105 protein-coding genes and 2 pseudogenes (1 of these 107 running past the window's edge) are annotated in these 112,667 nt (G+C 67.1%); 64 read left to right on the forward strand and 43 right to left on the reverse strand.

The genetic code is table 11. The features are described from left to right. Window positions 1–75 precede the first annotated feature (75 nt). From ACV229_RS22420 to ACV229_RS22430, 3 genes are all read right to left on the reverse strand, one after another. Window positions 76–879 (reverse strand): enoyl-CoA hydratase/isomerase family protein, encoded by an 804-nt coding sequence (locus ACV229_RS22420; protein ID WP_448085300.1) that lies wholly within the window; start codon window positions 877–879, stop codon window positions 76–78. A 120-nt stretch (window positions 880–999) separates the two neighbouring features. After that, window positions 1,000–1,398: a DUF3331 domain-containing protein gene (locus tag ACV229_RS22425; RefSeq protein WP_448085301.1), complete on the reverse strand. Its 399-nt coding sequence runs from the start codon at window positions 1,396–1,398 to the stop codon at window positions 1,000–1,002. A gap of 289 nt (window positions 1,399–1,687) precedes the next feature. Next, a complete protein-coding gene (locus tag ACV229_RS22430) occupies window positions 1,688–2,461 on the reverse strand; it encodes an AraC family transcriptional regulator (RefSeq protein WP_448085302.1) in 774 nt (257 codons plus the stop codon). Between the two features lie 115 nt (window positions 2,462–2,576). Here ACV229_RS22430 and ACV229_RS22435 point away from each other — a divergent pair, with 115 nt between their 5' ends. Then, window positions 2,577–3,488: an EamA family transporter gene (locus ACV229_RS22435; RefSeq protein WP_448085303.1), complete on the forward strand. Its 912-nt coding sequence runs from the start codon at window positions 2,577–2,579 to the stop codon at window positions 3,486–3,488. 35 nt (window positions 3,489–3,523) lie between these two features. Here the strand turns inward: ACV229_RS22435 and ACV229_RS22440 are convergent, their stop codons facing one another. Both ACV229_RS22440 and ACV229_RS22445 read right to left on the reverse strand, forming a co-directional pair. Then, on the reverse strand, window positions 3,524–4,765 hold the full coding sequence (locus tag ACV229_RS22440; RefSeq protein ID WP_448085304.1) for a PucR family transcriptional regulator: 1,242 nt from the start codon (window positions 4,763–4,765) through the stop codon (window positions 3,524–3,526). A 93-nt stretch (window positions 4,766–4,858) separates the two neighbouring features. Next, on the reverse strand, window positions 4,859–7,687 hold the full coding sequence (locus ACV229_RS22445) for a LuxR C-terminal-related transcriptional regulator (protein ID WP_448085305.1): 2,829 nt from the start codon (window positions 7,685–7,687) through the stop codon (window positions 4,859–4,861). 264 nt (window positions 7,688–7,951) lie between these two features. On the opposite strand from ACV229_RS22445, the gene ACV229_RS22450 reads away from it, so the two are divergent. The 12 genes from ACV229_RS22450 (at window position 7,952) to ACV229_RS22505 (ending at window position 20,331) form a co-directional block, all read left to right on the forward strand. After that, entirely contained in the window at window positions 7,952–9,598 is a 1,647-nt protein-coding gene (locus tag ACV229_RS22450) for a fatty acid--CoA ligase (protein WP_448085306.1), read from the forward strand. A gap of 157 nt (window positions 9,599–9,755) precedes the next feature. Beyond that, window positions 9,756–10,838: a porin gene (locus ACV229_RS22455; protein WP_448085307.1), complete on the forward strand. Its 1,083-nt coding sequence runs from the start codon at window positions 9,756–9,758 to the stop codon at window positions 10,836–10,838. 289 nt (window positions 10,839–11,127) lie between these two features. Beyond that, entirely contained in the window at window positions 11,128–11,448 is a 321-nt protein-coding gene (locus ACV229_RS22460) for a YtcA family lipoprotein (RefSeq protein WP_448085308.1), read from the forward strand. A 15-nt stretch (window positions 11,449–11,463) separates the two neighbouring features. After that, window positions 11,464–12,519 carry a multidrug transporter subunit MdtN gene (gene mdtN / locus ACV229_RS22465; RefSeq protein WP_448085309.1) on the forward strand — a complete coding sequence of 352 codons (1,056 nt, stop codon included), beginning with the start codon at window positions 11,464–11,466 and terminating at the stop codon, window positions 12,517–12,519. A 7-nt stretch (window positions 12,520–12,526) separates the two neighbouring features. After that, window positions 12,527–14,386 (forward strand): FUSC family protein, encoded by a 1,860-nt coding sequence (locus tag ACV229_RS22470; RefSeq protein WP_448085310.1) that lies wholly within the window; start codon window positions 12,527–12,529, stop codon window positions 14,384–14,386. 27 nt (window positions 14,387–14,413) lie between these two features. Then, window positions 14,414–14,623, forward strand: a complete 210-nt coding sequence (locus ACV229_RS22475; RefSeq protein WP_448085311.1) for a hypothetical protein — start codon at window positions 14,414–14,416, stop codon at window positions 14,621–14,623. Beyond that, the gene (locus tag ACV229_RS22480) at window positions 14,620–16,104 is read left to right on the forward strand and encodes an MdtP family multidrug efflux transporter outer membrane subunit (protein ID WP_448085312.1); all 1,485 of its coding nucleotides are present in this window, start codon (window positions 14,620–14,622) and stop codon (window positions 16,102–16,104) included. The genes ACV229_RS22475 and ACV229_RS22480 overlap by 4 nt, the downstream gene beginning before the upstream one ends. An 8-nt stretch (window positions 16,105–16,112) precedes the next feature. Beyond that, complete coding sequence (locus tag ACV229_RS22485) at window positions 16,113–16,574, forward strand: MarR family winged helix-turn-helix transcriptional regulator (protein ID WP_448085313.1); 462 nt, start codon at window positions 16,113–16,115, stop codon at window positions 16,572–16,574. Between the two features lie 128 nt (window positions 16,575–16,702). Beyond that, on the forward strand, window positions 16,703–17,338 hold the full coding sequence (locus ACV229_RS22490; protein WP_448085314.1) for a paraquat-inducible protein A: 636 nt from the start codon (window positions 16,703–16,705) through the stop codon (window positions 17,336–17,338). Beyond that, window positions 17,335–17,982 carry a paraquat-inducible protein A gene (locus ACV229_RS22495; protein ID WP_448085315.1) on the forward strand — a complete coding sequence of 216 codons (648 nt, stop codon included), beginning with the start codon at window positions 17,335–17,337 and terminating at the stop codon, window positions 17,980–17,982. Before ACV229_RS22490 ends, ACV229_RS22495 begins: the two co-directional genes overlap by 4 nt. Then, window positions 17,975–19,645, forward strand: a complete 1,671-nt coding sequence (locus ACV229_RS22500; protein ID WP_448085316.1) for a PqiB family protein — start codon at window positions 17,975–17,977, stop codon at window positions 19,643–19,645. Before ACV229_RS22495 ends, ACV229_RS22500 begins: the two co-directional genes overlap by 8 nt. Beyond that, a complete protein-coding gene (locus tag ACV229_RS22505) occupies window positions 19,642–20,331 on the forward strand; it encodes a PqiC family protein (protein ID WP_448085317.1) in 690 nt (229 codons plus the stop codon). Before ACV229_RS22500 ends, ACV229_RS22505 begins: the two co-directional genes overlap by 4 nt. A gap of 118 nt (window positions 20,332–20,449) precedes the next feature. On the opposite strand, the gene ACV229_RS22510 is transcribed toward ACV229_RS22505, so the two are convergent. The 7 genes from ACV229_RS22510 to ACV229_RS22540 all read right to left on the reverse strand — a co-directional run bounded on the left by ACV229_RS22510 (window position 20,450) and on the right by ACV229_RS22540 (window position 26,017). Further along, a complete protein-coding gene (locus ACV229_RS22510) occupies window positions 20,450–20,821 on the reverse strand; it encodes a type II toxin-antitoxin system VapC family toxin (RefSeq protein WP_448085318.1) in 372 nt (123 codons plus the stop codon). Then, complete coding sequence (locus tag ACV229_RS22515) at window positions 20,818–21,015, reverse strand: type II toxin-antitoxin system VapB family antitoxin (RefSeq protein ID WP_448074759.1); 198 nt, start codon at window positions 21,013–21,015, stop codon at window positions 20,818–20,820. The genes ACV229_RS22510 and ACV229_RS22515 overlap by 4 nt, the downstream gene beginning before the upstream one ends. Window positions 21,016–21,139: 124 nt before the next feature. Continuing rightward, on the reverse strand, window positions 21,140–22,753 hold the full coding sequence (locus ACV229_RS22520) for an HAL/PAL/TAL family ammonia-lyase (protein WP_448085319.1): 1,614 nt from the start codon (window positions 22,751–22,753) through the stop codon (window positions 21,140–21,142). A gap of 25 nt (window positions 22,754–22,778) precedes the next feature. After that, window positions 22,779–23,570, reverse strand: a complete 792-nt coding sequence (locus ACV229_RS22525; RefSeq protein WP_448085320.1) for an ABC transporter ATP-binding protein — start codon at window positions 23,568–23,570, stop codon at window positions 22,779–22,781. 25 nt (window positions 23,571–23,595) lie between these two features. Further along, window positions 23,596–24,342: an ABC transporter permease gene (locus ACV229_RS22530; protein WP_448085321.1), complete on the reverse strand. Its 747-nt coding sequence runs from the start codon at window positions 24,340–24,342 to the stop codon at window positions 23,596–23,598. A gap of 17 nt (window positions 24,343–24,359) precedes the next feature. After that, window positions 24,360–25,091: an ABC transporter permease gene (locus ACV229_RS22535; RefSeq protein WP_448085322.1), complete on the reverse strand. Its 732-nt coding sequence runs from the start codon at window positions 25,089–25,091 to the stop codon at window positions 24,360–24,362. A gap of 74 nt (window positions 25,092–25,165) precedes the next feature. Beyond that, window positions 25,166–26,017 carry a transporter substrate-binding domain-containing protein gene (locus tag ACV229_RS22540; RefSeq protein ID WP_448085323.1) on the reverse strand — a complete coding sequence of 284 codons (852 nt, stop codon included), beginning with the start codon at window positions 26,015–26,017 and terminating at the stop codon, window positions 25,166–25,168. 612 nt (window positions 26,018–26,629) lie between these two features. Here ACV229_RS22540 and ACV229_RS22545 point away from each other — a divergent pair. The 3 genes from ACV229_RS22545 to ACV229_RS22555 all read left to right on the forward strand — a co-directional run bounded on the left by ACV229_RS22545 (window position 26,630) and on the right by ACV229_RS22555 (window position 30,000). Then, entirely contained in the window at window positions 26,630–27,919 is a 1,290-nt protein-coding gene (locus tag ACV229_RS22545) for an NAD(P)/FAD-dependent oxidoreductase (RefSeq protein ID WP_448085452.1), read from the forward strand. 26 nt (window positions 27,920–27,945) lie between these two features. Further along, window positions 27,946–28,503 carry a helix-turn-helix domain-containing protein gene (locus ACV229_RS22550; protein ID WP_448085324.1) on the forward strand — a complete coding sequence of 186 codons (558 nt, stop codon included), beginning with the start codon at window positions 27,946–27,948 and terminating at the stop codon, window positions 28,501–28,503. Between the two features lie 150 nt (window positions 28,504–28,653). Continuing rightward, a complete protein-coding gene (locus tag ACV229_RS22555; protein WP_448085325.1) occupies window positions 28,654–30,000 on the forward strand; it encodes a glutamine synthetase family protein in 1,347 nt (448 codons plus the stop codon). Between the two features lie 84 nt (window positions 30,001–30,084). Here ACV229_RS22555 and ACV229_RS22560 read toward each other — a convergent pair whose 3' ends face one another. From ACV229_RS22560 to ACV229_RS22575, 4 genes are all read right to left on the reverse strand, one after another. Continuing rightward, complete coding sequence (locus ACV229_RS22560) at window positions 30,085–30,474, reverse strand: lysozyme inhibitor LprI family protein (protein ID WP_448085326.1); 390 nt, start codon at window positions 30,472–30,474, stop codon at window positions 30,085–30,087. Between the two features lie 50 nt (window positions 30,475–30,524). After that, window positions 30,525–31,292, reverse strand: a complete 768-nt coding sequence (locus ACV229_RS22565) for an N-acetylmuramoyl-L-alanine amidase family protein (protein WP_448085327.1) — start codon at window positions 31,290–31,292, stop codon at window positions 30,525–30,527. Between the two features lie 175 nt (window positions 31,293–31,467). Further along, entirely contained in the window at window positions 31,468–33,084 is a 1,617-nt protein-coding gene (locus ACV229_RS22570) for an FAD-dependent oxidoreductase (RefSeq protein WP_448085328.1), read from the reverse strand. After that, window positions 33,084–34,598 carry a polyamine aminopropyltransferase gene (locus tag ACV229_RS22575; protein WP_448085329.1) on the reverse strand — a complete coding sequence of 505 codons (1,515 nt, stop codon included), beginning with the start codon at window positions 34,596–34,598 and terminating at the stop codon, window positions 33,084–33,086. The genes ACV229_RS22570 and ACV229_RS22575 overlap by 1 nt, the downstream gene beginning before the upstream one ends. A gap of 181 nt (window positions 34,599–34,779) precedes the next feature. On the opposite strand from ACV229_RS22575, the gene ACV229_RS22580 reads away from it, so the two are divergent. The 7 genes from ACV229_RS22580 to ACV229_RS22610 all read left to right on the forward strand — a co-directional run bounded on the left by ACV229_RS22580 (window position 34,780) and on the right by ACV229_RS22610 (window position 41,025). Further along, window positions 34,780–35,166: a DUF350 domain-containing protein gene (locus ACV229_RS22580; protein WP_448085330.1), complete on the forward strand. Its 387-nt coding sequence runs from the start codon at window positions 34,780–34,782 to the stop codon at window positions 35,164–35,166. A 26-nt stretch (window positions 35,167–35,192) separates the two neighbouring features. Then, a complete protein-coding gene (locus tag ACV229_RS22585) occupies window positions 35,193–36,260 on the forward strand; it encodes an SPFH domain-containing protein (protein ID WP_448085331.1) in 1,068 nt (355 codons plus the stop codon). Between the two features lie 9 nt (window positions 36,261–36,269). Continuing rightward, window positions 36,270–37,817, forward strand: a complete 1,548-nt coding sequence (locus ACV229_RS22590) for a DUF4178 domain-containing protein (RefSeq protein WP_448085332.1) — start codon at window positions 36,270–36,272, stop codon at window positions 37,815–37,817. After that, entirely contained in the window at window positions 37,814–37,972 is a 159-nt protein-coding gene (locus ACV229_RS22595) for a hypothetical protein (protein ID WP_448085333.1), read from the forward strand. The genes ACV229_RS22590 and ACV229_RS22595 overlap by 4 nt, the downstream gene beginning before the upstream one ends. Continuing rightward, on the forward strand, window positions 37,969–38,346 hold the full coding sequence (gene speD / locus ACV229_RS22600) for an adenosylmethionine decarboxylase (protein WP_448085334.1): 378 nt from the start codon (window positions 37,969–37,971) through the stop codon (window positions 38,344–38,346). Before ACV229_RS22595 ends, speD begins: the two co-directional genes overlap by 4 nt. Window positions 38,347–38,478: 132 nt before the next feature. After that, window positions 38,479–39,519: a bifunctional nicotinamide-nucleotide adenylyltransferase/Nudix hydroxylase gene (locus ACV229_RS22605; RefSeq protein ID WP_448085335.1), complete on the forward strand. Its 1,041-nt coding sequence runs from the start codon at window positions 38,479–38,481 to the stop codon at window positions 39,517–39,519. Window positions 39,520–39,591: 72 nt separating this feature from the next. Continuing rightward, complete coding sequence (locus tag ACV229_RS22610) at window positions 39,592–41,025, forward strand: nicotinate phosphoribosyltransferase (protein WP_448085336.1); 1,434 nt, start codon at window positions 39,592–39,594, stop codon at window positions 41,023–41,025. Window positions 41,026–41,153: 128 nt separating this feature from the next. Here ACV229_RS22610 and ACV229_RS22615 read toward each other — a convergent pair whose 3' ends face one another. Beyond that, window positions 41,154–42,629, reverse strand: coding sequence for an aminotransferase-like domain-containing protein (locus tag ACV229_RS22615; RefSeq protein ID WP_448085337.1), 1,476 nt, complete (start codon window positions 42,627–42,629; stop codon window positions 41,154–41,156). A gap of 125 nt (window positions 42,630–42,754) precedes the next feature. On the opposite strand from ACV229_RS22615, the gene ACV229_RS22620 reads away from it, so the two are divergent. After that, window positions 42,755–43,642, forward strand: coding sequence for a DMT family transporter (locus tag ACV229_RS22620; protein ID WP_448085338.1), 888 nt, complete (start codon window positions 42,755–42,757; stop codon window positions 43,640–43,642). A gap of 130 nt (window positions 43,643–43,772) precedes the next feature. Further along, window positions 43,773–44,087, forward strand: coding sequence for a helix-turn-helix transcriptional regulator (locus tag ACV229_RS22625; RefSeq protein ID WP_448085339.1), 315 nt, complete (start codon window positions 43,773–43,775; stop codon window positions 44,085–44,087). Between the two features lie 833 nt (window positions 44,088–44,920). Here the strand turns inward: ACV229_RS22625 and ACV229_RS22630 are convergent. Beyond that, window positions 44,921–45,589 (reverse strand): hypothetical protein, encoded by a 669-nt coding sequence (locus ACV229_RS22630; RefSeq protein WP_448085340.1) that lies wholly within the window; start codon window positions 45,587–45,589, stop codon window positions 44,921–44,923. Window positions 45,590–45,902: 313 nt separating this feature from the next. Here ACV229_RS22630 and ACV229_RS22635 point away from each other — a divergent pair, with 313 nt between their 5' ends. Beyond that, the gene (locus ACV229_RS22635; protein WP_448085341.1) at window positions 45,903–46,250 is read left to right on the forward strand and encodes a helix-turn-helix transcriptional regulator; all 348 of its coding nucleotides are present in this window, start codon (window positions 45,903–45,905) and stop codon (window positions 46,248–46,250) included. 419 nt (window positions 46,251–46,669) lie between these two features. On the opposite strand, the gene ACV229_RS22640 is transcribed toward ACV229_RS22635, so the two are convergent. From ACV229_RS22640 to ACV229_RS22650, 3 genes are all read right to left on the reverse strand, one after another. Further along, entirely contained in the window at window positions 46,670–47,014 is a 345-nt protein-coding gene (locus ACV229_RS22640) for a DUF3088 domain-containing protein (protein WP_448085342.1), read from the reverse strand. A 75-nt stretch (window positions 47,015–47,089) separates the two neighbouring features. After that, window positions 47,090–48,277: a cystathionine beta-lyase gene (metC, locus tag ACV229_RS22645; RefSeq protein ID WP_448085343.1), complete on the reverse strand. Its 1,188-nt coding sequence runs from the start codon at window positions 48,275–48,277 to the stop codon at window positions 47,090–47,092. Between the two features lie 117 nt (window positions 48,278–48,394). Beyond that, window positions 48,395–49,120: an amino acid ABC transporter ATP-binding protein gene (locus ACV229_RS22650; protein ID WP_448085344.1), complete on the reverse strand. Its 726-nt coding sequence runs from the start codon at window positions 49,118–49,120 to the stop codon at window positions 48,395–48,397. A 113-nt stretch (window positions 49,121–49,233) separates the two neighbouring features. Here ACV229_RS22650 and ACV229_RS22655 point away from each other — a divergent pair, with 113 nt between their 5' ends. Further along, on the forward strand, window positions 49,234–50,286 hold the full coding sequence (locus tag ACV229_RS22655; protein WP_448085453.1) for an RNA-guided endonuclease InsQ/TnpB family protein: 1,053 nt from the start codon (window positions 49,234–49,236) through the stop codon (window positions 50,284–50,286). A 60-nt stretch (window positions 50,287–50,346) separates the two neighbouring features. Here ACV229_RS22655 and ACV229_RS22660 read toward each other — a convergent pair whose 3' ends face one another. The 4 genes from ACV229_RS22660 to lysA form a co-directional block, all read right to left on the reverse strand. Beyond that, on the reverse strand, window positions 50,347–51,006 hold the full coding sequence (locus tag ACV229_RS22660) for an amino acid ABC transporter permease (protein ID WP_448085345.1): 660 nt from the start codon (window positions 51,004–51,006) through the stop codon (window positions 50,347–50,349). A gap of 67 nt (window positions 51,007–51,073) precedes the next feature. Continuing rightward, a complete protein-coding gene (locus ACV229_RS22665; RefSeq protein WP_448085346.1) occupies window positions 51,074–51,874 on the reverse strand; it encodes a transporter substrate-binding domain-containing protein in 801 nt (266 codons plus the stop codon). 176 nt (window positions 51,875–52,050) lie between these two features. Continuing rightward, the gene (locus ACV229_RS22670; protein ID WP_448085347.1) at window positions 52,051–52,272 is read right to left on the reverse strand and encodes a hypothetical protein; all 222 of its coding nucleotides are present in this window, start codon (window positions 52,270–52,272) and stop codon (window positions 52,051–52,053) included. Window positions 52,273–52,637: 365 nt separating this feature from the next. Then, entirely contained in the window at window positions 52,638–53,876 is a 1,239-nt protein-coding gene (gene lysA, locus ACV229_RS22675) for a diaminopimelate decarboxylase (RefSeq protein ID WP_448085348.1), read from the reverse strand. A gap of 103 nt (window positions 53,877–53,979) precedes the next feature. On the opposite strand from lysA, the gene ACV229_RS22680 reads away from it, so the two are divergent. Then, window positions 53,980–54,900 carry a LysR family transcriptional regulator gene (locus tag ACV229_RS22680; protein WP_448085349.1) on the forward strand — a complete coding sequence of 307 codons (921 nt, stop codon included), beginning with the start codon at window positions 53,980–53,982 and terminating at the stop codon, window positions 54,898–54,900. A 48-nt stretch (window positions 54,901–54,948) separates the two neighbouring features. Then, window positions 54,949–55,548, forward strand: a complete 600-nt coding sequence (locus ACV229_RS22685; protein WP_448085350.1) for a GNAT family N-acetyltransferase — start codon at window positions 54,949–54,951, stop codon at window positions 55,546–55,548. Window positions 55,549–55,721: 173 nt separating this feature from the next. Here the strand turns inward: ACV229_RS22685 and ACV229_RS22690 are convergent, their stop codons facing one another. Continuing rightward, entirely contained in the window at window positions 55,722–56,294 is a 573-nt protein-coding gene (locus tag ACV229_RS22690) for a DUF4142 domain-containing protein (protein ID WP_448085351.1), read from the reverse strand. 362 nt (window positions 56,295–56,656) lie between these two features. Further along, window positions 56,657–57,280 (reverse strand): HAD hydrolase-like protein, encoded by a 624-nt coding sequence (locus tag ACV229_RS22695; protein ID WP_448085352.1) that lies wholly within the window; start codon window positions 57,278–57,280, stop codon window positions 56,657–56,659. 162 nt (window positions 57,281–57,442) lie between these two features. On the opposite strand from ACV229_RS22695, the gene ACV229_RS22700 reads away from it, so the two are divergent. Together ACV229_RS22700 and dctA are read left to right on the forward strand one after the other, a co-directional pair. Beyond that, window positions 57,443–58,375 carry a LysR substrate-binding domain-containing protein gene (locus ACV229_RS22700; protein ID WP_448085353.1) on the forward strand — a complete coding sequence of 311 codons (933 nt, stop codon included), beginning with the start codon at window positions 57,443–57,445 and terminating at the stop codon, window positions 58,373–58,375. Next, a complete protein-coding gene (dctA, locus tag ACV229_RS22705) occupies window positions 58,372–59,661 on the forward strand; it encodes a C4-dicarboxylate transporter DctA (protein WP_448085354.1) in 1,290 nt (429 codons plus the stop codon). The genes ACV229_RS22700 and dctA overlap by 4 nt, the downstream gene beginning before the upstream one ends. A 94-nt stretch (window positions 59,662–59,755) precedes the next feature. Here the strand turns inward: dctA and ACV229_RS22710 are convergent, their stop codons facing one another. Together ACV229_RS22710 and tcuC are read right to left on the reverse strand one after the other, a co-directional pair. Continuing rightward, a complete protein-coding gene (locus ACV229_RS22710; RefSeq protein WP_448085355.1) occupies window positions 59,756–60,550 on the reverse strand; it encodes a substrate-binding domain-containing protein in 795 nt (264 codons plus the stop codon). Between the two features lie 64 nt (window positions 60,551–60,614). Beyond that, the gene (tcuC, locus tag ACV229_RS22715) at window positions 60,615–61,904 is read right to left on the reverse strand and encodes a tricarballylate/proton symporter TcuC (protein WP_448085356.1); all 1,290 of its coding nucleotides are present in this window, start codon (window positions 61,902–61,904) and stop codon (window positions 60,615–60,617) included. A 483-nt stretch (window positions 61,905–62,387) separates the two neighbouring features. Between tcuC and ACV229_RS22720 the strand changes: the two genes are divergently transcribed. The 6 genes from ACV229_RS22720 to ACV229_RS22745 all read left to right on the forward strand — a co-directional run bounded on the left by ACV229_RS22720 (window position 62,388) and on the right by ACV229_RS22745 (window position 66,205). Next, on the forward strand, window positions 62,388–63,128 hold the full coding sequence (locus tag ACV229_RS22720) for a transporter substrate-binding domain-containing protein (RefSeq protein WP_448085454.1): 741 nt from the start codon (window positions 62,388–62,390) through the stop codon (window positions 63,126–63,128). Between the two features lie 95 nt (window positions 63,129–63,223). After that, complete coding sequence (locus tag ACV229_RS22725) at window positions 63,224–63,910, forward strand: amino acid ABC transporter permease (protein WP_448085357.1); 687 nt, start codon at window positions 63,224–63,226, stop codon at window positions 63,908–63,910. Further along, entirely contained in the window at window positions 63,907–64,557 is a 651-nt protein-coding gene (locus ACV229_RS22730; protein ID WP_448085358.1) for an amino acid ABC transporter permease, read from the forward strand. The genes ACV229_RS22725 and ACV229_RS22730 overlap by 4 nt, the downstream gene beginning before the upstream one ends. Further along, entirely contained in the window at window positions 64,544–65,263 is a 720-nt protein-coding gene (locus ACV229_RS22735) for an amino acid ABC transporter ATP-binding protein (protein WP_448085359.1), read from the forward strand. Before ACV229_RS22730 ends, ACV229_RS22735 begins: the two co-directional genes overlap by 14 nt. 197 nt (window positions 65,264–65,460) lie before the next feature. Next, a complete protein-coding gene (locus ACV229_RS22740; protein WP_448085360.1) occupies window positions 65,461–65,904 on the forward strand; it encodes a GNAT family N-acetyltransferase in 444 nt (147 codons plus the stop codon). 82 nt (window positions 65,905–65,986) lie between these two features. After that, window positions 65,987–66,205: a DUF1653 domain-containing protein gene (locus ACV229_RS22745; RefSeq protein WP_448074735.1), complete on the forward strand. Its 219-nt coding sequence runs from the start codon at window positions 65,987–65,989 to the stop codon at window positions 66,203–66,205. A gap of 246 nt (window positions 66,206–66,451) precedes the next feature. On the opposite strand, the gene atpC is transcribed toward ACV229_RS22745, so the two are convergent. Both atpC and atpG read right to left on the reverse strand, forming a co-directional pair. Next, on the reverse strand, window positions 66,452–66,910 hold the full coding sequence (gene atpC, locus ACV229_RS22750) for an ATP synthase F1 subunit epsilon (protein ID WP_448085361.1): 459 nt from the start codon (window positions 66,908–66,910) through the stop codon (window positions 66,452–66,454). Window positions 66,911–66,922: 12 nt separating this feature from the next. Next, window positions 66,923–67,804, reverse strand: a complete 882-nt coding sequence (gene atpG, locus ACV229_RS22755; RefSeq protein ID WP_448085362.1) for an ATP synthase F1 subunit gamma — start codon at window positions 67,802–67,804, stop codon at window positions 66,923–66,925. A gap of 331 nt (window positions 67,805–68,135) precedes the next feature. On the opposite strand from atpG, the gene ACV229_RS22760 reads away from it, so the two are divergent. From ACV229_RS22760 to ACV229_RS22775, 4 genes and pseudogenes are all read left to right on the forward strand, one after another. Beyond that, window positions 68,136–69,185 carry a phosphate acetyltransferase gene (locus tag ACV229_RS22760; RefSeq protein ID WP_448085363.1) on the forward strand — a complete coding sequence of 350 codons (1,050 nt, stop codon included), beginning with the start codon at window positions 68,136–68,138 and terminating at the stop codon, window positions 69,183–69,185. 10 nt (window positions 69,186–69,195) lie between these two features. Next, window positions 69,196–70,404 (forward strand): acetate/propionate family kinase, encoded by a 1,209-nt coding sequence (locus ACV229_RS22765; protein WP_448085364.1) that lies wholly within the window; start codon window positions 69,196–69,198, stop codon window positions 70,402–70,404. A gap of 70 nt (window positions 70,405–70,474) precedes the next feature. After that, window positions 70,475–71,563, forward strand: a complete 1,089-nt coding sequence (locus tag ACV229_RS22770; RefSeq protein WP_448085455.1) for an alpha/beta fold hydrolase — start codon at window positions 70,475–70,477, stop codon at window positions 71,561–71,563. 9 nt (window positions 71,564–71,572) lie between these two features. Further along, window positions 71,573–71,665, forward strand: a pseudogene (locus tag ACV229_RS22775) (SDR family oxidoreductase); the annotation flags it as partial. Window positions 71,666–71,747: 82 nt separating this feature from the next. Here the strand turns inward: ACV229_RS22775 and ACV229_RS22780 are convergent. After that, window positions 71,748–72,959: a winged helix-turn-helix domain-containing protein gene (locus ACV229_RS22780; RefSeq protein WP_448085456.1), complete on the reverse strand. Its 1,212-nt coding sequence runs from the start codon at window positions 72,957–72,959 to the stop codon at window positions 71,748–71,750. A 349-nt stretch (window positions 72,960–73,308) separates the two neighbouring features. Next, window positions 73,309–74,694, reverse strand: a complete 1,386-nt coding sequence (locus tag ACV229_RS22785; RefSeq protein WP_448085365.1) for an MFS transporter — start codon at window positions 74,692–74,694, stop codon at window positions 73,309–73,311. Between the two features lie 319 nt (window positions 74,695–75,013). On the opposite strand from ACV229_RS22785, the gene treA reads away from it, so the two are divergent. Continuing rightward, window positions 75,014–76,717: an alpha,alpha-trehalase TreA gene (gene treA / locus ACV229_RS22790; protein ID WP_448085366.1), complete on the forward strand. Its 1,704-nt coding sequence runs from the start codon at window positions 75,014–75,016 to the stop codon at window positions 76,715–76,717. Between the two features lie 75 nt (window positions 76,718–76,792). Here treA and ACV229_RS22795 read toward each other — a convergent pair whose 3' ends face one another. Together ACV229_RS22795 and ACV229_RS22800 are read right to left on the reverse strand one after the other, a co-directional pair. Beyond that, a complete protein-coding gene (locus ACV229_RS22795; RefSeq protein ID WP_448085367.1) occupies window positions 76,793–78,277 on the reverse strand; it encodes a carbohydrate porin in 1,485 nt (494 codons plus the stop codon). Between the two features lie 155 nt (window positions 78,278–78,432). Beyond that, window positions 78,433–78,702: a hypothetical protein gene (locus ACV229_RS22800; protein WP_448085368.1), complete on the reverse strand. Its 270-nt coding sequence runs from the start codon at window positions 78,700–78,702 to the stop codon at window positions 78,433–78,435. 1,083 nt (window positions 78,703–79,785) lie between these two features. Between ACV229_RS22800 and ACV229_RS22805 the strand changes: the two genes are divergently transcribed. Then, complete coding sequence (locus tag ACV229_RS22805; protein ID WP_448085369.1) at window positions 79,786–79,923, forward strand: hypothetical protein; 138 nt, start codon at window positions 79,786–79,788, stop codon at window positions 79,921–79,923. A 110-nt stretch (window positions 79,924–80,033) separates the two neighbouring features. Then, window positions 80,034–81,680, forward strand: coding sequence for an Nramp family divalent metal transporter (locus ACV229_RS22810; RefSeq protein ID WP_448085370.1), 1,647 nt, complete (start codon window positions 80,034–80,036; stop codon window positions 81,678–81,680). 147 nt (window positions 81,681–81,827) lie between these two features. On the opposite strand, the gene ACV229_RS22815 is transcribed toward ACV229_RS22810, so the two are convergent. After that, complete coding sequence (locus tag ACV229_RS22815; RefSeq protein WP_448085371.1) at window positions 81,828–82,742, reverse strand: helix-turn-helix transcriptional regulator; 915 nt, start codon at window positions 82,740–82,742, stop codon at window positions 81,828–81,830. 289 nt (window positions 82,743–83,031) lie between these two features. Here ACV229_RS22815 and ACV229_RS22820 point away from each other — a divergent pair, with 289 nt between their 5' ends. The 15 genes and pseudogenes from ACV229_RS22820 (at window position 83,032) to asnB (ending at window position 99,341) form a co-directional block, all read left to right on the forward strand. Further along, complete coding sequence (locus tag ACV229_RS22820) at window positions 83,032–83,865, forward strand: autoinducer binding domain-containing protein (protein ID WP_448085372.1); 834 nt, start codon at window positions 83,032–83,034, stop codon at window positions 83,863–83,865. A 221-nt stretch (window positions 83,866–84,086) separates the two neighbouring features. Next, window positions 84,087–86,300, forward strand: coding sequence for a type III secretion system export apparatus subunit SctV (sctV, locus tag ACV229_RS22825; RefSeq protein WP_448085373.1), 2,214 nt, complete (start codon window positions 84,087–84,089; stop codon window positions 86,298–86,300). Beyond that, the gene (sctS, locus tag ACV229_RS22830; RefSeq protein ID WP_448085374.1) at window positions 86,297–86,575 is read left to right on the forward strand and encodes a type III secretion system export apparatus subunit SctS; all 279 of its coding nucleotides are present in this window, start codon (window positions 86,297–86,299) and stop codon (window positions 86,573–86,575) included. The genes sctV and sctS overlap by 4 nt, the downstream gene beginning before the upstream one ends. Further along, window positions 86,575–88,617 carry a type III secretion system outer membrane ring subunit SctC gene (gene sctC / locus ACV229_RS22835; protein WP_448085375.1) on the forward strand — a complete coding sequence of 681 codons (2,043 nt, stop codon included), beginning with the start codon at window positions 86,575–86,577 and terminating at the stop codon, window positions 88,615–88,617. Before sctS ends, sctC begins: the two co-directional genes overlap by 1 nt. Then, window positions 88,598–90,004 (forward strand): type III secretion system inner membrane ring subunit SctD, encoded by a 1,407-nt coding sequence (gene sctD, locus ACV229_RS22840; RefSeq protein ID WP_448085376.1) that lies wholly within the window; start codon window positions 88,598–88,600, stop codon window positions 90,002–90,004. Before sctC ends, sctD begins: the two co-directional genes overlap by 20 nt. A 142-nt stretch (window positions 90,005–90,146) precedes the next feature. Then, window positions 90,147–90,356: a hypothetical protein gene (locus ACV229_RS22845; RefSeq protein WP_448085377.1), complete on the forward strand. Its 210-nt coding sequence runs from the start codon at window positions 90,147–90,149 to the stop codon at window positions 90,354–90,356. A 151-nt stretch (window positions 90,357–90,507) separates the two neighbouring features. Beyond that, a complete protein-coding gene (locus tag ACV229_RS22850) occupies window positions 90,508–90,981 on the forward strand; it encodes a hypothetical protein (RefSeq protein WP_448085378.1) in 474 nt (157 codons plus the stop codon). A gap of 55 nt (window positions 90,982–91,036) precedes the next feature. Then, the gene (sctJ, locus tag ACV229_RS22855; protein ID WP_448085379.1) at window positions 91,037–91,930 is read left to right on the forward strand and encodes a type III secretion system inner membrane ring lipoprotein SctJ; all 894 of its coding nucleotides are present in this window, start codon (window positions 91,037–91,039) and stop codon (window positions 91,928–91,930) included. Beyond that, window positions 91,927–92,673, forward strand: coding sequence for a SctK family type III secretion system sorting platform protein (locus ACV229_RS22860; RefSeq protein WP_448085380.1), 747 nt, complete (start codon window positions 91,927–91,929; stop codon window positions 92,671–92,673). The genes sctJ and ACV229_RS22860 overlap by 4 nt, the downstream gene beginning before the upstream one ends. Continuing rightward, complete coding sequence (gene sctL, locus ACV229_RS22865; protein ID WP_448085381.1) at window positions 92,655–93,284, forward strand: type III secretion system stator protein SctL; 630 nt, start codon at window positions 92,655–92,657, stop codon at window positions 93,282–93,284. Before ACV229_RS22860 ends, sctL begins: the two co-directional genes overlap by 19 nt. After that, window positions 93,281–94,696, forward strand: a complete 1,416-nt coding sequence (sctN, locus tag ACV229_RS22870) for a type III secretion system ATPase SctN (protein ID WP_448085382.1) — start codon at window positions 93,281–93,283, stop codon at window positions 94,694–94,696. The genes sctL and sctN overlap by 4 nt, the downstream gene beginning before the upstream one ends. Further along, window positions 94,689–95,177 (forward strand): annotated as a pseudogene (locus tag ACV229_RS22875) (hypothetical protein); the annotation flags it as partial. The gene sctN and the pseudogene ACV229_RS22875, both read left to right, overlap by 8 nt. 8 nt (window positions 95,178–95,185) lie before the next feature. Next, entirely contained in the window at window positions 95,186–95,995 is an 810-nt protein-coding gene (gene sctT / locus ACV229_RS22880; RefSeq protein WP_448085383.1) for a type III secretion system export apparatus subunit SctT, read from the forward strand. Window positions 95,996–96,018: 23 nt separating this feature from the next. Then, entirely contained in the window at window positions 96,019–97,050 is a 1,032-nt protein-coding gene (locus ACV229_RS22885; protein ID WP_448085384.1) for an EscU/YscU/HrcU family type III secretion system export apparatus switch protein, read from the forward strand. Window positions 97,051–97,331: 281 nt separating this feature from the next. Beyond that, the gene (gene asnB, locus ACV229_RS22890; protein ID WP_448085385.1) at window positions 97,332–99,341 is read left to right on the forward strand and encodes an asparagine synthase (glutamine-hydrolyzing); all 2,010 of its coding nucleotides are present in this window, start codon (window positions 97,332–97,334) and stop codon (window positions 99,339–99,341) included. Window positions 99,342–99,404: 63 nt separating this feature from the next. On the opposite strand, the gene ACV229_RS22895 is transcribed toward asnB, so the two are convergent. Further along, complete coding sequence (locus ACV229_RS22895; protein WP_448085386.1) at window positions 99,405–100,028, reverse strand: MFS transporter; 624 nt, start codon at window positions 100,026–100,028, stop codon at window positions 99,405–99,407. A 145-nt stretch (window positions 100,029–100,173) separates the two neighbouring features. Beyond that, the gene (locus ACV229_RS22900; protein ID WP_448085457.1) at window positions 100,174–101,211 is read right to left on the reverse strand and encodes a GntR family transcriptional regulator; all 1,038 of its coding nucleotides are present in this window, start codon (window positions 101,209–101,211) and stop codon (window positions 100,174–100,176) included. A gap of 93 nt (window positions 101,212–101,304) precedes the next feature. Between ACV229_RS22900 and acnA the strand changes: the two genes are divergently transcribed. The 5 genes from acnA to ACV229_RS22925 all read left to right on the forward strand — a co-directional run bounded on the left by acnA (window position 101,305) and on the right by ACV229_RS22925 (window position 108,100). Next, window positions 101,305–103,926, forward strand: coding sequence for an aconitate hydratase AcnA (acnA, locus tag ACV229_RS22905; RefSeq protein ID WP_448085387.1), 2,622 nt, complete (start codon window positions 101,305–101,307; stop codon window positions 103,924–103,926). Window positions 103,927–103,928: 2 nt separating this feature from the next. Further along, window positions 103,929–105,002 carry a lactonase family protein gene (locus tag ACV229_RS22910; protein WP_448085388.1) on the forward strand — a complete coding sequence of 358 codons (1,074 nt, stop codon included), beginning with the start codon at window positions 103,929–103,931 and terminating at the stop codon, window positions 105,000–105,002. 3 nt (window positions 105,003–105,005) lie between these two features. Further along, on the forward strand, window positions 105,006–106,184 hold the full coding sequence (prpF, locus tag ACV229_RS22915) for a 2-methylaconitate cis-trans isomerase PrpF (protein ID WP_448085389.1): 1,179 nt from the start codon (window positions 105,006–105,008) through the stop codon (window positions 106,182–106,184). 67 nt (window positions 106,185–106,251) lie between these two features. Next, window positions 106,252–107,256, forward strand: coding sequence for an ABC transporter substrate-binding protein (locus tag ACV229_RS22920; RefSeq protein WP_448085390.1), 1,005 nt, complete (start codon window positions 106,252–106,254; stop codon window positions 107,254–107,256). A gap of 76 nt (window positions 107,257–107,332) precedes the next feature. Beyond that, window positions 107,333–108,100, forward strand: coding sequence for a transporter substrate-binding domain-containing protein (locus ACV229_RS22925; protein ID WP_448085391.1), 768 nt, complete (start codon window positions 107,333–107,335; stop codon window positions 108,098–108,100). Here the strand turns inward: ACV229_RS22925 and ACV229_RS22930 are convergent. The 5 genes from ACV229_RS22930 to ACV229_RS22950 all read right to left on the reverse strand — a co-directional run. Continuing rightward, complete coding sequence (locus tag ACV229_RS22930; RefSeq protein WP_448085392.1) at window positions 108,094–108,894, reverse strand: lytic transglycosylase domain-containing protein; 801 nt, start codon at window positions 108,892–108,894, stop codon at window positions 108,094–108,096. The genes ACV229_RS22925 and ACV229_RS22930 overlap by 7 nt on opposite strands. Next, window positions 108,891–109,559 carry a type III secretion system export apparatus subunit SctR gene (sctR, locus tag ACV229_RS22935; protein ID WP_448085393.1) on the reverse strand — a complete coding sequence of 223 codons (669 nt, stop codon included), beginning with the start codon at window positions 109,557–109,559 and terminating at the stop codon, window positions 108,891–108,893. The genes ACV229_RS22930 and sctR overlap by 4 nt, the downstream gene beginning before the upstream one ends. A 3-nt stretch (window positions 109,560–109,562) precedes the next feature. Beyond that, the gene (gene sctQ / locus ACV229_RS22940; protein ID WP_448085394.1) at window positions 109,563–110,741 is read right to left on the reverse strand and encodes a type III secretion system cytoplasmic ring protein SctQ; all 1,179 of its coding nucleotides are present in this window, start codon (window positions 110,739–110,741) and stop codon (window positions 109,563–109,565) included. A 406-nt stretch (window positions 110,742–111,147) separates the two neighbouring features. Further along, complete coding sequence (locus tag ACV229_RS22945; protein WP_448085395.1) at window positions 111,148–111,546, reverse strand: winged helix-turn-helix domain-containing protein; 399 nt, start codon at window positions 111,544–111,546, stop codon at window positions 111,148–111,150. A 283-nt stretch (window positions 111,547–111,829) separates the two neighbouring features. After that, a protein-coding gene (locus ACV229_RS22950; protein ID WP_448085396.1) for a molybdopterin cofactor-binding domain-containing protein crosses the window boundary here: on the reverse strand, window positions 111,830–112,667 show its final stretch. It continues 1,376 nt past the right edge of the window; only the last 838 of its 2,214 coding nucleotides appear in the window; its start codon lies beyond the right edge, outside the window — the gene reads right to left on this strand; its stop codon occupies window positions 111,830–111,832.

Below are 112,667 nucleotides of genomic sequence, written 5' to 3' on the forward strand. Positions count from 1 at the left end.
TTCGATGTGAGGGTTGGGCATTGCGTCGAACGGAATCATCCGAATCGCACGCAGAGACAGAGCGGCCGTGACATGTCAGCGGCCCAGGAACTTCGGCGCCCGTTTTTCCAGGAAGGCCGAGGTCCCTTCCTTCTTGTCGTCGGTCGCGGCGCACAGCGCGAAGAGCTTGCCTTCCAGCGCGAGTCCTTCCGGCAAAGCCGCGTTGAGCCCGAGGTTGACGGCGTCGATCGCATAGGCGACGGCCAGCGGCCCGTTCGCGGCAATCTGCGCCAGAATCGCTTCCGCCCGGGCGATCAGGCTGCCGGCCTCGACGATTTCATTCACCAGACCGATCCGATGCGCTTCTTCAGCCGACACCATCTCGCCGGTGAGGATCAGTTGCAGCGCGATGCCCTTGCCGACGAGGCGAGGGAGCCGTTGGGTCCCGCCAAAGCCGGGAATCAGCCCGAGCTTGACTTCGGGCTGGCCGAACTTCGCGGCGGGACTCGCCAGCCGGATCGTGCAGGCGAGCGCGGTCTCGCATCCCCCGCCGAGCGCCAGCCCGTTCACGGCGGCAATGACCGGCTTGCCGAGATGTTCGACGAGATTGAGCAGGTCCTGGCCGGCACGCGTGCGGCGCTCGGCTTCGATCGGCGTCGCGGTCGCCAGCTCGCCGATGTCGGCGCCGGCGATAAAGGCGCGATTGCCTGCGCCGGTGATGATGACCCCGCGAATCTGCGGGTCGTCCCGCGCATCCTGGAACGCCGCATGCAGTTCGGCGATCGCCTTCTGGTTCAACGCATTCATCACCTCGGGGCGGTTCAGCGTCACGTAGGCCGTCGCCTGCCTCTTTTCGTAGAGGATGGTGTCGAAAACGGGGAATGACAGGGTGTTTGACATCGGATCGATTTCTCAAATGGATGATTCGCGCTGATTCCGCACCAACGGCGCTCGAATGACACGAACGAATGTGTGCCCCGTGGCGTGTGCCGTCGTGCTGCGCACCGGCGCACGGTCGCTTCAGGCGTCGAGTACCTGAATGTTCTCGACGACAGCGGCGAGAATCATGAAATTCAGATTGACGGGCTTCGGCCGCAAGCGGGACGGCCGATAGACAAGGTCGCCGACATGTATCGCCTCGTGCGACAACGCGCAGATACCGCGATGCCGGGCGATGCAGATCTTCCAGACCTGCTCTCCGTAGTGGCATGAAGTCGGGTCATGCCATGCCACGCTGATCGTCGATATGCTTTGGCGTCCTAATATCCTGACCGTCGCGACCGCGGAAAGATTTTCCGGATGGACCATTCGTCCGACATTCTTGCCGGACGGCCGGCTGTGGTCCGCAAACTGATTCTTGCCGTCAAGCATGCCCACCATGTGTGACCATATTGGACAGTTCGGTCTGCCGATCTCCATCCTGGCGCCTCCTGTTACCCGTACGTCTTGCAAGTCAGCGATACCGGGCACAATCGATCTTAAGGTGATGCCGATCTTCAGCATATGTAGCAACACACAACGTCGCTAGCTTTTTTTCCAATGCGGAATCGTCCGATGACCGGATGGATGAGGATCGGGGGAGTGCTTGCTCAGGCAGGTCAGGACCCGCGCCGTTCGGGAGATCATGAGCAGCCCGAATGTGCCGCGGCCGAGCCGTTCATGGCTCGAGCAGTCGCGCAGCCGGGGAGACGGACAGTACAGTCTCTGTTTACTTCACAAAGTATCGGCTGGGGACTTCGCCCAGGGCACCCTTGAATGCTGTCGAAAAGGCGCTCGGACTGCTGTAGCCCAGCTCCATCGCGACGCGCGTGACGGGTTCGCCGTTGCCCAGTCGAACCACGGCAGCCAGCAGGCAGGCCTGCTGCCGCCATTCGAGGTAGCTGATGCCGGTGTGCGCGCGGAACTGCCGGGTGAAGGTGCGGCGGCTCATGCCGGCACGCTCCGCCATGTCGTCGATGCCGACTTCGAGCGATGGCGCAGAAAGGAACGCGCTGCACACTTGCGCGAGACGCGGCTCGGCAGGCAACGGGGCATTGAGCGACAGCGCCGGCATGTCGGCGATTTCGTGCAGCAACAGGCCCATCAGGTGGCCATCGCGCCCGTCGGTGGCATAGCGGGCAGGGACATCGACGGCCTTCTCCAGCAGTTGCCGCAGCAGCGGCGAAACGCCGAAGACCTGGCAGTGCCCGGGCAGTCCCGCACGCCGCGCCGCCTGCGGGTGGACATAGGTGTTGAGCATCGTCACCGGGCCGCGCATCTGCATCGCATGAGGCAGCCCCGCCGGCACCCAGATCGCCCTCAGCGGCGGGACAGCCCAATTGCCTTCACCGGTTTCCACCGTGATGACGCCGCGCGCAGCGTACGCGAACTGGCCGCGGCGATGGCTGTGCAATGCAAACAGCGCCCCGTCGGCATAATCCTTCGCCGTCACGACCACGTCGCGCGGTGTGTTTTCGTAGGGATCGGGAGCGGTTTTCGGCATGGCCCGATTCTAATTTCATATGACCTTGAATTGAAAGCGGGCCATTCACGGGCGGGGCATATTTCGTTGCGCGCCGCGGCTTCCTGCCGTGGCATCGACGAAAGACTCGCCAACCATGCAAAGAAAACACCTGATCCTTGCCGTCTTCGTGACGGCCGTCTGGGGACTCAATTTTCCGATCACCAAGCTGGGGCTGGCCCGGATCGATCCGTTGCTGCTGACGGCGATCCGCTTCACGCTGGCGGCGTTCCCGTGGGTGTTCTTCGTGAGGCGCCCGAATGTCGCCATCCGATGGCTGGCCGTGTACGGACTGATCTTCGGTGTGGCGATGTGGGCGCTGATCAATCTCGGCATCGCGATGGGCGTGCCGCCCGGCAGTGCGTCGCTGCTGATCCAGTTCAGCGCCTTCTTCACGCTCGGCTGGGGCGTGCTGCTGTTCCGCGAAAACCTGACATGGCCACAACTGACAGGCACCGTGCTGGCTGCGGTCGGGCTGGTCGGCATACTGCAGGGCAGTCCCGGCAAGGCGACGACGATCGGCTTTGCGCTGGTCATGGTCAGCGCGCTCGCGTGGAGCATCGGCAATGTCGTGATCAAGATTTCCGGGGTGCGGGAGATTTTCGCGTTCGTGGTGTGGGCAAGCCTGTTCCCGCCGATACCGCTGTTCCTGCTGACCGCGTGGCTGCATGGCGCGGCGCCGTTCGTCGCGCTGGCATCGCACGTGAGCGTCGTGGCGGTCTTTTCGCTGGCGTTCCAGGTGTATGCCGCGACGCACTTCTGCTACTGGGGCTGGAACTTCCTGTTGCGCGAGTATCCGGCGTCGAGGGTGGCGCCACTGTCGCTGCTGATTCCGGTGTTCGGTACCGTCAGCTCGATCTTCATCGTGCATCAGGCGCCGAGCGGGTCGGATTGGGTTTCGATTGCGTTGATCCTGTCGGCGCTGGCGATCGGTCTGAAGAAAGGGCGGGCGGTCTTCGGCCGGAAGCGTGCGACTCCGCTGCCGCAACGAAGCGCTGACATTGGCTAGGTCTCGGCGGAGGCGGACTTTTCGTCACGCGTTCGTCATTTGAGCGCGCCGCGCAGTTTGATCGCGATGTCGAGCTTCGAGATCCAGCCGGTGTCGTCCAGCCGCGCGCCGAGGATATTCTCGATTCGCTCCAGCCGGTAGTTGAGCGTGTTCGGATGAATGCCCAGCACGCTTGCGGTCGCCTTACGGCGCTGAAGCTGGTCGAAGTAAGTGCGGAGCGTTTCGAGCAAATCCGGTTCACCGGCCAGCTGCTCGACCAGGGAAACCAGATACCCCAACGCGCGTTTCGTTCCGCGGATGCTTTCTTCGACGGCGATTTCGGAATACAGGCGCACCCGATCCTGTTCGGCGCGACGCCGGCCGAAGCAGAGCGCACGGCCCGCTTCGTCCGCGGACATCGCCCAGCCCGACGCGCCTTCGCCGGGGAGACCGACGCCGATTGCGTCGATCTCGGGCAGCGTATCCGCGATCGACGCGATCTGCCTGGCCATCTGAAGATCGCTGATGCCCGTCAGGTCGCCGAGCCGGACAGGTATCCAGACGAGCAGCCGTCCGCGAAACCAGATGTCGAAGAGATCGTCGACCGGCAATTTGAGGCGCCGCGCAGTCGCCGCGACGATCCGGTCGATCTCGCTCTTGAAGCTGGGCGAATTGCTGTCGATCGCGCCGACATCGATGGCCAGCGCGATGCGCGGAACGGTCACGTCGAGGCGAAGTGCGGCGGCCGTCTTGGAGAACCCGTCGGCATCGTCGGGGAAATTGAAAATGATGCTGTGCAGCTGATAGCGCAGCGATTCTCGCCAGCGCGCCTGCTTGTATTGCTCCTGCAGGTAAGTCTGCGAGACCTCTTGCGCCAGGATGTCGAAAAATTCCATCAGGTACGGCGAAACGCTGAACAGCAGCTCGTCCCGCAGGGTGTCGTTGTTCTCGTCGAGTTCGATGTAGAAGCACCATAGTTCGCGAGATCCGAGCCGAAATGCGCGCAGCAGCGCTTCGAGCGGAACGCCCTGGTAGACGCGGCGGCGCGCGTACTCGCGGAAGCGCTCGAGCGACTCCTCCGACGGCAGGCTGCCGGACAACAGCGTGTCGAGCCAAAGCCTGGAGGACAACGCGATCGAATTGCGGATATCCAGCTTCGTGGTCGAATCGAGGTCGGCATACGGCTGGACGTTCACCAATGCCTTGTACACGCGCTCGACGAACACCGCGTAGTTCTGGATCACGCTTGCGGTCCACTGACGCAAGGCCGGGGAGATGTCGGGAATTCGGGTTGTCACGCTCTGTCGCTCCTCGGATGGCTCCTCGAATGGGGGCGCTTCGGGTCGTGCGGCGCGATGTGCATGCCGCAGAAGGGTTCGGCAATGCCGGTGCTACGTCGCGCGATGTTGCGGCGGCGCCGCATCGGATTCCTTTGCTTCGCCGCGATCGATCGGCGTGACACCCAGCCCGCTCTGGACGGCCTCGAACCGGGAGCCGACCTTGAGCTTCTCGAAGATGTTCTTCAAGTGCCATTTGATCGTCTCGGGCGCAACGCGCAATGCACGCCCGATTTCCTTGTTGGACAGGCCGTGGGCGATGTGGTTGAGAATCTCGATCTCGCGCGAGCTGAGCAGGTTCCGGGCAGCGCGCGTATCGTCGTCGCTGGCCGGCAGCCGAGGCTGATCGAACGCGGCGACGAGCCTGTCCAGGAAGGCTTGTTGAATACCCGCCAGGTCGGGCGTGTCGTGTGCCCATTTCGTCAGCAGCCGCAGCGCCGGTGCGCCTTCGTCGACAAAACTGCCGATCATGCCGTTCGCCTGTGCGTAACGCAGGGCGTCTTCCAGTGCTTCGAACGCCGCGTCGTGCGCGCTTTCCTGCCGCAGCTGATGAAGCTGCGCGAGCGCCAATGCGTGCAGCAGCGACATCCGCGCTTCCAGATATTTCATGCCGGCCCGGGCCAGCGTGTTCTTCAATTCGTCGAGGCGTTCGGCGGCCCGATCGGGCTTGCCTGTCGCGATGTCGAGCCGCGCGTTCACCTCGCACCAGCTGGTCCATGTCTCGAGGAAGCTGCCCATCGGCGCCGGAATCTGCTCGGGCATCAGCGCTGCCAGTTCGTCGGCCGCTTCCTTCGCGCGATCGATCCAGCCACGTTGCACGCATAACCGCACGATTTCGGCGTCGCACGCGGCATGCATGCGCAACCAGCGCCGGGACGCAGCGATTTCCGTGCCCTGTTTCAGGCACAGCAAGGCCGACGCGATATCGTTGTCCCGCGCGTACAGCCGGGCCGCGATACGGCAGTAGTTCGACAGCGAGCCAAGCGGACACGTCTCCGCCGTAATGGCCGAGCGGTCGTCGATCAGTTGCCGGGCGCGGGACAAATCATTGCGCTCGTAGCACACGGCCGCCAGGTAGCCCGCCGGAACCGCCGCCGCGGCGGAGTTGCGGCCGACGTTCGCTTCCGCGCGAGCGATTGCCGACTCGAACAGCGCGGCAGCCTCCGTCGGGCGGCCATGCATCAGCATGTTCAGTCCGAACATGCATTCGCTGTAGACGCTCGCGTAGACCGATTCGTGATCGTCGGGGGGATCGGCCGCTCTTTCGCGCCCGATCTGCTCGACCTCGTCGAAGCGGCCATCGTGCATCAGGCCGAAGACCTGCGCCGTTTCGCCGATCCGTCTGACCCACGCCGAGACGGGCAGGGGCGACGCCGCGACTTCGCGGCCCAGCTCGAGCGACCGGTAGCTGTCGTCGCGAAAGCCGGAAAGCGCCGCGTCCACGGCAATCACCTCGATCGGCAGCGTCTCCTCCTGTTCGCCTTCCATCGGCGCGCCATCGACGTGATGGCGCGCGAGGCCCGATTTCACCGACCGCAATACGTCCTCGGCCTCCGACACGCGCATCAGAAACGCAAGCGACCATGCCTTGGCAAGCAGCAGCCGCGATCTCGACTGCACCAGTTCATCAGGCAGCTTGCCGATCAGGCTCAACAAACCGCTTACGTCGCTGCGATTCATCAACGCCATCGCGCAGTTTTCGACCCAGGTCGCGGCCTGCGGCGCTTCGCCGGCGGCCAATGCATGGCGCACGGCCTCCGGCCATTGCCGCGCGTCGGCGAACCACTGACTGGCGCGATGGTGGAGTCGCGGCATGTCGCCGGCGAGTTGCCGGGCGGCTCGCCGCCTCAGCGCTTCGGACAGCAGCGCGTGATACCGGAACCATTGCCGCTCGTCGTCGAGCGCACGGATAAAGAGGTTGTGGCGCTCCAGCCAGTCGAGCTTTTCCCAACTGCGTGCGCCGGCGCCCATGATCGCGTCGCAGAGTCCCGGGCTCAGGCGATCGAGAATCGACGTCCGCAGCAGAAACTGATAGACGGCCGGCGGAAGGCGGGTCAGCACCGCATCGTCGAGATAGGCATCGATGCCGAAGCGGTTGCCGGCGAGATCGCGCGCCAGCTGCGTGGTGTCGGTGGTTTCCTTCAGCGACAGGGCCGCGAGCTGCAGGCCTGCGATCCATCCTTCGGTCGCGTCGTTGAGGCGCTCGACGGCGGGGCGGTCGAGCGGCGCGGCGGCCGTGCGCGCGAAGAACGCTTGCGCGTCGTCCGCGGAAAAGCGCAGGTCGGATTCGTCGATCCGCAGCAGCTGGCCCTGAGCCTGGAATTGCGAAAGCGCCAGCCTGGGCTCGCCGCGCGCGCCGAGCAGGACGTGGAAATTCTCGGGCGCGTAGCGCAACAGCCGGAGCATCGCAGCGCACACCGGGGCCGACGTCAGGCGGTCGAAGTCGTCCAGGATCAGAAAGACCTGCTTGCCGCAGGTCGCGATTTCATTGAGCAGCACGGAGATGACGGTTCTGCCGGGGGTCAGCGGATCCTTGCGCAGCAGCTTTTCGGCTTGCTGCCCGACGCCGCCCGTGCCGTGGCTCAGCGACGCGACGAGGTACGCGCCGAGCTGGTCGGGATCATCGTCGTCGCTGTCGAGGCTGAGCCATGCGACGAGCTGGTGCCGGGTGCGGAGCAGTTCGCACCATTCGGACAACGTCGTAGTTTTGCCGAAGCCCGCCGGCGCGATGATCAGCGTGACCGTGTGCTCGGCCGCGGCAGCGAGTTTTCTCAGCAGCGTCCGGCGCGTCACCCGGCCTCGTGGCGGACGCGGCGGAGCCATTTTCGTTCTTATTAACGAGAGATTCCAAAGATTTTCATCAGAATCGATCGGTAAGTTCATTGCAATCTGCCCGGAATTCACCCCGCCATGATAATCGGAGTCACGGTGCGGGCGATGAGGGTTTTCCCACGGGAGGGTGGGGTGCCGGCGTGACCCCCCCGGCGCGCTGCCCCCTACCTCCCCGTCGTTGCGCACACGCCTGTCCTGCCTCCCCGTAGTCTTGCATCAGGTTCATGTCCGACCGGCTCGCGGTGACGCGATCGTCGCGCCGGGAACACGTGATGCGTCGGGTCCAGCGTCTGTCAACAGTCTGTCGAGGAATCAATGGTGCGTGCCGCTTCGCTGGTCGGTCAGTCGTCATCGGCCTATGCGTACCCGCTGCTGATCAAGCAGCTGCTCCATACGCCGCTCGCGGTCAACCCCGAGCAGGAGATCGTGTACCGGGGACAGACGCGGTACGACTACTGGACGCTGCGTCACCGCATCGGGCAGCTGGCCAGCGGACTGCAGGCGCTGGGCGTGAGGCCGGGCGACACGGTTGCCGTGATGGATTGGGACAGCCATCGCTATCTGGAATGCTATTTCGGCATCCCGATGATGGGCGCCACGCTGATGACGGTCAACGTCAGGCTGTCGCCCGAGCAGATCGCGTACACGCTGAACCATTCCCGTGCATCCGTGCTGCTGGTCAACGCAGAGTTCCTTCCCTTGCTCGACAGGATCCGGGGTGGGCTGTGCGATATCGACCGGTTCGTGCTGATCGATGACAGCGGCCTCGCCGACTTGCCCGCCGCCTTTGTCGGCGAGTACGAGGCGCAGCTGGCGGAAGCGTCGCCGGATTTCGACTTCCCCGATTTCGACGAGAACACGCGGGCCACGACGTTCTACACGACCGGCACGACGGGCGCACCCAAAGGCGTCTGTTTCACGCACCGGCAGATCGTCCTTCACACGCTGGCGACGACGACCGCGCTCGCGAGTGCGCCGAAGCAAGGCCGCCTCGACCGGGACGACGTGTACATGCCGATCACGCCGATGTTTCACGTCCATGCGTGGGGGCTGCCGTACGTCGCCACGCTGCTCGGGATCAAGCAGGTGTATCCCGGCCGCTATGCGCCGGAGACGTTGCTGGATCTGATCCGGCGCGAGAACGTCAGCTTTTCGCACTGCGTGCCGACCATCATGCAGATGTTGCTGACGAGTCCCGCCAGCAAGGACATCGACCTGAGCCGCTGGAAGGTGATCATCGGCGGCTCGGCGCTGCCGAAGGGGCTCGCCCGGCTCGCGCTGGAGCGGGGCATCGACATCTTTGCCGGCTACGGGATGTCCGAGACCTGTCCGGTGCTGACGATCTCGCAGGTCAGGACGTCGATGCTCGACGACGCGTCGCAGTCGCTGGATGTCCGGACCAAGACGGGCTTGCCGATTCCGCTGGTCGACCTGCGCATTGTCGACGCGGACATGCATGACGTTGCGCACGACGGCAAGACGCCGGGCGAGATCGTCGTGCGCGCACCGTGGCTGGCGCAGGGCTATCTCGACAACCCGGAAGCGTCCGAGACGCTGTGGGCGGGCGGGTATCTGCACACGAACGATATCGGTTTCATCGATAGCGACGGGTATCTGCAGGTGACGGATCGCATCAAGGACATGATCAAGTCCGGTGGCGAATGGGTGTCGTCGCTCGAGGTCGAGAGCCTGGTTTCCCGTCACCCGGCGGTCGGCGAGGTCGCGGTGATCGGCATCCGGGACGACAAGTGGGGAGAGCGGCCGCTGGCGCTCGTCGTGCTGAAGGCCGGCGAGGTCGCGGACGCGGACGCGATTCGCGCGCACCTGGCCGCGTTCGTCGAACGCGGGCTGATTTCGAAATTCGCGATTCCCCAATCGATCCTGTTTGTCGAATCGATCGACAAGACCAGCGTCGGAAAAATCAACAAGAAGGCGCTGCGCAGCCGGTACGCGAGCGCGTGACCGGCGCATTTCAGGCAGCCGTGGTAGCCGCTGCCGCAGCCGCCCGCGCGAGCGAATCGTAACCGTGTTGGTGTTGTGACGTGCAACGGAGTCGCGCGATCGGCGCGCGGCTGTGGGGCTTCTATTGAAAATAATTAATCTGGTTTGGAGGCAGGGAATGAAATCACCATGGCGTCAGGGAGCGCTCGGCTTTTTTGTCGCGACATCGCTGGGTACGACGTCCGGACTGGCGCATGCCCAGAGCAGCGTCACGTTATACGGCGTACTCGACGCGGCGGTGCTCTACACGAGCAAGTCGCTGAATCTGGCGACGGGAGCGAATGACGGCCACAAGTTCGCGCTGGTCGACGGCGCCGCGTCGGCGTCGCGATTCGGCTTGCGCGGCGTCGAGGACCTGGGCGGCGGGCTGAAGGCGACGTTCGTCCTCGAAAGCGGCATCGATGTGCCGAGCGGCGGGTTCGGCAATTCGAACGGCAACATGTTCGGCCGTCAGGCCTGGATCGGCTTGAGCGGCGACTTCGGCACGGTGAAGGCCGGTCTGCAATATTCGCCGTTCGTGCTGTCGCAGATTGCGACCGACGCGCGCGATATCGCCTATTTCGGCAGCGGCGCGGTCATCTACGTCGACAACCTGCTGGTCACGGGGCTGTTCAACCAGAACGCCGTTTCCTATACGAGTCCGGTCGTTGCGGGCTTTCAGGGCAGCGCGATGTTCGGCTTCGGCGGGAAGGCGGGCGATTTCCAGTCGGGACGGCAATACTCGGCCAGCCTGAAATACCAGGCCGGCGGCTTGCTCGTCACGGCGGCGATGTACAACGGCAACGCGGGCGGTACGGCGGCGACGCCGATCCCCAGCACCGTGCCGTTCACCGGCCGCTCGATCGGCGCGGCGTACAGCATCGGCAATCTGACCGTCAAGGGTTCGTACGCGCTCTTCAAGGTGAGCGGCTCGTTCGACAACCGGGTGTACGGCGGGGGGGCAAGTTACGCCTTTACGCCCGCCGTCGAGGCCGACGCGGGCGCGTGGGTGACGAGCGACGGCAACGATACGGCCAATCATTCGGTCCTGACCGCGGTCGGATTGCGGTATTTCCTGTCGAAGGCGACCACTGTATACAGCCAGGTCGGGCTGGTGCACAACCATGGCCGGATGGACACGGGGCTGGCGATCAACGGCGCGCTGTTCGAGGGGGCCGGCACGACGGTCGGTGCGGTGGTCGGCCTTCGCCATACGTTCTGACGGCGCGATCGACGCCATCGGCTGGCGGGGCGACGCCCCCGCCGGCGCACGAATTCGCGGGGGCCGGCCCACGGTCGCACCCAGGTGCATTGTGACTAATCACAATCGCGATGTTCGATTTCACGATATTCGCGGCATCCGTCCGCGCTTACCATCGAAAGTCGGGTCGCGACACGCGTGTTCGCCGTCCGACGTGTCCTTTCAGCGCGAATGCGGAAAGGGTGTCCGGCCTTCGCGGCGGCCCGTCCGGGCCTTCCCTCGTCGTGTTCATTCAATCATCGAATCCACGTTGCGGCATCCCGTCGTGCCGTTTTCTTCCGTTGCCGTGAGTACTTTGCAGATGCGTTCGTCTACCGCCCCGACTCTCGTTTCGATTGCGGCAAGCCTGTTGCTCGAAGGATGTGCGCCCGCGCCGTCGGTCGCGGTATTCGGCGCGGGTTTTCCGGATTGGCTGTTCTGCATCGTCGGCGGGGTCCTGGGTACCGTGATCGTTCATGTCGTGCTGGGCAAGGTCGGCAAGCGCGGCTTGCTCGCGCCGCTGGCCGTCAGCTACCCGGCCCTTTCCGCGTTGCTCGCGATGGCCTTCTGGCTGCTTTTCTTCCCCCACTGATCACGCGTACCGCATATGTCCGACGCTTCCGGCGCCCCGCGCAAAAAGTCCCTTCCCGCGTTGTTCATCGTCGTTGCCGCACTGGTGCTGCTCGGCGTCGTGCTGTGGCGTCTCGATCGTGCGCCGAGCACGGATGACGCGTATGTGTACGCCGACACGATCAACGTCGTGCCGGAAGTGAACGGACGCATCGTCGAGTTGCCGGTGCGCGACAACCAGCCCGTCAAGCAGGGCGATCTGCTGTTCCGGATCGATCCGCGACCGTACCAGGACGCGCTGAATCAGGCGCGCGCACGGCTCGTGACACTCGACAAGCAGATCGCGCTCACGCAGCGCTCGGTCAACGCGCAGCAATACAACGCCGATTCCGTGAAGGTGGCGGTCGAGCGGTCCCGCGCGCAGGCAGGTCAGGCGGCCGATACGCTGCGCCGCATGGAGCCGCTGCTGGCGCAAGGCTATACGTCGGCGGAAGACGTCGATCGCGCCCGCACCGCGCAGCGGTCGGCGCAAGCCGAATTGAACGCGGCGATGCTGCAGGCCCGGCAGGCTGCCGCCGCGGTGAGCGGCGTCGATGCGCTGGTCGCGCAGCGCGCCGAAGTCGACGCGCAGATCGCGATCGCGGAATTGAACCTCGAGTTCACCGAGGTGCGCGCGCCGTTCGACGGACGGGTTGCCGCGCTGCGCACGACGGTCGGCCAGTTCGCGTCGGCGCTCAAGCCGGTCTTTACGCTGATCGATACCCGACATTGGTACGTGATCGCGAATTTCCGCGAGACGGACCTGAAGGGCGTGCATGCCGGCCTGCCGGCCACCGTCTATTTGATGAGCGACACGGGCAAGCGGTTCGACGGCAGGATCGATTCGATCAGCTACGGCGTGCTGCCCGACGATGGCGGCGTGGTGATGGAGGGGTTGCCGCGCGTCGCGCGCAGCATCAACTGGGTGCACGTGTCGCAGCGCTTCCCGGTGAAGATCGCGGTGCAGAACCCGGACCCGGACATGTTCCGGATCGGCACGTCGGCGGTCGCCACGCTGCGGCGCGACGCGTCCGCGCGGGATGCGTCCCGGTGAGCATCGCATGAGCACCGCGCAAACCGCGCCGAGCAGCCTTCAGCGCTTCGCAAGCTTCGTCGGCGGCGAGATCCGCCCGTACCCGGGGCGCATGAACGTGACGTTGCGCTGCGTTCTCGCGAGCGCGCTCATCATCGTCACGTCGATGGCGCTGCAGGTGCCGCTCCTCGCGTTGTCGCTGATCGTCGTGTTCTACGTGACGCAGGCGAATGTCGTCGTGACGCGCCTGATCGGCACACTGTTCGTCATCGGGTCGACGGTGGCGATCGGCTGCGCGATTCTGGTACTCAAGTTCACGTACGACTATCCGCTGCTGAGAATCCTGCTGGCAGGGGCGCTGTTCTTCGTCAGCGTCTACCTGATGCGGGTGGCCAAGATCGGCGTCGTATTCTTCATCGTCGGCCTCGTCGTCATCTACGTGCAGACGTTCGTCGATCGGACCGATCAGGCCGAACTGCTGGTGCGCGCGACGCTGTGCGTCTGGGTCGCGATCAACTATGCGATCGCGGTGACGCTCGTGATCAATACGCTGTTCCTGCCCGCGGAACCCGTGCGCCAGCTCGAAGCCGCGATGTGCGGGCAACTGGCTGCAATCGATGCGAGCCTGGCTGAATTCGGGCAACGCGGATCGGTCGCAAGCGTGCCGGGGGCGCGCGACATCCAGGCCGGGATGCTGACGCTCCAGAAGCTGCTCCGTTTCGCGACGATGCGGGATCCCGCCTATCGCGCGAACCAGGCTTTGCACCTGGCGCGGGTCGCGGCGGTCTCGCGGCTGTACGCCGCGACGGGGCACCTGCCGGTCTCTGCCGCCGGATTGACGGCCGACGCGATTCCCGCGCTGCGTGATGCATGCGGGCGTCTCCAGCACGCGATCAAGACCGGCGCACCGTTTGTCGCGCCCCGGCCGCTGGTCGAGCTGAAGGCCGACGGACTGCCGGGTGCGCTGGCGGAAATGCGCGATGCATTGCTGGCGTTCGCGGATCGGTCGGCTGCGCCGCCATCCGCCGAATCGCCGGCCGAGCGGGGGCGCCAGCTCGTACCCGATGCGTTCACCAACCCGGTCTATGCGCAGTTCGCGCTGAAGACGCTGATGGCGGCGTTGTTCAGCTACGTCTTCTACATCGCGACCGACTGGCAAGGCATCCATACGATGATGCTGAGCTGCCTGATCGTCGCGCAACCGAGCCTCGGCGCGACGACCCAGCGCGCGGTGCTCCGGATCGGCGGCGCGATCGTGGGCAGCGCGCTGGCGCTCGCGATGGTCGTGTGGGTCATCCCGCATCTCGACGGGATCGTCGGGCTGCTGCTGATGGCGTTGCCGGTGATCGCGCTGAGCGCGTGGGTCGCCGCGGGCTCGGAGCGCATCAGCTACGCCGGCACCCAGATCATGTTTACGTTCGCGCTGGCCGTGCTGGAGCAATTCGGTCCGACCACCAATCTCACCGAGATTCGCGACCGGATGGTCGGCATCCTGCTCGGCGTGGCCGTGTCGGCGGTCGTCCACGCGTTTCTGTGGCCCGAGGCCGAAGGCGAAGCGCTGCGTCAGCGCGCGGCCGCACTGGTGCGCCGGGTCGGCGCGCATCTTCGCTCGGGCGCGACCGGCCCGGTGCCCATTCCGCTGTGGGGCGAGCTGGGCGACAGCGAAGCCATGTCGGCTCGCGTCGCTCTGGAGCCGGGCTGGCAGATGGCGGAAGGGCAGCCGGAAGGCCTGACCTTGCGCATGCAGACCTTGCTCGCGCAGATCCGGGAAGTGCTGCTTGCGATCGATGCCTATGGCGCGGAGCGGCGGTCGCTGAGCCTGCCGATGCCGACCGAGACCGCGGCGACGGCGTTTCAGGCCGACCTTGCCGCGTCGCTCGACAGCTAAGCGCAAGCACTGGCGGCGCATCCGCTGGTGGTCGATGCGCCGCCGCGCGCGCCGCTCGATGCGTTGTCGGAATGCTGCGCGGCCGACCAGTCGACGCAGCCGGCCGAAGCGACGCGCGCCGCCTACGCGCGATTGTTGACCCGCGCCGGGAACCTGGCCAAGCAGATATCGGCGCTGCCGGCTTGGGCGCCTGAGCCCGTCGGCCCCGCATTCACCTCGCGAGCTTCGCAAGCATGACCGTTTCGTTGATCCGATTTTCCTATTCGTCGCTGCGCTGTGCCGCCGTCGCCGCGCTGACGTGCGGGATGTGCGCATGCGCGCTGATCCGCCACGACGCCAAGCCGCTGCCGACGATCGATGCCGAACGCATCCGCATTGCCGACGACATTCATCTTGCGAACGACGGCTGGCCGTCGGCGCGCTGGTGGATACGCTACGACGATCCGCAGCTCGACGCGCTGGTCGAGCGCGCGCTCGCCGACGCGCCGAGCATCGCGATCGCGCGCACGCGCGTGTCGCAGGCCAAGGCCGACGTCGACCTCGTGAAAGCGGGAACCAATCTGCAAGTGACCGCGCTCGGCTCGGTGGATCGCGAGCGGGTGTCGGGCAATGGCTTCCTGAGCGCGTATTCCGGCAATCAGCCGCTATTGGGGGCCTCGGGGCCTTGGTACACGGAAGGCATCGTGGGCCTCGGTGCGAGCCTCGACGTCGATATCTTCGGCAAGCAGCGCGCGCAGGTGGCCGCGGCGCTGGGCGTGCACAATGCGCGCCTGGTCGAGACCTCGGCCGTCGAACTGGAAATCGCTGCGGACTTCGCGCAGCTTTACTACGGGATTCAGACGACCTATCGCGCGATCGACCTGCTCGAGCAGTTGCGCGATGTCGCGGTGTTTTCGGTGAATGCGCACGCCGCGCGTGCGGCTCGCGGGCTCGAGCCGCAGACACAGACGGAGATCGCACGCGCGCAGCAGCTCGCGACGGAGCGGCAGATCGTGGCCGCCCGAGGGCGCATTACGCAGCTGCGCGAATCGCTGCGGGCGCTGATCGGGGCCGGGCATGCGGACCTGGGCGAGATCAGGCCCGTGCCGCTGCCGGCGCTGCCGTCGTCGTTGCCGACGACGCTCTCGTACGCATTGCTGGTGAGACGCCCGGATCTGCAGGCGATGCGCTGGTACGTCGAAGCATCGTTCGACAAGATCGATGCGGCGAAGGCCGCGTTCTACCCGAGCTTCGACATCAAGGCGTTCTTCGGTGTCAACGCGTTGCACCTGGGCGACCTGTTCACGCATGCGAGCCAGCAGATCAATCTGGTTCCCGGGCTGACCTTGCCGATCTTCGACGGCGGCCGGCTCAACGCGAATCTCGGCAGCGCCCGCACCGCGAGCAACCTGCTGATCCTGCAGTACAACCAGTCGGTGCTGAACGCCGTGCGCGACGTCGCAACGACGGGCAGCCAGCTTCAGGATCTCGACGAAGAGGCGAAGCTGCAGACGGAGAAGATCCGTGCCGTGACGTTTACGCAGGACAGCGCGGATGCGCACTACCGGCAAGGGCTGGCGAGCCGGCTGAGCGCCGTGGAGGCGAAGCAGGCCGTGCTGCTGGAACGGATCGCGCTGCTCGACATCGACGGGCGGCGGATCGGCCAGGACATCGCGTTGACCAAGGCGCTTGGCGGCGGTTACCGGACGGATGCGCCGGTCGTCCTGAACCCGCGGTGAGGCAGACCATGTCCGACGAGCTTTTGCGATCCGGTTGCGGCGACGCGCTGCGCGACGCGGACGGGCTGCGCATGATGCTGAGCGTCCAGCTGTCGATCCGGCACACGCTGAACCAGAGAATGCTGGCGACGCTCGAGATTCCGTTCTCGCAGGGTAGTGCGCTCGTCCATCTTGCGTGCGGCGAGACGGTGTCATGTCAGGAACTCGCGCGGCTGCTCGGGTGCGGGACCAGCCGACTGTCGCGCCTCGCATGTGACCTCGAGCGTCGCGCGCTGGTCGTCCGGCGCCGGAGCAGCCGCGATGGCCGGGCACTGGATCTGTCGCTCACGCCGGCCGGGCGGGCGATCGCGGAGCGCGTCCCTGCCGTGCTCGCGGAAGCCGAGCGTGTCGTGCTGAGCCGCTTGTCGGCAGAGGAGCGGGTGTTCCTGAAGCGGTTTCTCCACCGGATTCTCGGAGCGATCGACGTGTAACCGTCGACGCGTAGCCCCCGACGTGTAGCCCGTCATTCACACATCGATCTCGCCAGTTTGCCCGAGCGCAGGGCGTTCGCTATCGACGAGCCACACCTTTCCGAAACACCCGAATCGAATTTCGTCACGTGTCACAACCCGTTCTGATTGCTTGCCACATTTGCGACACGCTGGTGCGCAAACCGCGACTCGCCGGAAAAATGACCGCGCGCTGCCCGCGCTGCAACGAGGTGCTCGTCCGCAGCAGCACGTCGCAGCTCGAGCGCATCTGTGCGCTGACGCTCGCCGCACTCGTCACGTTCGCGATCGCGCAGTGCTTCCCGATTCTCGAAATGGACGTGAACGGCATGCACGTGCAGACGACGCTCGTCGGCGCGCTCGAAGCGCTATGGAACCAGGACATGCGAATCGTCGCGGCAATGGTGTTCTGTTCGACGCTGCTGTTCCCGCTCGTCGAGATGGCGGCGCTCCTCTACGTGACGCTTCCGCTACGCGCAGGCTGCGTGCCGCCAGCCTTCGACGCGGTGCTGCGGGCTATCGGGCAGGTTCGGCCGTGGGGGATGATCGAGGTGTTCATGCTGGGCATCCTCGTCACGATCGTGAAGATGGTGAGCCTCGCGCAGGTGGTCCCCGGCGCAGCGCTGTTTGCGTTTGCCGCGCTCACGCCGATGCTGGCCGCGGTCGTGATGGTCGACCTGCGTGCGCTGTGGGACATGGCCGACGAACTCCGCGGCCACCCGGACGACGAGGCGGCAGCCCGATGAATGCGTTGAATCCGCTGACCGCCGCTCGTGCGGGCATGGCGAGCTGCCACGCGTGCGGTCATGTGCAGAAGCGCGCGCAGCCGCACGCTGCGACGGAACGCTGCGCGCGCTGCGGCGCCGCGTTGCACCTGCGCTTCCCGAACAGCGTCGCGCGCACGTGGGCGTTCCTGATCGCGGCAATGATCCTGTACATCCCGGCCAACCTGTTGCCGATGATGCGCACCGCGTCGATCGTCGGTTCCCAGGAGGACACGATCATGAGCGGGGTCGTCTATTTCTGGGTGTCGGGCGACTGGCCGCTTGCGGTCGTCGTGTTCGTCGCGAGCATCCTCGTGCCGATGCTCAAGCTCTGCGTGCTGCTGATCCTCGTGATCAGCGCACAGCGGCGTTCCACATGGCGGCCGATGCAGCGCACGAAGCTATTCCGGATCGTCGAGCGCATCGGCCGCTGGTCGATGCTCGACATCTTCGTCGTGACGTTGACCGTCGCACTCGTCCACTTCCGTTCGCTCGCCACCATCACGGCCGGCCCCGGCGCGCTCGCATTCGGCTCGGTGGTGGTCCTGACGATGCTCGCGTCGTTGCAGTTCGATCCCCGTCTGATCTGGGATCCCGTCGAAACCTCAGGGAAACACGATGAATAGTCCGCAAGGCCCGCAGCATGATTCGAGTCAGGGGGCCGGCCATCCGGGGGCCGGCCATCCGGGCGCCGGCCGGCCACCGTCCATACCGGATCCGGTGCTCACGAAGCGCGCGGGCTGGCTGCCGTCGCTCGTCTGGCTCGTGCCGCTGATCGCGGCGCTGATCGGCATCGGGCTCGTCGTCAAGTCGGTGCGTGAACGCGGTCCCGAGATCACGATCGGTTTTCGCAGCGCGGAAGGGCTCGAACCCGGGAAGACGCAGGTGAAGTACAAGGACGTCGAGATCGGCATGGTCAAGACGATCACGCTCGCGAAGGACCTGTCGCACGTGCTGGTCGACGTCCAGCTCAAGAAGGAGGCGGAGGATTTCGCGGTGAAGGGCTCGCGGTTCTGGGTGGTGAGGCCGCGCGTTGGCGCAAGCGGCGTATCGGGGCTGAGCACGCTGCTGTCGGGCGCGTACATCGGCGTCGACGCCGGCCATTCGAAGGATGCCGAACGAACCTTCATCGGACTCGAAACGCCGCCGGCCGTAGCGGGCGACCAGCGAGGCACGCAGTACACGCTGCGCGGCGATTCGCTCGGCTCCGTCGACATCGGCTCGCCCGTTTACTACCGGCGCGTGCAGGTCGGCCAGGTGGTCGGCTTCGCGCTCGACCCGCTCGGCACGGGCGTCACGTTCACCGTGTTCGTCAACGCGCCTTACGACCAGTATGTCCACACCAATTCGCGCTGGTGGCAGGCGAGCGGTGTCGACCTGCGGCTCGATTCGAGCGGCCTGAAGCTCAACACGCAGTCGCTCGCGACCGTGATTCTCGGCGGCATCGCGTTCCAGGCGCCGGACGATCAGCCGGCCGGGGACGTCGCCGCGCATGACACGGTGTTTCAGCTCGGCTCGGACGAAGCGCAGGCGATGCGCGATCCGGACGGCGAGCGCGTGCCGGTCGTGATGAACTTCAACCAGTCGCTGCGCGGGCTCGCGGTCGGCGCGCCGGTCGACTTCCGCGGGATCGTGCTCGGCGAAGTCACGAACATCGGCATCGACTACGACGCGAAGGCGAAGAGCTTCACGATGCCGGTGACGATGAACCTTTACCCCGAGCGGCTTGGCAAAAGCTTCCGGAACGCGATCCGGACCAAGGGGGAGACCGAGCGCCGCGAGATTCTGCAGCGGCTCGTCGAGCACGGGCTGCGCGGCCAGTTGCGCACCGGCAATCTGCTGACGAGCCAGCTGTACGTCGCGCTCGACTTCTTCCCGACCGCGCCCGCCGTGAAGCTCGACATCAGCCATGAGACGGTCGAGGTGCCGACCGTGCCGAACACGCTCGATGAACTGCAGTCGCAGGTCGCCGATATCGCGAAGAAGCTCGACAAGGTGCCGTTCGACCAGATTGGTGCGAACCTGAACAGCGCGCTCGGCAACGCCGACAAGCTGTTCAGGCAGCTCGACACGCAGGTGGCGCCCGAGGCCCGCGACACGCTTTCCGCCGCGAAGCAGACCTTCACGACCGCCGAGGCGACGCTGCAGCAGGATTCGCCGCTGCAGTCCGACGTGCGCGGCGCGCTGAAGGAGCTGACCCACACGCTTCAATCGCTGAACATGCTCGCCGACTATCTGGAGCGGCACCCCGAATCGCTGCTGCAAGGCAAACCTGGAGACAAGCCATGACCGCACGCCTGCAACGATTCGCCCGCTTGCTCGCGGGCGCCGGCGGGGCCGCAGCCGTGGCGGTGTCGCTGGTCGCCTGTTCGTCGCCGCCCGCGCGGTTCTATACGCTGGATGCGAACGGTTCCGGTACGTCGCAACCCGGGGCCGCCAATCCATCGTTCCTGATCCAGGTGCCTGCCGTCGATGTGCCCGAGCAGGTGGCGAAGAACCAGCTTGTCGTGCGGAAGGGCGCGGCGCAGGTCAGCGTGCTCGAGCAGGAGCGCTGGGCGTCGCCGCCGGCCGACGAGATTCGCCGCGCGTTGTCGACTGCGTTGACGCACGAGCTCGATACCATCGACGTCGCCGAATCCGCGTATCCGCCGGGCGTGCCCGTGTACCGCGTCAGCGTGAACGTGCAGCGCTTCGAATCGTGGCCGGGCGAGCGCGCGGTGCTCGACGCGGTCTGGAGCGTGCGCTCGCTCGCCAGCCAGGCGGTGACGACGTGCCGGACCCGCGTCGCCGTACCGGTGAAGCCCGGTTACGACGCGCTCGTGGATGGTCACCGTCAGGCGATCGGCCAGCTCGCCGCGCAAACGGCGACCGCTGTCCGTGCGATGGTTGCGGAGCGTCAGAGCGCGAAGAGGGCGGGGGCGCCGCCGGCCGCGACGAGTTGTCCTGTCGCGATGTCCGTGCTTACGCCGCAGTGACGTCGGGCCGACACGCGCGAGCGTGTCGCTGAAGCGATAGGTGGTGGCGCGAACGAGGACGAGGGGGAAGTCCTCGTGAGTTACGCATAACGCGCTTCCTGTCGTCGAGCGTCAGGTTTTAGTGCTCCGGAACTGCGCTCAGCGCAAGCTCGTCGGCGATCTTTTTCAACCTCTTGTCCCGCGTCCAGATCGCCACACCAGACTGTAGCTTCGCGGACGCGAGCAACGACGCATCGACGTAGCCGATCCCCCGGCTAAACAACTGCTGTTGCTCAATCAGATAGAAGACTTCGTCAGGTGTGGCAACGGGCACGCGAGGCAGATCGCTCAAAGCACGAAGCACGTTGGAGCGGTCGCGCAAACTGCCTAGCGATATTTCCCCGACTACATATGGATGAATTCGGACACGGCCATTGAGCAGAAGGTCGACCATAATCGGCTCTGAGTGATCGATGTGATCGATCCACACAGAGGTGTCGACGAGGATCATTCAACCTCCTGCCGACGGCGCGGCGCAGCTGTAATGCCCGGTTGACTGCCCCCGAGGGCGGCGAGCCTGCGCGCGGCTTCACGTTCGATAAGCGCTTTCAACGCTTCGCGCACAAGTGCGGACTTCTCGCTCAACCCTGTGTAGTCCTGGGCCCGAGAGACCAATTCATCGTCCAAAGCGATTGTGGTTCGCATGACAACCTCCATGACTAAGGCATGATTATGGCATCGTTTGATGCCTAAATGCGTGCCCTGAAATGGAGGGGGGCGAAAAAATAGTCGGGCCGCGCGCCGTCATGCCGCGCGGGCCCGGCTTCATTCAGCCGCCGATCGCGCCGGGAAGCGGATCGTTCGCGGGCGTCGCCGCGCCGAACGCGACGGGCGGCACCGTGATAGCCGGTGCCGGCGAACCCGTCGTCCGGTATCCGGGCGCCGGGTCCGGCAGGGGCGGCGGGCCGTCGTCGGCCACGAAGTGAAAGGCGAATGCCATGTCGTCGGACAGCGGGCGATCGTCGCGATAGGTCGGCAGCATGCCGCGCACGCGAGCGTAGAGCGCTTCAGTGTACGGCGCGCGCGCCGCCTTGAGCGGTTGCAGATCATACGACTGCGCAGCGGCGAGCAGCTCGATGCCGAGGATGCGATTGCTGTTCTCGATGATGGCGAGCGCCTTCAGCGCCGCGGGCGTCGCGTGGCACAGGTGATCTTCCTGAAGCCCCGAGGTCACGCCGCCGTCGAGGCTCGTGGGCGCCGCCTCGCGGCGGTTCTGCGCGACGAGCGACGCGGCCGTGTATTGCGCGATCATGAAGCCCGAACGCGTGCCGCCCGCATGCGCGAGAAACGCGGGCAGGCCGCTGACGAGCGGGTTCACGAGGCGGTCCAGACGGCGCTCGGCCATCGCGGCGACCTGTGCGATCGCAGTCGCGAGGCTGTCCATGGCGAGCGCAATCGACGCGCCGACGGCATGGGCCTGCGAGTACACCTGCGGCGACTCCGGCGTGCCGGCGACGATCGGGTTGTCGGTGATCGACGCGAGCTCGCGGTTCACGACGTCGGCGGTCGCGGCGAGCACATCGCGCGCGGCGCCGTGCACATGCGGAATCGTGCGAATACTGAGCGGATCCTGCGTGCGTCGCCCGAGCGACGTCGCGAGCAGCTCGCTGCCCGCCAGCGCCGCACGCAGGCGTTCGCCGACGCGCGAGAGCCCGGGCGACACGCGCAATGCCAGCGAGCGCGCATCGAAGGCCGCCATCTGGCCGCCGAGATTCTCGAAGCTCATCGCGGCGACGACATCGGCCCAGTCGAGCAGCCGCTCCGCGCGCCGGAGCGCGAGCGCGGCAAGCCCGGTCACGCATGGCGTGCCGTTCACGAGGCTCAGGCCTTCCTTCGCCTCGAGCGACAACGGCTCCAGGCCGAGCCGGCGCAGCGCTTCGGCCCCGCCGAGCCGCTCGCCGTTCCAGCGCACATGCCCCGCGCCGATACAGACCAGCGCAATGTGCGCCATATGGCTCAGGTAGCCGACGGAGCCGAACGCGGGCACCTCGGGCAGGCAGTTTGCATCCAGCAGCGCGACGAGCCGCTCGACGACCTCGACCCGCACGCCCGAATGTCCGTGCGCAAAGTTGTTGATCGCGGCGGCCATGATCGCGCGGGTCTCTTCGGCGCCGAGCGGCTCGCCGACCCCGACCGCGTGACTCATCAGGATGTTGTGCGACAGGTCATGCTGCTTGTCCTGCGACACGACCACGTCGCACAGCGCGCCGACGCCGGTATTCACGCCATATGCGCGGATACCTCGTATGACGATCTGTTCGACGAGCGCGCGCGCTGCGCGAATGTCCGACCGCGCGTCAGCGGCGAGTTGCAGTGCTTCGCCCGCGGCGATGGCGGCGATGTCTTGCCAGCCGAGCGGGCCCTGGGTGCGGATGACTGTCATGGAGGCGCCTGCCGATCGTCGGGATTCAATGAGCGTTGCGATCCTGGTGGCTCGACACGAACTGGCGGAAGCGTTCCGACTTCAGTTCGCCGAACACTTCGTCCGGCGTGCCGTCCGAATCCACCTGGCCCTGGTGCAGGAACATCACGCGATTGGACACGTGCCGCGCGAAGCCCATTTCGTGCGTCACGACGAGCATCGTGCGACCTTCGTCGGCAAGCGCGCGCATCACGCGCAGCACTTCGCCGACCAGCTCCGGATCGAGCGCCGACGTCGGCTCGTCGAACAGCATCACCTTCGGATGCATCGCGAGCGCGCGCGCGATCGCGACGCGCTGCTGCTGGCCGCCCGACAGATGCGCGGGATAGTGGCCGCGCTTGTCGGCGAGCCCGACCTTCGCGAGCAGCGCCTCGGCTTCCTCGACCGCTTCGGCGCGGCTGCGCTTCTGCACGCGCATCGGTCCTTCGATCAGGTTGTCGAGCACCGTCATGTGCGACCAGAGATTGAAGTTCTGGAACACCATGCCGAGCTGGGAGCGGATACGGTCGACCTGGCGGCGGTCGCTCGGATGCAGCTTGCCGTCGCGGCGGCGCTTCATCTTCAGCTCTTCTCCGCCGAGCGCGACCGAGCCGTCGTCCGGCGTTTCCAGCAGGTTCAGGCAGCGCAGGAACGTGCTCTTGCCCGAACCGCTCGCGCCGAGAATCGAAATCACGTCGCCCTCGTGTGCGTCGAGCGAAATGCCCTTCAGTACGTGATGGTCGCCGAAGGTCTTGTGGATATTGCGCACGGACAGCGCAACGGGTGCGGATGCGTTCATCAATCTCTCCAGGTGTGGCGGCCGGTCACGATGCGGCGCGATGGGTTTCGAGCGGTGCAACGGGGCGCCGTGCGACGGGTGGCGCCGCGCGCAGATGGCGCGACAGCCGTTGCTCGACGAAGCCGATCACGCGTACGACGACGAAGTTCAGGAACAGGTAGATCAGTGCGGCGCACGCAAATACCTCGGTCGTGCGATAGGTCTGCTGGATGATCTGCTGTGCAACGCCCGTCACTTCCCAGACGGTGACGAGGCTCGCAAGCGCGGTCGACTTCACGAGCAGCACGGCTTCGGTCGAATAAGCGGGCAGGCACTGGCGCAGCGCGATCGGCCCGATCACGCGACGCAGCAGCGCGAAGCCGGACAGGCCGATCGAATAGCCGGCCTCGATCTGCCCGACGGGCACGGCCATCAGCCCGCCGCGAATGATCTCGGCGGTGTAGCCGGCCGTGCACAACGCGAGCGACAGCACGGCGCAGACGTACGGTTCGCGCAGTACCGGCCACAGGAAGCTCTCGCGAATCACGCCGAACTGCCCGAGCCCGTAGTAGACGAGGAACATCTGGATCAACAGCGGCGAGCCGCGAAACACGAGGATGTACGCACGCGCGATGCGGTTCGGCAGCCAGTGCGGCGACACGCGCATCGTGACGATCACGAGCGACAGCAGGCCGCCCAGAACCAGCGACAGGAAGAACAGGCCCAGCGTCGTCGGCACGGCGCCGATCAGTTGGCGCACCGTGTCGAGCAGGAACGCGAAATCGATTTGCATGATTGAACGCTCCCGAATCAGTTGCGCGCGAAGTTGCGCTTGAATGAACGGCCGACGATGGCTTCGGCTCGACCGAAGACGCGGTTCGACACGCCCGTCATCGCGAGATACAGCACACCGCCCGCGACGAAGAACAGGAAGTACTGGTGCGTCGACCCGGCCGCGATCTGGCTCGCGCGCAGCAGTTCGGCGAGGCCCGTGACCGAAATCAGCGCGGAGTCCTTGAGGCTCAGTTGCCAGACATTGCCGATGCCGGGCAGTGCGAAGCGCAGCACCTGCGGGATCAGGATCCGGCGCGCCATCGTCAGCGTCGGCATGCCGATCGCGCGCGCGGCTTCGAGCTCGCCGCGCGCGACCGCGAGCACGGCGGCACGGTAGACCTCGGCCTGGTACGCGCCGGAAATCATGCCCACCGCGACCGCACCGATCGCGAAAGGCGGCACGCCGATGAAACCGTCTGCGCCGAACCACTGGCCGACGGTTGTGACGAGCGACGAGCCGCCGAAATAGAACAGATAGATGACGAGCAGTTCAGGCACGCCGCGAAACACGGTCGTGTAGCAGTCGCCGAGGATGCGCAGCACGCGGAAGCGCGAGAGTTTCGCGGCGGCGATGAGCGCGCCGAACACCGCGCCGATCGCGAGTGCCGCGAGCGTCAGCACGACCGTCATCAGCGCGCCGAGGAGCAGCACGCTGCCCCAGCCGTCCGGCCCGAGGCCGAGTATGTTGAAAAGCGACAAGAGAGACATGGCATTCACCCACGCTAGCCTGCAAACGAAAGCCGCGCGCCGTCAGCGGCGCACGGCGGGCCCGGACGCAATCGTTACGGCGTCACGTCGGTCTTGAACCACTTCAGCGCGAGCTTCTTCACGGTGCCGTCGGCAAGCGCGGCCGTGATCGCGGTGTCGAACTTCGCCTTCAGGTCGGCGTCCTGCTTGCGGAACGCGAGGCCTTCGCCCGGCCCCCAGATCGGCCCGGCGATCTTCGTGCCGGCAATCACGACGGGAGACTTGTCCGCGTTCGCGGTGTAGTAGGTCACGTCGTCGAACGTCGCGTCGATGCGGCCGTTCGCGAGGTCGAGGTCACGCTCGGGCGCGGTCTTGTAGACGCGGATCGATGCGACGTCCTTGAAGTTCGCGTTGATGAAGCCTGTATAGACGGTGCCCGACTGGATACCGATCGTCTTGCCCTTCAACGCCTTGCGCATCGCGTCGACCGCGGGCAGATTGCTCCGCGCGTCGTTGTCGAGCTTGACCCCAGGAACGGCGGGTGCCGACTTCGGAAGCACCTTCGTATCGGCCACGGCGAAGGTCGCCGGCGTGGACGCGTAGGGCTTCGAGAACGCGATGATCTTCTCGCGATCCGGCGTGATCGAGATCGCATCCATCAGGACATCGAATTTTCCGGCCTGCAGGCCGGGAATCATCCCGTCCCAATCCTGGGAGACGAGCTTGCACTGCAGTTGCGCGCGCACACACAGGTTTTCGACCAGCTCGGGTTCGAAGCCGCCGAGCTTGCCGCCCGGCAGCGTCAGGTTCCACGGTGCATAACTGCCGTCCAGCGCGATCGTGACGGTCTTCCAGTCCTTCGCTCCGGCGCTGCCGCTCCCGAGCAGCGTGGCGCCAAATGCTGCGCCGATCAGAACCTTAGCCAACCTGGTGTACTTCGCTTGCATGTCGATACTCCTCTTCCTCTGTCAGTGGATACGTCGAACCTGCGAGCGCGTCCTGTTGCCCGCGCAGCTTGTCTATACAACATTGATAGAAGAAAAAAAATTGCGCAAGTGAATTTCGAGAAAGCGATGCTAGGGAACACCCTGATCCGATTGAACGTTGTCGCAACGGTGCGGGTTTGCCGGGCGGATCGGGCTTGGCCAATCGCCGAAGGCCCTTGTCGAGCGCAAGCGCCGGACAGCTTGTCTAGCCAATCCGGCGGCGATTCGGGAAGGTGACCGTCCGCCGGAATCTGTCGCGCATGCCGACACATTCCCCGGCAACCATTGCGGGCCGGTCGCGCGATTCCTCGAGACGATCGCGATAACGCCGGCGATGGGTCAATGTTCACGTCGATAGAGGAGCGGACATCGACGATTGGGACTGCAGATGTCTTCTCGACTGGAAGCGGCGACAGCTTCAATTTTGCATTCCCCTGAACAATTGGCGCACGTTTTGCTTATCGGGCTCGTGCACGGCACTCCGTTCGCCTCCCGCACCTCCCGCTTGCTCCCGTGAAATTGTCGTGATAGTTTTTCATGAAATTCGCAGACGATAATTTCACGGGAGCCTTCATGTTCCTGCAGTCGGATCGCCACGTCGCAAGCTATTACGCCGGTACCCATCCGGTGCCGATCCCGCTTCGTCCGGCGCTGGACCAGCGCGTCGACGTCGACGTGCTGGTCGTCGGCGCGGGCTTCAGCGGGCTGCATACGGCGCTGCGCCTGGCGCTTGCCGGCAAGCGGGTCGCGGTGCTCGAGGCGAGCCGGGTCGCGTGGGCGGCGTCGGGCCGCAACGGCGGCCAGGCGCTGCTCGGCTGGTCGTGCGACATGCCGCCGATCGAGCATTCGCTCGGCCGCGACGGCGCGCGCGCGCTGTGGGACAGCATGCGCTGGGCCGCGGCCGAAGTGCGCGAACTGCCGGCGCGGCACGGCTTCGACATCGATTACCGGCCGGGCAGCCTGTGGGCGGCCGTGCGCCCGCGCCGCGTCGCGATGCTCGCGCAGGCGCGCGACGAGGCGGTCGAGCGCTGGGGCTACGACCGGCTGCGCGTGATCCCGCACGCGGAGATGCCCGAATGGATCGGCGGCGCGCGCTATCTCGCCGCGCTCTACGATCCCGAGGCCGGCCACCTGAATCCGCTGAAGCTCGCGCTCGGACTCGCGCAGACGATCGAGCGCGCGGGCGGCCGCATCTTCGAGCAGAGCCGCGTGCTCGACTACCGCGAGACGGCGGGCGGCTACGTCGCGCGCACGGCCGGCGGCGAGGTGCGCGCGGACGTGCTGGTGCTCGCGTGCAACGCGTATGTCGACCGGCTCGATCCCGACCTGTCGCGCCGGCTGCTGCCGGTCGGCACCTACCAGGTCGCGACCGCGCCGCTCGACCCCGAGGTCGCGCGTTCGCTGCTGCCGCGCAACAGCTGCGTGATCGACAACCAGTTCGTGCCCGACTACTTCCGCCTGAGCCCCGACAACCGGCTGCTGTTCGGCGGCGGCTGCACGTATCTGGGCGGCATTCCCGCGGACATCGCGGCGGCGACGCGCCCGCACCTCGAACGCGTGTTTCCGCAACTGCGCGGCGTGCCGATCGACTATGCGTGGGGCGGGCACATCGACATCAGCATGCGCCGCACGCCGGACGTCGGCCGCCTCGGGCAGCGCTACTGGCTGCAGGGCTTCTCGGGCCACGGCGTGCTGCCGACGCTCGCGGCCGCGCGCGCCGTGGCCGACGCGGTGCTCGGCGACGGCCGGCTGCTCGGACTGTACCAGCGGATCCGCAACCCGCGCTTTCCGGGCGGCGACCGGCTCGCCGCGCCGCTGGAAGCGATCGGCAAGGCCTGGTACCGTTTGCGCGATACTGTCTGACACGCACACGTCCTCTGGAAAACACCATGAACGAACAGGAAGAGATCGAGAGCCTGGCGATCCTGATCCGCGACCTGCGCAAGCACCGCAAGGTCACGCTGAACGAACTGGCGGACAGGATCGGCCGCTCCGTCGGCTTCCTGTCGCAGGTGGAGCGCGGACTGTCGCGGCCGACCGTCGCGGACCTGACCGCGATCGGCGAGGCGCTCGGCGTGCCGACCACGTATTTCTACAGCCTGAGCAAGCCGCGCGCGGTGCCGTGGGTCACGCGGCCCGACGAACGGCGTACCGTGTACTACGCGGCGGGCATCACCGACATCCTCGTGTCGCCGAACATGCGCGCGCGCTTCTCGATCCTCGAAAGCCATCTCGCGCCGGGCGCGAGCAGCGGCGAGCGGCCGGTCGACGACAGCGACGAGCAGGGCGGCTTCGTGCTCGAAGGCGAGCTGACGATCTGGCTCGACAACGACGACACGCCCGTGACGCTCGGCCCGAACGACGCATTCCAGCTGCCCGCGCACCGGCGCTTTCGCTACGCGAACCTGACCGACGCGCCCACCCGGGTCATCTGGGTGTTTACCTGAGCTTCGGCTGACGCGGGGAGGCGGGCACGACCCGCGTCCGCCGCACGTTGTTTGCAGTACTGATCGACAGGTTCGCATGGCGATGCGCGTGCCGTGCGACCCCGGTTCGCCGCGATGCGGCATCGTCACACACGAAAAGAAGGATCAAACATGGCTGACGTCGTTTCCGCGCTGGTCGATGAAGTCCGGGCATTTCGCCAGACGCACCCCGAAATCCGTTATGTCGACCTGATCTGCCTGGACCTGCCCGGGCATTTCTACGGCAAGCGCTATCCGATCGACGCGCTCGAGAAGGTCGCGTCCGGGTCGCTGCTGAAGCTGCCGCAGAACTGCGTGCTGCTCGGCACCCAAGGCGGCCTCTACAAGATCGGCGACTACTGCTTCAACGACGGCGATCCGGACGCGCCGCGCCGGCTGATTCCCGGCACGCTGAAACCGGTGCGCTGGGAAAACCAGCCGCTCGCGCAGATGCTGATCAGCTCGGACGGCACCGACGCGCCGATCGAGTTCGAGCCGCGCGAAGTGCTCGCGCGCGTGCTGCGGCGCTTCGCGCGGCGCGGCATCCGCCCGGTCGTCGCGTTCGAGCTCGAGTTCTACCTGTTCGCCGCGCAGCTCGCCGAAGGCCTACCGCAATATCCGCGCGACCGCCTGAGCGACGACCGCGACGACCAGCCGAACATGCATATCGAGCGCCTGTCGCGCTTCTCCGACGTGCTGCACGAAATGGTCGAGGCAACCTGCGAGCAGGGCGTCGATGCGACGGTGATCACCGCCGAGCTCGGGCCCGGCCAGTTCGAGATCAACTTCGGCCACACCGACGACGGGCTGCGCGCGGCGGACTGGTCGGCGCTGTTCTGCCGCAGCACGCGCGGCGTCGCGCTCCGGCACGGCTATCGCGCGAGCTTCATGGGCAAGCCGTACCTGCATGCGCCGGGCAGCGGGATGCACGTGCACGTGAGCCTGTACGACGACGCGGGGCGCAACCTGCTCGCGGCGGACGGGCAGCGTCCGCTGCGCCATGCGGTCGCCGGCTGTCTCGCGCTGCTGCCGCACTGCATGCCGGTGTTCGCGCCGAATTACAATGCGTTCCGGCGCTACGGGTCGATGGTGAACGCGGCGAGCCGCGCGAGCTGGGGGTTCGAGGATCGCGACGCGTGCATCCGGATTCCCGAATCGGACGCGCGCAACCTGCGGATCGAGCATCGCCTCGCGAGTGCGGACGCGAATCCGTATCTCGTGCTGGCTGCGATCCTGACCGGGATGGAATACGGGCTCGATGCGGGGCGTGAGCCGATCGCGCCGCTCAACGACGATCGCGGCAGCGGCATCGATTTCCCGAAGGACATGCTCGCGGCGGTGGCCGCGATGCAGGATCATCCGGCCGTGCGCGAAGGGCTCGGCAGCGAGTTCGTGATGGTCTACTGCGAGAACAAGCGGCAGGAGCAGCTCGATTTCATGAACGAGATCGGCGCGCGGGAGTATCGGTGGTTTCTGTGAGCGGCAGGCAGTTGCCGTTCACGGCTGAACCGGGACGGCCGACGGCGGCGCAAGCGCCGCGTCGGCGATGTGACGGATACGGACTTACTGACCGAGCTTCGACGTCACGCAACCCGTGCTCGAGCACTCGCGGTCGCGCTCGCGCAGGAACGACAGGCGCGACTGCGTCATGTCGATCGCGCACTCGAGGTTCACGTAATACCCGTCGTCGCGCGTCGTGCTGCACTTGTCGTCCCGCTCCTTCAGCCACGCGAGCTGGCCGGTTTTCAGCGACGCCTGCTGGTCGCCGCTCAGCTGCTTGCGCAGCCGGCCGTACTGATCGTTCAGCTCGCGGTCGAGCTGCGAGAACTGCGTGCTGCTGCAGTACACCTGGTCGAACGCGCTGCGCGGCTTCGCGCAGCCTGCCGCGTGCGCGGCAAACGGCGTGGCGAGCGCGAACAGCGCGCATGATGCGATGAGCAGTTTCTTCTTCATGTCGATGCTCCTGGCTGGGTAAAAACCGGTGACGCAAGCGCGCCGCGCCGTCATTGGGGTGCGGTGCACGCCTCGATGCCGCCCGCGATCGCGGCGGACAGATGCTGGATCGTGTCCGGCTGCGCGAGCCGCTTTTCTTCGTCGGGATTGACGATCACGCCGGCTTCGACGAGCACGGCCGGAATCGGCGCGGTGCGCAGCACGACGAGATCGTCGAAGCGATGGATGCCGAGGCGCTTGTCGATCAGCGGACGGTTTTCGCCGCGGATCGGCTGTGCGTGATAGAGCGACGGCGTCTCGCCTGCCGCAATCAGCTTCTCGGCAATCGCTTTCGCGCAGCGCAGGCTCTGCGCGTAGTGCGGATTGCGCTCGGACACGAACACCGCGAAGCCGCGGAACTCGCGCTGCCGGCCGGCATCGATGAACTGCTGCTGCATCGAGTCGTGATGGATCGACACGAACAGGTCCGCGTCGGGCGCCTGCGTCGAGCGCTGGTCCAGCGCGATCTCGCGGCCGTCTGCCGACGTGCGCAGCACGCGGTCGCCGTCGTCGGTGAGCCGCTTCGCGACTGCGGCCGACAGGTCGAGGTTGTACAGGTATTCGACGCGGCCGCTCGCACCGGTTGCGCCCGGGTGAGCGGGCGTGTGGCCGGTGTCGACGACGATGTACGGACTATGTGCGCCCGCTGTGTGCGTGTCGGCAGCCGGCACTGTGTCGGCAGCGCGCAGCGCGAGCGGCGCGCCGAGCAGGGCCGCGCAGGCGATCGCGCGCGCGGTGGCGCCTGCGAACGGACGAAGGTGTTGGACGATTCGGCTCATCTTTCTTGTTGTCGCTTGGATGCGGCGCCGCACGACGAGGCGGTGCGGTGCCGCCGGCCTGCACGATGCAGTCGGAATGTGGCGCGATTATAGCGGCTGCCGACTACACCGCAATGACAAGACGGTGGGTGTCGAGCGGCGTGAAAGCAAGTTGTAAATGCGGTGACGGCGCCCGTCAGGCGAGCATGCGCTGTGCGGCGCGCATGCCCCAGTACGACGCTTCCTCGAACAGCGACAATCCCGACAGATCCGCATGCGCGAACGTGACCGGACCGTCGGCGTCGCGCAGCGCGAGCAGTCCCGGCCGGCTCAGGAAGCCGACGTCGGGCGACGCCATCGCGTGGCCGCGCACGGTGATGTCGAGCGCGCTCGCGTGCTTCCACAGTGCGCGCCCGTACACCGCGCTCAGGTCGATCGCCGCCTGCTCGCGCAACTCGTCGGGCTTCGCGGCGGCGAGCCAGCGGCGCGTGTCGTCGGGCGTCCGCGTGCTGAGCGCCTGGTACGCGGAGAACACCGAGCGCGTCGGCGGCGACAGCCGGATCAGCTGGTGCGTCGACACGACATAGCCGAGCCCCGCGCCGTCATGCACGACGTTGTCCCACGCGAGCGGCACGCCGGACGCTTCGGCGGGCATTCCGTCCAGCAGGAAGTTCGACACGAGCCACGGCGCGCGCGGCGGCAGGTCGCGTGCGGGCTCGAAGCCATACGCGCGCATCTGCGGGAATACGCGCGCGGCGACGAACAGCGGCATTGCACTGACGACGCGCCGCGCCTTCAGCGTGAACGTGGCGAGCGCGCCGTTGTCGATGCGTGCGCACAGCACGTCGACGCCGCCCGCGCGCTCGGTCGCACGAACCGCGAAGCCGTCCCGCGACCAGGCGTTCGAGCCGGTGCGCGCGTTGATCGAGTCGGACAGCTTCGTCACCATCGTGTGCAGCCCGTCGGGCCAGGTCAGCACCGCGCCGTCGCTCGCGTTGCGCGCATGGCCGCCGCGCGACGAGAAATAATGCAGCCCGGCCCACGCCGACACGCGCTCGTAGCCCGCGCCGTAATCGTCGCGGCAGCAGTAGTTCAGGTACCAGTGCAGCGACGGTGCCGTGTAGCCCTCGTCGAGCAGCCATTGCCGGAACGTGCGCGTGTCGAGCGCGCGCCAGCGCGGGTCGCGCGACGATTCCGCGAGCGGGATGCAGAAGACCTTGCGGCCGTCGTTGCCGCGCGCGGTGCGCAGCGCGTCCGTGTACGCGAAGAAGCGCGTTTGCTGCGCGAGTTCGTCGTTGCCGATGCCGGTCGTCGGCACGAGCCCGTCCTGCCATTGGCCGTCGATGAATAGCCGCTCGTCGGGGGCATGGACGAGCACGCGCTCGTCGAAGACGGGCCGCGCGGACAGCGGCGCGGATTCGATCACGCCGAGATCGGCGAGCATGTCGCGCAGGTGCGTCGATTCGAGCGACGGCAGCGGCAGGTAGTGCGCGCCTTTCGGATAGCCGAGGTCGCCGAAGCGGCCGCCGGCCGCGTTGCCGCCGAACTCCGGGCCGGCAAGCACGACGAAATTCCTGTGGCCCGCGCGCGCGAGCTGCCACGCGCACGACAGGCCGGCCGCGCCGGCGCCGAGGATCGCGACGTCGGTCTCGAGCGTGCCGGACGGCGGCGGCAGCGCCGCGTGATCGCGCAGCGCATGGCCTTCGCGCATGCCCGGATAGTCGACGCGCGGCGTCGTCTCGATCCAGCCGCTGCGGCCGCACGCGGCGAGCGACGCGGCCGCCGACGCGACGAGGAACGTGCGGCGGTCCATCAGCGCAGCACGTGCTTCCAGTCGTCGTCGAAGCGGCGCACGAGCGGCTGGTCGTTGAGTTCGTTCGCCGACATCGGCAGCGCGGGCATGTCGGCGGGGAAGTGGAACATCTCGGCAGCCGTCTGTGCATCGAGCCAGCGCGTCGGCACCGAGTAGTGCGCCGGCACCGTGAAGTCGCGGCGCTTGCCGGCGATCACGAAGCCCCAGTCGCCGAACGACGGCACGTAGCAGTGGTACGGCCACGTATTGAGGCCCGCCTCGTGCAGCGTCGCGACGATCGTCCAGTACGCGTGCGGCGCGAAGTACGGCGACGTCGACTGGATCACCGCGTAGCCGTTCTCCGACAGATGCCGCGCGAGCAGCCGGAACACCGGCACCGAATACAGGCGGCCGAGGCCGAAGTTGGTCGGGTCGGGGAAGTCGACGACGATCGCGTCGTACACGTTGGCGTTCGATTCGAGCCAGCGCACCGCGTCGTCGTTGATCACGTGCACGCGCGGATCCTTCAGCGAACCCTGGTTCAGCTTCACGAGCGGCGCGGACGTCGAGAACAGCTTCGTCATCGCCGGATCGAGATCGACGAGCGTGATCTGCTCGATGTTCCGGTGCTTCAGCAGTTCGCGCACCGCGAGCCCGTCGCCGCCGCCGAGCACGAGCACGTGCTTCGCCCAAGGCAGCGCCTCGAGCGTCGGATGGATCAGCGCCTCGTGATAGCGGTGCTCGTCGCGCGACGAGAACTGCAGGTTGCCGTTCAGGTAGAGCCGCATGTCGTCGTGCCATTGCGTGAGCACGATCCGCTGGTACGGCGTGGTTTCCGAATAGATCGTCTCGTCGCCGTATACGCCGTGCTCGGCCCAGTGCGTAATGCGGCCCGACAGCGCGAAGCCGGCGACGAGCAACCCGATCACGAGCGACGCGCGCATCTGCTTCGTGCGCACGTGGCTGATCTCGTCGCGGAACAGGTGTGTCGTCCACAGCGCGACAAGCGCGTTCAGGATCCCGAACAGAAAGCTCGTGCGCAACAGGCCGAGGCGCGGCGCGAGCACGAGCGGAAAGATCAGCGACACGGCGAGCGAGCCGAGATAGTCGAAGCTGAGCACTTCGCTGACGGTGTGGCGGAACGCCTGGCGCCGCTGCTGGAACGCGCGCATCACGAGCGGGATCTCCATCCCGATCAGCACGCCGAGCGCGAACACGAGCGCGTAGAGTGCCGCGCGGAACGGCGCCGCGAGCCATGCGAACACTGCGAACAGCAGCGCGGCCGACACGCCGCCGAGCAGGCCGACGAGCAGCTCGATGTCGACGAAGCGGTCGAGCACGTGCTCGTCTTCGACGAATTTCGCGAGCCACGAGCCGACGCCCATCGCGAACAGGTAGCAGCCGATCACCGACGAGAACTGCAGGATCGAATCGCCGAGCAGGTAGCTCGACAACGCGCTGCTGATCAGTTCGTAGCCGAGCCCGCACGACGCGAGCACGAGAATCGACAGGACGAGCGCGCGCTTATGCAGCATGGGGCGTCCGTTGTATCGCAGTCGGCAAAGTGGATATACTGGCGCGGACTTGGGTGGGGCGGCCATCCGTGGGGCGGCTATTCGCGGTGGGGGGCATCGCGGGACGGCCGGCCTGAACCCGGCCGACCGGGCGCCGGCCGGCCGCGGGGCGGCGAACCGAGCACAAAATCCGAGGAAAAGAATGAATAGTGCCTTTTCTTATGCGGTTCATTTACTGTCGGCGTTCGTGCTGCTTCTGGCGTTCGCGGCAGTGTACCTGAAGGTCACCCCGTTCGACGAACTGGCCTTGATCCGCGACGGCAACGTCGCCGCGCTGCTGTCGTTCGCCGGCGCGCTGATCGGCTTCTGCCTCACGCTCGCGTCGAGCATCGCGCACAATTCCACTTTCGTCGAGGTCGTGCTGTGGGCGGTCGGCGCGATGGTCGTGCAGCTCGTGACCTATGCGGCGCTGACCCGGCTGATGCCCGGCATGAACCACGCGATCGAAGACCGCAACGCGGCGATGGGCGGCCTGATGGGCACCGCGTCGCTGGTCGTCGGCATCATCAACGCTGCCTGCCTGACCTGACGCCGCGCGCGTCCGAGGAGACTGTGATGAGTTTCGGTTCGTTCATCCGCAAGCAATTCGTCGACGTCCTGCAATGGACGGAAGACACCGACGGCGTGCTCGTGTGGCGCTACCCGATGCAGGACATGGAGATCCGCTATGGCGCGCAGCTGACCGTGCGCGAGTCGCAGGTCGCCGTGTTCGTCAACGAAGGGCAGATCGCCGACGTGTTCCAGCCGGGCCTGCATACGCTGACGACCCAGACGCTGCCGGTGCTTACCTACCTGCGCAACTGGGACAAGCTCTTTCAGTCGCCTTTCAAGTCCGATGTCTATTTCTTCAGCACGCGGCTGCAGCTCGGCCGCCGCTGGGGCACCGCGCAGCCGGTCACGATTCGCGACCGCGAGTTCGGCATCGTGCAGGTGCGCGCGTTCGGCATCTACTCGTACCGGATCGTCGACGTGCCCGCGTTCCACCGGCAGATCAGCGGTACGCGCGCGCAATACACGGTCGACGATCTCGAGCAGCAGATTCGCAATCTCGTCGTGACCGGGATGACCACCGCGTTCGGCTCGGCCGACGTCGCGTTCATCGACATGGCGGCGAACCTGACGCAGCTGTCGCACCGGATCGCCGAGGCGCTCGTGCCGGCGTTCACGCGCTATGGCCTCGCGCTCGACGCATTCGTGGTCGAGAGCGTGTCGCTGCCGGCCGAACTGCAGAAGGCGCTGGACCTGCGGATCGGCGCGAGCGTCGCGGGCGATCTCGGCCGCGTCACGCAATTCCAGACCGCGCAGGCGATTCCGCTGGCCGCACAGAACCCGGGCGGTGTCGCGGGCCTCGGCGCGGGCCTCGCGGCCGGCGCGGCGATCGGGCAGGCGATGGCCGGCCAGATTGCAGGTCAGATTGCCGGCCAGGTCGCGGGCGGCGCGCAGCCGGCCGCACCGCAACCGCCTGCCGCCGTACAACCGGCCGCGCAACCGGCCGCGCCCGCGGCGGGCACCGATTACGTGCAGCGCCTCGAGCAACTGAAGGCGCTGCTCGACAAGGGGCTCGTGACCGACGAAGAATATTCGCGCGCGAAGGCCGAGATTCTCGCGAAACTCACCCAATAAACGTCGCGCATGTTCAGTACTTCGTGCCCCCAGTGCGGCGCGCCGGTCACGTTCCGCTCGGCAGCGGCGGTGATGGCCGTCTGCGCGTTCTGCCGCAGCACATTGCTCAAGCGCGGCGAAGACGTCGAGCGGATCGGCGAACTGGCGACGGTGATCGACGATGCGTCGCCGATCCAGCTCGGCACCGCCGGCCGCTATGGCAAGCTCGCGTTCACCGTGCTCGGGCGGCTGCAGATGACCTACGACGCGGGCATGTGGAGCGAGTGGTACGTCGTGTTCGATGACGGCACGTTCGGCTGGCTGTCGGATGCGTCGGGCCAGTACGCGATCACGGTCCGCCAGCCCGACGACGCGCTGGGCTCCTGGCCCGCATTCAGTGCGCTGCAACCGGGCATGCAGATCGCGCACGGCGGCTTGCACTACCTGGTGTCGGACGTGCGCACCGCGCGCTGCACGGGCGGCGACGGCGAGCTGCCGTTCCGCGTCGATGCGGGCTGGGAAGCGCGCGTCGCTGATCTGCGCACCGGCAATGCGTTCGCGACGTTCGACTACTCCGATGCGGGCGACGGCGGCCGTCCGGTGCTGTACGCGGGCGAAGCGATGACGTTCGACGCGCTCGCATTCACCGGGCTGCGCGACGCGGAGGCGGACACGCGCGAAAAACGCGGCGCGGAGATGGTGCCGTTCGCATGCCCGAGTTGCGGCGCGCCGCTGTCGTATGCGCCGAACGTCGCCGACTACGTCGTGTGCGGCAGTTGTCATGCGGGCGTGCAATGCACGGCCGAGCAGCAGACCGTGTTTTCGAAGCAGCGCGAGCTCGACGCGGTGAAGGGGGCGCTGGAGCTCGGCGCGACCGGCACGTTCGACGGCGCGAAGTACACGGTGATCGGCATGATGCGCTGCAGGGTGCCGGGCGACAACGAAACGTGGGACGAGTACCTGCTGCTGCATCCGACGCGCGGCTTCCTGTGGCTCGTGCAGAGCGAAGGACGCTGGGAGCGCGTCAGCGTGCTCGACCACTGGCCGGCGATCGGCAGCGACACCGAAGTGACGGACGGCGGCAAGACCTATCGCAAGCGCGACGCATACGGCTCGGAAGTCGTATACGTGGTCGGCGCGTTCAACTGGCGCGTGCAGGTCGGCGATCGCACGTCGATCGTCGACTACGGCTGGCAGAACGACAAGCTGACGATGGAGCGCAGCGCGAACGAGATCGTCTGGTCGCGCGCGCAGCGGATCGCGAACGGCAAGCTCGCCGAGCGCTTCGGCGTGGCCGCGCTCGCGGCGGGCGGCGCGGCGGCCGCGGCTGCGGTTTCGGCGGGTGCTGCCGCTGTCGTAGCGGGCACAGGCGCGGGTGCGGAATCCGAAGCGGAGGACAAGAATCCGCATAGCTTCGCGCCGCTGCCGCTGCTGTTCAGCGTGGTGTATGTGTTCCTCAATTTCCCGGAGCTGTTCGCGTTCGACGGCCGCACGGTGTACGTGCTGATCGGCCTGCTCGTGCTGTGGCTGCCCGAGTGGGTGTGGAAGGGATTCGCATCGGACAGGGGTGAGTCGTGATCAGGCACATCCTCTACGGAATCTATGCGGCGATCGTCGTCGCGCTGTTCAGCTGCACGTCGCCGGGCAGCGGCAGCGGAAGCGGAAGCGGCGGAAGCGGATGGGGCAGCACGTCGGCCCGCAGCGGCTACTCGTCGTACGGGTCGCACAAATGACCGAGCACGACGCAGGCGTTGCGCCGCGCGCGACGCTCGGCTCGCACGTGCTGGCCGATCTTGCCGGCGTCGACGCGGCGCTGCTGTGCGACGCCGCGCGCCTGGAGGCCGTGCTCACCGACGCGGCGCGCCGCGCGGGCGCGCGCGTGATCGGCGCGCATTTCCATCATTTCGGCGGTGCGCATGGCGTGACGGGCGTCGTGCTGCTCGCCGAATCGCACATCACGATTCATACGTGGCCCGAGTATGGCTTCGCGGCGGTCGATGCGTTCATGTGCGGCGCGGCGCGCGCGGCCGACGCGGTCGATGCGATCGCCGCGGCGCTCGGCGCGCAGACGCAGGCTCGGCGGCAGGTGGCGCGCGGCGGGGTGTGAGCGTTCGTCAGACATCGTCAACTGGAAACTGCGCTCGAGTGTGCTCGATTGACGCATCTCGAAATTTCTCCTACGATTCGTTCCATGCCTTCGGGACAGACCCGAAGCGTTTCAATCTCTTGAGGGAGCCTCATGAGTACGCAACACACCAGGCGCTTCGACGCGCTTGTCTTCATTGGTCGTTTCCAGCCTCCGCATCGTGGCCACCTGAACGTGCTGAAGTCGGCACTGAGCCGGGCCGAGCGCGTCTGCGTGCTGATCGGGTCGACCGGCAAGCCCCGCACCATCAAGGATCCGTTCTCGTTCGACGAGCGCAGCCAGATGCTGGCGTCGCTGCTCGACGCATCCGAGCGCGAGCGCGTGACCGTCGCACCCGTGGAGGATTCGACGTACAACGACGGCGACTGGGTGCGCTGGGTGCAGGACGCCGTCTCGTCCGCGCTGGGCGACGTCGCGCAGAAGAAGGTCGGGCTGATCGGCCACGAGAAGGATGCATCGTCGTATTACCTGCGGATGTTCCCGCAGTGGGAGCTGGTCGACGTCGACGCGACGGAAGACATCTCCGCCACCGAAATCCGCGACCAGTATTTCTCGGAACGCACGAACAGCTTCGTGCAGTGGGCCGTGCCCGAACCCGTGTTCGGCTGGCTCGAGCGCTTCCGCACGCAGCCGGAATTCGCGCAGCTGAAGGCCGAGGCCGAGTTCATCGCCGCGTATCGCAAGGCGTGGGCCGCCGCGCCGTATCCGGTCACGTTCGTGACCGTCGACGCGGTCGTCGTGCACTCGGGGCACATCCTGCTCGTGCGCCGCCGCAGCGAACCGGGCCGCGGCCTGTGGGCGCTGCCGGGCGGCTTCGTGAACCAGGACGAACGGCTCGATACCGCATGCATCCGCGAGCTGCGCGAGGAAACCGGCCTGAAGCTGCCGGAGCCCGTGCTGCGCGGCTCGCTCAAGGATCGCCAGGTGTTCGATCACCCGACCCGTTCGCTGCGCGGCCGCACGATCACGCACGCATGCCTGTTCAATTTCCCGACCGGCGAACTGCCGCGCGTGAAGGGCAGCGACGATGCCGACAAGGCGCGCTGGGTGCCGCTGAACGAATTCGCGCAGATGCGCGGCGTGATGTTCGAGGATCACTTCGACATCGCCTATCACTTCCTGGGGAAACTCTGATCCGCTGATTCCCCGCATTCCGCCGTCGCGACAGACGCGACGGTTTTCCAACGGCCTAGAGGAGCTCTAGCCATGCAAAACGATCTCGGCGGCCTTGCCGCGGTACTCGCCAACCCGATCCTCAACACGGATTCGTACAAGGCATCCCACTTCCTGCAATATCCGGCCGACGCGAGCGCGATGTTCTCGTACGTCGAATCGCGCGGCGGCCGCTACGACCGCACGGTGTTCTTCGGCCTGCAAATGCTGCTGAAGGAATATCTGTGCAAGCCGGTCACGCACGCGATGATCGACGATGCGCGCGACTTCTTCACGGTGCACGGCGAGCCGTTCAACGAAGCGGGCTGGCGCACCATCGTCGAACGCTACGACGGCTACCTGCCGGTGAAGATCCGCGCGGTGCCCGAAGGCGCGGTCGTGCCGACGCACAATGTGCTGATGACTGTCGAATGCGACGATCCACAGGTGTTCTGGCTCGCGTCGTATCTGGAGACGATGCTGCTGCGCGTGTGGTATCCGGTGACGGTCGCGACGCAGAGCTGGCACCTGCGGCAGACGATCCGCCGCTTTCTCGAGAAGACCGACGACGATGTGACGCAACTGCCGTTCAAGCTGCACGACTTCGGCGCGCGTGGCGTGTCGAGTGCGGAATCGGCGGCGATCGGCGGCGCCGCGCACCTCGTCAGCTTCATGGGTTCGGACACGGTGCTGGGCGTGCTCGCCGCGAACCGCTTCTACCGCGAGCCGATGGCCGCGTATTCGGTGCCGGCCGCCGAGCACAGCACGATCACGTCATGGGGGCGCGAAGGCGAAGCCGATGCGTACCGCAACATGCTGCGCCGCTTCGGCCTGCCGGGCGCGATCGTGTCGGTCGTGTCGGACTCCTACGATCTGTTCGCCGCGCTCGATCTGTGGGGTGGCGAGCTGAAGCAGGCCGTGATCGACTCCGGCGCGACGCTCGTCGTGCGGCCCGATTCCGGCGATCCCGTGACGATCGTGCTGCAGACCGTGCGCGCGCTCGATGCATCGTTCGGTTCGACGTTGAACGGCAAGGGGCGGCGCGTGCTGAACCACGTGCGCGTGATCCAGGGCGACGGCGTCGACGAGGTGTCGATCGAGGCGATCCTGTCCGCGCTCGACGACTCGGGCTATGCGGCCGGCAATGTCGTGTTCGGGATGGGCGGCGCGCTGCTGCAGCGGGTGAACCGCGACACGCAGCGCTTCGCGATGAAGTGCTCGGCGATCCGCCGCGCCGGCGTGTGGCACGACGTCTGCAAGGATCCCGTCACCGATCAGGGCAAGCGCTCGAAGAAGGGCAGGCTCACGCTGCTGCGCAACCGCCGCACCGGCGAATACCGGACCGTGACGCTGCCGGTTGCGTGGGACGATCGTGCGATCGAAAGCGAATGGGACGACGCGCTCGAGACGGTGTTCGATACGGGGCGGCTGCTGGTCGATGTGTCGTTGGCCGACGTGCGGGCGAGGGCGCACGCGGGGGAGGCGTGAGGTGAAGGGCGGGGTGACGCGGGCGGGATCGCGCCGTACCGTCCCGCCCGTCCTACGCTGGCATCGCGATTGGCCGGAGCATGCAGATCACCGATCCGTTCGGCGACCGCCTGCGCTTCTGCGAACCGTCATGAGCCGCTCGCCGTCGCGCGCTTGTCCGCCGGCGACGCCGTCGCACGTTCGTCGCGCCGCGCCGCGTCCATCGCTCGCGCGAGCGTATCGAAGACCGCCGGCCCCTTGCAGCGCGACACGTTGAAACGCAGGAACGACGTCGCACTGTGCGATGCGCTGAACACGTTGCCGGGCGCGAGTACGACGCCTTCGTCGAGTGCGTGACGCGCGACCCGCGCGGCATCGAGCCCGTCCGGCAATTCCGCCCACACGAACAGTCCGCCGCGCGGCTCCGTCCAGATCCCGAGCCCGGTGCGCGCGAGCCGCCGGATCGTCTCGCCCATCGCGTCGGCGAGCCGCGCGCGCAAGCCGTCCATGTGCCGCCGGTACGTGCCGTCGACGAGCAGCCGATGCACGACGTTCGCCGTGAGCTGCGCATTGCCGAACGATGTCGCGAGCTTCAGGTCGACGAGCGGCTCGATCCATTCGGTGCGCGCGGCGATGAAGCCGCAACGCATCGCCGCCGACAGCGTCTTCGAGAAACTGCCGATCGACACCACGCGCGCGAGCCCGTCGAACGCGGCAAGGCGCGGCGCGGGCGTGCTCTCGAAGTCCGCGAAGATCTCGTCCTCGACGATCAGCAGGTCGTGCTCGGTCGCGAGCGTCAGCAACCGGTGCGCGACGGGCGGCGCGAGCGTCGCGCCGGTCGGATTATGCAGCGCCGCGTTCGTGATGTAGAGGCGCGGCCGATGCTCGATCAGCGTCTGTTCGAAGCGTGCGAGGTCCGGGCCGTTCGGCGTGTACGGCACGCTGACGATCTGCGCGCGGTGCGCGCGCAGCAGCGCCTGGAAGTTGAAGTAGCACGGATCGTCGAGCACGACGGTGTCGCCCGGCTCCAGCAGCATGCGGCACACGAGATCGAGCGCGTGCGTGCCGCCGTCGGTCAGCACGATCTGCGTGGGGTCCGCCTGCACGCCATGCTGCGCGAGCCGCCATGCAAGCTGCTGGCGCAGCGCGGGCAGGCCGAGCGGCGTCGCATAGTCGGTGAGCGCATCGGACTCGTCGCGCGACACGGCGCGCAGCGCGCGGCGCAGGCTGTCGTCGGGCAGCCACGACGACGGCAGCCAGCCGCAACCCGGTTTCACGGCGGCTGCGCCGGCTTCGAGCGATTGCCGCGACAGCCACAGCGGATCGAGTGCGCGATCGAGGCTCGGGCCGAGATCCGCGAGCACGAGCGGCGGCGCGTGCCCCGACACGTAGAAGCCCGACCCGCGCCGCGCGACGAGCACGCCTTCGCTCGCGAGCCGTTCGTAGGCGTCGACGACGGTCGACTTCGAGACGCCGAGCGTGTCGGCCATCATCCGGATCGACGGCACCCGCGCACCGGGCATCAGCGCGCGGCTCGCGATCCGCGCGCGCAGCGTGTCCATCACGGTTTCCACGCGCGTGCGCGACGGCGCGGGCGGAGCAAGGTCCTGATCGATGCGGTTCATGGCGGGTGCTCTGAACTGTACGGATGTTTGTCCGGTACAGTTTGTCGGAATTGTATTGCGCTGTAGCTTACGCGCTTTTGGCCGGCGGCGGATCATCGGATATCCCCTTTCAATCCGGAATTCCGATGCAAAAGACCACCGACGGATGGCTCAGCGGCCTGCTGGGCGTTATCATCTTCAGCGGCTCGCTGCCCGCGACGCGGGTTGCCGTGCAGGGCCTCGATCCGATGTTCCTGACGTTCGCGCGCGCGACGATCGCCGGCGCGCTCGCGCTGCTCCTGCTCGTCGCGCTGAAGCAGAAGCGGCCGACGCGTGCCGAAGTCGTATCGCTGGTGGTCGTCGCGCTCGGGGTCGTGGTGGGTTTTCCGTTGCTGACGGCGCTGGCGCTCAGGCACGTGACGTCCGCGCACGCGATCGTGTTCGTCGGGCTGCTGCCGCTCGCGACCGCGCTGTTCGGCGTGTGGCGCGGCGGCGAGCGGCCGCGGCTGCCGTTCTGGATCTTCTCGCTGATCGGCAGCGGCGCCGTTGCCGCGTTCGCGCTGCGCAATGGCGGCGAAGCGTCGCCGGTCGGTGATGCGCTGATGCTGGCCGCAATCGTCGCGTGCGGCCTCGGCTATGCGGAAGGCGCGCGCCTGTCGCGCCACCTCGGCGGCTGGCAGGTGATTTCATGGGCGCTCGTGCTGTCGCTGCCGGTGATGGTGCCGCTCGCATGGGTCACGGCGCCCGCGTCATTCGACGGCGTCGACGCCGCCGCACTGTGGGGGCTCGCTTATGTGTCGCTGTTCAGCATGCTGATCGGCTTCGTGTTCTGGTATCGCGGGCTCGCGCTGGGCGGCATCGCGGGCGTCGGCCAGCTGCAGTTGCTGCAGCCGTTCTTCGGCTTCGTGCTCGCTGCCTGGCTGCTGCACGAGACGGTGCCCACGTCGATGATCGCGGTGACCGCGATCGTCGTCGGGTGCGTGGCCGGGGCGAAGTATTTCTCGCGGGGGATGCCGGTGCGCAGGGTGGGGTGACGCGAGCGGAAGTCAGTCGTCCGGCGTACAGACATGCAACCGGTTCTATCGGGACATTGCGTCGCTGCAGGCCCAGGGGGCGGACATTCAGGGCGAGCCGGGGATCGGCTAGGTCCTTCGCCCCGGGTTCATGCTGCCGCCGCTGATGTTCTCGCAATCGGAGCTGGAAGCGTTGATGCTCGGTTTCCGCTGGGTCGCGAAGTGCGCCGATGTGCAATTGACTTCGGCGGCGTCCGACGCGCTCGCGAAGATTTCCGCCGTGCTTCCCGGCGAATTGCGTCGCGAACTGGAAAGCACCACGCTGCTCGTCGGTCCGCGCGCGATCGACGACCGCGAAACGATCGACATGGAAAATCGAACAAGCGAAGGGTACCCAAAACTGGTGAATCACTTGGTAACGGTCGGAGCGGTGTCAGTCGTCGGCATTGCCTGGACCTGCGCCTGAGTGCTCCGAGCAGCATCGGTGTTTGCTCCTTGCGGCTCCGTGTCCTTGGAGAATGAAACCAAGATGTTATCGGGATACGCATAGGCTGAGCCGTTTGCTCTGTCGACCCCGTCGAGGACCAAGGCACCTACACCCAGTAATAGGACATTTCCAACCACCGTTCCCGTGCGAGTCGACGACTTGACTGTCGTGGCGACATCGGCTTCGCCATCCTTAGTGCACTTGATGCTCAAATCGTCCTTTGCACGATGCACGCTTACTGCGCCTGGAGTCGTGACCGTGTAAGTGCCCCTCGAGTTGGCGAGCACGCAGTCCGCTCCAACAACGTCGGCCGTGTCCTTTTGTGTCTTCACCGACACCGTTTGTGTGGTTCCGCCCGTTACTGTCGCGCAGCCCGTGGCCAGCACCGCGAAGCATGCGGAGGCGGTCAGCGCAGCAATTCGCCAATGTTTCATATGTTTTTATCCTTTTTGTAGAAGATTTGTATTAAGTATTTTCGTTACGGTTTGTTAAATGCTGATATAGGCGGTGCGTCAACCGGAGAATAGCTACTGCGGAATAGATATCCCCGGAAATTTTTTCCATCCGTGTCGGAGTACTTTGAGAAGGTCAAACCACTCATATCCGGCACCGGGTCATCCGTTTCACCAAGCGGAGTGCTCCAGCTGTCAGATTCTTTCAACAGCTTTCTTTGATTTCGTGTAGGTTCAGACACGCTTCAGCATGGCCTTGTCCAGATTGAGGCCAGCAAAAGAAAAAATCTGGTCGAAACCATGCGTGAGCGCGCAGAATCGAACCAGATTTTTCTGTCTGTGGGAACGTAGCGAAATGCGTCAGTGGACGGAGAGCTTGTCCACCCAAGGCAGTTGGTCACCAGCAATTTTCGGCTGGCCCTCGATTTGCACGACCCGGGCCTGCGAAGCCGACGCAATGTTGCGGACCGTATCCATAATGGTCTTGTTCACCCACTGGTCCGGGGTGCCGACCAGGCTACCGGCGAGGCCTTGCTCAAGTCCGGCCAGGCCGCCGGAATTTTTCTGGAATACGCCATAGACGTCCAGCTGGTAGCCCCCCTTGTAGGCGTAGAGGCAGCTGTAGAGGTTGAGATTGTTGTATCCCGGAATGGCTCGCGTTGCCTTCGACGTCCAGACGGCACCGTCGCATTTTGCGATACGCATTGTGGTCGCGCCGGCTTGGGACTGTGCGGCTTGCAGAAATGCGCCCATGCCGGTTCCGGCGAGCGCGGAGGATACATCGACCAACTGGAATCTTCCGGGTTTTGCCGGGATGTCTGTGGACATCATGAGCGGCCGGTTCTGCTGAATCCTGTTCGTGTTCTGGGCGAGCCCATCGGCAGCGGCAGTAGCCACCGTGTCGATATCGGCGGTCGTTTTGATGTCGAAGATGTGGTATAGCTCAGTCGTCTCGCTGCGGTCCGCAAGATACTGATTGACGCCGCCGCATGCGGTCAATGCGAGCACGGGCGCAATGCCGGCAATCACAAGTCTCGTTCGCTTCAATTCTTTCCCCGTCTAGTGAAAAGCTTTCAAATTATTTTCATCCGCCCATGCGCGTTGAAATTAGGGCGGCATATGGAATATCGGCAGCTTGCTTGTCAGTCTTTAGGCATTTGGGCCGCGATGCTTTGAGATTTGTCGCTAGGTCCGGCTTGCGAGCTCTCCCATATTCCTGGCTTTCTTTTCTGTGCTGGAGGACGGTATATGCGCAGATTGTCTTGTTGCGTCATTCTTTGACGTTCCGCCCCGGGCGCGCTAGCACCACACTGCGTGTCGTTTTGCGACAACAGAAGTGGACATGGCGACACAGGCGGCGGGCGTGGCTAAGAAGATTGAGAAGACGATTGCGCGGGAGCGGGGCGCCCGGGAGCTGACCCAGGAACAGCTCGCGGAGATGCTTGGGGTCGAGCAAGAAACGATCAGCCGCTTCGAACGCGGGCTTACGCTGCCGCCACTACCTCGGCTGATTCAGCTCGCAGACGTGTTCGAACTGCCACTCGAGGTGCTGCTGCGTGGAACGACCAATCGCGCGGCGGACGAAGCCGCAGACATTGCGGACATGCTTGCAGAGCTGGGCGATAGCGACCGAGACCTTGTCCGGCGCTGGGTAGCGGAGATGTGCGAGCGTCTGTCGCGGAAGCGGTAGGGAAGGGCATGGCCAGTCCGGTAGAGGACGACATGGTTCGACTGTCCGGCCCGCATCACATCACGGGCGGAAGGTCCTTGTTGCCATGAAAGAAAGCCGCTTCTGCGAAGAGAAGCGGCGCGAGAAATCATTTCTCTGGTGCGCGCGCGATGTCGAGCGGTTCGCGTCCGACCGGTTCCTCTCTGGAGCCCTTGGTGTAGTCGGGGACGTCGTCCAGTCAGGCACTTGCGTGGGAAATCTGATGTTGACTCTCTGGAGCGTCAAGCCCAGCGATGACAAGGGTTTGCGGTAATTGGTACCCAGGGCCGGAACGCAGCGCGACGCGGCACGCACGCCGGTCCGGCCGTCACGGAATCAACGAACCTTGCGGTCCGCTAATTCCGTGACGGCGTGTCGCTTTCAGTCAGTGTGGCGCGACCTCACGCAACTTGCGCGACCCCGTACTGCGACGACAAATACCGCCGGATATCCGCCGGCGCATCGATGAAGCGCCGGCCGTTGTGCTCGCGAATCCCGATCGCGTCGTCCTTCGGCGTCTGCCCCTGGCCGAGCACGAGCACCGGCGCCGACTGGTTGTCCTCGCCGATCAGCGCGACGATCGGCTGACGCGGCCGCGGAGCATCGATGTATTCGACGTCGACCGCGTCGCGCAATTGCGGATAAAAGCTCAGCAAGCCTTCGACGGAAACGGAGTCGCCGCAGTAGAACGGTCCTTCGGTATCCTTAAAAAAGCCCGGGCGAAGGATGAACAGGGTGTCCTTCATGGTTGTTTCTCCAGTGGTTGAAAATGAACGTCGAGAAAAAGAGCGGAGGCGACGCGCACGACGCCTCGTTGCATGTCAGGCGTCCGCTTGCGCGAGCGCGGCGGCGCGCATTCTCGCGAAGCCCGCATCGAGGTCGGCGATCATGTCGTCGGGATGCTCGAGGCCCGCGTGGATCCGCAGCAGCGGGCCTTGCGACGCCCAGCGCGTCGCCGTGCGGTCGCGCGTCGGATTGGACGGAATGATCAGGCTCTCGAAGCCGCCCCAGCTGTAGCCCATGCCGAAGCACGTCATCCCGTCGAGCATCGCGCGCACCGCGTCGTCGGGCTGCGGACGCAGCACCACGCCGAACAGCCCGCACGCGCCCGTGAAATCCCGCTGCCAGAGCGCATGGCCGGCATCGCCCGGCCGCGCCGGATACAGGATCTGCGCGACTTCCGGCTGCTTCGCGAGCCATTCCGTCAGCGCGTGCGCATTGCGCTGGTGCCGCTCGAGCCGCACCGACAGCGTGCGCAGTCCGCGCAGCGCGAGATACGCGTCGTCGCCGCTGACGGTCATCCCGAGCTGCCGGTAGAAGCGCGTGACCTTCGGGGCCAGCGCTTCGGTCGTCAGGATCGCGCCCATCAGCACATCCGAATGCCCGGCGATGTACTTCGTCGCCGCGTGGATCGACACGTCGACGCCATGCGCGAACGAACGGAAATTCAGCGGCGTGCCCCACGTGTTGTCGAGCAGCACGACCGCGCCGTGCCGGTGCGCGACGCGGCTGATCGCCGGGATGTCCTGCACCTCGAAGGTCAGCGAGCCCGGCGATTCGGTGAACACCGCACGCGTGTTCGGCCGCATCAGCGACGCGATGTCCGCGCCGATCTCCGGATCGTAGTACGTCGTCTCGATGCCGAGACGCGCAAGCGTCTCTTCGCAGAACGAACGGGTCGGATCGTAAGCGGAATCGGTCATCAGCAGATGGTCGCCGGGGTTCAGCACCGCGAGCAGCGCAGTCGTGATCGCGCTGAGTCCGCTCGGCGTCAACAGCGCGGCATGTGCGCCTTCGAGGCGGGCGAGCGCTTTCTCGAGCGCGCGCGTGGTGGGGCTGCCGTGGCGGCCATACGCGAGCGGCGTGCCGCGCACGGCGTCGAGCGCGTCGGTGCCGTGAAAGAGCAGCGTCGATTGCCGGTACACGGGCGGGTTCACGGGCGAGCCTGGCTGGCCGTGCGAGCGGCCTTCGTGGGCGAGAACAGTGTCGGTCGAATGCAGCAGAGTCAAGATGTCGTCCTTGGGTCGTCGGTCAATCGGTGCGAAGCGGTTCGGAAGCGGTCCAAAGCGGGTCCAAAGCGGGTCCAAAGCGGGTCCAAAGCGGCGGCACGCGGCCGCCGCACTGAGTCAGTGCAGGATCTTGTCGAGGAAGTCGCGCGCGCGGTCGGAGCGCGGCGCGGCGAAGAACGCGTCGCTGGCCGCATCTTCGACCACCGCGCCCTGGTCCATGAAGATCACGCGGTGCGCGACCTTGCGTGCGAAGCCCATCTCGTGCGTTACGCACACCATCGTCATGCCGTCGCGCGCGAGCTCGACCATCACGTCGAGCACTTCGTTGATCATCTCGGGATCGAGCGCAGAGGTCGGTTCGTCGAACAGCATCGCGACCGGATTCATCGACAGCGCGCGTGCGATCGCGACGCGCTGCTGCTGCCCACCGGACAGTTGCCCCGGAAATTTGTGCGCGTGCGCCTTCAGGCCGACGCGGTCGAGCAGCTTCAGGCCATTCTCGATCGCCTCGTCCTTGCGACGGCCGAGCACCTTAATCTGCGCGAGCGTCAGGTTCTCGGTGATCGACAGGTGTGGAAACAGCTCGAAGTGCTGGAACACCATGCCGACGCGCGCGCGCAATTGCGCGAGCTTCACGGCCGGATCGCCGAGCCGCGCGCCGTCGACGGTGATGCTGCCTTTCTGGAACGGCTCGAGGCCGTTGATCGTCTTGATCAGCGTCGACTTGCCGGAGCCCGACGGCCCGCACACGACGACCACTTCGCCTTTCGACACCGCCGCGCTGCAATTCGCGAGGACCTGATGCTTGCCATACCATTTGGACACGTTGTCGAGCGTAATCATCAGTTTCTCCGAGAAACCCCGCCATTTCCCCCAAGGGGACTTCCTTCGGGGCGCATGGCGAGGAGGAAAGGAGCGCCGTCGACAGACGGCATTCCAACGTTAGAATGACCGGCATGATCCTTGTCTACCGCTACCGGGTGAAGTCGCTCCACGGACTCCTTAACAAGCAGAGCCGTGCGGTGAACTATGTGTGGAACTTCTGCAATGACGCGCAGAAGCACGCGCTCAAGTGGGGCAAGAAGTGGCCGACGGGTTTCGACCTGAACGTGCTGACGACCGGCAGCAGCAAGGAACTCGGCATCCACTCCGGCGCGGTCAATGCCACGTGCGAGCAATACGCGAAATCGCGCAGCCAGCACCGGCGCCCTTACCTGCGCTATCGCGGCAGGAATTCGCTGGGCTGGGTGCCGCTGAAGGGCCGCGACCTGAAGCGCGAGGGCGATGCGTTTCGCTTCGCCGGCAACACATTCCGCGTGTTCAGCAGCCGGCCGCTTCCCGACGGCAAGATCAAGGACGGCACCAATTTTGCGCAGGATGCGCGCGGCAACTGGTTTCTCAACATCGTGATTGAATTGCCCGATGTTCAGGCGCGCCCGATCCGTTCCGGCGTCGGTATCGATCTCGGTCTGAAAGACTTCGCAACACTTTCGACCGGCGAGAAGCTGCCCAACGACCAGTTCGGCCGGCGAGCTGCTGACAAGCTCGCGAAGGCGCAACGGGCGCGCAAACACAAGCGGCATATCGCAAAGCTGCACGCCAAGGTGGCGAATGCCCGCGCCGATTTCCAGCATAAGCTCGCACGCGATCTGGTGCGGCGCTTCGATTACATCGCGGTCGGCAACGTGTCGGCCGCCAGACTCGCCAGAACCAGGATGGCGAAGAGCGTCTACGACGCATCCTGGTCGTCCTTCCGAAACAAGCTCCGTTACAAGGCGATGGCGCACGGAGCCACGTTCGAGGAAGTGGACGAAAGCGGTTCTACCCAGTCCTGTTCGGCGTGCGGATCGAAAGACAGCACGACGCGGCCGAAAGGTATCGCGGGACTGAGAATAAGGGCGTGGACCTGCAGTGGCTGTGGTGTCGTGCATGATCGTGATACCAACGCTGCGTTGAACATTCTCCGATGCGGACGTGCATCGCCAGTTGTGGGAATCGTCCGCCTTTAGGCGGGCGAGGACGTCAAGTGTTGTCCTTCATCCATGTCGTGTTGTTCGAACGGCATGCGTTCAATGCGCGGACGGCAGCGCCAGGCGGGTCTCGACGCGGCCCTGCAGCCGCGTGAGCAGCGTGCTCAGCACCCAGTAGATCGCGGCGGCCGCGAGATAGAGCGGCAGCGGCTGGAACGTCGCGGCGATCACTTCCTGCGTCGAGCGCAGCAGTTCCGTCACGGTGATCACGGAGACGAGCGACGTGTCCTTGATCAGGCTGATCAGCGTATTGCCGAGGCTTGGCACCGCGAGGCGCAGCGCCTGCGGGCAGACGACGTAGCGCAGCGTCTGCACGTGCGTGAGGCCGAGGCTGTGCGCGGCCGCCCATTGACCGCGGCCGATGCCGAGGATTGCGCCGCGCATGCTCTCCGACAGATACGCGGCCGCGTTGAGCGTCAGCGTGAAGATGCCGGCCGTCGTCGGATCGAGCGTGATGCCGAGATCGGGCAGCCCGTAATAGACGACGAACATCTGCACGAGCAGCGGCGTGCCGCGCATCACGCTGACGTAGCCCTGCGCGAGCCCCGATGCGAGCCGGTTGCTGCCGATGCGCATGATCGCGATCACGAGCCCGACGACGAGGCCGAGCACCATCGACGCCACCGCGAACTTCAGCGTGAGGACCGCGCCTTTCACCATCACGGGGAGGGTGTGAACGACCAGATCGAATGCTTCCATCACGTGTCTCCTGATTGTGTGCCGGACGGGCCGCGCGATCGTGCGCGCGGCCCCGGGGCGGATTGCGTTATTGCGTGACCGGCTTCGACGTGTCCGTGCCGAACCATTGCATCGAGATCTTCTTCAGCGTGCCGTCCTGCTGCAGCGACGCGATCGCGTCGTCGATCGCTTTCGCGAACTTCGGATTGCCCTTGCGGAACGGAATGCCCATCTGGTCCTCGCCGCCCGGCAGCACGGAGCCGGGGCGCAGCGGCAGGTGCGAGTTCTTGATCAGGTAGCTGAGCATCAGCCGATCGTTGACCGCCGCGTCGATGCGGCCGGCCGCGAGGTCGCGCAGGTTCTCCGGCGTGCCGGGATACACCTGCAGGTCGATCGCGGGCACGGTCTTCACGAGGTCGACGTAGTTGCTGCCCATCGTTACGCCGACCTTCTTGCCCTTCAGTTCGTCGAGCGACTTGAACGCGCGCGTGTCGTTCTGCCGTTGCAGCAACTGCGCGGACGAATACACGTACGGCTGGCTGAAGTCGAGCGCCTGTTTGCGCGACGGCGTGATCGCGACCTGGTTGACGATCACGTCGAACTTGCCGGCCTGCAGACCGGCGAGGATCCCGCTCCATTCGGTCGTGACGAATTGCGGCTTCACGCCGAGACGCGCGGCGACGGCCTTCGCGACGTCGACATCGAAGCCTTCGAGCTGGCCTTCGGCATTGCGGTAGTCGAACGGCGGATACGTGCCTTCGAGCGCGATCTTCAGCACGCCGGCCTGCTTGACGGTGTCGAGCAGGTCCGCCGCGTGCGACGTGGCGGCTGCCATGCAGAGCAGTGCGGCGGCGAATCCTTGCTTGAGCGTCGGGGTGAAGCGTTTCATGGTTGTCTCCGGGGTGCTTGTTGAAAAATGCAGGTCGAAAAATCAAGTCGAAAAAACTCAGGGTGTGCGCGTCCGCGGCGACGGGCGGCGTCGCCGTGGGCGGGATTCATGCCGCGCAATGCGCGGCGCAGGAAACGAAGGCGGCAAGCGGCGGCACGGGCCGCTTGCGCTGAGCGTTACGGCGTGCGGTCGCGCGCGGGTGTGGAACGGCGCAGGTGCCGGCGCGTGGTGTCGAATGGCGGGACAGGTGTGACGGCCGAGAGCAGCGATGCGTGGCGACGGCAAACCGCGATGCGCGTCGCGAAGCGATCGTGCGCGGCGAACCGCGCGACAGGCCGCGCACCGTTCGTGTCGAACGTGTTTCGGTGCGCGGCGAAGAGTTCAAGCATGGTGTTCATGATTGCCCGTGCGGCTTGTGAGTGTTGTAGACCGGACGCATCGTCGATGCGTGTCCGGCGGCCACAAATGCTGAACGACTGAGGGCAATCTTAGTTTTGTCAAAAGGGAAAGTGTTTCCAAAAACGCGCGGACTTTCTGCGTTTCGTGGAAAGTTTTTCTCTCGTGATCAAAGGTGACACAACCGATCTGCTGCGGTTGCACGTGATGAGAAGCATCAGGTGCTACGGGATGACCCGGATGGTTACCCGCTTTGGCGGCGCGGCATCACGCCGGAATGCAAAACGGCCAGGCTTGCCGCGATCGGCAAGCCTGGCCGTTTCCTGTATCGCGCGAGTGCGCGAACGGGTGAGCGGACGGGCGGGCGTTATGCGAACGTTTCGAGCGCGAGCAATTCGTCGATCGTCTGCCGGCGGCGGATCAGCCGCGGCTCGCCGCGATCGACGAGCACTTCCGGCGCGAGCGGCCGGCTGTTGTAGTTCGATGACATCGACGAGCCGTACGCGCCCGCGTCGTGCACGAACAGCAGGTCGCCGATCTGCGGCTGCGGCAGGTGGCGGTGCGTGACCACGCCGCCCGCATCCTGCGTGAACACGTCGCCGGATTCGCACAGCGGCCCCGCAATCGCCATGTCCACGCGCGGCCGGCCCTCGGGCGCCGCGCCGTCGTGCGTGTGCACCGTGACGCCGTGATAGCTGCCGTACATCGCCGGGCGCATCAGGTCGTTGAAGCCCGCGTCGATCAGCACGAAGTCGTGCTTCGGCCGGCGGTTCACCGCCTGCACCTCGGTGACGAGCGTGCCGGCTTCGGCGACGAGGAAGCGGCCCGGTTCGATCTCGATGCGCACCGCGTGGCCGAGATGCTGTTCGATCCGCTTGCGCGCGGCGTCCCACTGGCGGAAGTAGTGATCGACGTCGACGCGCGGCTCGTCCTTCCGGTAAGGAATCGACAACCCGCCGCCCGCCGAGATCGCCTCGATGTCGTGGCCGAGCGACGTGACGAGATCGACCATCGCGTCGCAGACCTGCGACAGGTGGCCGTAGTCGACGCCCGAGCCGATGTGCATGTGGATGCCGACCAGCTCGAGCCCGTACTGGCGCACGATCTCGATCGCGCGCGGCACGTCGCCGATCCAGATCCCGTGCTTGCTCTGCGGACCGCCGGTGTTGGTCTTGTTGCTGTGGCCGTGGCCGAAGCCGGGGTTGATGCGCAGCCATACGCGATGGCCGGGCGATGCTTCGCCGACGCGCGCGAGCATGTCGAGCGAGCCTGCGTTCACGGTCACGCCGTGCTTCAGCACCGTCGCAAGCGTCGGCCGGTCGATCAGGTCCGCAGTGAACACGACGCCTTCCGGGTCGCCGTCGGGCCGGAAGCCCGCCGCGAGGCTGCGCTCGATCTCGCCGAGCGACACCGCGTCGACGAGCGCGCCTTCGTCGCGCATCAGCTTCAGGATGTGGATGTTCGAACACGCTTTCTGCGCGTAGCGGATCACGTCGAACTGGCGCAGTTGCGCGATGCGGTCGCGGATGACGTCGGCGTCGTACACCCACAGCGGGGTGGCGTATTGCTGCGCGAGCGCCGCGAGTTGGCGGGGATCGAGGGACATGATGAACGGATCGGGTCGAAGCAATGGATAGTCCGCATGATGCGCCCGATCGGCCATCCAGTAAAATGCTGGTTTATCGACATTCCATTTATTTTGGATATACATGGCTACGCTGACCCACCGCCACATCGAAGTGTTCCGCGCGCTGATGGTCACGGGCAGCGCGACCCGCGCGGCCGAGATGCTCTATACGTCGCAGCCGACCGTCAGCCGCGAGCTCGCGCGGATGGAGCAGATCGTCGGCTTCGCACTGTTCGAGCGCGCGCACGGGCGGCTGCGGCCGACGATGGCCGCGCTCACGCTGTTCGACGACGTGCGGCTCGCATATGTGGGGCTCGAGCGCATCGCGGCGACCGCCGCGCGGCTGCGCGAGTTTCGCGACGGCCAGCTGTCGGTGATCGCGCTGCCCGCGTTCTCGCACGCGATCCTGCCGGGCGCATGCCGGCGCTTTCATGCGGCGCACGCGGGCGTCAGCGTGTCGGTCGCGACGCAGGAATCGCCGGTGCTCGAGGAGTGGCTCACCGCGCAGCGCTACGACATCGGCCTGACCGAGCACGACGTCGCGCCGGCCGGCACCGTGCTCACGCCGCTGTTCGAGGCCGACGAGGTGTGCGTGCTGCCGGACGGCCATCCGCTGCTGGCGAAGGACGCGCTCGATCTCGAGGATCTCGCGGATCGCCCGTTCGTCAGCCTGTCGCTGAACGACCCGTACCGGATCATGATCGACGAAGCGTTCGCGCAGCTCGGCGTCGCGCCGCGCTCGGTGGTCGAGACGCCGTCGGCCGTGTCGGTGTGTGCATTCGTGCGGCAGGGGCTCGGCGCGGCGATCGTCAATCCGCTGACCGCGCTCGATTTCGCGGGACGCGACCTGCATGTCCGGCCGCTCACGCGCTCGTTTCCGTACCGGGTCAGCGTGATCGTGCCCGAGCACCGGCCGAAGAGCCTGCTCGTCGATGCATTCGCCGATGCGCTGCAGGATGAGGCGCAGGCGATCCGGCGCAAGCTCGCCGCGCACCTCGGCTGACGCGTGGCCCGTATGATGGCGGCTTGGCCATCGTCAACGGATTTCATCATGTCATCTTCCGCCGCGTCGCCCGAGCAGCCGACCCTGACCGGCCCGCATGTCGAACTGCTGCCGCTGCAGGCGTCGCACGCGCAGGCGCTGCTCGATGCCGCCGCCGACGGGCGGCTCTGGAACCTCAAGGTCACCGTCGTGCCGGGACCCGACACGATCGACGCGTATGTGGCCGCCGCATTGCAGGGGTGTGCGACGGGCACGGTGATGCCGTACGTGATCGTCGAGCGCGCGACGGGCCGGATCGTCGGCAGCACGCGCTTCTGGAAAATCGACCGCGCGAATCGCAAGCTCGAGATCGGCCATACGTGGCTGAGCGCATCGGTGCAGCGCTCGCGCGTGAACACGGAAGCGAAATGGCTGATGCTGACCTACGCGTTCGACACGCTGCAATGCGTGCGCGTGCAGTTCACGACCGACGAGCTCAACGAGAAGTCGCGCGACGCGATTCTGCGGCTCGGCGCGAAGGAGGAGGGGACCGTGCGTCACGAACGGATCATGCCGGACGGGCGCAAGCGGAATTCGGTGCGCTTCAGCATCATCGACGACGAGTGGCCCGACGTGAAGGCGAGGTTGCTGGAGAAGCTGGCGAGGTAAGCGGGCGTGATGGACGCGGCGGAACTCGGCGGGTTAGGGCGCGCGCCCGACTGGCTGACTGGCTGACTGGCTGACTGGCTGACACGCCGCGCGGCCGGAGAGGGGGGCGGCGGCGCGGCGGGAAGACCGTAACGGCGCTGCGTCGCGCGCGATGCGCGACACGGCAGCGCGGATTACTGCGCCGATGCGAGGTGATGACGCTGCGCGAGCTTCTGTGCTTCCGCGTAATGCGCCTGCAGGATCGGCAGCGACTGGCGTGCGACTTCCTTCAGCTTCTTGTCGCGGCCCGACGCGATTTCAGCCTGGAACACCGAGATCGCCTTCTGTTCGCCGCTCAGTGCGACCTGCTCGATATATGCGTTGTCGAATTCGGCGCCGCGCAGGTTCTTGATGCTGTCGAGCGTAGCGGTGTCCGGATCGTTGTGCGGCACGTCGACGCCGCGCGGGCTTGCGGCGCGCATCGCCTGGATGATCTTCTCGTCGTCGGTGACGACGCGTTGCGCGAACGCCTTGACCTGGCTGTCCGACGTGCGCGAGTCGGCAATTCTTGCCGCGTCGTGCTGCGTCGACACGACTTTCGTACCGTCCGTGATGAAGGCCTGGTCAGCCTCGTGGATGCGCGTTTCGCCGGCGGCCGGCTTGGCCGGCTCCATCGGTTGCGCGCTCTGCGCGTTGGCGGTCACGGCGACCAGCAGAAGGCCGGCGGCAGACAGGGCGAGGCGGGTAGCTTTGGGAAAGCGGCTCATGGAACCTCCTTTCGATCGGGTTCGTTGAGGAAACGGATGACGTGATCCGTAGCTGTGCGAGAGACCGGGCGCAGGCCCGGGCCGGTTCGGCTGCCGCTCTGCCGCGGCGGCAATCGCAGGGGTAACCGGCCCGATCGATTCTAGGAGAGGGGTTGGCGTGCAGGTGATACGACGCTGTCGCTTGTGTAACGTTTGGTAAGACGTTTGGGCGCGCGATGGCGGGTGTCATCGTTTGTGCGGCTGGCGTTTGCGCAACAGCGCGGCAGTACGAAGGTCGAAGCTCGCAGCACTCGGCACTCGGCACTCGGCACTCAGCACTCAGCACGTCACGCGTCACGCGTCACGCGTACGGCGCGAGTGCGTCACACGATGCCGGGCAACGCATCGATGCGCGTCAACAGTGGCGTCGCGCAGTGCTTCTGCAACGTGTCGGGCGCGGTATAGCCCCAAGCAACGCCCTGGAACGCGACGTTCGCGCGACGCGCGGCATCCGCATCGCGGATCTCGTCGCCGACGTACAGCATCTCGTCGCCGCGCAGGCCCGCGTCGCGTGCGAGCGTGCGCAGCCGGCGCGCCTTGCCGAACAGCGAGATGCCGCACGCGAAATGGTCGACGTGACGGCAGGCTTGCGCGCCGAGCCGGTCGCGCACGACTGCCTCGGTGTTGGATGTCGCAACGGCGATCCGCACACCGCGCACGGCGAGCGACGAGAAGGTCTCCACGACGCCAGGAAACAGCGTCACCTGCGCGATGCGCTGCTGCATCAGGCGGCGCATGTCGATCGTCACATGCGGCACTTTCCACATCGGGACGTCGAGCGTGCGGAGGATGTCGCGCGCGGACAGCGTGCGCATCACGGCGAGCATGGTGTCGTCGGCGTTGCGGAAGCCGTGCATGCGCGATGCCTCCGACAGCGCCGCGCGAAAGCAGTCGAAGGAATCGGCGAGCGTGCCGTCGAAATCGAATGCAATGAGTCGGTAGGTCATGAGTGTGGTGCCCGTGTGGCCGCGATTGTAATCGCTTCGTCAGCTTGCGTGCCGCCATATCGCGGGGGGCGTGCGCGATCCGGCGCGCGCATTTGCAGCGCCTGCGCACAGGCCCCAGAATAGCCGCACCAATCGGCAATCAGACCAGCATACGGGCAGCGTGTGGGCATCAACTTCGATCTCACCGACTTGCAGGCTTTCCGGGCCGTGGTCGAACTCGGCAGCTTTCGCAAGGCGGCGGACGCCATTCATATTTCCCAGCCGGCGTTGAGCCGGCGCATCGAGAAGCTCGAGGAGGCGCTCGGCGTGCGGCTGTTCGAGCGTACGACGCGCAGCGTCACGCTGACGACGGTCGGGCGCACGTTCGCGCCGAGCGCCGGGCAGGTGCTCGACGATCTCGACGTCGCGCTGCTCGGCATCCGCGACGTGTCGTCGAGCCGGCTCGGCCACGTGACGATCGCGTGCGTGCCGTCGGTTGCGTATTACTTCCTGCCGAACGTGATCGCGCGCTTTCGCGCCCGTTATCCGAAGATCCGCATCAAGCTGATCGACGCGAGCGCGAACGAGGTGCTCGACGCGGTGGTGAGCGGCGAGGCCGATTTCGGCGTCAGCTTCATGGGCAGCCAGGAACCGGGCGTCGAGTTCCGCACGCTGCTGCAGGAACGCTTCGTCGCCGCGTGCCGGCGCGACCATCCGCTCGCCGCGAAAAAGCGCGTGACGTGGAGCGAGCTGTACGAATACGACTACGTGTCGGTCGACAAGACGTCCGGCAACCGGCTGCTGCTCGACCAGGCGCTGGCGGGCATCGCGCCGCGCACGCCGAGCGTGTGCGAGACGCGGCATGTCACGACGATGCTCGGGCTCGTCGAGGCCGGGCTCGGTGTCGCGGCTGTGCCGTCGATGGCGATGCCGCTGCCCACGCATCCGATCCTGACGAGCGTGCCACTCGTCGATCCGGTCGTCACGCGGCGCGTCGGCATCGTGCGGCGGCGCGCTCGCGCGCTGACCCCCGCCGCGCAGGAATTCCTCAACGCGGTCGTCGCGGACCGCAAGCCGGCCGCGCCCGCCAGGCGAAAGGCCGGAGGCCGTACGTGACGCTGCCGCGGCCGTTGCGGCTGCTGTACGTGCAGGTGTTGATCGGGATGGGGCTCGGCGTCGCGGTCGGGCATCTGTTCCCGGCGGCCGGCGTCGCGCTGAAGCCGCTCGGCGACGCGTTCGTCGCGCTCGTGCGGATGATGGTCGCGCCGGTCGTGTTCTGCACGATCGTGACCGGAATCAACGCGGCCGGCGACGGCGCGCGCGTCGGGCGCACGATCGTCGGCGCGCTCGTGCTGTTCTATGCGCTGACCGCGGCCGCGCTCGGCGCGGGCCTCGCCATCGCGTATGCGGTGCGGCCGGGCGACGGGCTGCATGTCGTCGCGAGCCGGCTCGGCCAGCCCGACGCGTCGGCGCTCGTCGCGCACGCGCAGGCGCCCGCGCACGGCCTCGCGGCGTTCCTGTTGCGGATCGTTCCCGATACGCTCGTCGGCGCGTTCGCGGCGGGCGAGGTGCTGCCCGTGCTGCTGGTCGGGCTGCTGTTCGGTTTCGCGCTCGCGGCGACGGAAGGGCGTGACGGTGCCGTGCATGCGTTCGTCGAAGGGTTCGCGCGCGTGCTGTTCGGGATCCTCGCGCTCGTGATGCGGCTCGCGCCGCTCGGCGCGTTTGGCGCGATCGCGTTTGCGGTCGGGCGCTTCGGCGTCGAATCGCTCGGCACGCTCGGCAAGCTGATCGTGTCGATGTATGTCGCGTGCGCGCTGTTCGTCGCGTTCGTGCTCGCGCCGCTCGCGCGGCTGCACGGCTTTTCGCTGTGGCGGCTGCTGCGCTATCTGCGCGAGGAGCTGCTGATCGTGCTCGCGACGTCGTCGACGGAACCCGTGCTGCCGCGCCTGCTCGTCAAGCTCGAAGCGCTCGGTTGCGACAAGGGCGTGGTCGGGCTCGTGCTGCCGGCCGGCTATTCGTTCAATCTCGACGGCACCGCGATCTACCTGACGCTCGCGACGCTGTTCATCGCGCAGGCGTTCGACGTGCCGCTGTCCGCCGCGCAGGTCGCGACGCTGCTCGCGGTGATGCTGGTCACGTCGAAGGGCGCGGCCGGCGTGTCGGGCAGCGGGCTCGTCGCGCTGATCGCGACGCTCGCCGTGGTGCCCGATCTGCCGGTCGCGGGCGTCGCGCTGCTGGTGGGCATCGACCGCTTCATGTCGGAGGCGCGCGCGCTGACGAGCGTGATCAGCAATGCGTGCGCGGTGGTCGTCGTCGCGATCTGGCAGCAGGGCTGCGATCGTGCGCGGCTGCGCGAGGTGCTGGGCGACGCTCGTCGGGCGCCGATCGTCGATTCGCGGTGAGCGGGGCGGGCGAACCGATGCGCGACGGCAAGCGGCCCCGCGATCGGAATCCGCAGGCGCGCCGCCGGGTCCGTATCGCGATCCCGGCTTCCGGTCAGCGCGTGCCGCGAACCGAATCGAGCCCCGTCGCCTGCACGACCGGCTGCGCCTGCGGCGACGCGAGATAGTCGAGCAGTTGCCTGGCCGCTTCCGGATGCTCGGCGCCGACCGGAATGCCGCCCGCGAAGCGCGTGACGGACTGCACCGACTCGGGCACCTTGCCGACATACGTGACGCCCGGCACGGGCAGCAGCTCGCTGACTTGCTGGAAGCCGATCTCGTAGTCGCCGGTCGCGACGACCGACGCGACCGGGATCTTCGGCACCATCGACGCCTTCGGCCTGACCGCGTCCTCGATGCCGAGCTTCCTGAACATCTCCTTCTCGATGTAGACGCCGCTCGCGCTGTCGGAGTACGCGACCGACTTCGCGCGCAGCAGCGCATCCTTCAGCCCGTCGACCGTGCCGATGTCGGGCGTCGGCGCGCCCGCGCGCACGACCATGCCGATCCGCGAATCGGCGAGCTCGACGCGTGACGCCGGCACCACCTTGCCTTCGCGGATCAGCCGGTCGAGCGCGTAGCCGACCATGATCAGCACGTCGGCCTTCTCGCCGCGGGCGAGGCGGTTCGGAATCGCTTCCTTCGACTGACCCATCGACGGGCCGGAAATCGTGTCGAGCGTGTCACCGGTCGCGGCCGTGAAGTCGGGGCCGAGCTGCCGGTACGCGGCGGTGAAGCCGCCGGAGATCATCACGCGCAGTTCGTCTGCGTGGGCGGGGAGCGCGGCGGAGGCGAGCGTCGCGGCGGCGAGCCAGCTTGCCGCGCGGCGGAGGAGCAGTCGGGCGTGCATCGTGCGGGAGTCCATAAGCGGGAGCGGGCGCGGCACGCACGGGGCGCGCCGCGGGGAACGTGCGTCAGGCGGCACGCAGCGTGTCGCGGCGGCGGCCGTACAGCATCACCGTCGCGCCGAACGCGCACGCGGCGGCGAAGCCCATCCAGTAGCCGGGCGCGGCCTTGTCGCCGGTCGAATGGATCAGCGCGGTCGAGATCGCGGGCGTGAAGCCGCCGAACACGGCGGTCGCGAGGCTGTACGCGAGCGAGAAGCCGGCGACGCGCACGTCGGCGGGCATCACCTCGGTCAGCGCGGCGACCATCGCGCCGTTGTAGAGGCCGTACATGAACGACAGCCACAGCAGCACGAGCAGCATGTTGACGAAGCTCGGCGCATGCGCGAGCAGCGACAGCGCGGGATACGCGGTCAGCACGTTCAGCGCGGTCATCGCGAGCAGCACCGGGCGGCGGCCGAAACGGTCCGACAGCGTGCCGCCGATCGGCAGCCACACGAAGTTCGACACGGCGACGCACAGCGTGACGAGCAGGCTGTCCGCGGTGCTCAGGTGCAGCACCGTCTTGCCGAACGTCGGCGCGTAGACGGTGATCAGGTAGAAGCTCGTCGTCGTCATCGCGACGAGCAGCATGCCGCCGATCACGACCGCCCAGTTGCGTGCGAGCGTCGCGAACACCTCGCGCGTCCCCGGGCGATGGCGCCGTTGCGTGTATTCCTCGGTTTCCTGCAGGTTACGGCGCAGCATGAAGATCATCGGCACGATCAGGCAGCCGACGAGGAACGGCACGCGCCAGCCCCACGCGGCGATCTGCGCGGCGCTCAGCCATTGGTTCAGCGCGAAGCCGAGCGCGGCCGCGACGACGATCGACACCTGCTGGCTCGCCGATTGCCAGCTCGTATAGAAACCCTTTCTGCCGGGCGTCGCCATTTCCGCGAGATAGACGGACACGCCGCCCAGCTCCGCGCCGGCCGAGAAGCCCTGCAGCAGGCGTCCTGCGAGCACGGCTGCCGGCGCGAGCAGGCCGATCGATGCGTAGCCGGGCACGAACGCGATCAGGATCGTGCCGCTCGCCATGATCGACAGCGTGACGATCAGCCCCTTGCGGCGGCCGACCTCGTCGATATACGCGCCGAGCACGATCGCGCCGAGCGGACGCATCAGGAAACCGGCGCCGAACACCGCGAAGGTCATCATCAGCGACGCGAACTCGCTGCCCGACGGAAAGAACACCGACGCGATCTGCGTCGCATAGAAACCGAACAGGAAAAAGTCGAACTGCTCGAGGAAGTTGCCGGCGGTGACGCGGAATACGGCCGCGGCCTTCGAGCCGGACGGGGTGGCCACGGGATGTGACATCGGGTTGTCTCCGGATATTTCATTGGGCGACGTCCGGGCGAGCCGGAACGAAGCGCACATGTTCGTCCCGATCGGCGGCCGCGATAAGTGCATTTTTCCGAACGATTGATGCACGGAGGTTATCAATCGGCGCGCGCGGGTCGGCTCGTCCGCCACGGCGCGAGTGGCGGAGCATTTGGTCTGGTCAGACCGGTAGGATCGATTTGGTGCATCGGCGCGCGCCGCGAACGGGCAACGCCGGCGGCCGGCGCCCAATCATGCACCGCAATAAGGAATGCGGATTGGTGCAACAGCCGGCGGTTGCTTGCGGGGCAAGGCTTGCGCGGCGATGGCCCGGTTATTGCTGAAGAGGGCGTGGCCGCGCAACGGTTGCGCGCAGCCCGACGACAGACGAGACAAGGAAGACTCACCGTGAACCACCCGACGACGACCCGACCGTTCCCCCGACGCGCATGGCTGGCAGCGCTGATCGCCGCGCCCGTGATGGCGCTCTTCGCCGCCGCGCCCGCGCATGCCGACGCGCTCGACACGATCACGAAAAGCGGCGCGCTCCGCGTCGCGGTGCCGGAGGACTACCCGCCGTTCGGCTCGGTCGGCACGGACATGCAACCGCAGGGCTACGACATCGACATGGCCGACCTGCTCGCGAAATCGCTCGGCGTGAAGCTGAAGCTCGTGCCCGTGAACAGCGCGAACCGGATTCCGTATCTGACGACCAACAAGGTCGACATGGTGATCTCGTCGCTCGGCAAGACGCCGGAGCGCGAGAAGGTGATCGATTTCTCGAGCGCGTACGCGCCGTATTTCCAGGGCGTGTTCGGGCCGGCCGACGTGAAGGTGGGCGCGCCCGCCGACCTGAACGGCAAGACGGTCGGCGCGACGCGCGGCGCGCTCGAGGAGATCGCGCTGTCGCAGCTCGCGCCGAACGCGACGATCAAGCGCTTCGAGGACAACAACGCGACGATCCAGGCGTTCCTGTCCGGACAGGTGCAACTGATCGCGGCCGGCAACATCGTCGCGGCGGCGATCCTCGCGAAGAACCCGCCGCGCCGGCCGGAGGTGAAGTTCGTGATCAAGAATTCGCCGTGCTTCGTCGGCGTGAACAAGAACGAGCCGCGTCTGCTCGCGAAGATCGACGACGCGATCGCGCATGCGAAGCAGGACGGCACGCTGAGCGCGATATCGAAGAAGTGGCTCGGCCAGCCGTTGCCGGCCGGGCTGTAAGCGATCGCCGTCGCGCCCGCGACGGCGCGGCGGCGGCCGGCATCGCCGGCGCCGCTGCCGCCGTCATCGTCTGAACCGGACTTTTCCCACCTGTCATGAGCTATCAGCTTCAATTCGGCGAGCTGGCCGACTACGCCGGCATGTTCGCGAGCGGCGCGGCCACCACGCTCGCGCTCACGGCTGTCGCGACCGTGCTCGGCATCGCGATCGGCGTGCTCGGCGCGGCCGCGTACAGCGCCGACGCGCGTGCAGCCGTGCGGCTGCGCCCGCTGATCGGCGCGTACGTCGAGGCGATCCGCAATACGCCGTTCGTCGTCCAGCTGTTCTTCATCTTTTTCGGGCTGCCCGCGCTCGGCGTGCACATCGGCGAATACACGGCCGCGATTGTCGCGATGACGCTGAACCTCGGCGCGTATTCGGTCGAGATCGTGCGCGCGGGCGTCGCGGCCGTGCCGAACGGGCATCTCGAGGCGGCCGCCGCGCTCGCGATGTCGCGCGCGCAGATGCTGCGCCACGTGGTGCTGCCGCAGGCGCTCGCGAAGGTGTTTCCCGCGCTCGCGAGCCAGATCGTGATCACGATGCTCGGCTCGGCCGTCGTATCGCAGATCTCGGTGGCCGATCTCACCTATGCGGCGAGCTACATCCAGTCGCGCAACTTTCGCGCGTTCGAGACGTATTTCGTGATCACGCTCGGGTATCTGGCGATGGCGCTGCTGTTGCGCGCGGCGCTCGGCTCGATGGGGCGCCGCCTGTTCTCCCGCCGTGTGCGAGGTGCGCGATGACCGATTTCACGTTCGGGCAGATTCTTGCGAACCTGCTGCTCGCCGCGCGCTGGACGGTCGTGCTGTCGATCGTATCGTTCGTGTCGGGCGGCCTCGTCGGCCTCGGGCTGCTCGTGATGCGCGTGTCGAGCTCGCGGGTACTGCGCGGCTGCGCGAAGCTGTACATCGAGGTGTTCCAGGGCACGCCGCTGCTGATGCAGCTGTTCGTCGTGTTCTTCGGCCTGCCGCTCGTCGGCCTCGACGTGCCGCCGTGGGTCGCGGCCACGGCCGGCCTCACGTTCTTCACGAGCGCGTATCTCGCGGAAATCTGGCGCGGCTGCGTCGAGGCGGTGCCGAAAGGGCAGTGGGAAGCATCGGCGAGCCTCGCGATGAGCTACGTCGAGCAGCTGCGCCGCGTGATCCTGCCGCAGGCCGCGCGCATCGCGATCGCGCCGACGGTCGGCTTCGGCGTGCAGGCCGTGAAGGACACGGCGCTCGTGTCGATCATCGGCTTCACCGAACTGACCAAGGTCGGCACCATGATCTCGAACGCGACGTTCCGTCCGTTCATCGTGTACGGGCTCGTCGCGCTGATCTATTTCGCACTCTGTTATCCGCTCACCCGTTACGCGCGCACGTTGCAAAGGAGATGGCATGCCGCTCGTTGAAACCCGTGGTCTCGAAAAGAACTTCGGCACCCATCATGTGCTCAAGGGCATCGATTTTTCCGTCGAGCGCGGGCAGGTTGTATCGATCATCGGCCGCAGCGGCTCGGGCAAGAGCACGCTGCTGCGTACGCTCAACGGGCTCGAGAGCATCGACGCGGGCACGATCGCGATCGATGGCGAACGCGTCGATGCGCGGCACGCGGACCTGCGCGCGCTGCGGCTCAAGGTCGGGATGGTGTTCCAGCAGTACAACCTGTTCCCGCACCTGAGCGCGGGGCAGAACGTGATGCTCGCGCAGTCCGTCGTGAAGAAGATGCATCGCCAGCAGGCGCGCGCGATCGCGGAGCTGATGCTCGAGCGCGTCGGCCTCGGCGACAAGTTCGACGCGTATCCGGAACAGCTGTCGGGCGGGCAGCAACAGCGCGTCGCGATTGCGCGTGCGCTCGCGATGAAGCCGAGCGTGCTGTTGTGCGACGAGATCACGTCGGCGCTCGATCCCGAGCTCGTCGGCGAGGTTCTGGGCGTCGTCGAGCAGCTCGCTCGCGACGACATGACGCTGATCATGGTCACGCACGAGATGCGCTTCGCGCGTGCCGTGAGCGACAAGATCGTGTTCATGCATCAGGGCAGGGTGTGGGAGAGCGGCACGCCGGAGGAGATCTTCGAGCGGCCGGAGACGGTGGAGTTGAAGCGGTTCCTGCAGTAGTGGAGTGGGGAGGCGCGACGACGCGTGATGAGCATGACGTCGGCATCGTCGACGACCTGATCGATGACGGTGTTCGGATTGCCGCGTGCGTGGGTGCAACGATCTCCTGCCGGCCGCCGCAATGCGCTTGTGGCCCGGTGCGTACCGCGGTATCGTCCCGAGGGCCGTTGCCCGATCCACCCTCCCGGAGAACCCACGTGTCCGCCCCCGCTCCCGCCGTGCTGCGCTTCTCGACCGATCACCGCGACCTCGACATCGACGCGGTCTACGACTTCCTGCATCGCGACGCGTACTGGTCGAAGGGCATCCCGCGCGACGTGTTCGACCGGTCGATCGCGCATTCGTTGTGCTTCGGCGCATACGTCGCGGATAAACAAGTCGGGTTCGCGCGGCTGGTCACCGATCACGCGACGTTCGCGTATCTATGCGACGTGTTCGTCTTTCCGGGCGAACGCGGCAACGGCTACGGCCGCGCGCTGATCGACCATGTGTTCGCGCAGGAGATGGTTCAGGGCCTGCGCCGCATCATGCTGGTGACGAGCGACGCGCACGAACTGTATCGCCCGGTCGGCTTCGAACCGCCGGCCAACCCCGAGCGCTTGATGGAGATCCGCCGCCCGGACATCTATTCGCAACGCTGACACGCGCAACGCTGACGCGCGCGGCGCGACCGCGACGCGGCGCTTACAATACACGCTCTTTGAATCGCCGAAGGAGCGCATCATGACCGAACAGGAAGCCGAACAACTCGCGACCCACCGCCATTACAAGGGCGGCTTGTATCGCGTGATCGGCGTCGCCCGTCATTCCGAAACGGAAGAATCGCTCGTCGTGTACGAGCATCTGTGGCCGCATGCGCGCGGGCTGTGGGTGCGGCCGGAAACGATGTTCAACGAAACCCTCGAAGACGGCACGCCGCGTTTCCGCAAGCTGCGCGACTGAACGCTTGCGCCGGCTGGCCGACGTCGCCGGTCGCCCCCGGCCGATCACACGTCGCCGGCAGCACCTCGCCGGCCGCAACGCGCCAGCCGCACTTAGGCGGCCACAATTCGCCGGCCACACCTTGCCGGCCGCAACGCGCCAGCCGCACTTGGCCAGCCACACCTCGCCAGCCGCACGTAGCCGGTCATACGTGGCCAGCTCCACCTCGCGGGCTGCACTTAGCCAGTCGCGTCTCGCCAGCCGCACCTAACCGGCACCGCCCGGCTCCCGGCCGGATGGGCGTTTCTGCATCGCCAGCGCGAAGAAGCGCCGGATCTCGTCCATCAGCTCCGCGCGCGCCGACGCAAAGTCGAACGCGCGCCGGCTTTCCTGCGCGTAGCGCTGCCGCCAGTCGTCCGCCGCGTGCCGCGCCTCGCGGGCGCGCAGCGCATCCAGCTCCGGCGTGCGCAGCGCGTGATCGGCGATCAGCGTGACGCCGTCGCGGCTCACTTCCAGCACGCCGCCCGCCACGAGGATGCGGCGATGCTCGCCGGTCGGCGCGTCGACGAGCGTCACGACGCCGGGCCGGATGCGCGTGAACAGCGGCGCGTGATGCGGATAGATGCCGAGCTCGCCGCTCTCGCCGGGGACGCTGACGAAGTGCGCGTCGCCGGCGTACAGCACCTGCTCGACGCTGAGGATGTCGAGTTTCATCGAAGTGCTCAACGTGAATCTCCTTCAGACGGCCGCCGCGCCTGCGACGATTTCGCACAGCTCGGTGGTGATCTGCGCCTGCCGGGTCTTCTGATACAGATGCCGAAGGTCGCGCAGCATGCGGTCGGCGTTCTCCGTCGCAGTCTGCATGCTGAACATCCGTGCGCATTGCTCGCATGCATAGTTCTCGGCAACGGCCTGATAGAACGTCGCCTCCACATAGCGCAGCAGGAGCGTATCCACCACCGGCTTCGGCCCCGGTTCGTACAGATAGTCGGATAACACGCCGCCGTCGGCCGGCTCGTCGCCGTCGAAGCCCGTGACGGGCAGCATCCTGTCGATCCGCGGTTCGTAGGTCAGCGGGCTCGTCAACCGGTTGTAGGCGACGTGCACCTCGTCGAGCTCACCGTTGACGAAAGCGGTCAGCGGAACGAGCAATGCACCGAGCAGCGCATCGAAGTGCGGCTCGCCGGCGACGCTGCCGGCGCGTGCCGTGATGTTCGCGCCGTAGCGCGCCAGCGGCGCGATGCCGCGCGCGCCAATCACGCTCAACTCGCATGCGACGCCGGCCGCGTCCCATCGTTCGAGCGCATCGACGCACCGGACGAGAAGCCGCGCGTTGAGCGGGCCGCACAGCCCGCGATCCGTGCTGACGACAATCAGGCCGACGCGGCGTACCGTAGGGTCCACCGTTGCGCGCCGCGCCATCAACGCCGACACATGATCGGGGCGGTCGCGGATCATGCGCTCGACCATCTCCTTGATCCTTGCCGCGTACGGCCGGAAATCGCGCGCACGCTTCTGCGCGCTCGCCATCTTGGTGCGCGCCATCATTTCCATCGCCCGCGTGATCTTGCGCGTGGACGACGTGCTGGCGATCTTCGAGCGGATTTCACGAATGTGCATGGCTTCCCGGCGGAGAGGGGCGCCGGGTTGCGCCGGCGCGCGGTTGCGGTGCGGCGCACGGGGCGTCGCCGAAAATACATCGCGGTGGCCGGCCGTCGTGCCGTCATCGCGAAATTGATGCTATCGGGACTTCACCTGAAATGATTGACGAGAATCAAACGACCATCCGACGTCTGCCGCAAGAATCCATTGCGTGTGCAACGTCCGGCGAGCGCGGTTCGTCGTCGTCGCGGCTGTCCTTCGCTGGTCGAAAGCCGGGCGTTGTCACGCATGCGTCACATTCTGTCGCGCATCCTGATCCCTTGTACACGTGACCACGGAGGTCTGCCCGATGTCGGAAACCCGCCAGCATCAGAAATACGAAGCATTGATTGCACGCTGCCGCACGCTTCGTCCGGTGACGGTCGCGGTTGCGCATCCGTGCGACGAGGTGTCGTTGCGCGCGGCCGTCGACGCAGCGCACGCCGGCATCATCGTCCCCGTGCTGGTCGGCCCGATCGCACGCATGACGGCGCTTGCCGCGACGCTCGGCATCGACTTGTCCGGCTATCGGCTGGTCGATGCGCCGCACAGCCACGCGGCGGCGGCATTGGCCGTCGAGCAGGTGCGCACCGGCAACGCGGACGCGCTGATGAAGGGCAGCCTGCATACCGACGAACTCCTCGCGGAAGTCGTGCGCGCCGACACGGGCATCCGTACGGAGCGCCGTCTGAGCCACGTGTTCATCATGGACGTGCCGACCTATCGCAAGCCGCTGTTCATTACCGACGCGGCGGTCAACATCCGTCCGACGCTCGAGCAGAAAGCGGACATCGCGCAGAACGCGATCGATCTGGCGCGCGCGCTCGGCATCGACCGACCGAAGGTCGCGATCCTGTCGGCCGTCGAGACGGTCAGCTCGAAGCTGCCGTCGACGCTCGACGCGGCGGCGCTCTGCAAGATGGCCGAGCGCGGCCAGATCACGGGCGCGACGCTCGACGGTCCGCTCGCGCTCGACAACGCGATCAGCCCCGAGGCCGCGCGCGCCAAGCATCTCGGCTCGGACGTCGCGGGCGATGCGGATATCCTGCTCGCGCCCGACCTGGAGGCCGGCAACATGCTGGCGAAGGAGCTGACGTTCCTCGCGAATGCCGATGCGGCCGGCATCGTGCTCGGCGCGCGCGTGCCGGTCATCCTGACGAGCCGCGCCGACAGCGAGCGCACGCGGATGGCGAGCTGCGCGGTCGCGGCGCTTTATGCGCATGCGACGCGCCCGCCGGGAGACCGCGCGAGCGCCGCGCAACCCGTCGAGGAACCTGTCGAGGAACCTGTCGAGGAACCTGTCGAGCGAGCCGTCGAGCAGGTCGTCGAGCAGCCCGCCGTGCAACCGATCACACAGTGAGGACGCCGCGATGCGACATCCCGTTCTCGTGCTGAATGCCGGCTCGTCGAGCCTCAAGTTCTCGGTCTACGACACGCTCGAAGACGGTTCGCTCGACGCGGGCGCCCACGGGCAGGTCGACGGCCTGCACACCGCGCCGCACCTCGTCGTCAAGGATGCACACGGCGTCAAGCTGGCCGACTGTCCGGTCGCGCAGCCGGGCCACCACGGCGCAATTGAAGCGCTGCATGCATGGTTTGCGGCGCACGTCGGCCGTGAAGACGCGTTCGACGGCGTCGGACATCGGGTCGTGCACGGCGGCGCGCGCTTCTCCGCGCCGGTGCGAATCGACGACGACGTGCTCGCGGCGATCGCGGCACTGTCGCCGCTGGCACCGCTGCACCAGCCGCATCATGTCGACGCGATCCGCGCAGTCAGCGCGGTCGCGCCGGACCTGCCGCAGGTCGCATGCTTCGATACTGCGTTCCATACGACGGTCCCGGCGATCGAGCGCGAATTCGCGCTGCCGCGCGCGCTGACTGCGCAAGGGATCGTCCGCTACGGATTTCACGGCCTGTCGTACGAATTCATCACGACGGCACTCGCCGGGATCGACGCGTCATGGGCGCAGCGGCTGACGATCGTCGCGCATCTCGGCAACGGTGCGAGCCTGTGCGCACTCAAGCATGGCAAGAGCGTCGCGACGACGATGGGATTCACGGCGGTCGACGGTCTGCCGATGGGAACGCGTACCGGCTCGCTGGACCCGGGCGCGATCCTGTATCTGCTGCGCCACGAAGGAATGTCGATCGACGACGTCGAACACCTGATCTACGAGAAGTCCGGCCTGCTCGGCGTGTCGGGCATCTCGAGCGACATGCGCGAACTGCTCGCGAGCGACGTGCCGTCGGCCGCGCATGCGATCGACCTGTTCGCCTATCGCGCCGCGCGCGAAATCGGCGCGCTGGCCGGCGTGCTCGGCGGCCTCGATACGCTCGTGTTCACCGCCGGCATCGGCGAGAACGCGCCGCGCGTGCGCGAACGCATCTGCCACGCGGCCGCGTGGCTCGGCGTGACGCTCGACGACGCGGCGAACGATGGCAACCACCCGGTGATCTCGAGCGCCGCGTCGCGCGTGACGGTGCGCGTGATCGGGACCGACGAAAACCTGATGATTGCGCGGCACACGCGCCGCGTGCTGGACCGCGCGTCCGTTCCCACCCTGCAGTCCGCTACCTGAGAGAGCCATGAAATCCAGCGAATCCACTGCATCTGCGAATCTCGCTCCCGCATTGCCGATTTTCTGGCCGATGGCCGCCGCCGCGACGATGTTCAAGGTCGGCTCGGAAATGACCGCGCGCAATCTCCGCTTCCTCGCGGAGGAGGAGAAGCTGCATTTCGAGCTGCATCCCGCGCTCGCCACCGCGAACCGGCCGCTGCTCGAACTGCGCACGATGACGTTTCGCGACTATTCGATCGCGCCCGGGAACGGGCACGGGCACGGGCGAAACGGGCTGCATGGCCTGCCGACGATTGTCGATGCGCCGTATGCCGGCCATAGCGCGATGATCGCCGACTACCAGCCGGGCCAGAGCCTGATGGAGACGCTGCGCGACCATGGCGTCACGCGGCTGTACCTGACCGACTGGCGCTCGGCGACCGAGGACATGAAGGATCTCGAGATCGACCAGTATCTGGCCGAGCTGAACGTGTGCGTCGACGAGCTCGGCGGCCGGGTCAACCTCGTCGGGCTGTGCCAGGGCGGCTGGATGTCGGCGATGTACGCGGCGCGCTTTCCGCACAAGGTCGCCAGCCTCGTGCTCGCGGGCTCGCCGATCGACACGGACGCGGGCGACGGCCCGATCAAGCAGATGGTGCACACGTATCCGACGTCGTTCTACGAGGAGCTCGTCGAGATGGGCGGCGGGCTGATGTGCGGCCGCTTCATGCTGCGCGGCTGGAAGAACATGCATCCCGACCAGCACTATCTCGCCGAGCACGTCGATCTGTACGAACACCTCGACGATCCCGACTATCTGCGCAAGCGCGAGGCGTTCGCGAGCTGGTACGAGAGCCCGATCAACCTGCCGGGCCGTTGGTACCTGCAGGCGATCGTGCAGCTCTTCAAGGAGAACCGGCTCGCGAAGGGCACGTTCGTCGCGCTCGGCCGCACGCTCGACCTGAAAGCGATCACGTGTCCCGTCTACCTGCTCGCCGGCGAGGCCGACGACATCACGACGCCGGAGCAGGTGTTCAACGCACGCGACCATGTCGGCACGCCCGCGTCGCAGGTGACGAGCCAGCTCGTGCCCGGCGGCCACATCGGGCTGTTCATGGGCTCGCGCACGCTGAAGGATGCGTGGCCCGGGATCGCCGCGTGGATTGCGGCGCAGAAGTAGACGGCGAACGGAGCGCTATGTGCGTTTCTCGCGAGCGACGCGGCGCGCGCGATCACGGGCGGCACGCACTATGTCGACGCGGGGATGCACGTGCTCGGGTAGGGACTGTTCACGCCGATAACGGGCCTGTGACGGCGCGCCGGCGCACCTCGCTGCCTTGCGGGAGCCGGCGCAGCCGACGGATTCACGCGCCGGCCAGCGCCGCCGCCAGCGCCGCCGGCGCATCCCCGACCGTAACCTCCGGCGTGCCGTGCCATGCCGCGAGTTTCTTCACCGCCTTCGCGACGTCGTTCGCGAGCCCCGAGCCGATCCGCACGGCCGGTTCCATGTGCACGGCTTTCAGTTCGAACGTGCCGAGCGCACGATGCGCTTTCGCGTCGACGCGGCCGACCAGCCGTCCGCGATGCAGCACCGGCAGGCAGAAGTAGCCGTAGCGCCGCTTGTGCGACGGCGTGTAGCACTCGATCGTGTAGTCGAAGTCGAACAGCGTGGACGCGCGCCGCCGGTCCCATACGACCGGATCGAACGGCGACAGCAGCGTCGTGACGGTCGAGCGCAGCGTGTCCGCCTGCGCGTCGGGCAGCAGCGCGTCGAGCGAGCGGTGCACCCAGGCCGGCTCCTTCCAGCCGTCGACGGCGACCGGAATCAGCTCGCCCGCATCGGCGAGCGCGTCCAGCTCCGCGCGGTACGAGCGGCGCGGCAGCCGGTAGTAATCGGCGACCCAGTCGGCGCGCACGATGCCGAGCACGCGGCACGTGGTGTCGAGCAGCGCCGGCAGCACCGCTTCGCGCGGCGGCAGGTCGCGCGCATCGTCCCAGCCGGGCAGGATGCGTTCGCGCACGTCGTACACGCGCTGGAAATTGCGGCGCTCGGCCACCATCAGGTCGCCGGTCGTAAACAGCACCTCGAGATGGCGCTTCTCGGGCTTCCGGTCCCACCAGCCATTGCCTTTCACGCCGTCCTCGCGCACGAAGTCGGCCGAGCGCACGGGGCCGTCCGCGCGGATCCGCGCGAGCAATTGCTCGATGTCCGCGCGGTGCCGGTCGTGCCAGTCGGCCGCGTATTTCCACCCCATGCCCGACGGGTCGAGCATCTTGTAGCGCATCAGGCCGAATTGCTCGATCGGCAGGAAGCACGCCTCGTGCGACCAGTACTCGAACAGCTGCGCGTCCGCGAGATGCTCGTCGAGCCACTGCGGCGCGAACGCGCCGAGCCGGCTGTACAGCACGAGGTAAGGGCTGCGCGCGACGACATGAATCGTATCGATTTGTAACTGCGCCATCCGGCGGATCGTGTCGAGCACGTCGGCCTTGGTGGCCTTGCGGCGCGGCGGAGTCAGCAGGCCCTGCGCGGCGAGATGCAGCGCGCGGGCGGCAGCGGGCGAGAGCGTGAGCATCGGCATGGAGGGATCGGGTGTGGGTCGGGCACCACTTTAGCGCGATTGCGGCGCGTGCGCTCGACGTGCGCTCAACGTGCCATTGCGCGGCATCTGACAATCGTTGACAGACGCATTGTTCAAGATTCCCTATAGTTCGTTCCAGAGCGCGCGGCAACGTGCGCACCCATTCCGCTTCCGACGCACGATATGTCCATGGCACGCAGGAAGCGAATCCGGGATTCTCAACCCCCAACGCGAGACCCGGTGCCCTGAGCGGACATCCATGCGGCTGAGCACCGGCCCCGTGTGGATGTCCGCTGATTTTTTTCTCTTCCCGCTTTCCGGCTTTCCCGCTTGCGCTACGCGATCAGCGCCTGCCGCGCGCGACCTCGTCGCCGGCATTCGGCGGCAGCCGGCGCGTGATCGGAATCGACGCGAACGAGCACAGCCCGACCACGACGAACGCGGGCCAGAAATCCGACCACACCATCTTCTGGTGCCCCTGCGCCCAGTGCGACACGTGCAGCACGAGCCCCGCGACCGTCACGCCGAGCCCGAGCGACATCTGCTGGACGACGCTGCCGAGGCTCGTCGCGCGGCCGGCGTCGCGCGGCGAGATGTCCGCGTAGATCACCGAATTGAGGCTCGTGAACTGCAGCGCGGGGAAGATCCCGCCGACCAGCACGATCAGCCAGATCGCCCACGTCGCCATTCCCGGATGGAACACGCCGTACGCGGCGATCGCGAGACCCGCGAATGCCGCGTTGTACATCAGCACCGTGCGGAACCCGAAGCGGCGCAGCGTGCGGGTGGCCGTCGTGCGGCTCAGTGCGCCGCCGAGCGCGGATGCGCAGGTGATCAGCCCCGAATGGAACGCGGTCATCCCGAGGCCTTCCTGCAGCGCGAGCGGCAGCAGGAACGGCACCGCGCCGAGGCCGATGCGGAACAGCGAGCCGCCGACGACGCTCGCGTGATAGGTCGGGATGCGCAGGAACGTGAGGTCGAGCACCGGCCGCTCCTTGCGGCGCGCGTACGGCACGTAGAGCGCGAGCATGGCGCCGCCCGCGACGCACATCGTCAGCGCGTTGCTTCGCGTGGTCAGCGCGCCGTCGATCAGCGTGAGGCCCATCAGCAGCAGCGCAGCGCCGCTCGCGGACAGCAGGAAGCCGAACCAGTCGAGCGGGCCCGGATCCGGCTCGTGCGTGTTCGCGATGTGCTTGCTGGCGAGGTAGATGCCGTACAGGCCGATCGGCACGTTGATGAAGAAGATCATCCGCCAGTGCAGGTACGTCGTGATGAAGCCGCCGAGCAGTGGCCCGACCGTCGGGCCGAACAGCGCGGGAATCGCGAGGTAGTTCATCGCACGCACGAGATCCGCGCGCGGCACCGCGCGGAAGATGATGATGCGGCCGACCGGCACCATCATCGCGCCGCCGACGCCCTGTACGAAGCGCGCGAACGTCAGCAGGCCGAGCGAATTGGACGCGGCGCACAGCAGTGAGCCGGCGACGAAGATGCCGATCGCGGTGCGGAAGACGGAACGTGCGCTGAAGCGGTCGGCGAGCCAGCCGCAGATCGGGATGAACACGCCGAGCCCGACGACGTAGGCGGTGATCGCGATGTTCAGTGTGACGGGGCTATGCCCGAAGTCGCGCGCCATCGCGGGCAGGGCCGTGACGATGATGTTCCCGTCTACGCTTTCCATGAACAACGCACAGGCAACGATGAGCGGTGCAAGAAAGACGGGCGACATGAGCGGGGCGCGCGTAAAGACGCCATTATGCATGGATTGTTGCTGGCGCGCCACGCGCGGCAACGCTTGTTCCGCATGTTGGGACAGTCGTTCTTTTTGCGTCGCCGTGAAAAAAGACGACTGCCGTCCGCGCGCCACGTGACGTGAAGCCGGCGCGACACATGCCGCGAAACTTGCATGCCGCGCACGTTTCGTGCCACAGTCGGCCTCACTTGCGGAACATAACGACGCGCACCGGTCGACGGCCATCGACACGCGCGCACCGCGCGAACGGAGACCTCGTGCCGATCCACTCACCACCGAAAGGAGGGGATACGTCATGACGTCACGTCGTGCCGCATCGACCGCATCGCCATTCGCGCCGCCTTTGCGGCGCATCCGCCGGGCCGCCGCGCTGGCTGTCACGTATCTCGCCATCGCAGGCTGCGCCGCGCAGGCCGACAACGCGAGCCAGGCGAGAAACCAGGCTGCCGCCGCAGCCGTCACGTCCGCCGCGATTCCTGCCGCGACGCCCGCCGCGACCGCCGTACTGCCTCCCCCGAGCGAGCTCTACGGCGACCTGTTCGTCGCGGTGCAGACCGCACGGCGCTATCCCGACCAGAAGACCTTCGTCGACGCGATGCCGGACACCGATCCCGCGACGATCATGCAGTTGTATCAGCAACAGAAATCGCAGCCGGGCTTTTCGCTGAAGATGTTCGTCGACCGGCACTTCACGCCGCCCGTCGACCAGGGCGTGACGCCGCCGCCGAACCAGACGCTGCGCGAGCACATCGACTGGCTGTGGCCGAAGCTCACGCGCACGAGCGCGACGGTGCCGCCGTACAGTTCGCTGATCCCGCTGCCGAAGCCGTACGTCGTGCCGGGCGGACGGTTCCGCGAAGGCTACTACTGGGATACGTACTTCACGATGCTCGGCCTGCAGGTGTCGGGCCGCGAGGATCTCGTCGACGGCATGCTCGACAACTTCGCACATCTGATCGATACGGTCGGGCACGTGCCGAACGGCAACCGCACGTACTACGCGAGCCGTTCGCAGCCGCCGTTCTTCGCGTACATGGTCGCGCTCGCCGCGCAGGTCGAGGGCGACAAGGTCTACCAGAAGTACCTGCCGGCGCTGCGCAGCGAATACGCGTACTGGATGCAGGGCGAAAGCACGACACCGCGCGGCGGCGCGACGCGTCACGTGGTCGCGATGCCCGACGGCGCGATCCTGAACCGCTATTGGGACGCGAGCGACACGCCGCGCGACGAGTCGTATCTCGAGGACGTGCAGACCGCGAGAGGCGCATCCGGGCGGCCCGCGAACGATGTGTGGCGCGACCTGCGCGCGGGCGCCGAAAGCGGCTGGGACTACAGCTCGCGCTGGCTCGGCGACGGCAGGACGCTCGCGACGATCCGCACGACGTCGATCGTGCCGGTCGACCTGAACAGCCTGATGTTCCATCTCGAGACGACGATCCGCAAGGGCTGCACGATCGCGCGCGACACGGCGTGCGCCGCGGATTTCACTGCGCGCGCGCAGCGGCGCGCGGCGGCGATCAACCGTTATCTGTGGAACCGCCGCGGCTATTACGGCGATTACGACTGGCAGCGGCGTGAGCCGTGCGATGCGGTTACGGCGGCGGCGTTGTACCCGCTGTTCGCGGGCGTCACGTGGCCGGAGCGCGCGAAGGCGACCGCCCGCGAGGTGCGCAACACGCTGCTGCAGCCGGGCGGCCTCGCGACGACGACCGCAACGACAGGCCAGCAATGGGACGCGCCGAACGGCTGGGCGCCGCTGCAGTGGATCGCGATCGACGGCCTGCGCCGCTACGGCGAGCCCGCGCTCGCGAAGGAGATCGGCACGCGCTTCCTGGCGAGCGTGAAGCACGTGTATGCGACCGAGGGCAAGCTCGTCGAGAAATACGTGGTCGAAGGCGCCGGCGCGGGCGGCGGGGGCGGCGGCGAGTATCCGCTGCAGGACGGCTTCGGCTGGACCAACGGCGTCACGCTGAAGCTGCTCGCGCTGTACGGCGGGTGACGGGCACGGGCTGCCGTCGTGAACGACGGGCGGCGATCAAGGTCCGGCGGCGAAGCGCCGCCGGACCTTCCCGCGTCAGAACGTGATCGTCGTCCGCACGCCGACGACCGTTTCGTCGCCGATGCGCGCGCCCGGCGCGTTCGGGTTGGGGATGCCGCCCGACGGACGGAAGAAGTGCTGCAGGTCGGCCTGCAGCTGCCACCACGGCGTGACCTGGTACTGATAGGTCGCCTCGACGACCGTCTCCGAGCTGCGCACCGGATAGCCGGGCGTCGTGTACGTGCCGACGGCGCTGTCGAACGCGCTCGCGTGCGAGCCGATCTTCGCGTAGCCGACCGCGAGGCCCGCGACGTCGTTGTCGCGGCCCGCGAACGGCGCCTTCAGCGTGACGCCCGCGTTGATCGCGAGGTCGACGACGTTGCGGTCGCCGGGCGCGCCCATCACGCGTGCGAACACGCCGACCGAGCGCGGGCTGTCCGTCGCCGGACGCCACACCATCTGGTCCGCGACCGCGTAGAACCCGTAGTTGCCGCGATGGCTCACCGGCACGCCGTTGCTGGCCGGATTCGCGAGCGACAGGCCGTCCGTGCCGTCGCTCAGGTCGTCGAAGTGTTGCGACTGGTACCAGACGCCGAGCTTGTACGTGCCCGGCAGGCCGGCCGGCTGCGGCGCCTTCGGGTCCGTCGGCGGCGCGTTCAGCGCGTACTGGACTTCGCCGATCACGAGCGCACCACTGCGCAGGTTGAAGTTCGTGCCGTGCGCGTTGAGCTGCTGCGGATCGCCGTTCAGGCGGCCCGCCGGGTTGCCGTCGAACACGCCGGCCAGCACCGTCCACGAATCGGACGGCTTCACGCGCAGCCGCACGCCGAGCGACGACAGCGGGTACGCGGGGCCGCCCGCGGGCAGGTCGGCCGATGGCAGCACGGGCCAGCCGAACGTCGCGTTCATGAACGACGCCGCGTACTGGCTCACCATGAATTCCTGGTCGAGACTTTGCTGGCCGACCTTCACGTCGACCTTGCCGTCGAGGAACGCCTGCTGGTACCAGAGCTCCCACAGGCGCGTGGTCGAATTCGCCTCGATGCCGGTGCCGGTCTGCAGCGTCTGCAGATAGCGCTGCGTGAGGTTGGTGCCGTGGATCTGCAGCCCCGACACGTTGAACGTGCCGCCCGGCAAGCCGATCGCCTTGCTCGTGTCGACGTTCAGGCCGAACTGCGTGAGGCCCTGGTACGCGCCGCCGCGCTTCGTGCCGCCCGACGTGTTGTACAGGTACTCGCTGGTTTCCGTCAGGTTCAGCGTGACGCCGTGATCGCCGAGCACGTCGCGCAGGCCGCCCATGTTGCCGAGCAGGTTCGAGCGCTCCCAGAAACCGGTGGGCGCCGGCGCGGCAGCATCGGCGGCCGGCGCTTGTGCGGCGGCGGCATCGCTCGCGCCGGCAGCCGGCTCGGCGGCGGGCGCAGCGGATTGCGCGAACGCGGGCGCGGCTGCAAGTGACAGCAGCAGCGTCGCGCACGCGTGGAGACGGGGCTTGCGCAGTGTGGGTTCGATATTTTTCTTCATACGAGTTCCGTTGACGGATTGGTTAGTGAGGCTAACGAAGCAAACCGGTGATGCGAGGATGAAAGGGGGCTGCAAGACGATATGCGCGGGCGGTACGTGGCACACGGCCCGTCCGTGCTGCGCCGTCCGCGATGCCGACGACGCTGACGATGCGATTACGACAGCCAGCCGCCGACGCGCCAGACCTGCGTGAATCCGAGGCGCGACGCAGCCGCGCACAGCAGCGCAACGAGCGCCACGGCGGCGGCCATGATGCCGAGCATCGCGCAATCGAGCGCGCGGGTCGGGATCAGCGCGTGCGCAAGCGTGGCGCCGCGCCAGTTGCTGACGGCGTGCGCAAGCGGCGAGACCACCGAGACGAGCGAGCGGTCGCACGCGACATGCACCACGCGCTTGAGTTTGACCGCGAACGATTGAAAGAACATGACGTTGCCTCCGTCCGGTCCGGCGGCGAAGCCGGACGACGTGATGGACCCCGGGCGCGCGCGGTGCGGCCTGAGATCGGCGTTTGAAACGTGACGGAGCGTGCGACGGACGAACCGGCGATGGCCGGCCCGGATGGAAGCGCGCTAACCCGACAAATGCGAGCTAGCGGCGAAGGACATGCCTAGGGCTGCTGCTATCTCGCGATGGCTTGGCCGGCCTGGACCGGCGTCGAACTGCAACTAGAGCATGTGTCCACGGAGGGACTCCTGTGTTGAATTGCGGCGGATTGTAGTCGGGGCGTTTGCTGCGGCGCAAGTAAAAATCGCACAAAAATTTTCGGATGTCGTGTGAGCGTGTCGTACGCACATCGCGGCGGCTGGCTGTGACGGGTTTCGACCCGCGCGATCGGTCAGCGGTGTCGTCCGGAGCGTTGCACACGCACACCGGCCGTCGGCCGCAGAAGCCCGCACTGTAAGGTTAAGGCTTGTATTGGCAGGGGCGAATCTTTCAGTGCCGCAACGGCCCGAAATTTTTTTGAGAAATGGGGATTCAAGGGGTTGACTTGCGTTTCGAGCCGTCCCTAGAATCCGCCATCTTCATTTTGGGGCGAACGCCTTGGACGCTTGCAGTAGTCGACCTTCGAACGAGTTTTCCGCCTGAGCGACCGACGTCCGCGCCTTTCCAACGCCGCCGTTTGTCTCCCAGGCAAACGGTGCGCGCAGCAGTAAATCGCAGTAACTCCCTACGTGCACCCTGATTCGCGCCAGAAACGCGTGATGCGATCGCGCATGCGCCATCTGGTTTCGCCGCCGCCCGGCATGCGGCCGCGTTCGCGCACGCCTATCGAAGGCCTGCGCACGCGGTATCCCGCATGCCAGACGGCGGTCAACCGTGTTCCTCCGGAACACCGAACAGGAGCCGCCATGAACGACAGTGACAGTTGTCCCTTATGCCGCCAGACCCTTTCAAACCCGGGTCGCAGGGACAATCCGGCCAACTAGCCTGAATCCGCTCAGGCGCCGGACTGGCCCCGCGCCCACGACGCGGCGGGCACGCCATGTGCTGCCGCACGGAGCCAGATCATGAACTTCGGCCTTCTGCTGTCGCAACTCCCGCAAGTGACGGAATCGCGTCCCCACTACGACGCGATGCTGTCCCTCGATTCCCGTCAGCCGGCAATCGTCCGCCTGCTGAACCAGCTGAAATCGTTAGTCCGATAAACGCCGAGCGCGCCTCGGCATGCGCATGCGCGGCCGCCGTCATGCGGCTGTGCACGCTTATGCCAAGGTTACACGCTTGTCAGATAACCATTAGCCGTACGGAACACATCATGTCCACACCATCCAACGTTTCTCCACCGATCGCCGCTGAACGCAGCGCCGTGCTCGACGAAGCCCATCTGGGCGACATCCGCGGCGCATTCGGCACCATCGCGCACCACGACACCGCCGCGCGCGGCACGTGGTGGGCGCGCCTGCGCACGCTGCTCGCCATTCTCGGCCCGGGCCTCATCGTGATGGTCGGCGACAACGATGCCGGCGCATTCGGCACCTACACGCAGGCGGGCCAGAACTACGGCACGACGCTGCTGTGGACGCTGCTGCTGCTCGTGCCCGTGCTGTTCGTGAACCAGGAAATGGTGCTGCGCCTCGGTGCGGTCACGGGCGTCGGCCATGCGCGACTGATCTTCGAACGTTTCGGCAAGTTCTGGGGCGCGTTCAGCGTGATCGACCTGTTCCTGCTCAACGCGCTGACGATCGTCACCGAGTTCATCGGCATCACGTTCGTGCTCGATTTCTTCGGGCTGCCGAAGGTCGCGGGCGTGTGCGTGGCCGCGGCGCTGACGATGGCGGCGGTCAGTACCGGAGACTTCAGGCGCTTCGAGCGGTTCGCGGTGGTGCTCTGCGTGCTCAGCCTGATTCTCGTGCCGGTGCTCGTGACGATCCATCCGCCTGTCGCACAGATGACGCGCGACTTCTTCGTGCCGAACTGGCCCGCGCATTCGAAGCTTTCCGACGTGATGCTGCTCGTGATCGGCATCGTCGGCACGACGGTCGCGCCGTGGCAGCTGTTCTTCCAGCAGAGCTACGTGATCGACAAGCGCATCACGCCGCGCTTCATGAAGTATGAAAAGGCGGACCTGTGGATCGGCATCGCGTTCGTGCTGATCGGCGCGGTCGCGATGATCGGCTTCAGCGCCGCGCTGTTCCAGGGTCATCCGGAATTCGGCAACTTCACCGACGCGGGCGGCATCATCGCCGGCCTCGAGAAATACGCGGGCCGCACGAGCGCGACGCTGTTCGCAGTCGCGCTGCTCGACGCGTGCATCATCGGCGCGGCGGCCGTGTCGCTGTCGACCGCTTATGCGATCGGCGACGTGTTCAAGATCCGCCACTCGCTGCATCGCAACGTGTCGGACGCAAAGGGCTTCTATCTCGTGTATTTCGGCATCGTGGCTGCCGCCGCGGCGATCGTGCTGATTCCGGGCAGCCCGCTCGGCCTGCTGACGGAAGCGGTGCAGACGCTCGCGGGTGTGCTGCTGCCGAGCGCGACGGTGTTCCTGCTGCTGCTCTGCAACGACAAGCAGGTGCTTGGGCCGTGGGTCAACTCGACGAAGCTCAACATCTTCACGGGCGCGGTGATCTGGGTGCTCGTGATGCTGTCGATCATCCTGACCGCGTCGGTCATGTATCCGGACATCAGCGGCGACGCGATCCTCGACGTGCTGATCGGCGGCAGCGTGTTCGCGATCGTCGGCTACCTCGCGACGGTGCTGATCCGCCGCAACAAGCGCGTGATCGAGCCGGGCGTCGACCGTTCGCTGCGCGACACGTGGCGCATGCCGCCGCTCGACACGCTCCGGCCGCAGGTGATGACGCTGTCGACGCGGATCTGGATGGGCGTGCTGCGCGGCTACCTCGTGATCGCGGTCGGTCTCGTGATCGTCAAGGTCGTGCAGATGATGCTGGGCAAATAAGCTTTGGCAAGGAGGCGGCGCTGGACCCGGCACCGCGCGCCGCTTCCCGTGCATGCCGGCCCTTCGAGGCCGGCATGTGCGTTTACGGCGTGCCGATCCGCGTGCGCCGTGCCCGGCGCGGCCCGATTCGGATGGGTCGAGATCGGTTCAGATCAGTTCGAGCTTCGACGTCAGGTAAGTGAGCTGGATCCGGTTCGCGACGCCGAAGCGCTTGCGCAGCTTGCGAAGGTGATAGTCGACGTTGTGCGCGCTGGTGTCGAGGCGCCGGCCGATTTCCTTGTCCGATGCGCCTTCCGCGATCCCGAGCAGCAGCTCCTGCTCGAACGGCGTGAGGCCGTTCACCGCGCGTTCGCGCGACGTCGCGATCAGTTGCGGCGACGCGAACTTGTGCACCGACAGGCCGATCGACAGCGCCTGCTCGACCGTCGCCTGCGTGATCCATTCGCGCGTGCGGCGCGGTGCGGTGAAGCTCATGAACGCATGCAGCCGCGTGCCGGGCACCGCCATCGCATACATGATCCCGCTGCACATGCCGTCGTCCTGCATCGTCTGCAGGAACCCGTCGAGCGCGGCGGGCGTGTCCTGGGTCTCGTATACGCCGCCGTCGCGCGGTGAGTGGTGCCTGCGCAGCTGCTGCAGGTCCCAGACGATCGGCATGTTGCACACGCGCGCGCCGAGCGTGCGCGGATCGATGTCGTGATGGCTGTGGCGCACATAGTCGCCGCGATAGGTCGACGGCGTGAACGCTTCGTGCAGATAGAGACTCTCGACACGCTCGTGCGCGAACTCGAGCGCGAAGTACGCGAACGTCGAGAAACCCGTCAGGTGCAGCAGGCTCGTGACGATGCGGTTGCGCTCGGCGGTGCTCTGCGCGAGCGCGAGCGTGTCCGCGACGCCGAGCCGCGGCGCGTGCGGCTGCGCAGGCTCGCGGCGCTGCACGTCGTCGCACCAGACGACCTGCACCGGGCGCGCGCGCAGCGCGTCGGCGCGGCTCGTTACTTCGCGCGAAGGCATTTGAAAGCTGCGGGCGACTGCTTCTTGATGCAAGGCAATATCGGACATGAGCCATCCCTCGGAACCGACGCGCATCGCCGTGCGTGCGCCGTCGCGTGAACGGCGGGTCGCGGCGATGCGATCGAGCATCGTTATTGATATGCGCGGATCGTCATCCTGACGAAACGCGGGGGCATTGTACAAAAAATGCCTGTGTGCGCGTAATATGCCGTAATACTAATCGCGCTGAAAGGGTTATCCGTCAGCGCGAATCCCATTCGAATAAAAAACCATAAAGAAAAGACCAGATCGTGACGGGGCTGCGGTATTCACATATTGGGAAAGGGGCAGGCTCCTCATGACACATGCTGACGGCACACCACTCGTCGAGTGGTTCTCGCAGGCCGATATCGCGGCCGCTGCCGCTTATTCGGCCGACTATCGCGAAGCCAATAAGGACGTTTTTACCTTGATTCAAAATGCGCCAGGTAAATCCGACCTGGGCGCACTCGACTTTTCGCAATGCCATGCGCGTTTGCGGCAAATCGGTTTCAGCACGCTCGGTTATGGCGCTTATGAAATGATCGGGCGGCGCGTGCTGTGCGCGCATCTGCTGCGCGATCTCGCGCCGCCGACGTTCATGCAGCCGTATATCGAAGGGATGCTCTACGAAAACGACCCGCGTTTCGCGCAGGTGCGGCAAAGCGGCTTTCCGGTTGCATGGCGGCTCGACGAGATCGACGCGGCCGCGCAGCGCAGCGGCGATCGCAAGGTGCTCGCGCTCGCGGGCCATCTGCGCGCACATGCGATGAACAGCGGCGTGATCTTCAGCCTGTCGGCGCCGCGCCTCGAATTGCGGGTCGCGGTGACCCTGACGTCCGAGACGCACGGCACCGACTGGATCGACGATCGCGTGATCGGCGGCGCGCTGTCGGTGAGCCTCGCCGTGCATCGCGCCGCGCTGCCGTTCCTCGAGGCGCGCATCGCGCGCACGCGCGGCTTCGCGCTCGGCGACGAGCAGCAGCAGGTCCTCGAGCGGCTCGTGCACGGGCTGTCCGACCAGGAGATCGCGAGCGCGCTGCGCACGTCGCTGCACAAGGTCGGCCATCACATCCGCTCGCTCGAGAGACTCTTCAACGTGCAGAACCGCGCGCAGCTCGCATATCTCGCCGCGCGGCGGCTGTCGTCGTGATGGGAGCGGTTCCTGCGGTGCGCGCCGAACCGCGTCGCCGGGCGCGCCGCCCGGTTTCGTAGTCGGATTCGTTTGACCCTGACCGTCCCGCTTTCGCGCTACGAGGCGGGTCCGTTTTTCCTCCGTTTCGCGTCGCTACACTCGTCGCATTCAACGCATCGTGCGGGGTCGGGACTGCTGTTGTCCGTGCCCGTGCGCGACAACGAGAGGGCGACGACACGATGGCAGAACCGAAGGCGCTTCCCCGCGGCTGGCAGCAGATGTTCTCCGCCGGCCGGGGTGTGACCGGACGCCGCCTCGGGGCGTCGCCGCGCGCCGACCTGTTCCTCGCCGCGTTCATCGTCGCGGTCGTCGCGCTGTTCATCCTGCCGCTGCCGCAGGCCGCGCTCGACGGGATGATCTCGCTGAACCTCGCGGCGAGCGTCGTGCTGCTGACGGTGTCGACCTACGTGCCGTCCGCGGTCAGCTTCTCGTCGTTTCCGGCGCTGCTGCTGTTTACGACGCTGTTCCGCCTCGCGCTGAACATCGCGTCGTGCAAGCTGATCCTGCTGCATGCGAACGCGGGCCACGTGATCGACGCGTTCGGGCGGCTCGTGGTCGGCAACAACGTCGTCGTCGGCGGTGTCGTGTTCCTCGTGATCGCCGTGGTGCAGTTCATCGTGATCGCGAAAGGCTCCGAGCGCGTGGCCGAAGTCGGCGCGCGCTTCTCGCTCGACGCAATGCCCGGCAAGCAGATGAGCATCGACGCGGACCTGCGCGCGGGCATCATCAGCGCCGACGAGGCCCGCGAACGCCGCGAGAAGCTCGAGCAGGAATCGCAGATGCACGGCGCGATGGACGGCGCGATGAAGTTCGTGAAGGGCGACGCGATCGCGGGGCTCGTGATCGCGTTCATCAACATCGTCGCGGGGATCGCGGTCGGCACGCTGATGCACGGGATGAGCATCGGCGACGCGCTGCAGCGCTACGCGATCCTGACCGTCGGCGACGGGATGGCGTCGCAGATTCCGTCGCTGCTCGTGTCGATCGCCGCGGGCATCGTGACGACGCGGGTCGCCACGCGCGACGCGCGGCAGCGCCAGCTCGGCGAGCAACTCGGCGAACAGCTCGGCGCGCATCCGCGCGCGCTGCTGATCGCCGCGCTCGTGCTGGCCGGTTTTCTCGTCGTGCCCGGTTTCCCGAAATGGTCGTTCGCGCTGATCGCGATCGGGCTCGGCGCGTTCGCGATCACGCAACTGAAGCGCAAGACCGACGCGCCGAGCTTCAACCTGATCCAGGTCGCGGGGCGCGTCGGCGCGGCCGACGACGGCCAGCCGGCGAAGGTGTCGAATGCGGCGGGCGTCACGTCGCTGATCGCGGTGTCGCTCGCGAACGACCTGCGCACGAGCCTGAACCTCGCGCAGCTGCAGTCGGCGCTGTCGAGTGCGAAAGCGCGCGTCGATGCGGACATCGGCACGGTGTTTCCGCGCATCACGCTGAACGACGACGACGGCGCGGCCGGCGGCACTTACCGGATCTATCTGCAGGACGTGCTGGCCGCGCACGGCGCGCTGAAGCCCGGCTGGCTGCTGTGGGACGGCGTCGCGCCGCTGCCCGAGCGCGCGGAGCGGCAGCCGGCCGAGGCGTTCGGGCCGTTCGCGACCGCATTGTGGATCAAGCCCGACGGCGCCGCGCCGGACGGCAGGTGGCTCGCGAGCGAGGCCGCGCTCGCCGCGCACGTCGAGCAGGTCGTGCGCCAGCACGCGGACGAGCTGCTCGGCATCCAGGAAACGCAGGCGCTCGTGCATCTCGTGCGGCGCGACCACCCCGAACTCGTCGGCGAGCTGACGCGGCTCGTGCCGCTGCAGCGCGTGACCGACGTGCTGCGCCGGCTGCTCGCCGAACAGGTGCCGATCCGCAACCTGCGCGTGATCTTCGAGAGCCTGATCACGTGGGCGCCGAACGAGCCCGACGACGTGATCGCGCTCGTCGAGCTCGTGCGCGTCGATTTGCGCCGGATGATCACCGACCGCCACGCGGGCGCCGCGCGCCAGCTGCGCGTCGTGCTGTTCGAGCAGAACCTGCAGGAGCGGATCGAGAGCGCGGTGATGCGCACGAAGCAGGGCAATTTCCTCGCGCTGTCGAGCGCGGTGAAGCAGGACATCTGTGAACAGGTGCGCGCGGTCGTGCAGGCCGCACACGCCGCACACGCCGCCGGCGCCGGCGGTCATGGCACCACGCACGGCGCTGCGCGCCTCGCGGTGATGGTCGCGCTCGGCGCGCGCCGCTACGTGAAGACGATCCTGCAGCCCGTGCTGCCCGAGCTCGCGGTGCTGTCGTACCAGGAGATCGAGGAAGACGTGCAGTTGCACACGATCGGCTGGGTCAAGAACCCGCCGGACGACGGCACGGTCGGCGCGGGCGCCGACGTGCGCGCGCCGGGAGCCGCGCGATGACCAGCTCGACGATCCTCGATCTCACCCGGCAGGCGCTGATGCTCGTGCTGCTGCTGTCGCTGCCGATTGTCGCGATCGCGGCCGTCACGGGCCTCGTCGTCGCGATCCTGCAGGCGGTCACGCAGGTGCAGGATGCCAACATCGGCGTCGCGGTGCGGCTGATCGCGGTCATGGTCGCGCTCGTGCTGCTGTCCGGCTGGCTCGGCGGCGAAGTGCTGCGCTTCGCGCAGCAGGCGCTGGAACGCATGTTCGTTTCTTCCACAGGAGTCCTTTGATGCGCCGACGCGTCGCCTCGGTCCGGTTTTCCACCCGCAGCCTGCAACGGGCCGCATTCGCGCTGTGCGCGACCACGCTGCTGTCGGCGTCGCTTGCGATGTCGGTCGCGCAGCCCGCGCGCGCCGCGGAACTGCGCTGGCGCAACAAGGCGTTCACGATCGTCGCGAACGGCAAGAAGATCGGCGACTTCATCCGCGAGCTCGCGTCGTCGCAGGACGTGACGGCGATCGTCGACCCGAAGGTCGACGGCGTGATCAGCGGCCGCTTTTCGGGCACGCCGCAGCAGACGCTCGACACGATCTGCGCGACCTACGGGCTCACCTGGTACTACGACGGCTCGTTCCTGTACGTCGATCCGGCCGACCAGTCGCAGACGCAGATGATCCCGATCCCGCCGAACTCGGCGGGCGAGATCGGCCGCGCGCTGCAGGCGATGCAGATCGCCGACAAGCGCTTCACGCTCGTGATCAACGACCGCGCGAACAGCGTGTACGTGTCGGGGCCGCGCCGCTATGTCGAGCTCGTGCGGCAGGCGGTCGGCACGGTCGGCGATCCGGCCGCGAACGGCCAGCATGCGGACATCCGCGCGTTCCGGCTCAAGTACGGCTGGGCGTCCGATTTCACGATCAACCGCTCGGGCAAGGAAGTGGTCGTGCCCGGCGTCGCGACGATTCTGCGCCGGCTGTTCGGCAAGGGCGGCGGCGGCCCGAACTACGCGCCGACGAGCGCATCGCTCGGCCAGGCCGCGCGACAGGTGAAGCTCGGCTCGGGGCTGACGATCGCGGTGCCGCGCCTCGATTTTCCGGACATCTCGGGCGGCCCGCGCTCGGGCGGCTACGGCGCTGCCGGCGGCGATCCGTCGGGCGGGTTCTCGCCGCTGGCGAGCGGAGGCGGGGACACGCTGCCGCAGATCGAGGCCGATCCGGCACTCAACGCGGTGATCGTGCGCGACCTGCCGGAAAACATGTACCGCTACCAGTCGCTGATCGGCCAGCTCGACGAGCGGCCACGCATCGTCGAGATCAACGTGACGATCATCGACATCAACGAGAATTCGCTCGACAGCCTCGGCATCGACTGGCGGCTGCACACGACGCACGGCGACGTGCAGATCGGCAATGGCCAGAACCCGCTGAACGGCAACACGCAGTACAACGGCGCGGGCAATCCGCCGCTGACGTTCGGCATCGGTACCAGCGAGAGCGGGCAGACCGGCACCTTCATGCCGACCGGCATCGCGCTGACCGCGTCGATCGGCGGTTCGCTGCGCAATTACCTGCTGACGCGCGTGAACGCGCTCGCGCAGAAGGGGCAGGCGCAGCTCCGTTCGAAGCCGAAGGTACTCGCGCTCGACAACACCGAGGCGATTCTCGAGAACCTCACGCAGTTCTACGTGCAGGTGCAGGGCTACCAGGATTCGTCGCTGTACAGCGTGACGACCGGCACGAGCATCAAGGTCACGCCGATGATCGTCGACGACGCCGCGCAGGCCGCCGCGGCCGCGGGCAACCCGCAGAGCGTGATGATGTCGATCGACATCCAGGACGGCAACATCGTGCCGGGTCAGTCCGTGTCGAACGTGCCGGTGATCCAGCAGCGCAACCTCGTCACGAAGACGATGATCGACGAAGGCAAGAGCCTGCTGATCGCGGGCTTCAACGACGACGACGTGCAGGTCAACAAGAGCGGCGTGCCGTGGCTGCAGGACATTCCGCTGATCGGCAACCTGTTCAAGTACACCGACAAGACCGGCAACCACATGGAGCGGTTCTACCTGCTGACGCCGCGCGTCGTGACGACCGCGTCGATGTATGCGCCGGACGGCTCGCCGGTGAACCCGGGCATCGATACGCCGCCCGGCACGAACGGCACGTCGATGTATCGCCCGCCGGACAACGACATCGCGGTGCCGTTGACGCCGAAGCCGCTGCCCGGCACGAAGTTCGGCCCGCCCGCGCTGCCGCCGCCGCCAAAGGATGTGGCGGTGCAGCCGGTGGCGACGACCGCAGGAGCGTCCGTCCATGTCGACGACCACCATTGATCCGCATGGCGACGGCGCGATGCCCGGCGGCGCGCCTGGCGGCGCGGCTGCGCTCGCGTCGCCGTGGAACCTGTGCTTCCTGAGCGGGCCGATGTACGGCCGCACGATGTCGCTCGCGCGCGGCGCGAACTGGATCGGCACGGCCGCCGATTGCGAGGTGATCCTGCCCGACCGCGAGATCGGCGCGAAGCAGGTGTGCCTGCAGGTCGGCGCGCTCGCGGTGACCGTGCAGAACCACGGCGGCGACACGGGCGCGCCGGTGCTGTTCAACGACGCGCCGCTCGGCGCGGGCCGCCGCTCGATGACGCCGCAGGACGTCGTGACCGTCGGGTCGATCCGGCTCGGCATCGTGCGCCACGCGCAGGCGAGCGTCGCGGTGCCCGATGAAACCGGCACGGCGGATGCCGCGCGCGAGCCGCGCTGGCTCGGCTGGCTGTCGATCGGGCTGCGCCGGCTCGGCAGCCGGCGGCTCGTGATCGCGGTCGTCGCGCTGTGGGTCGGCGTGCTGCTCGGCGCGCTCGGCTACGGGTTCGTCGCATGGTCGGGCCGGCTGCCGTGGCAGCACGAATCGGTGCTTGCGCGCACGCACCGGCTGCAGCAGCGGCTGCACGCGTACCCGGAGCTGGCCGTGGCGCCGCGCGACGACGGCGTGATCGTGTCCGGCTACGTGAGCGATGCGGCCGCGCGCGAGCGCGTCGCGCAGATCGTCGCGGGCGTCGACAACGCGGCGCTCGGCAACGTGTACGTCGTCAGCGATCTCGTCGCGACCGCGCAGACCTATTTCAGCGACACGGCGCTCGCGGTGTCGTATCTCGGCCGCGGCCGGATCGAGCTGACCGGCGTGGCCGCGCGCGCGCAGATCGAGCCGCGGATCCGCAACTACATGAAGGATGCGCGCCCGGCGCTCGAAGTCGTCGACCGCGTGCGCGACGCCGAAGCGGACGCGCCGCGCACGACGACGACGCTCGGCGGCATGGCCGGGATTCCGGAAATCACGACGGTGTTCGCGGGCGACGGCGACCAGCGCTACATCGAGACCGTCGACGGCAGCCGCTATTTCGAAGGCGCGAAGCTCAAGGACGGGGCGACCGTCGTGGCGATCGGCGCGGACGAGGTGGTGTTCGAGCGCAACGGCCAGCGCATCACGATGCCGCTCGGCGGTGTGGCGGCATCGGCATCGGCATCGGCATCGGCATCGGCGCCAGCGTCAGCATCGGCATCGGCATCGGCATCAGCGTCCGAAGCCGGGCGCGCTGCGGCGCCGCGCGTGCCGCCGCTTGCGAGCGGCGCGGCCGCCGGGGTCGCACAACCGGTGCCGGGGCCCGCGTTGCTGCCGGGCGCGCCGGTGGCGGCTGCGATAGTGAGCGAGGGCAACGCGGCGCATTAGCGCCGCAAAGCATCAGGCGCAACGCGCGGCGCGCGGTGCGCGACATACGCGGGACGTCGCCTTTCAGGCGGCGTTTCACGTCGCCGGCGGGGCATGGGGCCGCCGCCGGAAGGTGGATGAACTTCACGTAAAGGAGCGAAGCATGGGTACCTCGACAGGTGGCGTGACCAATACGAACGACGTCCAGCAGCAGGCGGACGATCTCGCCAAGACGCAGCTCGAGCTGACCAAGATCAACTTCCAGGTGCAGCAATCGACGGCGACGTTCGAAACCAGCAACGCAGTGACCGCGCAAGAGGGGACGGCGAACGCCCAGGTTGCGCAACACCTGAGTTCCGCCGGCCGCGCATGACGCCGGCTGCCGGTTGCGCCGTGCCGCGCAGGGCGCCGGGGCCGCACGCGATGCGGGCCCGGCGGGGCGTGTGCACGTGCCAGCCGGCGTGTTTGGGCTCGAGCGGCTCGAACGGCCCGAGCGGGCCGACATGCAGCAAGGAGGACAGACCATGTCAGTGACAGGCGTAGGCGCCGCGCCGGGCGCGGCCGCGCTCGCGAGCGGTATGCAGCAGGCGGGCGCGGCGTCCGATCCGGCGCAGGTCCGCCAGTTCGATGCGCTGATGCAGCCGGGTGCGTCGTCAGCCGATACGGCATCGACCGCGCCGGCTGCCGCCGCGCGCGTCGAGCCCGACGCAGCGCCGGCGGTGCGGATGACGCCCGCGCAGGCGAACGCGTCGTCGCTCGTCGAGCGCTTGCGCGCGTACGGCAACGACCTCGACACACGGTACGCGAACATCGACCGGCATCGCACCGAGATGCTGACGTCGATGGCGGACAACCGCAACGATCCGTTGATGACGATGGCGAAGGCGATGGATTTCCAGTGGACGGCGACCACCACGATTTCCGAATACCAGTTGAGCCTGTCGGTCGCACAGGCGGCGAACGGCTTCACGCACACGGTGCTGAAGACGCAGGAGTGACGCACAGTGGCGCGCGCGGCGCAAGCGCGGCGCGCGCCGGAAACGCGGACTAACGATGACGACGATCAATTCGACGCCGCGCGCTGCCGCGTGGCGCAGCCGGGCGGCGCGTGCGCTGCTCGCGGGCCTGCTCGTGCTGCTCGCCGGCTGCCAGAAGGAGCTGTACTCGGGCCTGTCGGAGGCCGACGCGAACCAGATGATCGCGGTGCTCGGCGACGCAGGCATCGGCGCGTCGAAGGACAACGACGCGCGCGACACGTCGGACCGTAACGCATGGCAGGTCAGCGTCGCGGACGGCGACCTGCATTCGGCGCTCACCGTGCTGCAGGCGAACGGGCTGCCGAAGCCGAGCTATGCGAGCCTCGGCGAGCTGTTCCAGAAGCAGGGGCTCGTGTCGACGCCGGCCGAGGAGCGCGTGCGCTACCTGTACGGCGTGTCGCAGGACCTGTCGCGCACGCTGCAGGACATCGAGGGCGTCGTCGTCGCGCGCGTGCAGGTCGTGATTCCCGAGAACGATCCGCTCGCGGACAAGATCAAGCCGTCGTCGGCCGCGGTCTACATCCGCTACCGGCCGGGCGTCGACCTGCGTGCGATGGCGCCGATGGTCAAGGATCTCGTCGCGCACAGCATCGAGGGGCTGCAGTACGACAACGTATCGCTGTTCCTGCAGCCGGCCGCCGAGCGCACGACGCGCGTCGACGGGATCGGCAGCGCGCTGGCCGACATCGTGCGGCTGCGCTCGCCGCTCGGCTGGCTGGTGTTCGCGCTGATCCTGCTGACTGGCGCGGTGATCGCGCTGTCGGCCGCGCGGCGCGGGATGTTCGGCGCACGGCTCGCGGGTGTGCTCGGCGCGGCGCGCGGCGCGGGCACGAACGGGGCGGGCGGCATCAGCGGCATGAGCGGCGGCGCGTCGCTGCGCACGCCGGACGGCGCGCGCGACGGCGCATGAGTGATCCGCGCGCGATCGCGCCGGCCGGCGAGCCGATGCCGGACACCGTGCCGCTGCCGTGGCTGCAGCCGCTCGCGCCGCCGCCCGATGCGCGGCGCGCGGCGTTCTACCGGCTCGTCTGCGAATTCAACCTGCGCCCCGACCGCTACCTGCACGTGACGCGCGTGCCGGCCGACTGGCCCGCGCGCTACCGGTCGCCGGACGCGTTCGGCGCGGCAGGGCAGAAGCTGATCGCGCGCCATCTGCTCGACGCGAACGAGGTGGCCGACCGGCACGACTTCGATGCGTTGAACCCGTGCGCGCGGCTCGCGCTGCTGCCCGGCGCGGCACTCGAACAGCTTGCTTCCTATGTGGGGCTGCTGCTGCATCGTGCGTGGTTGCGCGACGCGCTCGCGGCGCGGCGCATTCGCGCGGAAGTCGCGGCGAAGCTCGGCGGCGATGCGCTCGACCTCGCGCTCGAACGCGCGCCCGAGTTCGGCGCGCTCGCGGAGACGCTCGAACCGTGGCGCGCCGCCCCGGCGGCATTGCCCGCGATGATCCGGGCGCGCGGCGCCCGGCTGCTTGCGGACTTCATCGGCGCGTCGGGCGATGCGGTCGCGCGGCGCGTGCGGCTGAAGTTCAACCGCGCGATCGACGATGAGGCGCGTTACTGGCTGAATCGCACGCAGCGCGACCAGTTCGGCGAACTGCTGTTCCTGTTTCTGATTCCCGAGAGGCTTGCGTCATGGGACTGGCTTTTCTGATCACGAGCGACAACCTGCAGCTGCTGTCGGAGCGCAAGGTGCTCAAGGAGTGCGAGTACGCGGCGCTGCTCGATGCGTCCGCGGTGATCGCGACCGCACGCGACGAGGCCGCGCGGATCGTCGCCGACGCGCAGCGCGAATTCGACACGCGGCAGGCGGCCGGCTATGACGAAGGGATGCGGCGCGCGCAGCGCGACCATGCGGCGCACGCGTACACGCAGGCGCTTGCCGCAGCGCGGACGATGGAGTCGATGAAGGATGCGATGGCCGAGATCGTCGTGAAGGCCGTGCGCGCGATCGTCGGCGAGATGAGCACGCGGGCGCTGTACGAAGCCGCGCTCGCGCGGATCGCGCCGCTCGTGCGCGACGAGCCGTTCCTCACGGTGCGCGTCGCGCCGGGCCGCCGCGACGAGATGACGGACGCGCTCGCGGGCGCGTTCGCCGCGCAGTCGAACCGGCAGACGATCCGCGTCGTCGAGGATGCGCGGCTCGAGCGGCACGCGTGCACGGTCGAGACGCCGTCGGGTCGCATCGACGCGAGCCTCGACCTGCAGATCGACGCGCTGCGCCAGGCGATCCGCCGCGACGCGCTGAAGGGCGCCGCGCAATGAACGCGCCGCTCGACGAAGCCGGCGCATTCGCCGACGACGGTGACGGCCGCGATAACCGGGACAACGCCGACAACGGCGACATGGCGCCGTTCGATCGCGGCCGTCTTGTCGGCGAGCTCGACGCGGGGCTCGCGTTCTTCTCGCCGGTGTCGGTGCAGGGCCGCGTGAACCACGCGGTCGGGCAGATCCTGAACGCGACCGGAATCCGCGCGCGGCTCGGCGAGATCTGCGAGCTGCGCACGCCGGGCCAGCCGACTCGGCTCGCCGAAGTGGTCGGCTTCTCGCGGCAGACGACGCTGCTCACGCCGCTCGGCGACGTCGCCGGGCTGTCGCCGGAGACGACCGTCGTGCCGTCCGGGCGCGAGCACGTGTTTCCGGTCGGCGACGGGCTGTTCGGCCGCGTGCTCGACGGGCTCGGCCGGCCGCTCGACGACCGCGGGCCGGTGACGGGCGCCGCCTGGGTGTCGACGCAGCAGGATCCGCCGAATCCGCTCGCGCGGCAGATGATCGACACGCCGTTTCCGACCGGCGTGCGCGTGATCGACGCGCTGATGACGCTCGGCGTCGGGCAGCGGGTCGGCATCTTCGCGCCGTCGGGCGTCGGCAAGAGCACGCTGCTCGGGATGATCGCGCGCGGCGCGCAGGCCGACGTCAACGTGATCGCGCTCGTCGGCGAGCGCGGCCGCGAAGTGCGCGAATTCATCGAGCACAGCCTGTCGCCGGAAGTCCGTGCGCGCTCGATCGTCGTCGTGTCGACGTCGGATCGCCCCGCGATGGAGCGCGTGAAATCCGCGCTCGTCGCGACCGCGATCGCCGAGCATTTCCGCGACGCGGGCAAGCGCGTGCTGCTGCTCGTCGATTCGCTGACGCGGTTTGCGCGCGCGCAGCGCGAGGTCGGGCTCGCGAGCGGCGAGCCGCCGACGCGCCGCAGCTTCCCGCCGTCGACGTTCGCGGTGCTGCCGCGCCTGCTCGAACGCGCGGGGCAGGGCGCGCACGGGTCGATCACTGCGCTCTATACGGTGCTCGTCGAAGGCGATGAGGAATCCGATCCGATTGCCGAGGAGGTGCGTTCGATCCTCGACGGTCACATCGTGCTGTCGCGCAAGATCGCGCTAGCGAACCGCTATCCGGCGATCGACGTGCTCGCGAGCCTGTCGCGCGTGATGCCGCTCGTCGCGGCCCGCACGCATCAGCAGGCCGCCGCGCGTGTGCGCGAGCTGATCGCGAAGTACCAGGAGATCGAGCTGCTCGTGCAGATCGGCGAGTACCGCGAAGGCAGCGATCGGCTCGGCGATCTCGCGCTGCGCGCGCGCGACGCGATCGCCGCGTTCTGCGCGCAGCCATCGCACGAGGACGCGCGCTTCGATGCGATGCTCGCGCGGCTGGCGAAACTGGCGAACGATCATGTCTGAAGCCGACGATCGCGCGGTGCTCGCGACGCTGGCGCGCCTGAAGCGCGTACGGGAGATGCGCAGCCAGCTCGCGAAGGTCGCGGCCGTGCGGCAGCAGCGGATTGCCGCGGAGAGCCGCCGCGCGCTCGACGCGGCGAACGCGCGGCTCGCGCAGCAGGTCGCCGCGAAGGCGGCGATCCAGACGCGGCTCGCCGGCGACGTGCGCGAGGTGCACGACGTGCGCACGCTGCAGAACGCGGCGGCCGATACCCGCACGTTCGACCGGCAGATCGGCACCGCGAACCATTCGGTGATGCAGGCGGCCGACATGCATCGCGGCGATGCAGCGGCACTCGCGGCGCTGCAGCGCGCGGCGCGCCGCGCGAAGGCCGCCGAGGACAAGCTCGACAAGGCCGGTGAAAGGGCGTTGCACGCGCGCGCCGCGCGGGTCGAGCGCAACGCCGACGAGGTCGCGGACGATCATGCGATGCGGCGTTTCGCGGAGCGCCGATGCTAGATCACGCGACGGGCTTCAACGACATCGCCGGCGCGCTGCGGCCGTTGCTGTACGTGATGCCGCGCCTTCTGCCGATCATGTTCATCGTCCCCGTGTTCAACGAGCAGATCGTGACGGGGCTCGTGCGCAACGGAATCGCGGTCGTGATCGCCGCGTTCGTTGCGCCCGCGATCGACGCCGCGCAGGTCGCGGCGCTGCCGTTCCTGATGTGGTGCCTGCTGGTCGCGAAGGAAGCGATGGTCGGGATGCTGCTCGCGGGCGCGTTCAGCGCGGTGCTGTTCGCGATCCAGGGCGTCGGCTACCTGATCGATTTCCAGACCGGCAGCGGCAGCGCCGCGTTCTTCGATCCGATGGGCGGCCATGACGGCGGCCCGACGTCGGGCTTCCTGAATTTCGTCGCGATCGCGCTGTTCGTGACCGCCGGCGGCCTGCAGGTGCTCGTGCAGCTGTTCGCGCAGTCGTATGCATGGTGGCCGATCGGCGCGCTCGGCCCGGATTTTTCGTCGATGCTGCAGACCTTCGTGATACGGCAGACCGACACGATCTTCGACTGGATCGTGAAGCTCGCCGCGCCGGTCGTGATCGTGCTGGTGCTCGTCGAGCTCGGCATCGGCCTCGTCGGGCGCGCGGTGCCGCAACTGAACATCTTCGTGTTCTCGCAGCCGGTGAAGCGTGCGCTCGCGGTGCTGATGATGGTGCTGTTCCTGCCGGTCGTGTACGCGTCGCTGCAGGCGCTGCTGAGCCCCGACAGCGGGCTGATGGCGCTGCTGCGCGCGCTGTTCGCGCCGCACGGCGCCGCATAGCGCAGCGGGGAGCCGGAGCGCACATGGCCGAGAAGAACCAGCCGCCGACCGCGAAGCGCCTGCGCGACGCGCGCGAGAAAGGCGATGTGCCGAAGAGCGCGGAGACGATCTCGTCGGCGTTCTTCGTCGGTGTGTGCGCGGCGCTCGCGACGGGGCTCGGCGTCGCGTTCGCGCGTCTGCAGGGCCTGTTCCGGCTCGTGTTCGATGCGGTTGGCGCCGCCGATCCCGCCGCGCGGATCGCGGTGCTCGTCGACGCGGCCGCGCGCGACTGGGCGACGCTGTCGGCCGGCATCGTCGCGGCCGGCCTGCTGCTCGGCGTGCTGGCGGGTTTCGTGCAGGTCGGCGGCGTGATGGCGTGGAGCCGCCTCGTGCCGCAACTGTCGCGCCTCAACCCGGCCGAAGGGCTGAAGAACCTGTGGTCGACGCGCAACCTCGTCAATCTCGCGAAGATGCTGCTGAAGACGGTGCTGCTCGTCGCGACGCTCGGCTGGCTGATCGCCGAGTCGCTCGATCCGGCCGTGCAGTCCGGCTTCACGCGGCCGATGGCGATCCTCGCGCTGATCGTCAAGCTGCTGATGCTGCTGTTCGGCTGGGCCGCGCTCGTCTATATCGTGATGGCGATCGTCGACATCGTTCACCAGCGTCACGACTTCAACCGGAAGATGAAGATGTCGATCGACGAAGTGCGGCGCGAGCACAAGGAGGACGAAGGCGATCCGCATATCCAGGCGAAACGCCGGCAGCTCGCGCGCGAAGTGCAGTACGCGTCGCTGCCCGATCGGATCGGCTATGCGTCGGTGGTCGTCCATTCGCCGCGCGTCGCGGTCGCGCTGTACTACGGCGGGCCCGGCACGCTGCCATGGGTGCTCGCGCGCGGCGAAGGCGAGGCGGCCGAGCGGATCGTCCGGCTCGCGCGCGACCAGCTGCGGCCGACGCTCGCGAACACGGGGCTCGCGCAGGCGCTGTACGGCACGACGCCGGAGAACGCATCGATCCGGCCGGAGGATTTCAAGGCGGTCGCGCAACTGCTGAAGTGGGCGACCGGCGCGATCTGATTGGCGGCCAGATGCGGCATGGCCCGACGGAGGTGGAGCGGAAACGTTTCCGGGCTTGCGCCGGTCCGCCCAGTGCGCCCGATCGACAGCGCCCAATCGATATGGCCCTTTCTTGGTATATGCGGACTTGCCGCTTGACGCTCAATTTTTTCGCAGTCTGAAGGAATTCACTGATGAATTATTGCTGAATTATTTCTTCGTAATATGGCCCGACCGTCGCGCCGGACGGCGTGCTGCAAGGCGCCGTGCTCGACGGCATCGGTCAACGGACGGACAACAACATGTGCGGAATCGACGGCTTTTTGAATAGCGTCGCCTTCGATGAGGAGACAGCGCGCGGCACGCTCGCGCGGATGACGGCAAGCCTCGCGCATCGCGGCCCGGACGGGCAGGGCCTCTGGCTCGACCCCGACGCCGGCATCGCGCTCGGCCACCGGCGGCTCGCGATCGTCGACCTGTCGGTGCATGGCCGGCAGCCGATGGCATCCGCGTGCGGCCGCTACGTCATGGTCTTCAACGGCGAAATCTACAACCACCGCGAATTGCGCGCGGAACTCGAGCGCACCGGGCGCGCGCCTGCATGGCGCGGTCACTCGGACAGCGAAGTGCTGATCGCGGCGATCGTGGCCTGGGGTGTCGAGGCGGTGCTGCGGCGCGCGACCGGCATGTTCGCGATCGCGCTGTGGAACCGCGCGTCGCGCACGCTGACGCTCGCGCGCGACCGGATCGGCGAGAAGCCGCTCTATTACGGCCGGGTCGGCGACGCGCTCGTGTTCGCGTCCGAGCTGAAGGCGCTGCGCCACTATCCGGGCTTCGACGGCAGCATCGATCGCGATGCGCTGTGCCTGTATCTGCGCCAGTCGAGCGTGCCCGCGCCGTACACGATCTATCGCGGCATCCGCAAGCTTCCGCCCGGCACCTATGTCCAGTTCGAGCATGCGCGCGACACGCCGCGCGTGCGCGCGTACTGGACGCTCGAGCAGGCGATCGAGGCGGGGCGCGAACATCCGTTCGACGGTAGTGCGCAGGAAGCCGTCGGCCAGCTCGACACGATCCTGCGCCAGGCGGTCGCGCGGCAGATGGAGGCCGACGTGCCGCTCGGCGCGTTCCTGTCGGGCGGCATCGATTCGTCGGCGATCGTCGCGCTGATGCAGGCGCAGTCGGCGACGCCGGTCGACACGTTCACGATCGGCTTCCACGAGGCCGGCTACGACGAAGCCGGTTATGCGAAAGCCGTCGCGCGCCATCTCGGCACGCGGCACACCGAACTGTACGTGACCGCCGACCATGCGCTCGAGGTCGTGCCGAAGCTGCCGTCGATCTACGACGAGCCGTTTTCCGACGCGTCGCAGATCCCGACTTTCCTCGTCGCCGAGCTGACGCGCCGGCACGTGAAGGTGAGCCTGTCCGGCGACGGCGGCGACGAGCTGTTCGGCGGCTATACGCGCTATTTCCTGACGCCGCGCCTGTGGCGCAAGCTGCACCGCGTGCCCGGGGCCGTGCGCGCGCGGATTGCCGCCGCGCTGCATGCGCTGCGGCCCGATCATGCCGACCAGCTCGCGGCGATCGCGCAAGGCGCGTGGGGCGGCGCGGACGCGCGCGAGTCCGGGACGCGCATCGGCGACAGGCTGCACAAGCTCGGCCACGTGATGACTGCCGAAAGCCGCATCGGCCTGTACCGGCTGCTGATGTCGTCGGTACATCATCCGGAACGCATCGCGCTGACGGGGCAGGAGCCGCCGACGCCGCTCGACACGGCATCCGCCTGGCCCGCGCACCTGAGCTTCGCCGAACAGGCGATGGCGATCGACACGCTCACGTACCTGCCGACCGACATCCTCGCGAAGGTCGACCGCGCGGCGATGGCGGTCAGCCTCGAGACGCGGACGCCGTTCCTCGATCACCACGTCGTCGAGTTCGCGTGGCGGCTGCCGGCGTCGGTGCGCTTGCCCGAGGGCGGCCAGCCGAAGGTGCTGCTGCGCCGGCTGCTCGACCGGTACGTGCCGACCGAGCTGATCGACCGGCCGAAGCAGGGTTTCTGCGCGCCCGTCGATCACTGGCTGCGCGGGTCGTTGCGCGACTGGGCGCAGGAACTGCTGCGTCCCGCGCGGCTGCGGGCCGAGGGCTTTTTCGATGCGGGTGCGGTCGACCGGCTGTGGCAGCAGCATCAGACCGGGCGGCTGAACTGCCAGCATCAGCTGTGGACGGTGCTGATGTTCCAGGCATGGCTCGAGACGCAGCGGGCGGGCAGCGCGGCGGGGGTGGCGCAGGAGCGGTTGTCGATAGCCTGAGGGGGGCTGAGCGGTGCGGCGGGCGTTCGTCGTCCGCATCCGCTTTCGGTCATGGGGATGAATTCAGGCCGTGACACGATTTGCCGCAGCGCCGCGATTTCGCAGCATCGGCGAGCGAGTCATCGTGAGGACGACCAATGCGCCCCCGAGCAGGAGAAAGCCGGCAATACCGAACGCCCAGTCGTAGCTGCCCGTGGCATTGATCACGTAGCCTGTTGCGATCGGCGCGACCATCCCGAAGAGATTGCCGCCGACGACCACGAATGCCATTGCTTTGGCGATGTCGCGCGAACTCGGCAGGAGGTCGTTCAGCAGCGCGAAGTTGAGCGACGTGGTCGACGCGATGCCGGTCAGCGTGATCGAGAAGACGACGAACAGCGTGGCGAGGTTCGATGTAAACGGCACCGCGAGAATCGCCGCGCCGGTGAGCATCGCAAGTGCGACGGCATTGCGGCGGCGCCCGGTGCCGACTCCGCCCTTTTTCAGGTAGTGATCGCTCAGTCGGCCGATCACGATGCACAGAACGACAGACGTCGCGTACGGCACGGCCGAGAACAGGCCCGTGTGCGCCAGGCTCAGGTGGCGGCTTGCCTGCAGATAGCTGGGGAGCCATGTCAGGAACAGATACTGCGTGTACACGTTGCAGCCTTGCGTGATTGCGAGCCCCCAGAGCGTCGGGGAGCGCATCAGCGCCAGCAGCCCGGTCGTCTCTGTTCCGGAGCCTCAGCCGCCGGAGTGGCGCAGGCTCGTATTTAAGCGTTTTATAATCACAAAACGCAATCATGCTGTTAAAAAAAGCGGCCCGCCCGGACCGCGGAAAAGCAAGCGGGCATCACGTCCGCGGCGTGAAGACCTCCTGTGCGTGAACCTTGGCGCGCCGCGCGCCCTCGATGTGGTCGCGCAAGAGCGTTGCCGCGCGGAGCAGGTCGTGCTGCGCGATCGCATCGAGAATCGCGAGATGTTCGAGCGCCTGTTCCTGCCTGGGCTTGCGGGCCCTGGCCTGCCGATACTCGACGAGGCGGCGCAGCCGGTCCATCCGGCGGACCGACTGCGCGATGAAACGGTTTCCGGACCATTTCGCGATCGTTTCATGGAACTCGCTGTTCGCCTCGAACAGTTCCACCGAGTTCATGGTCAGGTAGCCGCCTTCGGCGATAAAGCGCTGCCGGCGTCGCAGTTCTTCCAGTTCGACACGGTTCGCGCTGAAGGTCGGCGACATCACGCCGGTCGGCTCGATCGCGGCGCGGAACAGATAGCTCTCTTCGTACGCTTCGACGGAATCGATCATCGGCATGAACTGCCAGCCGTGGCCGACCTGCCGCTCGATCCAGCCTTCCTCCTGCATGCGCGACAACACCCGGCGGAGTTCGCTGCGCGACACGTCGTACTGGCGCATCAGGTCGGCCTCGGTCACGACATCGGGCAGACGATGCGCGAGGCGGTCGTCCGCGATCTTCAAGTAAAGCGGGTCGTCCGGCTCGTTGAAGAATTGCGCGGCGACGTCCGTCACGTCTCGCGCGGGCCTGGCCATGAAGAAGCCACGATTCGCGTCGTAATAGACCACGCCGAGCGAAACCAGGTGATGCAGGGCCACGTTGACGGGCGTGCGGGACGTGCCGATCTTTTCGGCGAGGATCGATTCTGCAAGCCGGTCGCCGATCGCAAGGTCTTCCCGTCTGGCCAGCGCCAGGATTTCCCGCGCGACGCGGGTCTGGAGCGGGGTCAGCACGGCGGCGGGCGTTTCAGCGGAGGGTTCCATGTCTGTTGCAGGCGGCAAATGGCCATTCACGACCGCCGGACGCGGCGGTGCAACTGAAAAGCCGGGGTGTGATTTTGCCATTGCCTGCTTCCTTCGATGACGGGCCGGCATCCGGCGGTCAGGGTAATTCCCGAGCGCGGCTGCATTTGCGTATTGCGTTTTGTGATCATAGAATGCACAACATCGAAACGCAAGCAGCCTGGTATGGCGCTGGAGAAAACCCCGATGTCCCGCACCCTTTCGCACCCGTCCGCCGAATACGCCAGCGTCGCAGACGCGATGCAGTCCGTCGATCCGGCGGCTTTCGCCCGCATGCCCTACTGCGTCCGGGTATTCGCAGAGAACGTCATCCGTCGGCAACCCGCCGCCGAGTCCAGCCGCTATTTGCAGGCGCTGGCCGAGCGTCGTCACGACGTCGACTTTCCTTACTATCCGGCACGCGTCGTATTGCAGGACCTGCTCGGCACCCCCGCGCTGGTCGACCTTGCCGGTATGCGCGACGCCATCGCTGAATCAGGCGGGGACCCGGCGACAGTCAATCCGGTCGTGCCGACGCACCTGGTGGTCGACCATTCGCTGAACGTCGAGGTCGCGGGAGATGATCCGCAAGCGCTGGCGAAGAACATGGCGGTCGAACAGCGGAAGAACGCCGAGCGCTTCGAGTTCCTCGCGTGGTGCAAGGAGGCGTTTTCGAATCTCGACGTGCTGATGCCCGGCAACGGCATCCTGCATCAGGTCAACCTCGAACATCTGTCGCCGGTCATTCAGGTCAAGGACGGCATCGCGTTTCCCGATACGCTCGTCGGGACGGACAGCCACACGACGATGATCAACGCGATTGGTGTGCTCGGCTGGGGCGTTGGCGGTATCGAAGCCGAATCCGTGATGCTGGGGCGTGCGGTCTGGCTGCGGCTGCCGACCGTCGTCGGCGTCGAACTGAAGGGATTCCGCCAGCCGGGCGTGACTGCGACCGACCTGGTGCTCGCGATGACCGAGTTCCTGCGCAAGCAGAAGGTCGTCGGCGCGATCATCGAGTTCCATGGGGAAGGCGCCCGAGGGATGACGCTGAGCGATCGCGCGACGATTTCAAACATGGCGCCGGAATTCGGCGCGACCGCTGCGCTCTTTGCGATCGACGAGAAGACGCTGGACTTCATGCGTCTCACCGGGCGGTCCGATGCCCAAATCGCGCTGACGGAAAGCTATGCGAAGGCGCAGGGGCTGTGGGCCGACGATTTCGCGGATGCCGAGTACGATCGGGTTCTGTCGTTCGACCTGTCCGGTGTGGCGCGTGCGCTTGCGGGGCCGTCGAACCCGCACGACCGCGTGCCGCTTTCGAGCCTCGTTGCCAAAGGCATTGCGCGGCCGGGCCTGCATTCCGCAGGGCCGGACTCGCCGTCCTCGGCGGTTCCGCTCGATGACGGTGCGGTCGTGATCGCTGCGATTACGAGCTGCACAAATACGTCGAATCCGCGCAACATGATCGCGGCCGGGCTGGTGGCCCGCAAGGCGCTCGAGCTGGGACTCGAGCGCAAGCCGTGGGTCAAGACCTCGCTCGCACCGGGGTCGAAGCCGGTCGAGAGCTATCTGCGGGCCGCGGATCTGATGCGGCCGCTCGAAGCGCTGGGCTTCGGCATCATCGGTTTCGGCTGCACGTCGTGCAACGGGATGTCGGGGCCGCTGCCGAAGGCGATCGAGGGTGACATCGTCAGCCGCAACGTGCATGCCGTTGCCGTGCTGTCGGGCAACCGGAACTTCAACGGCCGCATCCACCCGCGCGTCAAGGAAGCGTTCCTGGCTTCGCCGCCGCTGGTGGTCGCTTACGCGATCGCGGGAACGATCAACGTGGACATCGAGAACGGTGTCATCGCAACCGACAGGGATGGCAACCCCGTCTGCCTGAAAGATCTGTGGCCGACCGACGACGAGATCGACCGCCTGCTCGGCGCAAGTGTCCACGGTGACCAGTATCTGCGCGTCTATACGGAGATGTTTCGTACGTCAGACCGAATCGACGGAGCGGACACGGTTCCCGCGTGCTTTCCGTGGCGCGACGACAGCAACTACATTCGCCGGCCGCCGTACTGGCAGCAGCGCCTGACGCAACCCGCACATTTCGACCGGATGCGCGCAATCGGCGTGTTCGGCGACAACGTGACGACCGACGACCTGTCTCCGTCGGGTGCCATTCTGCCGGAGAGCGCCGCGGGCGAATATCTGATCGCGCAGGGCGTGGAGCCGGCTGATTTCAATTCGTACGGCACGCGCCGTGGCGATCACGAGGTGGCCATCCGCGCGACGTTCGCGAACAACCGCCTGCGCAACGAGATGGCGGATGGGAGCGAAGGATCGCTGACGCGGATGGAGCCCGACGGCACGATCGTGCGTCTGTTCGACGCGGCCGAGCAGTATATGGCGCGCGGCCAGGAGCTGATCGTGATTGCGGGCAGAAACTACGGCTCAGGCTCGTCGCGCGACTGGGCGGCGAAAGGCGTGCGGCTGATCGGCGTGCGCGCGGTGGTCTGCGAGAATTTCGAGCGCATCCATCGTTCGAACCTGGTCGGTATGGGTGTGTTGCCGCTCGAATTCCCGGATGGAATCGACCGGAAGTCGCTGCGGATCGACGGCTCCGAAGTATTCGCGATCGACGGGCTTGGCGGCCCGATCGCACCGTCGATGCCGGTGTCGCTGCGGATCACGCGCAAGAACGGGGAAGTCGTCAAGGTGCCCGTCAGGTGCCGGATCGATACCGACGAGGAGGCGGAAATCTTCAACGCCGGCGGCCTGCTTCCGCGGATTGCCGGGGAAATAGGCGAGGCGGCCTGATCATGTCGCGTACATTCGCATACGTGGGGTGCCGCACCACGCGAGAGCGCAACGCACGCGGGACTGGCATCGTCGTGTACGAGGTGGACGAAGCCGGTGTCTGGGAGTACGTGCAGACGCTCGAGCCGCTCGTCAACCCGAGCTTCCTTGCGCTCAACGCCAATCAGGATGCGCTGTACGCCGTGCACGGCGACGGCAGTTCGGTCAGCGCGTTTCGCGTCGACCCGGAGACGGGGCGCATTGCTGCGCTGAACAGCCGGCCCTGCGACGGACGCAATCCGGTCCATCTGGCATTGTCTCGTGACGGCTCGTCGCTCGTCGTGGCGGGATATGCGACGGGCACTGCAAGCCGGCTGGCGATCGCCGACGATGGCCGACTGGGCGAACCCGTTTCTCCGGCGCTCGTGTTGACCGGCAGGACGGGGCCGCATTCCGTCGAGCAGACCGGGTCGCATCCGCATCACATTTCGCGCTATGTGACGCGTCGCTTCGATACGGATTGGCACGTCGTTCCGGACAAGGGGTTGGACACGCTGTTCGTCGTTCGCTGGACGGAGGGCGCGCCGGTCGTGCAACACGCGCGCTGCCGTGAAGGCGCGGGGCCGCGCCATGCCGTATTCCATCCGGAGCGGCCGCTGGTCTACGTGTCGAACGAGCTCGACTCCACGGTCACCACGTGGTCGTTCGAGCCGCAGGGCGGACAGCTCGAACCGCTGAACACGGTCCCGATCATCCCCGCCGAATTCCACGGGCAGTCTCGCGCGGCCGGGATCGCGATCGCGCCGGATGGCCGCTCGCTGTACGTGACGAACCGCGGGCACGACAGCGTGGCGACCGTTGCGCTCGATTCCGGCACGGGACTGCCCGGCGAGGTCCGTTGGACATCCGCGCACGGGAAGTGCCCGCGTTTCCTTTGCTTGAGTCCCGACGGCCGCCGTCTGTACGTCGCGAACGAGCATTCGCACACGATCATCCAGTACGCAATCGACGCGGCCACGGGCACACCGGTGCCGACCGGCTGCGTCGTCGAGACGGGTAGCCCCGTCTGCATCGTATTCAAGACCATCGAGGAGTGACACATGGCGCAGTACAGCATTCCCGCCGTCCATATGCGCGGGGGCACCAGCAAAGGCGTGTTCTTTTGTGCCGACTGTCTGCCTGCGGACCACGCGCAACGCGACCGGATCCTGCTTCGCGTGATCGGCAGCCCGGACCCGTACGGCAAGCAGATCGACGGGATGGGCGGCGCGACGTCGAGCACGAGCAAGGTTGTCGTGGTGAGCCGGTCCACACGGCCGGATTGCGACGTCGACTATCTGTTCGGCGCGGCGTCGATCGATCGCCCCGTGATCGACTGGTCGGGCAACTGCGGGAACCTGACTTCGGCGGTCGGTCCGTTCGCGATTGCGCAGGGCCTCGTCGACGCACCGGACAACGGCGTCGCGACGGTGCGCATCTGGCAGGCCAACATCAACGCAAGGATCATCGCCCACGTGCCGATGAAGGACGGCGAGGTGGTCGAGGATGGCGATTTCGAACTCGATGGCGTCGCCTTTCCGGCGGCCGAAATCCGCCTCGAATTCCTCGATCCCGGTGGTGCCGAAGTTGATGACGAGGCCGCCGGCGGCATGTTCCCGACCGGAAATTCTGTCGATTCGATCGACGTGCCCGCCTACGGCACGTTCGAGGTCACGATGATCAATGCCGGTAACCCGGCGATTTTCATCCGCGCGGAAGCTCTCGGCCTGCGCGGGAACGAAATGCAGGAAGACGTGAACGATGACGCCGCGCTGCTGGAGAAATGCGAGGCGATCCGTGCTCATGCGGCCGTTCAAATGGGGTTGGCCGCGACGCCTGAAGAAGTGACGTCGCGACGCCCTCACACGCCGAAACTGGCGTTCGTGTCGGCACCGTCGGAATACGTCGCGTCGAGCGGCAAGCGGGTCGATCCGCACAGCGTGGACATCAACGCACGCGTTCTGTCGATGGGCAGGCTCCATCATGCGATGACAGGAACGGGTGCCGTCGCGTTGGCCGTGGCAGGCGCGATTCCGGGCACGATCGTCCATCGACTCGTGGGCGGCAGGACCATCGAGCAACTTCGTTTCGGTCATCCGTCGGGGACGATGGCTGTCGGTGCGCAAGCGGAGCAGCGTGATGGCACGTGGGTCGTGACCAGGGCCATCATGAGCCGAAGCGCCCGTCGGCTGATGGAAGGTTCCGTCTTGGTTCCGGCGTCGATCGTGAACGTCGCGTAAGCTTGCGTCGCTTCAGATGCGGTCAAGCGGACCGCATCCATCTCAAATTCAAAGGAGGAGACATCCCATGCATCGGTCCGTGCGCCGTACCGTCATCGTCGCAGCCGCGTTGTGCGCTTTCCATGGCGCCCCCGCGCTTGCGGCGGAGAAGATCACGATCCTTGTCGGCGGCATCAACAAGCTGATCTATCTGCCGCCGAAGCTTGCCGAGAATCTCGGTTACTTCAAGGATGAGGGGCTCGACGTCGAACTCCAGTCGCAGCAGGCAGGCGTGGACGCCGAGAACGAGTTGCTCGCCGGCGCTGCGCAAGCGGTCGTCGGGTTCTACGATCATTCGATCGACCTGCAGGCGAAAGGGAAGGAAATCCAGAGCATCGTGATCTTCGGGCTGGTGCCGGGCGGAATGGAGATGGTGCGTTCGGACGCCGCCGGCCAGATCAGGAACATGGGTGACATCAAGGGGAAAACGCTCGGCGTGACGGGGCTCGGCTCTTCGTCGATGTTCCTGGGGCAGTATCTCGCGTCGCGCCACGGTCTCAAGACGACCGACTATTCGACGCTGCCGGTTGGTGCGGGCAACAGCCTGATTGCGTCGCTGAAGCAGAAACGCGTGGAAGTCGCATGGACGACCGAGCCTACGACATCGCTGCTTCGAGCAGGCGGCGATGCGACGGTGCTCGTGGACCTGAGCAGCGTCGACGGTACCAAGGCCGCGCTCGGCGGGCTCTATCCGGCGTCCAGCCTGTATGTGCAGCGCAGCTGGGCGGAAGGCCACAAGGCGGAAGCGGCGAAGCTCGCGAGGGCATTCGTCAGGACGCTGCGCTTCATCCATACCCACTCCGCAGACGAGATCGCGGCAAAGATGCCGGCCGATTACTACGGCGGCAACAAGGCGCTCTACGTCCAGGCGCTGAAGGCTTCGCTGCCGATGTACTCGCCGGACGGGAAGATGCCTGAAGGCGGTCCGGAAACCGTGCTGCGGGTGCTGACCGACTTCAATCCCAATATCAAGGGCAAGCACATCGACCTGTCCAGAACCTATACGAATGAGTTTGTGAATCAGGTCAAGTAGCGGTGCGTGCCGGATGTCCCAGCGTGGCGGATCCGTCGAGCCGGGTCGCGTGACGCCTGCCAACGAGAGGAATCCTATGGAACATGGCGGCGCATTCTTGACATCGCTGGGCATCGCGGAGCTGACGCCGACCGGGTGTCTGCGCGCGGCAATCAACTTCGGCAATCCGATCCTCGCCCATCGCGATCCGGCATCCGGCGAAGCGAAGGGCGTCTCTGTCGATCTGGCCGCGAATCTGGCCCGTCTGCTCGACGTGCCACTCAGGCTCGTGACATACGATGCGGCCGGCGACGTGGTATCGGGATGCGAGCGCGACGAATGGGACATTGCGTTCGTCGCGCGCGACCCGATACGTGGCAAGGGAATCGAACAAACCCGTCCGTATGTTCTGATCGAAGGGACGTATCTCGTCCCCGAGGCCTCTCCCATCCAGTCGAACGAGCAGGTGGACGGAACGGGCACCCGGGTTGTCGTAGGCAAGGGTAGCGCATACGATCTCTACCTCACGCGCACGCTTCAGCACGCGACGATCGTGAGATCGGCGACGTCCCCGGCCGTCGTCGACACGATGCTGGCGGAAGGGGGCGAAGTTGCGGCAGGCGTGCGGCAGCAACTGGAATACGATATGGGCCGTTTGCGTGGCCTGCGCATGCTCCCCGGCCGCTTCATGGTCATCGAACAGGCGATGGGCACGCCGAAAGGGCGCTCGGCGGCTGCTCTCCTTCTGGATCGATTTGTCGCGAGCATGATCGAGTCAGGCGTCGTTCACGCCGCACTCGTGGCGCACGACATTCGTGGCGCCACGGTGGCCCGCATCGACCCGTCCGACCGGCCGCATCACTGATCGAGACACCGCACGCACAACCGTTTCGCTTCCGCAGCCCCCAATCCATGACACATCATCACGACCGGACGCGCGTGGCATGACGGCGCGTCGCCCGCCGACCGCGACGCAACCGGCATGCGCGCGCGCGCCGCAGGCGTGGTCTGCACGGCGGCCATGCGCCGCTTGCGCGCGGGCGGCGGCACGTCGCGCACGACGGGAATCGGCTCGATTCCGCCTTCGCGTGCGTTGTCGCGCGCGCTCGCGACAACGCGATTCACGTAGCCGCTCGAGAACCCCGTCGTGAAATTCCCGCTGTAATAACACGACAGCGCCGCGCGCAACGCGGCCTGCGCCGGCCGGCCCGTGCCGGTCGAGCGTGCGTAGCATTCGGTCAGGATCGCGCCGCCCGCCTGCAGGTTGCGGCACGGCTCGAACATCGTCGAGTCGTCCAGTCCGAATTTCGTGAAGTTGCGTTCGTTCACCTGCGCGAGCCCGACGCTGTAGCTGAAGCCGCGCGCCGCGAGCGCGCGCGTGGTCGCCTGCGCTTCGGCGAGCGACAGCGGCTGGCGCGTCAGATGGCCGCCGACCACGCCGATCGCGTACGGATTGAAACCGGATTCGGTGCGCACGAGCGCGGCGAGCGTTTGCGGATCGACGTTCGGCGCGCATGCGCGCGCGAGCTGCGCGAAGTGGGCGCGTTCGTTGGCGCGTTCACCGGCGGCGCGGACGACACCCGGCTGCATGCACGCGAACGCGAGCGCGGCCAGCGCGGACGCGCACGCGGCAACGGCTCGCCGCCCGCGCGCGTTCATCCGGCGACCCGATACGACAGCACGAGCCCGTGCACGAGCAGCGACCAGCCGTCGAGCGCGACGAACAGCAACAGCTTGAACGGTACCGAGATCGTCGTCGGCGAGATCATCTGCATCCCGAGTGCGAGCAGGATGTTCGCGACCAGCAGGTCGACGACGATGAACACGATATAGATCACGAAGCCGATCTGGAACGCCTTCGTCAGCTCGGCGAGCGTGAAGCTCGGCACCAGCACGAGCAGGTCGTCGTCCTTGATGCCTTCCGCGCGGTTCTTCGGCCATACCGACGTCGCGGTGCGCACGAAGAATTCGCGGTCGCGCTGCCGCGTGTGCGACACGAGGAAGTCCTTGATCGGCGGCAGCGCGGCATCGGCGAGCGCGCCGACGTCGGCGGTCGACAGCTGGCCCGACGCATCGAAGTGGCGCTGCTGCAGCGCATCGCGGATCGACATCCCGACGGGCGCCATGATGAACAGCGACAGGATCAGCGCGATGCCGTTCAGAACGAGGTTCGGCGGCACCTGCTGGACGCCGAGCGCGGAACGCAGCAGGCCGAGCACGACGACGAGCTTCGTATAGCTCGTCACCATCAACGCGGCGAACGGTGCGATGCCGAGCGCGGCAATGACCGCGATCAGCGCGACCGGATTCGGCAGGCTGCCCATCGGTCAGCGCTCGCGCGGCGCGGGTTGCGTGAGCGTGACGACGCGCACGCCGAGCTTCTGGCCGACCGCGATCAGGTGGCCCGTGCCGATCAGCATCCCGTTCGCGACGAGATGGATCACGCTCTGGTTGATCCCTTGCTGCAGCTCGATCACCGCGCCCGGCTGCAGCGCCGCGAGTTCACCGAGCGGCATCGACGTCGGCGGCAGCTCGAAGCGCAGGTCGACTGCGAGGCCGTCGAGCGGGCGCGGCGGTTCGGCGGGCGGCGCATCGTGCGACGTCGCGGGCGGGGTGTCGGTGCGGGTCGGTTCCAAAGGCATCTCCCTGATTCGTTCGACGGTCAGCCGCGTGCCGGACGGCCGCCCGGTGATCTCCCACGCGGGCACGGCCGGCAGCCGCGCGACGCACAGCAGGTTCTGGTCGTGCGCACGCCAGCGCTCGATCGCGATGATGTCGCCGGAGACGACGTCGGCGAGCTCGGCCGTCGTCAGTTCCGTGCGGCCGATTTCGAACACGAGCGGCACCGGCAGGTTCGCGCAGGCGGCGCGTGCGTCCGGCGATGCGGCGGGCGCGGCGGCGAAGAACACCGCAAGTGCGTCCGGCACGTCGAACAGCAGTGCGCCGTGACAGCGCCACGCACCGTCCGCGCGGCGCAGCGCGAAGCGCAGCGCGGACGGCGATGCGTTCGAGGCGTGCGACGCTTGCGATGGGGGCAGCGACGCGGACGGCGGCAGCAGTTCGACGCGTTGACGTGTGGCAGCCTGCAGCGTCGCAGCGAGCGGTGCGCCGAGATCGGCAAGCAGCGCCGCGCGGATCACCGCCGGCACCGCGGGATCGGCTGCATCGCCGAGCCATTCCGCTTCCGCGACGGGATCGATCCACAGCGTGCCGGTGGCCGGTCCGACGACGAAGCGGTATGCGTGTGCGTCGGCGGCAGGTTCGGCGTCGACGCGCCACCGTACCTCGTATGCATGCTCGCCGAGCGTGAGCGTCAGCGGGACGCCGGCCGTCGCGCCGTACGCGTGCGACAGCCCGCGCGCGGCGGCGGCGCTCAGGCGCGGCAGATACGGCGACGCATCGAGCGCGACCGCAGCCGGTGCGGCGGCGGTCGGCACGGAGGCGTGACGTGCAGCCCGATCCGCGGCGTCGTCGGCGTCGGCATTCGTCAGGGACAGCGCATGCACGGCGGGATCAGGGCGAATTCGGCGTCGGATCGACGGGTTGTTTGAGGTCGGGCGGCACGCGTGACGCGCGCCGCTGCTGCGTCGATTGTAGGGACGGGTGGGGGAACGTGCGGCGCCGGAATCCGTAGTCGGGTGCGTCGGGCGACGACGGCTCGGTCAGGGATTTACGAAGCAGGCGGGGGCTGGCGGCGTGACGTCAGTCGATCGACCGACCGGAGACGGCCGGTGCGAGCCAAGGCAGGCATGGCGCGCCAAGCGCCCGAACGAGCGCCGTCAGGCAGGCATTCCGGATACGCCGGCCCGGTGACTTCCGCAGAGGCGATCGGCCGTTGCAGCGGCGGGCAGGCCGTACGCGAACGCGCGACCGCCCCGGCAGGGCGGGGCGGCGCGGCGTCGCGTCGGACGGTTACGCGTAATCGGCCATCATCGTGGTGTGCGGCGCGGCGCGCATCACCGGCGCCACGTCGTGTCGCTCGACATGCGTCATCGCCGCGCCGAACAGCACGAGCCGGTAGCCGACCGCATAGATCGGGATGATTCGCAGGTTCTTGTCGTGATCGAGCAGCAGTTTCGAGCGGATCCGCGAGATGTGGGTGTCGAGCGTGCGCGACGACACGGCGAGTTCACGGCCCCATACGGCTTCCTGGATTGCCTGGCGCGATACGATCCTGTTCATGTTGTCGAGCAGGAATTCGACGACGTCGAATTCGCGCGGCGTGATGTCGACGGCTTTGTCGTCGATCTCGATCGTGCGGCGCACGAAGTTGACCTTTATGTTGTCGATGTACAGGTATTTGCAATCCATGGTGGCCCTCGCATGTCCATTAAGGAGTGTTTGCAAGGGGATTACCGCAAATTCCGGGCCATGTTCGGGCGTGCAGGCGTCGGAACCTGCGCGAACCCGCGACTGCGTTGAATCTAAAAGAATTCTTAACGCGGCACGTAGCAGCGGGGTCGGATCGACTTTGAAGGAATGTTACGTAGCATCGGCGGGAACGTTACGGGCGTTACGTCTCGCGTAACGTGGGGCGGCGGATAAGTTTCCGGCCGCGGGCGCCTTTCGCCCCCGCGGCCGGCCCATCCACGCATCACGCCTTCGCCGCATCACCCGAATCGAACGGCAGCGTGTAATGCCGCTTGCCCGTCGCCGCGAAAATCGCGTTCGCGACCGCCGGCCCGACCGGCGCGACGCCGGGCTCGCCGACGCCGGTCGGTGCCTCGGCCGACGGCACGATGTGCACTTCGACCTTCGGCATCTCGGCGATCCGCAGCACGTGATAGCCATCGAAGTTGCGCTGCTCGACCAGGCCGTCCTTCAGCGTGATCGCGCTGTGCAGCACCGCGCCGAGCCCGAAGCCCATGCCGCCTTCCATCTGCGCGGCGACGATGTCGGGGTTGATCGCGATCCCGCAGTCGACCGCGCAGACGATCCGATCCACCTTCACCTTGCCGTCCGCGCCGACCGACACCTCGGCGACCTGCGCGACATAGCTCTTGAACGCCTCGGCGACCGCGATCCCGCGCCCGCGGCCTTTCGGCAGCGGCTTCGCCGGATCCCAGCCGGCCTTCTCGGCGGCGAGCTCGAGCACCGCGCGCATGCGCGGCTCCTTCGCGAGCAGGTCGCGGCGGAACAGGTACGGATCCTTGCCCGCCGCGTGCGCGGCCTCGTCGATGAACGCCTCGACCGCGTAAGCGGTGTGCGAACTGCCGACCACGCGCCACCACAGCACCGGCACGCCGGTCTTCGTGGTGGTCAGCTCGACAGACACGTTCGGCACCGCGTACGGCAGGTTCGCCGCGCCCTCGACCGACGTCGCGTCGATGCCGTTCTTGACCATCACCGGCTCGAACGGCGTGCCGCCGAGGATCGACTGGCCGACGATCCGGTGCCGCCAGCCGACCAGCTTGCCGTCGGCGGTCAGGCCC

The organism is Burkholderia sp. MR1-5-21 (assembly GCF_053427715.1).

Bases quoted from the DNA above. Each gene is read 5' to 3' on its own strand.
- ACV229_RS22420 (WP_448085300.1), bottom strand. From the start codon at position 879: ATGTCAAACACCCTGTCATTCCCCGTTTTCGACACCATCCTCTACGAA.
- ACV229_RS22425 (WP_448085301.1), bottom strand. From the start codon at position 1,398: ATGGAGATCGGCAGACCGAACTGTCCAATATGGTCACACATGGTGGGC.
- ACV229_RS22430 (WP_448085302.1), bottom strand. From the start codon at position 2,461: ATGCCGAAAACCGCTCCCGATCCCTACGAAAACACACCGCGCGACGTG.
- ACV229_RS22435 (WP_448085303.1), top strand. From the start codon at position 2,577: ATGCAAAGAAAACACCTGATCCTTGCCGTCTTCGTGACGGCCGTCTGG.
- ACV229_RS22445 (WP_448085305.1), bottom strand. From the start codon at position 7,687: ATGAACTTACCGATCGATTCTGATGAAAATCTTTGGAATCTCTCGTTA.
- ACV229_RS22450 (WP_448085306.1), top strand. From the start codon at position 7,952: ATGGTGCGTGCCGCTTCGCTGGTCGGTCAGTCGTCATCGGCCTATGCG.
- ACV229_RS22455 (WP_448085307.1), top strand. From the start codon at position 9,756: ATGAAATCACCATGGCGTCAGGGAGCGCTCGGCTTTTTTGTCGCGACA.
- mdtN (WP_448085309.1), top strand. From the start codon at position 11,464: ATGTCCGACGCTTCCGGCGCCCCGCGCAAAAAGTCCCTTCCCGCGTTG.
- ACV229_RS22470 (WP_448085310.1), top strand. From the start codon at position 12,527: ATGAGCACCGCGCAAACCGCGCCGAGCAGCCTTCAGCGCTTCGCAAGC.
- ACV229_RS22480 (WP_448085312.1), top strand. From the start codon at position 14,620: ATGACCGTTTCGTTGATCCGATTTTCCTATTCGTCGCTGCGCTGTGCC.
- ACV229_RS22485 (WP_448085313.1), top strand. From the start codon at position 16,113: ATGTCCGACGAGCTTTTGCGATCCGGTTGCGGCGACGCGCTGCGCGAC.
- ACV229_RS22495 (WP_448085315.1), top strand. From the start codon at position 17,335: ATGAATGCGTTGAATCCGCTGACCGCCGCTCGTGCGGGCATGGCGAGC.
- ACV229_RS22500 (WP_448085316.1), top strand. From the start codon at position 17,975: ATGAATAGTCCGCAAGGCCCGCAGCATGATTCGAGTCAGGGGGCCGGC.
- ACV229_RS22505 (WP_448085317.1), top strand. From the start codon at position 19,642: ATGACCGCACGCCTGCAACGATTCGCCCGCTTGCTCGCGGGCGCCGGC.
- ACV229_RS22510 (WP_448085318.1), bottom strand. From the start codon at position 20,821: ATGATCCTCGTCGACACCTCTGTGTGGATCGATCACATCGATCACTCA.
- ACV229_RS22515 (WP_448074759.1), bottom strand. From the start codon at position 21,015: ATGCGAACCACAATCGCTTTGGACGATGAATTGGTCTCTCGGGCCCAG.
- ACV229_RS22520 (WP_448085319.1), bottom strand. From the start codon at position 22,753: ATGACAGTCATCCGCACCCAGGGCCCGCTCGGCTGGCAAGACATCGCC.
- ACV229_RS22525 (WP_448085320.1), bottom strand. From the start codon at position 23,570: ATGAACGCATCCGCACCCGTTGCGCTGTCCGTGCGCAATATCCACAAG.
- ACV229_RS22530 (WP_448085321.1), bottom strand. From the start codon at position 24,342: ATGCAAATCGATTTCGCGTTCCTGCTCGACACGGTGCGCCAACTGATC.
- ACV229_RS22535 (WP_448085322.1), bottom strand. From the start codon at position 25,091: ATGTCTCTCTTGTCGCTTTTCAACATACTCGGCCTCGGGCCGGACGGC.
- ACV229_RS22540 (WP_448085323.1), bottom strand. From the start codon at position 26,017: ATGCAAGCGAAGTACACCAGGTTGGCTAAGGTTCTGATCGGCGCAGCA.
- ACV229_RS22545 (WP_448085452.1), top strand. From the start codon at position 26,630: ATGTTCCTGCAGTCGGATCGCCACGTCGCAAGCTATTACGCCGGTACC.
- ACV229_RS22550 (WP_448085324.1), top strand. From the start codon at position 27,946: ATGAACGAACAGGAAGAGATCGAGAGCCTGGCGATCCTGATCCGCGAC.
- ACV229_RS22555 (WP_448085325.1), top strand. From the start codon at position 28,654: ATGGCTGACGTCGTTTCCGCGCTGGTCGATGAAGTCCGGGCATTTCGC.
- ACV229_RS22560 (WP_448085326.1), bottom strand. From the start codon at position 30,474: ATGAAGAAGAAACTGCTCATCGCATCATGCGCGCTGTTCGCGCTCGCC.
- ACV229_RS22565 (WP_448085327.1), bottom strand. From the start codon at position 31,292: ATGAGCCGAATCGTCCAACACCTTCGTCCGTTCGCAGGCGCCACCGCG.
- ACV229_RS22570 (WP_448085328.1), bottom strand. From the start codon at position 33,084: ATGGACCGCCGCACGTTCCTCGTCGCGTCGGCGGCCGCGTCGCTCGCC.
- ACV229_RS22575 (WP_448085329.1), bottom strand. From the start codon at position 34,598: ATGCTGCATAAGCGCGCGCTCGTCCTGTCGATTCTCGTGCTCGCGTCG.
- ACV229_RS22580 (WP_448085330.1), top strand. From the start codon at position 34,780: ATGAATAGTGCCTTTTCTTATGCGGTTCATTTACTGTCGGCGTTCGTG.
- ACV229_RS22585 (WP_448085331.1), top strand. From the start codon at position 35,193: ATGAGTTTCGGTTCGTTCATCCGCAAGCAATTCGTCGACGTCCTGCAA.
- ACV229_RS22590 (WP_448085332.1), top strand. From the start codon at position 36,270: ATGTTCAGTACTTCGTGCCCCCAGTGCGGCGCGCCGGTCACGTTCCGC.
- speD (WP_448085334.1), top strand. From the start codon at position 37,969: ATGACCGAGCACGACGCAGGCGTTGCGCCGCGCGCGACGCTCGGCTCG.
- ACV229_RS22605 (WP_448085335.1), top strand. From the start codon at position 38,479: ATGAGTACGCAACACACCAGGCGCTTCGACGCGCTTGTCTTCATTGGT.
- ACV229_RS22610 (WP_448085336.1), top strand. From the start codon at position 39,592: ATGCAAAACGATCTCGGCGGCCTTGCCGCGGTACTCGCCAACCCGATC.
- ACV229_RS22615 (WP_448085337.1), bottom strand. From the start codon at position 42,629: ATGAACCGCATCGATCAGGACCTTGCTCCGCCCGCGCCGTCGCGCACG.
- ACV229_RS22620 (WP_448085338.1), top strand. From the start codon at position 42,755: ATGCAAAAGACCACCGACGGATGGCTCAGCGGCCTGCTGGGCGTTATC.
- ACV229_RS22625 (WP_448085339.1), top strand. From the start codon at position 43,773: ATGCTGCCGCCGCTGATGTTCTCGCAATCGGAGCTGGAAGCGTTGATG.
- ACV229_RS22635 (WP_448085341.1), top strand. From the start codon at position 45,903: ATGGCGACACAGGCGGCGGGCGTGGCTAAGAAGATTGAGAAGACGATT.
- ACV229_RS22640 (WP_448085342.1), bottom strand. From the start codon at position 47,014: ATGAAGGACACCCTGTTCATCCTTCGCCCGGGCTTTTTTAAGGATACC.
- ACV229_RS22650 (WP_448085344.1), bottom strand. From the start codon at position 49,120: ATGATTACGCTCGACAACGTGTCCAAATGGTATGGCAAGCATCAGGTC.
- ACV229_RS22655 (WP_448085453.1), top strand. From the start codon at position 49,234: ATGATCCTTGTCTACCGCTACCGGGTGAAGTCGCTCCACGGACTCCTT.
- ACV229_RS22660 (WP_448085345.1), bottom strand. From the start codon at position 51,006: ATGGAAGCATTCGATCTGGTCGTTCACACCCTCCCCGTGATGGTGAAA.
- ACV229_RS22665 (WP_448085346.1), bottom strand. From the start codon at position 51,874: ATGAAACGCTTCACCCCGACGCTCAAGCAAGGATTCGCCGCCGCACTG.
- ACV229_RS22670 (WP_448085347.1), bottom strand. From the start codon at position 52,272: ATGAACACCATGCTTGAACTCTTCGCCGCGCACCGAAACACGTTCGAC.
- lysA (WP_448085348.1), bottom strand. From the start codon at position 53,876: ATGTCCCTCGATCCCCGCCAACTCGCGGCGCTCGCGCAGCAATACGCC.
- ACV229_RS22680 (WP_448085349.1), top strand. From the start codon at position 53,980: ATGGCTACGCTGACCCACCGCCACATCGAAGTGTTCCGCGCGCTGATG.
- ACV229_RS22685 (WP_448085350.1), top strand. From the start codon at position 54,949: ATGTCATCTTCCGCCGCGTCGCCCGAGCAGCCGACCCTGACCGGCCCG.
- ACV229_RS22690 (WP_448085351.1), bottom strand. From the start codon at position 56,294: ATGAGCCGCTTTCCCAAAGCTACCCGCCTCGCCCTGTCTGCCGCCGGC.
- ACV229_RS22695 (WP_448085352.1), bottom strand. From the start codon at position 57,280: ATGACCTACCGACTCATTGCATTCGATTTCGACGGCACGCTCGCCGAT.
- ACV229_RS22710 (WP_448085355.1), bottom strand. From the start codon at position 60,550: ATGCACGCCCGACTGCTCCTCCGCCGCGCGGCAAGCTGGCTCGCCGCC.
- tcuC (WP_448085356.1), bottom strand. From the start codon at position 61,904: ATGTCACATCCCGTGGCCACCCCGTCCGGCTCGAAGGCCGCGGCCGTA.
- ACV229_RS22720 (WP_448085454.1), top strand. From the start codon at position 62,388: ATGGCGCTCTTCGCCGCCGCGCCCGCGCATGCCGACGCGCTCGACACG.
- ACV229_RS22725 (WP_448085357.1), top strand. From the start codon at position 63,224: ATGAGCTATCAGCTTCAATTCGGCGAGCTGGCCGACTACGCCGGCATG.
- ACV229_RS22730 (WP_448085358.1), top strand. From the start codon at position 63,907: ATGACCGATTTCACGTTCGGGCAGATTCTTGCGAACCTGCTGCTCGCC.
- ACV229_RS22735 (WP_448085359.1), top strand. From the start codon at position 64,544: ATGCCGCTCGTTGAAACCCGTGGTCTCGAAAAGAACTTCGGCACCCAT.
- ACV229_RS22745 (WP_448074735.1), top strand. From the start codon at position 65,987: ATGACCGAACAGGAAGCCGAACAACTCGCGACCCACCGCCATTACAAG.
- atpG (WP_448085362.1), bottom strand. From the start codon at position 67,804: ATGCACATTCGTGAAATCCGCTCGAAGATCGCCAGCACGTCGTCCACG.
- ACV229_RS22760 (WP_448085363.1), top strand. From the start codon at position 68,136: ATGTCGGAAACCCGCCAGCATCAGAAATACGAAGCATTGATTGCACGC.
- ACV229_RS22765 (WP_448085364.1), top strand. From the start codon at position 69,196: ATGCGACATCCCGTTCTCGTGCTGAATGCCGGCTCGTCGAGCCTCAAG.
- ACV229_RS22770 (WP_448085455.1), top strand. From the start codon at position 70,475: ATGGCCGCCGCCGCGACGATGTTCAAGGTCGGCTCGGAAATGACCGCG.
- ACV229_RS22780 (WP_448085456.1), bottom strand. From the start codon at position 72,959: ATGCTCACGCTCTCGCCCGCTGCCGCCCGCGCGCTGCATCTCGCCGCG.
- ACV229_RS22785 (WP_448085365.1), bottom strand. From the start codon at position 74,694: ATGTCGCCCGTCTTTCTTGCACCGCTCATCGTTGCCTGTGCGTTGTTC.
- treA (WP_448085366.1), top strand. From the start codon at position 75,014: ATGACGTCACGTCGTGCCGCATCGACCGCATCGCCATTCGCGCCGCCT.
- ACV229_RS22795 (WP_448085367.1), bottom strand. From the start codon at position 78,277: ATGAAGAAAAATATCGAACCCACACTGCGCAAGCCCCGTCTCCACGCG.
- ACV229_RS22800 (WP_448085368.1), bottom strand. From the start codon at position 78,702: ATGTTCTTTCAATCGTTCGCGGTCAAACTCAAGCGCGTGGTGCATGTC.
- ACV229_RS22805 (WP_448085369.1), top strand. From the start codon at position 79,786: ATGAACTTCGGCCTTCTGCTGTCGCAACTCCCGCAAGTGACGGAATCG.
- ACV229_RS22810 (WP_448085370.1), top strand. From the start codon at position 80,034: ATGTCCACACCATCCAACGTTTCTCCACCGATCGCCGCTGAACGCAGC.
- ACV229_RS22815 (WP_448085371.1), bottom strand. From the start codon at position 82,742: ATGTCCGATATTGCCTTGCATCAAGAAGCAGTCGCCCGCAGCTTTCAA.
- ACV229_RS22820 (WP_448085372.1), top strand. From the start codon at position 83,032: ATGACACATGCTGACGGCACACCACTCGTCGAGTGGTTCTCGCAGGCC.
- sctV (WP_448085373.1), top strand. From the start codon at position 84,087: ATGGCAGAACCGAAGGCGCTTCCCCGCGGCTGGCAGCAGATGTTCTCC.
- sctS (WP_448085374.1), top strand. From the start codon at position 86,297: ATGACCAGCTCGACGATCCTCGATCTCACCCGGCAGGCGCTGATGCTC.
- sctC (WP_448085375.1), top strand. From the start codon at position 86,575: ATGCGCCGACGCGTCGCCTCGGTCCGGTTTTCCACCCGCAGCCTGCAA.
- sctD (WP_448085376.1), top strand. From the start codon at position 88,598: ATGTCGACGACCACCATTGATCCGCATGGCGACGGCGCGATGCCCGGC.
- ACV229_RS22845 (WP_448085377.1), top strand. From the start codon at position 90,147: ATGGGTACCTCGACAGGTGGCGTGACCAATACGAACGACGTCCAGCAG.
- ACV229_RS22850 (WP_448085378.1), top strand. From the start codon at position 90,508: ATGTCAGTGACAGGCGTAGGCGCCGCGCCGGGCGCGGCCGCGCTCGCG.
- sctJ (WP_448085379.1), top strand. From the start codon at position 91,037: ATGACGACGATCAATTCGACGCCGCGCGCTGCCGCGTGGCGCAGCCGG.
- ACV229_RS22860 (WP_448085380.1), top strand. From the start codon at position 91,927: ATGAGTGATCCGCGCGCGATCGCGCCGGCCGGCGAGCCGATGCCGGAC.
- sctL (WP_448085381.1), top strand. From the start codon at position 92,655: ATGGGACTGGCTTTTCTGATCACGAGCGACAACCTGCAGCTGCTGTCG.
- sctN (WP_448085382.1), top strand. From the start codon at position 93,281: ATGAACGCGCCGCTCGACGAAGCCGGCGCATTCGCCGACGACGGTGAC.
- sctT (WP_448085383.1), top strand. From the start codon at position 95,186: ATGCTAGATCACGCGACGGGCTTCAACGACATCGCCGGCGCGCTGCGG.
- ACV229_RS22885 (WP_448085384.1), top strand. From the start codon at position 96,019: ATGGCCGAGAAGAACCAGCCGCCGACCGCGAAGCGCCTGCGCGACGCG.
- asnB (WP_448085385.1), top strand. From the start codon at position 97,332: ATGTGCGGAATCGACGGCTTTTTGAATAGCGTCGCCTTCGATGAGGAG.
- ACV229_RS22895 (WP_448085386.1), bottom strand. From the start codon at position 100,028: ATGCGCTCCCCGACGCTCTGGGGGCTCGCAATCACGCAAGGCTGCAAC.
- ACV229_RS22900 (WP_448085457.1), bottom strand. From the start codon at position 101,211: ATGCCGGCCCGTCATCGAAGGAAGCAGGCAATGGCAAAATCACACCCC.
- acnA (WP_448085387.1), top strand. From the start codon at position 101,305: ATGGCGCTGGAGAAAACCCCGATGTCCCGCACCCTTTCGCACCCGTCC.
- ACV229_RS22910 (WP_448085388.1), top strand. From the start codon at position 103,929: ATGTCGCGTACATTCGCATACGTGGGGTGCCGCACCACGCGAGAGCGC.
- prpF (WP_448085389.1), top strand. From the start codon at position 105,006: ATGGCGCAGTACAGCATTCCCGCCGTCCATATGCGCGGGGGCACCAGC.
- ACV229_RS22920 (WP_448085390.1), top strand. From the start codon at position 106,252: ATGCATCGGTCCGTGCGCCGTACCGTCATCGTCGCAGCCGCGTTGTGC.
- ACV229_RS22925 (WP_448085391.1), top strand. From the start codon at position 107,333: ATGGAACATGGCGGCGCATTCTTGACATCGCTGGGCATCGCGGAGCTG.
- ACV229_RS22930 (WP_448085392.1), bottom strand. From the start codon at position 108,894: ATGAACGCGCGCGGGCGGCGAGCCGTTGCCGCGTGCGCGTCCGCGCTG.
- sctR (WP_448085393.1), bottom strand. From the start codon at position 109,559: ATGGGCAGCCTGCCGAATCCGGTCGCGCTGATCGCGGTCATTGCCGCG.
- ACV229_RS22945 (WP_448085395.1), bottom strand. From the start codon at position 111,546: ATGGATTGCAAATACCTGTACATCGACAACATAAAGGTCAACTTCGTG.